This is a genomic window from Flavobacterium pallidum, assembly GCF_003097535.1.
GTDB lineage: Bacteria > Bacteroidota > Bacteroidia > Flavobacteriales > Flavobacteriaceae > Flavobacterium > Flavobacterium pallidum.
In genome coordinates, this window is record NZ_CP029187.1 from 1,730,144 (window position 1) to 1,845,486 (window position 115,343).

Genomic DNA, 115,343 nt, shown 5'->3' on the forward strand with positions numbered 1-115,343 from the left:
GCATCAGTCGGAGGTGCTGTAACGGGCGGCACAGCAATATGCCAGGGATCTACTAGCGGTTTATTGACTTTGGGGACGCATACGGGCACTATCGTAAGATGGGAAAGTTCCGTAAGTCCTTTTACGACATGGACACCGATCGCAAATACTGCCAGCACCTATACTTCAGGTACGCTTACGCAGACCACTGAATTCAGGGCTGTGGTCCAAAGCGGACTTTGCTCTGAAGCAAATTCCACACCTACCACCGTAACGGTTGATCCCGCATCAGTTGGCGGAAGCGTAGCAGGCGGCACGACCATCTGCTCCGGCTCAACCAGCGGATTATTGACGTTGTCAGGAAACACTGGCACTATCGTAAGATGGGAAAGCTCAGTTTCTCCATTTACAACCTGGAGCCCGATTGCTAATATTGCGAGTACTTACACTTCAGGTACGCTTACACAAACCACCCAATTCAGGGCTGTGGTTCAAAGCGGCGCTTGCGCAGAAGCAAATTCGACGTCAACTACCGTAACGGTTGATCCTGCATCTAATGGAGGGACTGTCTTAGGCGGTACAACAATCTGCTCAGGCTCAACCAGTGGATTATTGACGTTGTCAGGTGAAACCGGAACAATCGTAAGATGGGAAAGCTCGGTTTCTCCGTTTACAACATGGAGCCCGATTGCAAATATTACCAATACTTACACTTCAGGTGCACTTACCCAGACTACCCAATTCAGGGCTGTGGTACAGAACGGTGCTTGCGGCGAGGCTAACGCTGCAGCGGCTACCGTAACTGTTTCGCCTGCTTCTGTCGGCGGTACGGTAAGCGGCGGTTCAACTACATGTAATGGTTCAAGCAGCGTATTGACATTGTCAGGTCACACGGGTGCTGTAGTAAGATGGGAAAGTTCAGTTTCCCCATTCACGACGTGGAGCCCGATTGCCCATACGGGCACGACATATATGACAGGGCCAATTACTGTAGAGACGCATTTCCGTGCGGTTGTACAAAGCGGTCCATGTGCTTCGGCCACTTCTTCTGAAACAATTGTTACGGTAGGAGGTAATACAACAACATGGAGTGCAGGAGCATGGAGCAATGGTACGCCTAACTCTCTAAGCGCTGCAATCATCAACGGTAACTTCACCGCTGTAGCCGATCTTAACGCCTGTACACTGACGATCCAGAGCGGAACCGTAACGGTTTCAGGTGGTTTTGATTTCTACGTAAACGGTAAAGTGACCGTCAGCGGCGGAAGCCTTACTTTCGAGGACGGTTCTGACCTGGTGCAGTCGCAGGACATCGCCAACACAGGTAACATCAAATACAAGAGGACGGCGAACCTGATCCGTCAGGATTATGTTTACTGGTCTTCCCCGGTATCAGGACAGTTGCTGCAACCGTTCTCACCGAACACGCTTAACACGCGTTTCTACAACCTTGACGAGCCAACGAACGCTTTTGTTCAGATCGCTTCGCCATCAACCACTTCGTTTGATGCTGCCAAAGGTTACATGATCCGTTCTGCGAACAACCACCCAACGACACTTACCCCATGGACAGGAACGTTCACCGGAGTGCCCCGCAACGGTGAGTACACGATCCCGGTAACGGTGAGTGGCCAGGGCTACAACATGATCGGTAACCCTTACCCGTCTACTGTTGATGCTGACCTTTTCCTTGCCGAGCCAGGAAACGCAGGTACGCTTTACTTCTGGACGCACATCAGCCAGGCTGCCGCTTCAGGAGCGAACTATGCTACCTACAACACTTTGGGAGGAACTGCTGCACAATCAGGAGGTACTGCGCCTACAGGCGCCATCCGCGGAGGACAAGGTTTCATCCTGCTGAAATCTTCAGCAAGTACGGCTAAGTTCACCAATGCGATGAGGACTGCTGAAGGTGGTGCTTTCTACAGAAGTGCACAGACGGCTGAGAAACACCGTATGTGGTTCAACCTGAACACACCGGCACACGCGATGAACCAGATCCTTGTAGGTTACGCCGAAGGCGCTACGATGGGTGAGGATGTCGCTATGGACGGTAGGTCTATCGAAGGCGGTTCATCGATTTCGAGTTTGATCGGTAATGACAATTATGTCATCCAGGCCCGTCCGCTTCCATTCGTGGATACCGACGTGGTGCCATTAGGCTTCAATGCCGCTACGGCCGGAACTTACATCATCGAGCTGGATCACATGGACGGCTTGTTCTCAGGGGACCAGAATGTTTACCTTAAGGATAACCTCCTTGGGGTGACGCACAACATCAAGCAGGGGGCTTACAGCTTCGCTTCAGCTGAAGGCTCATTCGCCAACAGGTTCGAAGTGGTGTACCAGTCTTCACCGCTTGGGGTTGACACGCCAACATTTGATGCGAACAGCGTAGTGGTTTACAAAGACCAGGGCATGCTTCACATCAATTCAGGTAAAGTCGTGATGTCAGGGGTTAAGATCTTCGACATCCGCGGCAGGCTGATTTATGAGCGTGGTGCGATCAATGCTTCAGAGGCCGTGTTGAACGACCTTAGGGCAGAGGAGCAGGTATTGCTTGTTCAGATCACTTCGGTTGACAATGAGGTGGTGACCAGGAAGGTCGCTTACTAAGTTTCACTGAAACATCAATAAAAGAAACCTCCTGAGCAATCAGGAGGTTTTTTGTTTTTGTAATATTAATTTGTGTATCCGCAATTATCCTTAAATGACTATATTTGGATTCTCGAAAAATAACCTGAATGGATCAAAAAAAGAGTGAAGACTGGCTTTTTGAAATAACACCTAAAAACAAATTCTTCAGCCTGCACTTAAAAGAAGTCTGGCAGTACAGGGATCTTTTGATGCTTTTTGTCAAGCGGGATATCATTACACTTTACAAGCAAACTATCTTAGGCCCGCTTTGGTATTTGATACAACCGCTCTTTACATCTGTAATTTTTACCATCATCTTTAATAATGTTGCAGGTATAGATACGGGCACAATACCCCCGTTTCTGTTTAACCTGACGAGTATTACCGCATGGAATTATTTTTCAGCATGCCTTACTTCAACTTCAGATACTTTTAAGGCAAATGCAGGACTTTTCGGCAAAGTATATTTTCCCAGGATCATCATGCCGTTATCCATAGTAATTTCTAACCTTTTGAAATTCGGACTGCAACTGGCCATTTTGATTTCTTTCTACATCTATTATATCTTTATGGGATTTGATATTTGCCCAAACAAAACCATTGTATTTTTCCCGGTATTGATAATTTTAATGGGCGTCCTTGGTTTGGGATTTGGCATGATGATTTCGTCAATGGTTACTAAATACAGGGATCTCACGTTTCTCGTTACATTCGGAGTACAATTATTAATGTATGTTTCGGCTGTAAACTATCCGATAGCACTTATAAGAAACAAAATGCCTGCTTTTTCATGGATTGTAGAGTGGAATCCCATGGCATTTATTATCGAGACGACAAGATATATGGTGTTGGATACGGGTAGTTTTTCATCGTCAGGATTTATTTATACGATTGCTTTTACTACAATAATATTCATTTTAGGCGTATTTATTTTCAACAGGGCTGAAAAAAGTTTTATCGACACTGTCTGATAAAGCCTATATTTAAAACTAAAAGATGATTGAAAAATCAGCTAAAATATTTATTACCGGACACTCAGGGATGTTGGGTTCAAAGACCTTACAGCGCTTCAAAGATACGGGGTATAAATCAATACTTACAGCCACGCACAGCGCGCTGGACTTAAAAGATCAGGCTTCCGTGAACCGGTTTTTTTTGGACAACAAGCCGGATTATGTGATCCATATTGCAGCTAAAGTGGGAGGTATCAATGCCAATATAAACCATCCGGCTTCCTTTTTATACGATAACCTGATGATGCAGGCAAACGTCATCCACGCAGCCTATAGTAACGGTGTGAAAAAGTTCGTATTCATTGCGAGTTCGTGTATCTATCCCAGAGAGTCACAACAACCCATGCGTGAGGAATACCTTCTTGATGGAAAACCCGAGCCAACGAACGAGGGATATGCCATCGCCAAAATTGCAGGGGTTAAACTACTGGAAAGCTATAAGAAACAATATGGCTTTAACGGCTTAAGCCTTATCCCCAGTAACCTCTATGGGCCCAACGATAGTTTTGACCTTGAGCATGCCCATGTACTGTCGTCTTTGGTGAAGCGGTTTTCTGATGCAAAAAAGCAAGGACAGAAATCAGTAACTTTATGGGGTTCAGGAATCGCACAAAGGGAATTTCTGCATACCAATGATTTTTCTGAAGCCATTTTGTATTTTTTCGAGAATGAGGTGCCTTATGACTACATCAACATAGGCCCGGGAACAGACATCAGTATAAAGGATCTTGCCAATCTGATTGCCGCCAAAACTGCGTACGATGGCGAAATTATCTGGGATAAATCAAAACCCGATGGCATGCTGCGCAAATGCATGGATGTGTCCAAAATGCGGAAGGAAGGATTCAACCCTAAAATCACACTTGAAGATGGTATTGACGAAGTAATTATGAATTATAAAAAGATACAGCCATGAGGATTCCATTAATGCGAAATGCCTTCATCAACGAAGCTGAAACAAAAAAGGCACTTGCAGCATTCATCCTGAATGCAGGACGTTTAAGCATGGATGTGGAATGTATGAAGTTTGAGGAAAAATTTGCTAACCATCAGCAATGCAGACACGCCATCCTTTTCAATAGCGGCGGCAGCGCGAACCTCGCATTAATGCAGGCATTAAAGAATCTGGGGAGATTAAAGGACAATGATAAAGTGGCTTTTTCAGCATTAACCTGGTCTACGAATACCATGCCGATTATCCAGATGGGCATGGTGCCGATCGCTTTGGATTGTGAACCGAAAACGCTCAACACGATGTCCAATCATCTTTTGGAACGGTTGGAAACAGATGATATCAAAGCTTTTTTTGCAACCAACATCCTTGGCTTTACCGGTGATATGGAGGAGATTAAGCGTATTTGTGAAGCACGGGACATCATCCTGATCGAAGACAACTGCGAATCCTTGGGAAGTGAAAGCTATGGGGTTAAAGCGGGGAATTTCGGGGTCGGAAGTACTTTTTCGTTTTTTGTGGCACACCATATGTCTACGATTGAAGGCGGTATGGTATGCACATCTGATGACGACCTGTCTGAAATGCTTCGAATCGTCAGGGCAAATGGATGGGACAGGAATCTTTCTGCAGAACAGCAACAAAAATGGCGGTCAAAATTCAATATTGAATCTGAATTTCAGGCAAAATACACCTTTTATGATCTTGGATTTAATTTTCGCCCCACCGAGATTACCGGCTTTTTAGGGCAATATCAAATGGAATTCCTCGAAGAAAATATCAATAGGCGGGAAATGAATTACCTGCGTATTGAGAAAGTGGTACAAAGGAACCCTGATTTTATTCCATTGGATCACAGTCATATTGAAAGACTTTCGACATTCGCATTTCCATTTGTATGCAAAACGCCTGAACTTCGGGATTTTTACCTTGAAAAGTTCAGCGAGGGCGGCGTGGAGATAAGGCCGATGATTGCAGGAAATATGCAGGAGCAGCCCTTCTATAAAAAATATACGGATAGGCTTTTTGAATTGCCCGGAGCAGATATGATGCATTCAAATGGTTTCTATTGCGGAAATTATCCCGAACTTACCGACGAAGATTTAGAATTTATAGAAAGCCTTCTTGCCAACCGATAACATAAAAAGCAAGTAAAAAATCAAATCATCTGCAAAATGAAAAAAGCCTTGATCACAGGAATTACCGGACAGGACGGAGCATATCTGGCCGAACTATTATTGGCCAAAGGCTATGAAGTACACGGAATCAAAAGGCGGGCATCGTCATTTAACACACAACGGATTGATCACCTGTTTCAGGATCTTCACGAAGACAATGTAAAGTTCATACTGCATTATGGTGACTTATCAGATGCTACCAATTTAATACGAATCATACAGGATGTCCAGCCGGACGAGATTTATAACCTCGGCGCGATGTCGCACGTTAAGGTGAGTTTCGATACTCCGGAATATGTCGCAAATGTTGATGGCACCGGTGCGTTGAGGCTTTTGGAAGCGGTCCGGATTTTAGGTTTGACAAAGAAAACGAAAGTCTATCAGGCATCAACATCTGAATTATACGGGAAAGTACAGGAAGTGCCTCAAAATGAAAACACCCCTTTTTATCCGAGATCTCCCTACGGTGTTGCAAAACTTTATGCTTACTGGATTACGGTAAACTACAGGGAGGCTTATGGTATGTTTGCCTGCAACGGCATTTTATTCAATCATGAATCTCCCCTGAGGGGCGAAACTTTTGTCACCAGGAAAATTACCATGGCTACCGCAAAAATCGCTTTGGGCAAGCAGGATATCTTATATGTTGGCAACCTCAATGCACAAAGGGACTGGGGCCATGCAAAAGATTACGTTGAAGCAATGTGGCGTATGCTGCAACAGGAAAAGCCACAGGATTTTGTAATCGCAACAGGGATCACGACTCCGGTCAGGGAATTCGTCAAGATGTCTTTTGAGCAATGTGGCATCACATTGGAATTTGAAGGCGAAAATGAAAATGAAACCGGTATAGTGGCGTCATGCCATAATCCGTTGTATCAATTGGAAACAGGAAAAACCGTCGTGAAAATTGATCCGGATTATTTCCGCCCAACCGAAGTAGACCTGCTGATTGGAGATGCCTCAAAAGCAAAAGCGGTTCTGGATTGGACACCAAAGTACAATCTGAATCAAATTATTACTGAAATGGTCGCATCAGATTTAAAATTGTTCTCAGATGATTAAAGATCAAATTTCAAAGCCCTCAGAAACCCAAACCATCCTTAAAGTTGAAGACGTATCCAAGCAATACAGGTTAGGTGAGGTTGGAACCGGTACGATCAGCCATGACCTCAACCGCTGGTGGCATAAAGTCAGGGGCAAAGAAGACCCGTTTTTGAAAATCGGTGACGTCAATGACAGGAGCAGTATGGGCGGAAGCGATTATGTGTGGGCATTGAAAGACATCAATTTTGAAGTCAATAAGGGGGAAGTACTCGGGATCATCGGGAAAAACGGCGCGGGAAAATCAACCCTTTTAAAGATTTTATCCAAAGTGACTTCACCCACCACGGGAACTATAAAATTTAATGGCAGGATTGCTTCCTTATTGGAAGTGGGCACAGGGTTTCATCCCGAACTTACCGGCCGGGAAAATATATTCCTGAACGGTGCCATTTTAGGAATGACGAAAAAGGAGATCAAATCTAAAATCAGTGAAATCGTAGCGTTCAGCGGGTGCCAAAGATACGTCGACACTCCCGTAAAACGCTACAGCAGCGGTATGACGGTGCGGTTGGCTTTCGCAGTGGCGGCTTTTCTGGAACCTGACATCCTGATCATTGATGAGGTCCTTGCGGTAGGCGATGCCGAATTTCAGAAAAAAGCGCTCGGCAAGATGCAGGATATTTCTAGAGGCGAAGGCAGGACGGTTTTATTTGTAAGCCACAATATGGCGGCAGTCAAGAGCCTTTGCAACAGGGGAATTGTAATCGAAAATGGCAAAATAGTGTTTAATGCCCCGATTGATAATGCGATAAGTTATTATCTGAAAGGGAACAGTGCGGTAATCAACAGCAAACAGTTTGGTGCCAAATATTCAAACGCTGTTTTTGCACTCCATGAAATCAGCCTGAAAAATGCAGGAATGTCGGTGCTGGACCCGATTGACGAAAGCCTGCCAATAGAGCTGCTTACAAATATTGATATACACGACGCTGAACCACATCGCTATATCGTGACTTACCATCTTTATAATGAAATAGGCGAAGCGATGTTTTCATTTACCAATGCGCAAAGCGATGCGGCCTTGGCTTCTGGGAACAATCGTTTGTGCTGTGTTTTTCCCGCTGATTTTTTTCAATCGGGACAGTATTTCCTCTCCCTTTTCATTGTAAAAGACAAAAGAGAAGCAGTTTTTGTTGAAAATGACATCGTTTCTTTTATTGTCGTGGACGGCAGCAGGGACGTGGGTGTATATATGGGCAGGGAACCGGGTTATGTAAAGCCCCAATTTAAATGGCAGAACCTAAGATGAAGATAAACGTTACGAAGACTTTCTTACCGCCGATTGAGGAATACCAGTCCCAATTGCAAAGGGCGTGGAAAAACGAATGGCTTACAAATCGCGGCGAATTGGTTTTAGAACTTGAAGCGAACCTAAAAAACCACCTCAAAGTTTCCAATATAATATTGATGAATAATGGCACCATTCCATTACAGATTGCCTTAAAGCTTTTGGGGAAAAATGGAGAAATCATCACTACGCCGTTTTCGTATGTAGCGACAACCTCCGCAATTGTCTGGGAAAACTGTACGCCGGTGTTTGTAGATATACATCCGGAATACCTCACTATTGACGAAAATAAAATTAAGGATGCGATTACCGATAAGACCACCGCGATCCTTGCGACACATGTTTTTGGGAATCCCTGCCATCTCGAGGCGATTGAAGCCATTGCACGTGAACATCACCTTGCAGTCATTTACGATGCAGCGCACTGCTTCGGTGTAACCTACAAAGGAAAATCTGTTTTTGATTATGGAACGGCCAGCAGCTGCAGCTTCCACGCTACAAAGTTGTTCCATACCGGGGAAGGCGGCGCTGTGTTTTGCAATGACGAACAGTTGTTCGATAAATTTTACCAAAGCCATAATTTCGGGCATAAAACAGCGCTTGATTTTCACGGGCTCGGCATCAACGGAAAGATGTCAGAATTACAGGCTGCGTTAGGCCTGGCGGTTTTGCCTTACATGACGCACATCACAGAGGGCCGTAAAAAAGCAGTGACGTTCTATAACGAGCATCTTGATTTTACATTGCTGCAGCGAATGAAGATCAGGGAATTTACGGAGTGGAACTACAGCTATTACCCTGTCATTTTTCAGGATGAAGCGCAATTACTTAAAATCGAATCGGCATTGGTAAAAGAGGATGTCATCCCACGGAGGTATTTTTACCCATCGCTCAATAATTTGCCTTATTGTAAGAACAGTCCGATGCCGAATTCTGAAAGCGTCTCCTCAAGTATCCTGTGTTTGCCCTTATATGCTGATATGCCGTTAACGGATCTGGAAAGAATTGCACATATCGTAAATACAAACCTGAGCGTATGAAAATTGCGGTAATGCAGCCTTATATATTTCCGTATGTGACTTATTTCCAGCTTATCAGGGCCGTCGATAAATTTGTATTGTATGATGATGTGAATTTTATAAAGCAGGGATGGATCAACAGGAATAACGTTCTTATTAATAATGCGCCGTACTTATTTACTGTTCCTTTAAAGCACCAAAGTTCGTTTGCCAAGATCAATGAAACCATGATCAACGAGTCGCTTTACCCGCTGTGGAAACATAAATTCCTCCGGTCGTTGGAGCAGAATTATAAGAAAGCACCCTGTTTTCACGAAGTTTTATCGTTGGTTAAAATCATATTGGAAACGAATCCTGACACAATTGCTTCCTTGGCCTGCGAAAGTATCCTGCGCGTCTCGGAATACCTCAATATAGAAACGGTTTTTGTACATTCGTATTCAAATTACGGGAATGATTTTTTAAAAGGCGAAGAAAGGGTTCTCGATATCTGCACACAGGAAAACGCTACAGATTACCTGAACCTGCCCGGCGGAATGGCATTGTATTCCAGTGAGCATTTCATGGAGCGGAATATTAATTTGAAGTTTGTGAAATCAGGGAATATTGCCTATTCCCAGCAACGGGATACATTCACGCCAAATCTTTCCATAATTGACATCCTGATGTATAATGAAATTGATGACGTAAACCGGATCCTAAATAATTATGAGTTAATCTGATGGAAAAAATTATAATTTTTGGCGTAAGCCAGCTTGCGAGCCTCGCACATTTTTACTTTGAGCACGATTCTCCCCATGAGGTTGTTGCTTTTACGCTGGATAAAGAGTACATCACCGAAAATGAATTCAGGGGCCTTCCCGTAATAGCATTTGACGAAATTGAGGGGCTGTATCCGCCATCACAATACAAAATGTTTTTACCCATCAGTTTCAAACAGATGAATTTCCTTCGCAAACGGAAATATGAGCAAGCCAAACAAAAAGGTTACCAGTGCGTGAGTTATATTTCTTCAAAAGCAACGACTTGGCCCGATCTCGATGTAGGGGAGAACTGCTTCATTTTTGAAGACAATACCATACAGCCGTTTGTGAAAATCGGCAATAATTGTGTGCTTTGGAGCGGCAATCATATAGGGCACCACACTGAAATCAGGGACCATGTATTTATCACTTCCCAGGTCGTAATTTCGGGTTGCTGCATTATTGAGGAAAACGCTTTTTTCGGCGTTAACGCAACGATACGCGATGAAACCACAATTGGTAAAGGCACACTGGTGGGCATGGGCGCAAACATTACTAAAGACACGCCCGAATATAGCATATGGATTGGTGCAAAGTCGGCTATGCGTGAAGATAAAAGTATCGATATAGACAGTATTTCCCATAAAACCAAAGGATGATATGTGGTTGAAAAGAGGCGTAGTGATGCATGTGGATAACGACAATGAATGGATGGTGTCTCATGCCTGTGTTCCTACAGCCATTCAGATTAATCCTGAAACAATCAGGGTTTATTATGCTCCCCGGAACCAATCCGGAAAAAGTATTCCGACCTATTTTGACGTAAGCAGCAAGGACCCTTCGAAATTGCTTTACAAACACGACAAAGCCATCCTGGACTTAGGTGCGCTCGGGACATTTGATGACGATGGCATCATGCCCTGCTCGGCAGTACGCATTTCTGAAAACTGTATTTACCTGTATTATGTGGGCTGGAATCCAAGCGTTTCAGTGCCATACAGGAATGCCATCGGATTGGCCATAAGCCACGACAATGGAGACACGTTTACCAAAGCTTTTCAGGGAGCCATAGTAGAGCGCAATAGGAATGAACCTTTTTTTACGGCTTCGCCATTCGTATTAAAAGAAGATAATGTATGGCATTTATGGTACGCCTCAAGTACGGGATTTGTAATTGTTGACGATAAACCTGAACCCTTATACGAAATCAAGTATGCTTTTTCTCATGACGGTATAGATTGGAACCGCCCAAATATTACATGTATAGCGCCTTCGAAACAATATGAATGTACGGCCAGGCCCACTGTGATTAAGGAAGATGGTGTGTACAAGATGTGGTTCACTTACAGAGGTTCAGTGGACTACAGAGGCGGAAAGGAAAGCTACAGGATTGGGTATGCAGAATCAAAGGACGCCGTACATTGGGAAAGAATGGATTCGCGGGCAGGAATTGGCCTGTCTGAGGAAGGCTGGGATGCTGCAATGCAGACGTACCCTTCTGTGATCAATGTGGGCAGTAAGAAATATTTGTTCTATAATGGCAACGGATTCGGGAAAACCGGAATAGGATTAGCAGAATGGATCGTATGAGACCAAAAGTAAGCTGCCATATCATTACATATAACCAGAAAGATTACATTTCTAAATGCATTGATTCGGTATTGATGCAGGAAAGGGATTTTTCAATTGAGATTGTCATCGGAGATGACAATTCAAGCGATGGTACCAGGGAAATTCTCCTTCATTACCAAAAACAGTATCCTGACCTAATAAGGTTAAACCTGCGGGAACGCAGAGGTGGAGGCATACCCGGAAAGGAAAATTTCCTCACCACCCTTACCATGTGCACAGGCGAATACATTGCCCTTTGCGACGGGGACGATTACTGGTCTGATCCTGCAAAGCTCCGTAAGCAGGTTGCATTTTTGGATACAAATCCTGACTATGTCCTTCATTCGGGAAATGCCATTTATCTGGCCGAAAATAATCCTGAAGCCGACGGCAGGAAATTGCACGACGAATCCTCCGACCAAACAGTTTATTTTGAAGATTTCCTTTCTAAAAATAACCTCATTACCTGCACAGTGATGTTTCGCAATATCCCGTTGCAATATCCTGAAATTTTCATGAACCTGACCTTTGGGGATTGGTTTACTTATGTAATGCTTTTAAAAGAATCCGGGCTGAGGGCCTACAAATCAGCACAGGTGCTTTCCACCTACAGGTTATTGCAAAACAGTGTCATGACCAGCCTTAGCCAGGCAAATTACTTTAAAAAGCACATATTGCAGATTAAGGCGATCCATCAGTATACCGGAAGGCCTCTTGCCCCAAAAGAAAAAGAAAAGCTTAATGATTATTATTACAGCTGCTTTAAAGTCCTGATGGAAGAAAAAAAAATTTCCACGGCGATATTGTCCCTGGCCGACAACATAAAAACGGTACGTTTTAGCTTTCCATACAGGCAATATGCCGGATATCTTAAACTGAGACTGTTTTCAAAATCACCATTAACCTGAATCATGAAAGTAGTACACATATGCACCAACTATAAAGGCGGGGCAGGGAAGGCTGCATTCAGGATGCACAATGCGCTTTTGGCTGCAAACATTGATTCGGTTTTTATGTCTTTTGGTGAAAAACCACTTACGGACATTAACGGGAACCATACCATATTGCTCAACCCACACCATACATTATGGACCCGTTTAGTGTCGAAAATCAGGAAGAAATCCGGATGGTATCATCCTTTTGAAAAACAATTGCGCAGCCTGAGGCATGAGTTGGAATATACAATGGTGTCATTACCCGTAAAAGGAATTTCCCTAAATCATATTAAGGAAATAAAGGAAGCCGATATCATTCATCTTCACGCAGTCCAGAACCTGATCGATTACGGACGGTTTTTCAAAAACCTGAAAAAACCGTTGGCCTGGACCTTACATGACATTAATCCCATTGCCGGGATGTTTCATCTTCGCACGGATGAAGCCCATAATCGTTTAAAGGCCGGCATACTCGATGAAGAAGTACGCAGGTATAAATCAGGAATACTCAGGGATTTACAAAATGCAGCCATCGTCGCACCTTCCCAATGGCTTTGTGACGAGGTGGAAAAAAGGAACGTTTTTGGAAGTATTTCCCTGTATGAGATACCAAATGCTGTTCCGGAAATTTATTTCAGGCGCCAGGACCGGACCCGTTTAAAGCAACAATATAAATTAAATCAATCCCACACCCACATCTTATATGTAGTTTCAGATTTTGCGGATAAAAACAAAGGGCTTGATCTTTTAATTAATGCCTTACAATCGATTGATACATCAGACATATGCTTACTACTGGTAGGTAGCGGAGACAGGGCTGTATTTGAAACATTCAGATTTTTTGATTTCGGATATATCAATGATGATGAAGAAATGGCAAATATTTATAATTTAGCCGATATTTTTGTTTTGCCAAGCCGCGACGAAAACCTTCCTAATGTGCTTTTAGAATCATTGGCCTGCGGAACTCCTGTGGTTTCGTTCCCTGTCGGAGGAATGCAGCAGTATATCAAAAATGGAATTAACGGAGAAACTGCTGAAGAGATTAGCGGTAGCGCTTTAGCAAAAGCATTGACAAAGGCTGTCCAGAACATCCATCTTTTCCAAAGGGAAGCCATAAAAAGGCAGGCGCATGTCAACTTCAATACTGAAAAACACGCAGAAAGCTACATTAACGTATACAAAAAGTTACAGGAAAATCATCACCGTAACCCATAAAAACAGCCGAATTCGGATACTATGAAAATATTAGTTACAGGTTCCAGTGGTCTTATAGGCAGCGAAGTAGTCAGCTATTTTGCCGCGCTCGACAATAACATGATCGGCATTGACAATAATATGCGCGCCGATTTTTTCGGGGCAGGAGGTGATACAAGATGGAACCAGCAGCGATTGCTGAACCAGTTTAAAAACTTCAGGCATTTCGAAATCGATATCCGCGACAGGCAGCAGGTTTTGCAGTTTATCGAAAAACACAAACCCGATGTCATTGTACACACTGCGGCCCAGCCCAGCCATGACCTTGCCGCTTCCAGGCCCTTTGACGATTTTGATGTAAATGCTACCGGAACGCTGAACCTGCTGGAAGCCTGCCGTCGTTTTACACCGGAATCTCCTTTCATTCATTTGTCAACCAACAAGGTATATGGTGATGCGCCAAACAACATCAGACTGAAGGAACTTGAATTGCGTTGGGAATATGATGACGCGGCTTTCAGCAATGGGATCAGCGAAAATTTCACCATTGATCAAAGCAAGCATTCCCTTTTTGGCGCATCAAAACTTTCCGGCGATGTGATGGTGCAGGAATACGGAAGGTATTTCGGGATGAATACCACCTGCCTTCGCGGGGGCTGCCTAACCGGGCCAAACCATTCCGGTGTGGAGCTTCACGGTTTTCTGAGCTACCTGATAAAGACCAACCTCGAAGAAAAAGTATACAAGGTCTTCGGATATAAAGGGAAACAGGTCCGGGACAATATCCATTCTTATGATGTGGCTTCCTTTATTGAACAGTTCATAAAAAAACCGCGATCGGGTGAAGTGTATAATATAGGCGGAGGCAAATCAAATTCCATTTCGATTCTGGAAGCTTTCAGCCTGATCTCGTCAATATCCGGTAAAGAAATGAAATATGAATATGTAGAAGAACACCGCTCCGGCGACCACATCTGTTACTATTCGGATTTGTCGAAAATACAAAGCCATTACCCCGATTGGAAACTAACGAAAAACCTTTCCATGGTTTTTGAAGAGATTACCGAAAACTGGCATAAAAGGTTGTGAAGAAGGTGAAAAGGATTTTAATTTTGGCCGAATACCTTCCTTCCGGAGGCTGGGGTGGTGGCGTGATCATGCGCAGCCTTACCAGAAACCCGCCTGAAGGGATTAAATTCCTCTGGACACTTCCGTCAGCAAAAAAAATAAATGAAGAAAGCTACAACGGAATTGATATTCTTGATTTCAGGGCCGGTTTTTTCAGAGGCCGTGCATTTTCAGATTATTTACTTCACATGGAGTCGGTATTGTTTGCATGGCGTTTCCGTAAGTTCCTTCAACAGCATGAAGTAGACAAATTGTGGGCCGTCGTCCCGACATCCTATCCACAATGCTACCGCCTGTCGGTGTTAATGCAATACGTCAATATTCCAATCCATGTTTCTGTCCATGATGATCCGGTTGTCGAAACCGCTCCGTCGAAAAAACAAAAAGCCAGGCATATTTTAGGCACGATTTTAAAAAAAGCGGCTTCCATTGATGTTATTTCCTCACGGATGAAAATGGAATATGAACAACAGTTTGATGTCAAACCATTTGTCATTACACGCACCATTCCCGAAGATTTTCCGAAAAATGAAGCAATGCAAGACGCAAAAATCAACATACTTATGGGCGGATATGGCAATGCTGCTGCGCCATGGCCCATGCCTTTGATTGATTCAGTCGCACAATTGAATGATATAAACGAGGCGAACCTGGTGCTTTTTGATCCCAAATTAAAGAAGTTTGAATCTGATACTGTAAAAGTATTCGACCATATTAACGAAACGGAATTCAATACCATCCTTAAAACCACTACACTCGGATATGCCTGTGACGACCTTGATGCGGAACGGCTGCATTTTGCCCAGATGTCATTGCCTACCAAAGTCATTACCTATATCGGCGCGCGGATCCCTTTTTTGTACCACGGCCCGGCAGACTCTACAGTAGGCGATTTGCTGAAGCAATACAAGGCAGGCGTTGTGGTGTCTTCAAATGATCCGGACGAATTGTACTCCGGATTTATGGAACTGCTGGCACATTACAACGACTATCAGCAACAATGTGATTTGGCTGTTGAGGATTGTTTTTCGGAAAAGAAAATACTCAAAAATATCCATGAAACTTTGTTGAAATGATACCTAATGCAACCAGGGCATTTGCTTTAAATTATAATATATTTGTTTGAAGGCTTTCAGTTTAAGCTTTCTCTGTTTTTGCATCCCATGCTGATAAAAGATTATAAATTATTTAAACCCACCGGTTGAATTCGATCAGGAAAATATTAATTGTAACAGACTCCATTGATATTGAGGACAGTAGCGGCTCCAAGGCGAATGTGGCATTGATCCATAACCTCGCCGCTGCCGGTTACGATATTGAAGTTTACCATTACACTTTAAGGGAGATTTCGCTTAAAGATGTGAAAACACATGCGATTAAAGAAATAAAATACAGCCCGTTGTATTTCTTAAGCCGCATCCAGCGTGTGCTGAGCCGCAGGTTCAACATTGAAATGTCGCATTTCCTGCAAGGTATTTTCGGATTTTCCTTTACTTTTTTTAATGATGCCCATAGTATTGTAAAAGCACTTAAAAACAATAAATTTGACCCTGATCTGGTCATGACACTTAGCAAAGGTTCGAGTTTCAGGCCGCATTATGCACTGTTGGAATTACCCGGATTCCATAACAAATGGATGGCTTACGTGCATGATCCTTTCCCATTTCACTTTTACCCAAGGCCCTACAATTGGATTGAAAGCAGTTACAGGCAAAAAGAAAATTTCTTCAGGGAAGTTTCTGAAAAAGCCAGGTATAGCGCTTTCCCAAGCCTGTTGCTCATGGAGTGGATGGGCAGTTATTTCGAGAATTTCCTGAAGACCGGAATCCTCATTCCCCATCAAAATGCCGATTATGAGGTTAAAGATATTGCGTTCCCGCATTATTTTGACGAAACAAAATTCAATTTATTACACGCAGGCAACTTAATGAAGCAACGGTCTCCGGAAGGATTGCTGAAGGGTTTTGTGAAGTTTCTTGAAAACAATCCGGACGTCCGACCCGATTCACGCTTATTGCTGATAGGCGCTGCCGATTATCATCTGGAAATGCTGGAAAATTATAAGAAATTTGAGCCGGAGATTTATTTAAAAACGTCAGGACTTGCTTTTGACACGGTATTTAACCTGCAAAAGAATGCAGATGTCAATATCATTTTAGAATCAAAATCCGAAATCAGCCCCTTTCTCCCGGCGAAGTTCCCGCACTGTGTTTCTGCAAACAAAATCATACTGTCCCTTGCACCATATTACAGCGAAACAAGGCGTCTATTGGGACATGATTACCCCTTCTGGTCTGAAGCCGATGATGTGGAAAAGATTGCCGGGCTCATAGAAAAGCTTTATATGGCCTGGAAGTATGACAAGCAAAACCTGTTGCTTAACAGGAATGACCTTAAGGAATATTTGTCCGCAGATTATCTGAGGACGGCAATTGAAAAACTCCGGTAATAGCGATGGGCCAACCAGTTTTTGCAATCTTGATTTCTACCAAAAACAGACGCGACGAGCTCGCCGTTACACTGCAACGCCTTTCTGGAATAGTAAATCGGGATACCGAAGTAGTGGTTTATGATGACGGTTCAGATGATGGGACATTCGAATATGTCAAAACGAATTTTCCATCGGTATTGCTGCTAAGGAATGAAAAGTCTCAAGGCTATTTATACTGCAGAAACAAAATGTTGAATAATACGCTTGCGGAATTTGCCATTTCATTAGACGATGATGCGAATATCCTTTCCGATTATCCGCTTGAAGAAATAAAGAATTATTTTTTCGATCATCCGAAATGCGGGCTTATCGCGATGCGGATATTCTGGGGAAGCACCGAGCCGGTTTTTAAAACATCAGATGAAAAGCCGGAAAGAGTGAAGGGTTTTGTTGGCTGTGGCCACGCCTGGCGTATGGAGAGCTGGAACAAGATCCCTGATTATCCCGAATGGTTTGTGTTTTACGGAGAGGAAGACTTCGCGGCATATGAGCTTTTCAGAAAAAACATGGAAGTGCATTACCTTCCTGCAGTTCTGGTACACCACAGGGTTGACGTCAGGGGAAGGAAAATCCAGAAAGATTATACACGCCGCCTCCGTCATTCTTTGAGGTCGGGCTGGTATTTGTTTTTTTTGTTTTATCCGTTAAAAAAGATCCCGGGCATTTTTACATATTCTATTTGGATGCAGCTAAAAAAAGTGTTCAAAGGGGATTTCAAAGCATTGAAAGCACTTACGCAGGCATCCATCGATTTGTTGCTTGCAGTCCCAAGAATAGTAAGGCAACGAAACGGGTTAACCTCAAAAGAATATGAAAGGTACCGGCAATTGGCAGATACGAAGATATATTGGGCGCCGGAAATGAAAGCGAAATAATAAAACTGCTTCCGGATATTATGGCAAATCACTTTGGTTTTTTTGCAAAAAAAATATTTCAAACCATATAAGTAGTATTTTTGAGACGATTAATTTGCCCTTTTTGAAAATGCAGTTCCCTTATATTATAGCAGAAGTTGGCCAGGCTCATGACGGTAGCCTGGGTCAGGTGTATGCCTACATCGATGCGCTGGCGGCCACCGGTATTGATGCTGTAAAATTCCAGATGCATATCGCTGAGGCTGAAAGCAGCGAATTTGAACCCTTTCGCGTAAAATTTTCCCACCAGGATGCTACCCGGTTTGACTACTGGAAAAGAATGGAATTTACACTGGAACAATGGAAAGGCATCAAAAAGCATTGTGATGCCGCCGGACTGGAATTCCTGTGCTCCCCATTCAGCAACCTGGCTGTCGACTGGCTCGAACAGATTGGCGTTGAAAAATACAAGATAGGATCAGGCGAAGTGACGAATTTCCTGATGCTTGAAAAAATAGCACGAACTGGAAAACCGGTTATTTTATCTTCCGGGATGAGCAGTTACACCGAGTTGGATTCGGCTGTAAATTTCCTAAAAAGCCGGAATGTGGATTTCTCCATACTGCAATGTACGACGTCTTATCCTACATTACCTGAACAATTTGGATTAAATGTTATTTCTGAATTGAAAGCAAGATATGGTGTAAAAGTCGGATATTCAGACCATTCGTCAACAATTGAAACTTGTATCGCCGCTACAGCCTTAGGGGCAGAAATCCTGGAATTCCATGTTGTTTTTGACCGGAATCAGTTTGGGCCGGATGCTAAATCGTCACTTACAATTCCTGAAATTGCATTGTTGGTAAAATCGGTCAGGAATATCAAATCAGCCTTGCACAATCCGGTAGATAAGCAAGACAATACCGGGTTTCATGCCATAAAACAGATATTTGAAAAATCGCTCGCAATAAACAAGCCATTGCCTAGGGGCCATGTCATTTCTTTCGAAGACCTTGAGGCCAAAAAACCCAGGGGATACGGGATTGACGCTGCAGATTTTCAAAATGTCATTGGAAAAAAATTGGCTTCCGATAAGACGCAATGGAGTTTCTTAAACAAAGAAGATTTGTATGAATAAAAGAAAAATTGCCGTTGTGATTACCGCGAGGCCTTCCTACAGCAGGGTAAAAACGGTCTTAAGGGCAATCCAGGAGCACCCCGGATTAGAACTGCAGTTGATTGTTGCTGCCTCGGCTTTATTGGACCGTTATGGGTCGGCAGTGAATTATATTGAAAAAGACGGGTTTGCCATCGCGGCTAAAGTCTTCAATGTTTTAGAAGGCGAAAACCTCACGGCCGCTGCCAAAACCACCGGAATCGGGATTTTAGAACTTTCAACCGTTTTTGATAACCTTGCCCCGGATATTGTAGTGACCGTTGCCGACCGGTTCGAGACCATGGCAACAGCCGTCTCCGCATCTTATATGAATATTCCGCTGGCGCACATCCAGGGCGGAGAAGTCACCGGAAATATTGATGAGAAAGTCCGACATGCCATTACAAAGCTGGCCGACTATCACTTTACAGCTTCAGATAAAGCCCGGGAACGGGTCGTGAAATTAGGAGAAAACCCAGATTTCGTGTTCAATACCGGTTGTCCTTCTATAGACATTGCTTCTGAAATTAAAAGTTTGTCCGCATTGAATTTTGATCCTTACGAAAAATACGGTGGCGTGGGTGCGAAGCCGGATCTTTCCAATGGCTATCTTGTAGTCATGCAGCACCCTGTTACTACGGAATATAAGGATTCGAGGAAACATATCGGGGAAACCCTGGCCGCAATTGCCGCACTGGATATCCCGACACTGTGGTTTTGGCCCAATGTTGATGCCGGTGCTGACGGAACCTCTACAGGAATCAGGAGTTTCAGGGAATCAAACAGGCTGGGGCACGTCCATTTTTTTAAGAATATGGAAGGTGACGATTTCCTGGTGTTGTTGAATAATTCACTTGGATTGATCGGAAATTCGAGCGTAGGGATCAGGGAGTGCGCCTATCTGGGAGTGCCTGTGATCAATATCGGTTCGCGCCAGAACAAAAGGGACCGGGGCAATAATGTCATTGATGTAGATTATGACAGGGATGAGATAGCTACATCAATCCATAAGATGATTAAGTCGCATCATCCCCAACCATCACAGGTCTATGGCGGGGGAAATGCCGGGAAAGAAATAGCAGGATTACTCGCTACATTAGAGCTTCGTTTCCACAAAACCATTACCTATTAATGAAAACGCTTGCAGTGATACCGGCTAGGGGAGGGTCAAAGGGGCTGCCAGGGAAAAACCTCAAATTACTTGGAGGAATTCCGCTGATTGCACATGCAGTTTTGTGTGCTAAAGGATCGTCGAAAATAAGCCGGATCATTGTGACTACGGATTGCGATCAAATTACTCAGGCCGCTGAAAAATCCGGAGCAGAAGTCATTAAAAGGCCTGCAGAACTCGCTTCGGATGAAAGCAATGTTGTCAGTGCAGTGGAGCACGTGTTGCAGGAAATAGGTGAGGAATTTGACACCATTGTGCTTTTACAGCCCACTTCGCCCTTGCGCTTATCTTCAGATCTGGATGCCATATTATCCCTTTTGGAAAATAATCCGGATACAGACGGCGCAGTCAGTGTGATTCAGGTTGATGATACGCACCCCGCCAGGATGTATACTGTGAATCCGTCTCATGAACTGATTCCTTACATCCAAAATCAGGAAACTGCCCGACGCCAGGATCTGGAACCTGTTTATCTCAGGAATGGCTGCTTTTATGCCGTAAGGACCGACGCTTTTCTAAGGGAAAAATCTTTTATGGTGAAAAAAAAGATGCCCTACACCATGAATGCCGAGTGGCTCGCAAACGTAGATAATGCCAGGGATTTTAAAATTACTGAGATTTTATATGAAGCATGGAAAGATGAAAATACTCATTACGGAATCTGAAAATTTCAGTGCTGAAGCGCTTAGGATACTTAGCGAAAAATTTGAAGTGCATCAAAAAGACCTGCATACTGTTGCTGCGCTTGGAGAATGTATTGCAGACTACGACGTACTTTTTATAAGGCTTCGGTTTAAAATTGATAAGGCCATTTTGAGCAAAGCTCCAAAACTTCGGTTTATACTTACCGCTACCACAGGCCTTGACCATGTAGATACTGATTTTTTTGAAGCCAATGGCGGAACCATAATCTCATTAAAAGGGCAATCAGATTTTTTGAATACCATTCCTTCCACTGCAGAACATACCTGGGCGCTTTTGATGGCCTTGATTAAAAGAATACCATCTTCTTTCAATGATGTGAAGACCGGAAACTGGAACCGTGATGCCTTCAAAGGCCACAACCTCAAAGGCATGAAGTTGGGGATTTTAGGATTAGGGCGCGTAGGGAGCCAGGTAGCAAATTATGCAAATGCCTTCGGGATGGCAGTTTCTTATTATGATTTGGCCGTGAAAAGCTGTACTGTTAACAGTTTCAAGGATCCGGAACTCCTTTTTTCCTGGGCTGATGCAGTTTGCATCCACATTCCCGGCGATGTGAAAAACCAATTATACCTGAATCATAAATTATTGGCTTGCTGCAAACCCGGAGCAATATTGGTTAATACGTCGAGGGGAAATGTATGGGATGAAAACGAAGTGGCCCGTTTGCTTACAGCAGGGCACCTCTCCGGTGTGGCAACGGATGTTTTGAGTGATGAGTATAGTCGGATAAACCTGAATCCGTTGGTGAAACTGGCGATCGACAATCAGAATATTATCATTACCCCGCATATTGCAGGAGCTACTTTTGAATCCATGCAGATGACCGAAAATTTTATTGCTGAAAATTTCATAAAACAATTATCATAGTATGTGCGGGATCACAGGCATAGTGGGAACTTCGGCAAACTCAGGATTAATTGGCGTCATGCTGGCTGCACAACAACACCGGGGACCGGATTTTACGGGCAGCCATAACATCGAAAATGAAATCAGCCTTGGCCACAACAGGCTCAGTATTATAGATTTATCAGCTGAAGCAAATCAGCCATTCATAAGCGGCTGCGGTAATTTTATAATGGTCTTTAATGGTGAGATCTACAATTACATCGAACTAAGGGAATTGCTTCCGGAATATGACTTCAAGACGAATTCGGATACGGAAGTTTTGATGGCTGCCTTCATCAAATGGGGAAGTGCCTGCCTTGATAAACTCAATGGCATGTTCAGTTTTGCCATCTGGGATAAGGAAGCGAAAAAGCTTTTTGCCGCCAGGGACCGCTTTGGCGTTAAGCCGTTTTATTACAGCCATTTCAACGATTCTTTCTTTTTTTCATCAGAAATAAAAACCCTTCACGCTGCCGGAATTCCTGCAATCCCGAATAAGGCTGTTTGGGCTTCCTATTTTGCATATGGTTCTTATGGTGATACCGATGAATCATTCTGGACGGGTGTACGCCAACTTCCCGGCGGCCATTTCCTAAGCTATGATAACGGCGCATTGCAGGTTGAAAAATGGTACGATTTTGAAAAAGCCATCGAAAGCCAGCCAAGAAACCTGAGTTTTGAACAAGCCGAAAAGCGATACGCCATGCTGCTTAAAGACAGCATCCGCTTGCGGTTCAGGGCTGATGTCCCCGTCGGATTCAATATCAGTGGCGGACTTGACAGCTCCGTGTTGCTTGCGATGGTACAACTCGAACAGGGAAATGACAATATCAGGGCTTATACGTTTTATACCGGTGATTCCCGTTACGATGAATTGCCGTGGGTTGAAGGTATGATCGCATTAACCGGGAATCCATTGGTTAAAGAAAAACTCTCTGCTTCAGAAGTTCCTGCCCTTGCGGATAAGATTCATTATTTTCAGGATGAACCTTACGGCGGGATACCTACATTGGCGTATTCCAAATTATTTGAAAAGGCACGTGCAGACGGCACCATCGTCCTGCTTGACGGACAGGGAATGGACGAGCAATGGGCGGGTTATGATTATTATACGAAAGACAATGACCATACCATCCAGGCTACAGATAATCCGTTCAGGCAACATATGCTTGCTGATGATTTTCTGCAAATGGCAAAAAAACCAAACTATCCGCAACCCTTTCCGGATGAGGTGCAAAATAAGCAATACCGCGACCTGTTTTATACCAAGCTTCCGCGGGCTTTAAGATTTAATGACAGGGTGTCGATGGCATACGGGACAGAACTCCGGGAACCGTTCCTCGATTATCGCCTTGTCGAACTCGCTTTCGCCCTTCCGTTGGAATATAAAATAAAAGACGGGATTTCAAAATACATGCTGCGCGAAATCGCATCAGCATATTTAGATGCAAATCTTGTTTTCGCACCGAAAAGGCCTTTACAGACCCCGCAACGCGAATGGCTTGCGGAGGATTTGATAAGTTGGGTAAGCGATAATTTTAAGGATATTGAAAACTCGGAATTTGCGACGTGGTTTGATGTTCCCCAATTGCAGAATGAACTTCAGTTATATCGTGACGGCCATATCCAGTCTGCGTTCCATATCTGGCAATGCCTCAGTCTTAGTGGTTTATTAATCAAAAAATAATAGCAATGGTATCAATAGTAATCAGGAATAAGAACGAAGCAAAGGCACTGGAGAATACCTTGTCAATCCTCACTAAAATATATTCAGAGGATATAGCCGAAATCATTCTCGTGGATAACCGTTCTACAGATGATAGTGTTGCGATTGCGGAGAAGTTCAATTGCAGGATTATTTATATCGATAATTTTACGTATGGGCGTGCCATTAATTACGGAATAGAAGCTGCCGCCTCCAAATATATTTTACTGTTGAGCTCGCATTCCATCCCGATAGGGAAGCATTTCTTTAAAAATGCGGTTGCGGCTATTTCAGCTTCTGAAAATTATGCCGGTGTAAGATTTATTAATGGTATCGACAATTATAATTGGGCTATCAGGAATGGCTTTAAGACAAAAGATCCGGTAAATTTCGGATTATTGGCAGCCTGCTGTATTGTAAATAAACAAGTTTGGGAAACGTATAAATTTGATGAAACACTGCTCGCTGTGGAAGACAAGGAATGGTCGGAAAGGGTGATGAAAGCCGGTTTTGAGATTCTCGATATCAACGAAACTTTCTTTTATTTCATTAACCGCGGGCACAAAGCATGGCTTAAGAAATACAAGATTGAAACCATTGCATCCTCATTATTGTACGGTAAAAATTTTGCTTCGAAGCCAAGGATTATAGCTTCTTTTTTTAAAAAAATCCTCATAGGATGTACCGTAAAATATTTCCGTTCACTCACCGCTGAATACCAGGCGCTCAAAACAAATCTTGAAATTAATAAAGCCATAAATAAGAAAAGGTAACGAGTTTAAAGCGGCTTTGCCATATAACCCCCGGGTTTTTATCTTAGCCGGAATTATATTTTTATATTTGGCAATCCAAAACAACCCCATTGCCGCATGCTTACAGTAAGCAATTATCATTACATAAGAGATGATTTTTCTGCAAGGTATCCCAGTATATTCGGGATAACCCCCGATGCTTTCAGGAATCAGTTGTCCGCACTAAAAAACATGGGGTCATTTATCAGCCCCCATGCGTTGGCCGATAACGCTGAAGAAGTGCTTTTGTCGGATAAAAATTTTATCCTTATTACTTTCGATGACGGCTTGAAAGAACAGTATCAGTTTGCTGTTCCTATTCTCAAATCATTGCAGTTACAAGCGCTTTTTTTTATCAATTCCATCAATCATATCGAAAAGAAAATCAGCCAGGTCCATAAAATCCACTTGCTGAGGTCAGTAGTGTCCAGTAAAGAATTATATGCTGATCTGGTTGCATTTGCCAAAATTGATTTAGCGGATTCAGATAAGGAGAAAGCACAGCATTTCTATCGCTTTGATGACAAAAGTAGCGCTGAAGTGAAGTATTTACTGAATGTCATTCTTCCCACAGCAGTGCAAAAGGAATTTATAGATTTGAAATTCCGGCAAGAATTCGATGAAAATCAAGTGCTGGAAAATCTTTATATGTCTGAAGATGAAATAAAATCCCTGGCAAAAAACGGACAGATCGGAAGCCATACGCATTCGCATATTCCTTTGGGGATCCAGCCTGAGGAGATCATGTATTCGGAATTGCACACCAGCAAAAATTACCTCGAGCAATTATGCCAGGTTCCGCTGCATTCAGTTTCCTACCCGTATGGATCGGGAAATGCGGTATCTGAAAAAGTGGCGGCAATTGCTAAGGAAACCGGATATAAGCTTGGCTTTACCACCTTGCCTGGCAATAATACCTCAGGCAGTAATCCATTGCTGTTGAACAGGTTTGACACCAATGACCTTCCGGGCGGCAAAAATGAAATAATGGGCAGTGTAAATTCTGAAGCGAAATGAAACCGGATTACAAACATCTGAAAAGTAACCTTAAAAAAGATTTCACAGGATTTCCAATACGCCGGCTCGCAGTGCTGGGCGATTCACCAACCCAGTTGCTTGCCATCGCATTGAAAGGATACGGATATGAAAGTCGCGTAAATTATGATATTTTTGAAGCTGATTTTAACCAGATTGAAATGCAGGCGCTTCATCCGGCATCATCATTGTACCAATTCAATCCTGATGTCGTAGTTGTTTTTTTTTCCTCTGAAAGCCTTTTTTCATCTTATTGTAATCTGGAACCGGATTCGAAATCCGGCCTTGCGCAAAATTTTATCGAAAAGATATATAATATCACAGACACGATAACGGAACATTCCAATGCCACTGTGATTGTTGTCAATTTCTGCACGATCAATGACGGCATATTTGGCAATTACGCGAATAAAACCCAAAGTTCTTTTTTATTCCAGTTGCGTAAACTGAATTATGAATTGATGCTGGCGGCTACCGTACGGCCAAAACTGTTTATCGCCGATTTCGATTTACTGCAGTCAGCATATGGTTTCGATGCACGCCGGAAAGAATCCGTTTACATCAATACCGGGATCATTACCGATATCGATTTTACGCCGCATCTCGCTTCAAGCATCCATGATACCATTAACGCGATGTCAGGGAAATTCCGGAAATGTGTCATTCTTGATCTCGACAATACCTTATGGGGCGGTATCATTGGCGACGATGGCATCGTTAATATCCAGATTGGAAATCTGGGTATCGGCAAGGCATATTATCAATTGCAGCAATGGCTGAAGGAACTTTCGCGACGCGGAATTATTTTAGCAGTGTGCAGTAAAAATGATGAAACCATCGCGAAATCGGTTTTTACAGACCATCCGGAAATGGTGCTGAGGTTAAAAGATATTTCAGTTTTCATGGCAAATTGGGATAATAAGGCAGACAATATCAGGCAAATCCAAGCGGTACTGAATATTGGATTCGATTCGATGGTTTTTCTTGACGACAACCCTTTTGAAAGAAATCTGGTGGCAAAAGAATTGCCTGCTGTTCTGGTCCCTGGACTTCCGGAAGATCCGGCGCAATGGCTCCCATTTTTGCAAAGGATGAATCTTTTTGAAACCGTTTCTTATGACAAGCTTGATGCCGAAAGGACCTCAAAATACCAGGAAGAAGCCAAACGCGTAACCTCAAAATCAAAATTCACCGATGAGGACGATTACCTGAAAAGCCTGCAAATGGAAGCTGAAATCATGCCTTTTACCTCATTCAGCATCCCAAGGATGGCGCAGCTGTCGCAAAGGTCGAACCAATACAACCTTACGACAATCCGGTATGATGTACAGGATCTTGTAAAAATTACCGAAAACCCGGACTATGATACCTTATCAGTAAGCTTGAAGGATATTTACGGAGATTACGGGTTGGTGAGTATGGTTGTTTTAAAAAAGCAAAGTGGCACATTACGCATTGAAAGCTGGCTTATGAGCTGCCGGGTGATGAGCCGCGGTGTAGAAAAAATAGTAATGAATGAAATCGTCAGGCTTGCTGCCTCCCGGAAACTGGATGTCATCACAGGGGAATATATCCCTACTGAAAAGAATCACCTTGTCGCCGATCATTATAAAAAACTCGGTTTTTCAGGCTCAGATCAGCAATGGGAAATGAGGACGGCTCAATTTAAGGAACTAAAAACTTTTATATCACAAAAAGATGCATAACGAAATCTTACTGAAATTACAGGAAATTGTGCGTGAAGAACTCGATCAGCCGGAACTTGTAATCCACAATGATTTGCTGATTTCAGAAATTGAAGACTGGGATTCCATTTCAATTATTCAGATATTAGCGGCCGTAGAACGAGAATATTCTATTACTTTGCCTACTTTAGACATCCAGAATTGGAAAACCATAGGAGAATTATGCCAGTCGATCCACAATCAGCTAAAAACCTGAAATTCCACCATACAGGGCTTCTTGTAAAAGATATGGATGCTGCGGTTATTTACTACGGGAAGATTTTCGGTAAAGACGCTATTTCCGGGATTTTTGACATAAAAACCCAATCCGTAAAAGTGTGTTTTATCGAAAACGGTTCGGGTTCATTTCTGGAACTGGTGCAGCCGGCAGAGGGTAATAACAAGTTTGATGCCCTTTTTAAAAGGGGAATCCAATATTATCATATTGCTTTTACCACAAACAAATTCGATATGGAATTGCAATCGCTTACTAACGATGGATTTCGGCTTATTGAAATTTTTAATTCTGAAGCTTTCAATGGCAAACGTTGCGCCTTCCTGTATTCAGGGCAAATGCATTTGTTTGAACTTATAGAGGAATAATATGGAAATACGCATCGCCACATTAGATGATTGGGAAATGCTTTCTGTTTTCTATCATAAGATTTACAGGGAAAACCATCCGCTTCAGCATAAGGAATTCTGGAAATGGCAGTTCGGTAATCCAGAATATGGAAATGCCATTATCGCCATCAGCGACAATAAAATCGCAGCGCACCTCGGCGTGTCAATTGCTGACGGTTATGCCTGGCACATCAATCTTTTTGTGCTGGAAGAATGGCGAAATGTACCGGTCCTGCCGGCATTGATAAAAAAAGCGGATGCCTTCGGGAAACCCGGAAACCTTTCTGCAAACCGCGATGCTGTAAACTTATACCGGTCTTTGAAATGGTATCAGTATGCCAACCTGGAACGCAGGATTTGTGTAAGGCATGACCTTGCTGATGCCGCAATCCAAAACATCCTTTTACCCGTTTCCACTGACGAAAAAATACTTTCACCTGAAGGGCATTTTTGGCAACAGCCAGGGCTTGAACCGGCCATTTTTGAAGATGGGTCTACGGCAATATTGCAAAAAAATGTCGGAGGCGTGCGATTCGTTTCCATCAACGACATCAAAAAAGCTGCTGCACAATGTTTTGATATGGGATTCCACTGGTGTGACTATGTAACGTCATTCAACAACCCGATTTTAAGGAAATTGGAAAGGAATCATTGGAAAGACGAAACCGAACAGCAAATTCCATGGCTCCTGAACCCTGTGGTGCATCACAGCAAATCGAATCTTACTTTCCTTACGCAGGAACCAATACCAATAGATTTTTATATTAACAGGCTGCATTCCGACTTAGGCCGCATCGGATCATTACCAAAAGAATAGTTTAATATGGCAAAACTCGGAGTAGTTATAACGGATGGTGTGGGGTTCAGGAATTTTATCCTGACCGATTTTATAAAAGAAGCGAATAAAAATTTTAACCAAGTGGTCATTTATTCTTTCCTTCCGGCCGAAGCCTATAATGATTACAAACCTGACTGTAAGATTGTCGAAATGGACGTTTACAGCGAGTCATTTATCACCTGGTTTTTTCGGAAATCCAAAGAAGTGGCGCACCTGCGGCTGCATAAAAACGACAACTTCGGCATACTGGACAGTTACAATATCAACAGGTCAAAATCATGGAACACCCGTGGTTTGGCAACAAGATTCATTTTCGCTTTCACTGCTGTTTTTCATTCAGAAAGATGGATATTAAGATTCAATCGGCTGCAGCAACTTTCATTAAGCAAAAGCGAACTGTCACGCTCTTTTGATGAAAAAATCGATGAAGATAATATCGACCTGCTCTTTTTTACACACCAGCGACCGCCATTCATTGCACCGTTGATTTACCAGGCTGAAAGGAGAAAAATCAAAACGGCTTCTTTTATTTTCAGTTGGGATAACCTTGCTTCTAAAGGGCGTATGGCCGGAAACTTCGATTTTTACCTTGTCTGGAGCGATCTTATGAAAAGCGAACTGCTGCAGTTTTATAAATCTGTCAATGCGAAACAGATTGCTGTCGTTGGTACGCCGCAATTCGAACCCTATGTCATGGATAATTTCAATATGGAAAAGGAAGCGTTTTTTAAACTTTTCGGATTTGATGCAACTTTACCCGTAATCTGTTTCACCTGCAACGATTCAAGCAGTAAAAATGATCCGCTGTATATTGAAGATATTGCAGATGCCATTAAAGCAGGACAAATTAAAGCAAACCTCATGGTAAGGACATCTCCCGCAGACGTGCCCCGGAGATTTTTGTACCTTAAGGAACGTTACCCTTTTATATACTGGAATTTCCCTGATTGGGTGCTTACAAGGGATAAGCATGCGGAACTATGGTCACAAAGGGTGCCTTCATTTCATGATATTGTTTTATTGAAAGCTTTGTTGAAATACTCGGATGTAAGTGTCAATATATTGTCGACGATAATTTTAGATGCATTTTTATTCGATACACCCGCAATATGCCCAGTATATGGTGATGCGGAAAAAGGATATGGGACAATCGACAAGTTTTTGGATTACGGGCACCTCAGGAATGTGGTCAAAAGTAAAGCGGTCGCCATTCCCGCTACCCGCCAAGCATTCCTCAATGACATTGAAAACGCATTGCAAAATCCTGAATCCAGATTAAAAGAACAGCAGGATTTCGTAGCTTTTGAAATAGGAAAACCCATTCACCAAACAAGCGCCAGGATTGCTGAGGTGCTTTCCGGGTTGGTGTAAATTACTGAAAAACAATAGCCTTAAGGATAGTTTGATAACTTTTTTATCTTTGGCTTGAAAACAAAAAGACCATGATTGTAAAAATAGCAAGGTATTTCCCCTATCCCGATATTAAACGCCAAACGCCGTCATGCAGTTTTCAATGGAAGGATATCACTTTTACTGAAGAAGATGTCGAAGCATGCGATTACCTGGTGATATTGGATTCTCCAAAAAAGGACTTTAAAGTAAAGGTAAACAGGAATAATATCCTTCACTTCAGCCTTGAACCACCCAATGAGGTTTCGATGTACCGGCAATATGGAAACAGCCAGACCGCAATCATTTATAATCAGTTTGATACGAAAAAGAACAATGTGCTTTCTCATGGGGCATTACCGTGGCATGTGGACAAGGATTACGATTTTTTATCAGATTTAAAGCCCGATACCCTATCCAAAGACAATAATATCGTTTGGGTGACCAGCAATCAAAGATCGTCAGTTGGGCACATTAACCGAATGGATTTCCTGGAAAGCATACGGCCTTTGGAGTTCGTAAAACTTTACGGCCGCGGAATCAACCCTATTGATGATAAATGGGAAGTGCTGAGCAAATCCAAGTATGCCATTGCTTATGAAAATTATCAGAATGACTACAATTGGACTGAAAAAATCACGGATTGCTTTCTAAGTTATACCATGCCGCTGTATTTCGGGTGCAATCGTATTGAGAACTTCTTCCCGAAAAATTCCCTCATACAACTTGATCCAAAAGACAAACACGTGTCGTTATACCTTAAAGAGATTTCAAATTCTTCAAAATGGGAAGAGGGCCTTGAAGCCATTGCCGAAGCACGCAATTTAGCATTAAATGAATATCAGTTGTTTCCGTTTATTTACAGCCAGATTAAAGCAATCGAAGCTGCCACCGGTAGATATGCATCGCAACATAAGGAATGGGTACATTTTACAGGTGGCGATAAATACTTTGACAATTACCCAAACAGTGTCTACATCAAAAAGCAGGCAGCCAAACTTAAAAGGAAAATAATCGCGAAGATTTCAAAAAGCTGATTTCTATATGAATCGAGTATCCAATATCGCTGTCATTTGCAATTATAAACTGCTTCCGGAACGCATCGGCGGAATGGATTATTTTTTCTGGCTGTTTGATAAAAAATGCAAAGAGAATGGCATTGAGGTGGATTGGTTTTTTCCAAACATGGGAAGCCACGGCCATTATGGCAAACTGAATATTATAGCATCAGGAAATCACCCCGAAGTATTTTTTATAAAAGAGATAGAGCAAAATAATAAGCAATATTCGCACGTAATGATGCATTTTGTGGAGCTTTGTACGAAATCGTCGAAACGCATCAAAGAACTTACCCATGCAAAGATCATCGCGGTAGATCATAATCCCAGGCCTTTGGCGGGCTACCCATTCAAAAAAAAGCTGGAAAAAAAAGTGAAGGGATTGCTGTATTCAAGATACACCGATGTGTTTGTAGCCGTTTCTGAACAGACCAGAAAAGACCTTATTTTTGATTTTGGGCGCTTCATAACTTCAAAAAGCATCATTATTTTCAATGGGCTCAATCCTGAAAATTTCCGAAAGAAAACCGATTTCAACTATAAGGGAAAATTCATTACAGCATCGCACCTGCGTGAAAGTAAAGGGATTCAGGACCTTATTTCAGCCGTCGCAAATTTACCGGAAAAGCCGGATTTTAAAATTGATATTTACGGTGCAGGTCCTTATGAACAGCAGCTGCGGGAAATGGTGGATCAACTTTCGGTAAACGCATTTTTTGATTTCAGGGGAAGTGTATCGAATCTCCATGAAATTTATGCTGATTACGACTATCTCATCCATCCGTCCCATGCCGAAACTTTTTGCTACACTGTCGTGGAAAGCCTCATGAGCAACTTGCCTGTAATCACCACCATAGGCCAGGGGAATGTTTTGAACCTGGTCGAAGCGGATGTCAATGGTTTTTTATACAACCCCGGGGATACTGCCGGTTTGGAAATGATTTTGTCAGATATTGTCCTGCAGCGAAAATCCATTAAAAACGGGTTAGCGAAAAATCCACGAACAAATGCATTGACATTGGATTTCATGGTCGAAAATTATGTTAAATTGCTCTCATGAAAATGGCATTCCTGACACCTGAATACCCCCATCCGAAATTCGGAAGGTCCGGCGGCATCGGGACCGGTATCAAAAATCTGGCACATGCACTGGTTGAAGACGGGCATCAGGCGGTCGTACTGGTTTACGGGCAGGAAAGGGATGCGTTTTTTGAAGAAAATGGCATACAGTTTCACTGCATTAAAAATGTAAAGCTGAAAGGGATTTCATGGCTGCTGACCAGGAAGAAGATACAGAAACTGATTAATAGACTTTACAACGATAAGAAAATAGATGTTGTTGAAGCGCCAGATTGGACCGGCATTACTTCGTTTATTAGGACACGTTGCCCGATTATCATCCGGCAGAATGGTTCTGATACTTATTTTTGCCATCTTGACGGCCGGAAAGTGAAATTTATGAATCGCTTTCACGAGAAGAAAGCACTTCAAAATGCAGACGGTGTCATTGCTGTAAGTCAGTTTACAGGCGATCTTACCAATAAAATTTTTGGGATTAATTTAAATTTTACGGTTATTCCTAATGGTATTGATTCCCATTATTTCGATGCTTCAGCAAAAGGGAATTCCTCAAAAGATATCTTATATTTCGGAACGATCATAAGAAAAAAAGGATTGTTGGAACTGCCGCTAATATTCAATAAAGTCATCGAAGAAATTCCTGACGCAGGATTGATTATCATAGGGCAGGACGCTCCCGATATGATATCGGGCAATGCTTCAACATGGACAATGATGCAGGATCTTTTTTCAGAAAAGGCGCTGCAAAATACGGTCTACCATGGTCCAAAGCCTTACATGCAAATCCGTTCTTATATCGAAAATGCGGCTGTGTGTGTTTTTCCATCTTTCGCGGAAGCGCTGCCCTTATCATGGCTCGAAGCGATGGCTATGGGAAAGGCGATTGTCGCATCGGATATTGGCTGGGCCACGGAAATGATTGTCGATGGGACTGATGGTTTTTTAGTAGATCCGTCAAATCACATGATGTATGCTGAGAAGATCATTGCTATTTTACAAGATAAAAAACTGCAACATGATTTAGGGATGAATGCCCGCGAGAAGGTGCAAAAATGTTTTGATTCAAAGGTCGTGCTTCAGCAAAATATTCTTTATTATGAAAAATTCAGAGCAGAATGAATAAAAAAGTTAAGAAAATTATCAGTTTTTTTTTCCCGAAAGGCATACTGAAAGACAAAATCAAACTGTTTTTTTACAACGCCCTGAAGCCTAAAAACATCAGTTTTGGTTTAAAAACAGGTTTGCCGGGAACCATTTACAGGACAACCTATAAAGATATTACGCTTTTTACACATGAAGCGTTATACCACATCGCCGATGATTTTAACTATTACCAACATTTTTACAATGTAAAGGATGGTGATGTTGTGATTGATGCCGGAGCAAACTGCGGGCATCTTACTGTCCTTTTTTCAGCCTATGCGGGACAAAACGGAAAAGTTTACGCTTTTGAGCCTGACAGCATCAATATCAAAAGGATATCCGAGAATATGGCCTTGAACGAGAATTTTCCCAAAAACATCAGGATTGAAGAGTTGCTGTTGTGGAACGAAAACAAAAAGATTGGGTTTTATGAAGCCGGTACCGTAGCATCATCGGCAATTTATGTCCCTGATGACGCAAAATGCGTCCAAAAAGACGCGGTTACCATCGATTCATGGTGCGAAACCAACAATATCGGGCGCCTGGATTTCATTAAAATGGATATCGAAGGTGCAGAGATTGAAGCGCTCGATGGGTGTAAGAAAACAATTGCGGAATTGTCGCCGAATTTTGCCATTGCATCATACCATATGGTCAATGGGGAAATGACTTATATTAAAGTGGAAGATTTTTTCAGGCGTTTGGATTATCCTTTTAAAACAGTAAGGTTCAGGGGCAACGAAATCATTACGTTTGCAGGACCTGCTATAAAATAAAGATATTTGATAGTCATTTACCATAGTAATGATCGGGCGGAAGCGTGTTTTGCCAATGGGGCCAAAATAGATATTGGCGTGGATCAGCCTGTGGTTAAATGCATTTTTGACCTGGCAAAGCAGTACCCGGATGAGATCCTGGCGTGGTGTAATTCCGGATTGAAAGACCATTTCAATACACAGGATATTGAAAGTTTTTTGTCTGCAAAAAACAAGCTCATTTCCTGCAATCCCGGAACGGATTTTTATTTAGGCAACCGTATAGGCTATGTGGAGGAATCGCCTTTTATCAACGTCAAAAAGGATGTCGTTTATCCCACCTGGCTGATGTCGGGCGACGCGGGTGCGGCTCATGCTGGTGTTTTTAACAGTGTCAGGAAATACAGTTCCTTACAAGAAGGATTGGATTATTTTCTGAATTCTACTGCCAAAAGATTTATGCCATCCGGGTTGTTATGTTATGCTGAACCCGGACTTTTGAAGTACAAAAACACTACAGGTTCCGTGGCTTCCGGGAATTCGGAACTTTTCCGATTCGTAAGTCAGCATTACAAAAAGCAATGGGTGATCTTATTATTTTTAAATATTTGGATCTATGAAAGGAAGTTGCCCGTCCTTGCTTTCTTAAAATCTTTGTTATACAGGAAAAAAAGGGTAACGGACATTCATTTTGACAATTCAAAAACCAGCAGTAAAATCGCACCGGAAAGTGCCTGTATCGATGTCATCATCCCGACGATTGGCAGGAAAGATCATGTGTATGATATCTTGAAAGATCTTTCCATTCAAAGTAAAATGCCTGCGAAAGTAATTGTTATCGAGCAAAATCCGGATGTTGAAAGCCATTCCGAACTGGATTTTATTGCGAACGAAGCCTGGCCTTTCCCCATCAAGCATATATTTACGCATCAATCCGGAGCCTGCAATGCGCGAAATATTGCTTTGGAGCATGTCGATGCAGATCTGGTGTTTTTTGCAGATGACGATATCCGGATTGAAAGCGATTTTATGAGTGACGTTTTAAAAAAAATGCTGCATTCCGAGGCCCAAGCGGTATCGGTAAACTGCCTGCTTAAAGGACAGGTTTCAACTTACAGGCATATTTTTCAGTGGCATAGTTTCGGGTCGGGCTGCAGTTTTGTTTTTAGTCGATTTTTAAAAGGCCTTCAATTTAATCCTGGATATGAATTCGGTTTTGGCGAAGATGCGGATTTTGGGATGCAATTGCGAAACTCAGGCTGCGATATCCTGTTTTTTCCAACACCGGATATCCTGCATTTAAAGGCTCCGGCTGGAGGATTCAGGATTAAGAAACGTTTGGCATGGCATGCTGATGAAATTCAACCCAAACCTTCGCCAACAATCATGCTGCATATGCTTTTGCATTATACACCACAACAGCAAAGAAGTTACAAGACGACATTATTTTTCAAATATTACCGTATTCAGCGTATAAAAAATCCGTGGGCATATTACCGCAGGTTTCAAAAACAATGGGACAGCAGTGTTTTTTGGGCTGAAGAATTGAAGAAAAACCCGGAGCTGAACCGGTTAAACAATTAAATACATGAAGTTTACGCTTATCATATGCACATACATGCGTCCTGGTCCTTTACTGACATTATTGGAATCGGTTCAAAATCAAAGCGTCCATCCTGATGAAATCCTTGTTATTGACGGCTCGGGCAATAATGAGACGCAGCAGGCAATTGCCAAAAATACTTTCAAAAACCTTCGTTACTTTTTAGTGCCGGCCGAGCATCGGGGTTTGACCAGGCAAAGGAATTTTGGCATAAGCCTGACCCATCCTGAACATGAATTTATAGCTTTTCTTGACGATGATACCGTTTTGATGCCTGATTATTTTGAACACCTGAGGAATACCTTTGCGCAAAATCCGGACATTACCGGCGTAGGGGGGATAGCGGTAAACGAAAACAGGTGGGAGTTGCAGCAGCCAGGAATATTGTATAATCCTAAAAAGAGCTATAGTTTTGATGGGTATGTTTATAAAGAATCTCAGCGTAACATCGTCAGGAATTATTTGGGATTGCAAAGTGATTTGGGGCCCGGAATGCTGCCGGATTTTTTTCATGGCAGAACCTGCGGATTTCCGTTGACGGGCAAAATTTATGATGCACACCTTTTAATCGGACTGTCGTTTGCGTTCCGCCGCATTGTTTTTGAAAATATCAGTTTTTCAAAATATTTTGAAGGTTACGGACTTTATGAGGATGCAGATTTTTGTATCAGGGCGTTGCAATTCGGACGCAATGTCATTAATACCAAGGTGCAGCTCAATCATTTTCACAATCCATCCGGACGACCCAATCATTACAGGTATGGGAAAATGGTAGTGCGAAACGGATGGTATGTGTGGCGTGTAAAAAATCCCAATCCTTCGTTCCGGACCAGGATAAAATGGAATGTAATCACACTACTTTTAGCATTGATCAGATGTAGCAACATACTCAATACAAAAGAAACGAAAGCTGCATTTCAGGAATCAATGGGCAGGTTTTCAGGCTGGTTGATTTTAATATTCAATAAACCAATTCATTATGATGGCAAAAATTAATACGAAATTATTCCCGCTGTTGAATGTGCTTTTTCTCTTGGCCAACTTGGGTTTGCAATTTGTAAATTTTAAATTCTTTTTTTTAAATCCACTATCAAATGCTGATGAAGGGGGATACTTAAGACAGGTTTCACAAGGAAATGTATCATGGTCGTATATCTCAGGTTCTTTCAGCCAGCCATATACATTTTTGGGTTGCATACTGGATTTCTTCATTAAAGACGCGGCTTTGAGCAACAGGATTGTGAGCCTCATCTTTGGAATGGCTTTAGTACTATTCTTATTTTTTTATTTCAGAAAGCATAAATCGACAATATTTACTGAAAACCCTAAATTTTGGAATGATTTTGCCCTCTTTAATATATTCTTTGCGGTGGTAACGATCATCCGCGGGCATTTTCAAGGGACACCGGACATGACTTCAACTTTTTTCACCGTCATAGGGTTTATAATGTTGATCGAGATTATATTCAATCACGCACGCGATAAAAAAGTATGGCTTATCGGGCTGTTTTTTGCATTAGCATTTACAGCAAGACCTACTTTTCTGGTCATGATGGTAGCTTTTTTATTGACATTATTATTGTTTTACAGAAAAGCATTAATCGGAAAACCATTGCTTCTAACGGGAGTTTTTTTTGCAGCATTTACCGCAGCAATCAATTTATATCCAATAACCGAAAAAGGGAATATTGTATTGGATGTCAAAGAAATTCCGGAAAGTGTAGGTACCAATTGGTTTGAAATGAATTATCTCATGGCAAAAAAGTGGGATGCAGGCGAAATCCCACGTACACAATGGTTGTCTTCTGCGGAGGTCATGAATTTCAAAAAAATGAATCCTGATCATGTATTTCCAAAAAATCATTTTGATTTGCTGATAAGGGAACCTGGATTATATTCAAGACAAATGCTGAGAATGGGAAGTATTTCAATTTATTCCTCGTTCAGATATTTATACTTGTTCTTTCCGTTTTTGCTCCTATTGCCATTCGTAAGAAAAAAATATTCCGATCAAGACTATCGAAGGAAAGCGGGATTTATAATATGCTTCTATTTTTCAGCTTTATTCATATATATGTTCTTTGCGGTTAAGTTAATGGAATTCAGATGGATGCACGCCATGTTGGCTGTATACATATTTTATGCGCTGGACTTTCTGAAATACGTTCCGCAAAAGCAGAGGTTGTTGCTATTCAATGGTACATTTGTACTCGGTATCCTTTTTTGTATCGTAGCTGCTTTTCGCGGAGTTTAGATTGACAGGTCCAATCAAATGAGGCATAAAATTGCCAATTGTTGAATTTAACGATATATTTACCATCCTTAATAAGGTGTATAATCCGCAGCATGAATATTAGTAATAACGCTGTATCACAACAAGATGAAAACAACTTCCGAAATCCTTGAAATCAATAAAAAGCAGAAAGATTTTTACAATAATGTGAAGCAGAATTTCCTGACACGCATGTGGGCAGGTTTCCGAAACGGGCTGCTTAATAAAATCAGGAAAAATATCGGCGTACAGGACCAGGTTTATGGCCTGCATAAAGTCTGGTTTGGCGATTTGTCGCAAAAAAAGGTACTCGACCTGGGATGCTTTTCCGGTAACAATCTCTCTACATTTCTCGCAAAAAACTCGAAAAGCTATACAGGGATCGACCTGAGCGATCAGGCAATTGAGCGATTGAAGGAAAAAATCCAGTCGTTTCCTGGTGCAAAGGCTGAGGCAGTAGACTTTCTTTCGGAAGAATTCAGCGAAAAGGATTTTGACTTGATCTATGCCTATGGTGTGTTGCATCACTTCCCTAGCATTGATATCCTGATAAGCAGGCTGAATGAGAAATTAAGTGCAAAAGGGCAGATCATCAGCTACGACCCACTACAAACCAGCAAACCGATTTGGATCCTCAGGACATTATACAGGCCATTTCAGTCAGATGCCGATTGGGAATGGCCATTTACAAAAAAGGTATATTACAAGTTGAGTAAGGAATTTAATATCGTGGAAAGGCACGGTATCTTAGGGAAGTCAAAATGGATCACGCTTTTGAACATCCTCCCGATCGGCAGCGCCAGAAAAGTAAACATTGGTCAAAAATGGCATCAACAGGATTGGGAAAATTCGGAAAGAAATGATGCAGTATTGTTCCGCTGTATGCATTTGACGATGTTGATGCAGAAGAAATAACAATTTCATGAAGTTTTTAATCGTTTCCCATGTACCGCATAAATATGTCAACGGACAATACTATGGTTATGCACCGTATGTGCGTGAAATGAATATCTGGCTCAAGTATGTCGATAAACTAATTGTCATCGCACCCTTGTCCAGTGAGCCGCTAACGGCCGTAGACCAAAATTATGACCACAGCGATATTTGCTTTAAAGCCGTTCCGTCATTCAATTTACTCGGATTGACATCGATTTTGAACGCATTGATCTCAATGCCCAAAATTACATTCAGGATGTTTTTTGCAATGCGTCGTGCCGATCATATACACCTTAGGTGTCCCGGAAATATGGGGCTCATCGGTTGTTTGGTTCAGATTTTATTTCCATTAAAGAAGAAAACAGCCAAATATGCGGGAAACTGGGATCCTGATTCCCGGCAGCCTTGGAGTTACAAATTGCAGCGCCGGATTCTCAACAATACTTTCCTGACCAGGAATATCAAGGTTTTGGTTTATGGCGAATGGCCCGATTCGGGTAAAAATATCAAGCCTTTCTTTACGGCTACTTATAGTGAAAATGAAGTCAAGCCACTGCATCAGGAGACGGTAAATATCTTAAAGTTTGTATTTGCCGGGGGACTGGTTTCAGGGAAAAATCCCAAATATGCCGTAAATTTGGTAAAGATACTTCATGAACAGGGCAAACAGGTCAGGCTCGATTTATACGGCGATGGCCCTTTATATCAACCTATAAGTGAATTTATTACAGCCAACAGGCTCGAAAACCAGATTAAGCTGCATGGCAATCAAAGTAAGGAAATTTTGAAAGAGGCGTTTATACAGGCACAATTTGTAATACTGCCTTCCGATAGTGAAGGTTGGCCTAAAGCCGTTGCTGAGGGAATGTTTTGGGGATGTGTGCCACTTGCGACCAGCGTTTCCTGTGTTCCAATGATGCTCGGGCATGGGAAACGTGGCCTGTTGCTTTCCATGGATTTAATAAAAGATGGTCAATCTGTAACGGCATTGTTGGACAATCCTGACAATTTTATTGGCAAAGGTGTGGACGCAGCGGCCTGGTCCAGACAATTTACTACTGAAGTTTTTGAAACTGAAATAAAAAAGCTGCTGCAATAATCATGAGAATACTACAGGTAATAGATTCGCTCGAGGCTGGAGGTGCTGAAATGATGGCGGTGAATTATGCCAACGCGCTATCGTCAAAATTGGATTTTTCCGGAATTGTGGCCACCCGCAGGGAAGGAAGCCTTAAAGCGCACTTAAATCCCAATATGCCTTATCTTTTTCTTAATAGGAAGCGTACGTTTGATTTCAAGGCTGTATGGAAGCTAAAAAAATTCTGTGAGTCGCACCAGGTGGAGTTCCTTCATGCCCACAGTAGCTCGTATGCGATTGCCTGCATGGTTAAAATGATTCATCCCCGCATCAAGATCATATGGCACGACCATGATGGCATGAGTGAATTCCTGGACCAACGAAAGGCAGGTATGCTCAGGATTGCGTCAATTTTTTTTTCCGGCATCATCACCGTTAATGAACTATTGAAAACCTGGGATGCGGCCCATCTTTATTGTAAAAATGTAATTTACCTTCCTAATTTTTTCAGGCCGCAGGAACCTACCGGGAAGTTTACGATCCTGAAAGGAATTGAAGGGAAAAGGATCCTCTGCCTTGCTAACTTACGGCCGCAGAAAAATCACCAGATGCTCATTGAGGTAGCATTGCTGCTAAGAAGCCAGCTTCCGGAATGGAGTTTTCATCTGGTGGGAAAAGATTTTGAAGATCATTATTCTGATGCCATAAAACGAATGGTTGCTACCCATAACCTTTCTGAACAGGTGTACCTTTATGGTTCAATACACGATGTCAGCCATGTTATTGGACAATCGGAAATTTGCATACTGACTTCCTCATCGGAAGGGCTGCCTGTATCGTTATTGGAATATGGCTTTGCAAAAAAAGCGGTTGTAGTTACAAATGTTGGGGAAATCAAAGCAATTGTGGTTAATGATTATTCAGGGTTTATCATAAAACCCGATGATGTCGCAGGTTTTGTAGAGGCAATCAAAGCGTTGGCCGGGAATCAAGCCCTGCGACTGAAATTTGGTGAAAACCTCCATGCCACTGTGCAGGAGAAGCATTCGGATGATACGGTAATCCAGTCCTACATTGACTGGTTAAAAAATATTTGCAATGAATGAAAAAACAATCCGCTACGTTCCGCTCCTCTTAATTCATGTAGCCATTGCCATTATAGTATTTTTGCTTCCTTTCCTCGCAAAGGTATTGTCATTATTTGTCCTTTTTTGGGGAATAATTTATGTAGTGAAGAAGCGGAATAAGGGAAATGAAGTCCTAATAGTAGCAGCATACATCACTGGGCTTGAGGTTTTTTTACGATGTACAGATGGTTTGATTATATACGAATTTGCGAAATATGGTGTGTCATTGATGATTTTCATCGGGATGTTTTACAGTGGTTTTTCAAAGAATGCGATTCCATATTGGATTTATCTACTTTTGCTAATCCCAAGTGTTATCATTGCCGCCTTCGTTTTGAATTCCTCTATGGAAGACAGGAAAATCATTTCGTTCGTAATTTCAGGACCATTATGCCTCGGTGTTTGTTCATTGTACACTTATAAGCGTATGATAACATATGAGCAGATGCATAAAATCCTGCTGGCCTTAGGGATGCCCATCATATGCCTTACGGTTTACCTCTTTCTTTATAACCCAAGTGTCAGGGATGTGATTACGGGTACCGACTCCAATGCTATGACTTCAGGCGGATTCGGGCCTAATCAGGTATCAACAGCATTGGGAATAGGGATTTTTATTTTTGTCCTCAGGGCTATCCTGCAGTCAAAAACCAACTTTATGGTACTCATAAATATTTTGATAGCCTGCACAATTGCCTTCAGGGGAATCGTGACATTTTCAAGAGGAGGCGTAATTACCGCCATTGCTATGATTGTGTTATTAATTTTCGGCGTTTATTCTCGAAGTAAGGGTAAGGCTAAGGTTAAAATGCATTATTTCATAGTAGGTACCCTGGTATGCGCTTTTTTAATTTGGACATATAGTATTTCCCAGACAAATGGTCTCATAGAAAACCGTTACGCCAATAAAGATGCGGCAGGGAGGGTAAAGGAAAGTAAATTCACAGGCCGCGAAGATTTGGCCAAGACAGAATTAAATGCATTTTACGAAAACCCAATCCTGGGGGTTGGTGTAGGGAAATCCATAGAAATCCGGGAAGCTGAAACAGGAATAAATGCCGCCTCACACAATGAAATTACGAGATTATTGGCTGAACACGGATCACTGGGGATTTTGATGTTACTGATACTCTTTGTCACACCTATAATTCTTCATCTGGACAATCGGGCGAATTTTTTCATGTTCCCTATTCTTTTTTTCTGGCTCCTTACCATAAACCATGCGGCGATGCGGATAGCCGCCCCTGCCTTTGTATATTCACTCTCATTGCTCAAGGTCGAAATGGGTTATTCTCCACGGAAAAAACCAAGAGCAGTTAAACACTTAAGATAGCAGTCGTTCATAACGTGTTAGTAAAAGCCGCTAAGTTTAAACGTAAGCTTAAATCTTATTCGTCCGAAAAGGTTAAATTGCGGCATATTCGTTTTTAATTTTCCAACAAATGCGATCCGGTAAAGAAATACACTTTGAAATTTCGGAAAGAAAAATTCTTCTTCGCCTTTTTGATGTGCTGTCCATCGTTTTTTCGCTGTATGTGGTGGATTATTTATTCAATTTCAAATACTTTGATTTCTCGGCACAGAATTTCTACTGGATTGTAGTACTCGGGATATATATCAATGTGTTCGGGACAGTTTTCGAAATGTACAACCTCCAGGTCGCCAGTAACCAGCTCCAGGTATTGCGCAGCATTGTACTCACTTCCTGCATTACGTCATTATTTTATCTGCTGACACCCGTTTTCACGCCTTTCCTGCCATTGAACAGGTTGCAGATCTTATATTTTTTCCTCGCCATTTTCTGCGGATTGCTTTTTTGGAGGATATTTTACCAGGCTTTTCTGGCCTCCTACCGGTTTGAGAAAAAAGTGCTGCTGATATGCGACCGTGAACAGGTCGAGGAATTGGTCACAGGCCTCGAAAATATCGACCCACATTACCGCATCATCGCTTACCTGAATTCGGATTCCCATGAAAATGATACTTTCAGGTATGACTATGTGACCAACCTTAGGATTGAGGAGCTTGACGATTTCGTGAAAGCAAATTCCGTTTCAGAAATCGTAATCGCTTCCCAGAAAACTGACGGCATGACCGTGCCACTCTACAATAAGCTGCTGTACATGCTCGAAAGCGGATTTACCATCAGGGAATATACACAGGTATATGAAACCATTACGCAGCGCATTCCGATTCAGCATTTCGATAAGGATTTCTACCGCTATTTTCCTTTCAGCCGCAACAACCAAAATAAACTGTATCTTTTAGTCGTCCGGGCTCTGGAAATCACTCTGGCACTCGTCGGCATCTGTATCGGTGTGCTGTTATTGCCATTCATCTGGATCGGTAATTTCATTGGAAACAAAGGGAAATTGTTTTACCTCCAGACCAGGGTTGGTAAAAACGGCCTCCCGTTCGTGATTTATAAATTACGTACGATGGTAAAAAATGCTGAGCAGGACGGCGCTGTATTTGCAACCAATAACGACCATCGCGTGACGCCTTTCGGGAAGTTCTTAAGGAAAGCGCGCATTGATGAGATTCCGCAATTTATCAATATCCTAAAAGGCGATATGGGTTTTATAGGGCCGCGTCCCGAACGCCCTGTATTTGTGCAGGAATTGGCCGAAGTGATGCCCTTTTATGAAACACGCCACGTCATTAAGCCAGGTTTGACGGGCTGGGCACAGGTCAATTATGCGTATGGGGAAACCATGGCGGACAGCCTTATCAAACTGCAATATGATTTGTATTACATCAAGCACAGGAGTGTTTTCCTGGATCTTAATATCCTGATCAAGACCTTCAGTACGGTGTTATTTTACCGCGGGCAGTAATTTCATCTGCTGCTTAAGCAATCTTAAAAGCAATACCGCATTGGCCAGGATCATTGGAAGGAACATCCACAATTGTACTTTATTCAAAAGGAACATAAGATACACCGCCAGCATCGCAAGGCATACATAAATCGATTGTATGGCCCGTTTTGTTTTTTGCCTCATTACCAAAGCAACCGTAAACAGCAATAGCGGGTTGAAAAGGAAAATGTTGTAATTCCACGTCAATTCATGATGAAGTGAATATATTCCAGCCGAAATCAGGAAAAGCCCAAGCAACGCCTGGAACGTTAAAAACGTCAGCGTAATGATTTTCCGGTTTACCAAAACGATCAGCAGCAGCAAGCCAATCAGGCTCCAGATGCTGTTCCAGAATGAAAAACCGTTTGCTTCAAGGGATGGTTTATTGATTGTTTTTACGCCATGGGTCAAAGGCTGGGAACCGTTTTTGGTTTTGCTGATGCTTTCCAGTAATTGCAGCGGCAGGAACACCTTATAGAAATCTGCATCAGTCCTTGCACCAAACATAATATTGATCCCAAGGTTTTCGTAAAACTGATTTTGCACATAACCATAAATAATCCGGCGGTTGCTTTCTTTAGAACCTTTTACGTCCAATGATAATTTTCCGTCAATATTGGCATTGATGCGGTCAGCGACTTTCGTGGTGCAATTCCGGTCGATAAATTTATACGTATAATATTTATCAGCAGACGATAACGACGCTACAAGCTCATTGAATATTTTCTGTTTCTGCGGCTGCGTAAGGTTCAATTCCTGCTCATACACCCCGCGGTTTTCATAAATATATTGCTGGCAGAAATCGGCAAACGTACTGGTCACGATAAAATACTGCAGGTCGCCTTTGGTGAATTTTAAATAGAAATTCGGCGTACTGAAATCGAACGCACCATAATTAAAAACCACATCAATATTGTTCACGGGATCGTCAACCCGAATGGCGGTATGCCCGAAAAGCGAATACAATTCATTGCCCGTGTCACAAGTCAATACACTGATTTTGGCATTTGCTGACAAAGACCCTGATTGTGGAAAAACGGCGGCCGGAAGTAAAATCAGCAATAAGAAATAAAGAATGGTATTGTTCCGAAGCATTTGTTTTGCTGTTTAATTACCTGCTGAAGATCGATAAATCCACTTTTAATGAAAACACATTCGAATATAAAGCGGCGCTCTGGTCGCCTAAATCCGTCAATGCATAATCCACCTGGATGCCACGGTATTTGAAGCCAAGCCCAATATTTGGCTGGAAACCGACTTTCTTAGAACCGTCAATCTGTTCGATATTCTGGAAATTCCCGACACCTGCGCGGAGGAAAACCAGATCATTATAACCATATTCAAAACCCAGCGCCGGATCAATGCTCAATCCCTGCGTGGAAATTATATCGTTGGTCTGCTCAAAACGCATGTTCAGGTTCCCCGAAGCCAGTAAGCTGGTGTCGTTATGGAATTCAAACTTTTTAGACATTCCCAGTTGTGCTTTTGGCAGCGTGATTTCGGAATTTTCAGGCAATTCCTGGTTTTGTCCGGGAATGGCGCCAGAGATTTTAGCGAATTCATCTTCATCAATCGCCCAGACATTATAAGTAGTGGTAATGTCGCGCACCATCAACCCGAATTTCCAGTCGTTCCTTTCAAATTGCAATCCGACATCAAAACCAAATCCCCACGAACTTGCAAATTTCCCGATGACACGGCGGATCACTTTCGCATTCACGCCATATTGAAATCCCGGAACCTTCAATTTTCGTGCGTAAGAAAGCGTCAATCCATAATCAGCCGCCGAGAACAGGCTGATGCGGTTGTAATCGATGTTGCCTTCGGCATCAATCAATTGCGTCGTATTCAGGATATCATCCACCCCGAAACGGATCAGCGAAATGCCCCAGGCACTGCGGTCGTCGATATTTTTTGCGTAAGCGGCATAATCATATTGGGCAATATTGGCAAAATAACTGGCATGCATCAGTGCAGCCTGCTGGCCTTCTACCGAAATCAGCCCAGCCGGGTTCCAATACCCGGAATTCACATCGCCGGTGCTGGCCACAACGGCATTCGACATTCCCAAAGCGGCTGCATCAACACCGATATTCATAAACTCATTGGAATATTTCCTGACTGCCTGTGCGTTAGTGAAAGAAAATGTGAGCAGTAAAAAGGAAATAAGAAATTTTTTCAAAGCGATTTTTTTAACAGGCACAGCCTGAAATTTTTTTGTCAAAAATATAAATTTTTTACGCAGCATCGGGCAGAAGCACCCTAAATATCAGCCTTGCGCAAAACATCCGGTAAAACTCTATTCAAAAACGTATCGGGGGTAAAGTTATTGTACTAAATTTGTTTTCAAAATTTTGAAGATGAACATCAAATCCCACGTTCCGAATACGATTACATTAGGAAATCTTTTCTGCGGATGCATCGCAACCGTTTATGCCTTCCAGGATACGGCGACACATCCGGATCATTTTGAAATGGCATTCCTGTTCGTCGGGTTGGGTATTTTCCTTGATTTTTTTGACGGTTTTTTTGCCCGGCTTTTTAAAGTCTCCAGTCCGCTGGGGCTGCAGCTGGATTCACTTGCCGATATGGTTACCAGTGGTGTAACACCGGGGGTAACGATGTTTTTCCTGCTGCGCAATGCCTCCGGGATGCCTGAAGATTCGCTGTTTCCGTATTTGGGATTCCTGATCACTTTAGGCTCCTGCTACCGCCTGGCAAATTTCAATATCGATACGCGCCAGACCGATTCATTCATCGGGATGCCGACGCCCGGGAATGCCCTGTTCATCCTGAGCCTTCCGTTGGTAAAGTTGGGGGATTCGATGGTGTTGCTGGAATTACTGACCAACCACTGGGTACTGCTGGGGATTACTTTGTTCAGTACTTTTATTATGAATGCCGAGATTCCGCTCTTTTCACTGAAATTCAAGAAAATGACTATAAAGGACAACCTGCTCCAGATTTCATTTTTACTGCTATCACTGCTGATGCTGGTTTTCTATACTTATTTAGGTATCCCGCTGATTATCCTTACGTATGTCTTCCTTTCGATATTGAATAATAAACTCCGGAAAGTGTAGTTTTTTTTCATGATGAGAAAAACCGTTTCCCGAAGCAGGACTTCCAGAAAAAGCAAATCCAAAGCCTGGAAACCGTGGTTATCGGGGCTCGTAATTATACTGTTGCTGATGGCGATCGCTTACCATTACCGGGAAGGATTGGCTTATTATTTCAGTTTCAAGTCCCACGTGAATGACAAGCAGGAAAAGGAAGCACGTCGCGTTTCAATGATCCGTAATGTCGAGATCATGAGCCGTTACAGCGGAAATGTCCTGGGGATTGATGTGTCCGAATACCAGGGGGAGATTGTGTGGGATCAGGTCGGTACCATTGAAAATAATTTCCCGATCGGGTTTGTGCTGGTCAGGGCCACAGCTGGCGATGACCGCGCCGACAATACTTTTTCCGAAAACTGGAAAGCCGCGAAAGCCCATCATTTCATCCGGGGAGCCTACCATTATTACCGCCCTGACGAAAATTCGCTCGTGCAGGCGAAGCTTTTCATTCAGACCGTACAACTCAGGCGTGGCGATTTGCCGCCGGTCCTGGATATTGAAAAACTGCCGAAAGGGCAATCCATCGACAGCCTTAAAGTAGGTTTGAGGCGGTGGCTGCGTAAGATTGAAGGCCATTATGGCGTAAAACCAATCATTTATTCAGGGGAGAAATATTACAACGACTTCCTGAAAGACGCTTTTCATGGCTACAAATTCTGGATCGCAAACTACAATTTCTTTGAAGAGAAGATAAAAAAAGACTGGCTGTTCTGGCAATTTACAGAAAAAGCCGCGGCAGATGGCATTGAAGGCTATGTGGATGTGAATGTGTTTAACGGAAATGCGGTGCAGCTTGATTTTGTGCGGATAGGGATGTAAAATATCCCAGATTCCCGGAATGTATTGTCCGTAGATGGCGGTTGGCATTCCGAAGCCTGTTTCCTGCCGTACGAAGCCCGGGTCACGTTTTCCGAAGGTTATTTTTTGTTCTCCGAAGCTGGTTTTTCTACAGTCCGCAAATCATATCAGGCATTCCGTTAACCTAAATGGATTCTCAGAAGCCTGTAACACGCCGTCCGAAGACCACAACAGGTCGTCCGAAGACCACAACAGGCGTATTCATTGGACTTCGGACCGCATCACCTGACAAACAGAAACCTTAATCAGAATTCCAGTTTCTTCTTGCGAAGCTCGAAGTTCTGCCCAAGGTACACACGGCGCACGATTTCGTCCTGTACCAGTTCTTCAGGGACACCGGCTTTCAGGATGCCGCCTTCGAACATTAAGTATGTCTTATCGGTAATCGCCAGGGTTTCCTGTACGTTATGGTCTGTAATGAGGATGCCGATGTTCTTGTTTTTAAGTTTGGCTACGATGCGCTGGATGTCTTCAACGGCTACCGGGTCGACTCCGGCGAAAGGTTCGTCGAGCAGGATGAATTTTGGGTCGGTGGCCAAAGCGCGCGCAATTTCAGTACGGCGTCTTTCCCCGCCGGAAAGCAGGTCGCCGCGGTTCGTGCGGATGTGTTGGAGGCTGAATTCGTCAATCAGTGATTCCATTTTCGCTTCCTGTTCCGCTTTTGAAAGATTTGTAAGCTGCAACACGCTCAGGATATTGTCTTCAATGCTTAATTTACGAAAAACAGAGGCTTCCTGCGCAAGGTATCCGATGCCGTTTTGCGCCCTTTTATACATCGGGTAATTGGTGATGTCGGTATTGTCGAGGTATATGTTGCCGCTGTTTGGCTTGACAAGCCCTACGATCATGTAAAAAGACGTGGTTTTTCCGGCACCGTTCGGGCCCAGTAAACCGACGATTTCCCCTTGGTTCACTTCTACGGAAATGCCTTTTACTACGCTTCGTTTTTTATAGGTCTTGACTAAATTTTCGGCTCTTAATTTCATCTTGTAGTGCCTAAGTGCCTGAGTGCCTTAGTGCCTTTAATTTTATGAGTGCAAATAAACGAAATGTATTTATTTGATTTTTACTTTTAACGTCAATTTTGCGTTTAGGACTGCCTGCTGCAACTGCCTACTGTGCACTTTCTTCGAGCGCTTCCCAAAACTCATAGGCCCGCCTCAGATGAGGAATCACGATTGTCCCGCCAACGAGTGTGGCGATGCCCATGGCTTCCATCATTTCCTCTTTGGTAACGCCTTCCTTATGGCTTGTCTCGAGGTGGTATTTGATGCAGTCGTCGCAGCGAAGCACGGTGGATGCTACCAACCCGAGCAGTTCTTTTGTCTTTACATCCAGAGCACCTTCTGCGTAAGCGTTGGTGTCAAGGTTAAAGATGCGCTTGATGACTTTATTATTGTCGGACAATAACTTCTCGTTCATTTTTGAACGGTACTCATTGAATTCATTTACTAAGTGGCTCATTTTTCAGTCTTTTTTTGGTAAGCCTGTCGGCGATGAATATGCTGATTTCATACAGCAGTAAAATGGGGATGGAAACGATCACCTGGCTCGGGATGTCCGGCGGGGTAACGATTGCTGCAATAATTAGGATGATGACGATGGCGATTTTTCGATACTTCCTAAGGAAATCGCCTGTCACGATGCCGAATTTGGCCAGGAAGTAAATGATAATAGGGATTTCAAACACGATGCCTGAAGCAATCACCGACATCTTGATCATCGACATATAGGAATCGACCGTGAATTTATTTTCAATGAAATCAGTGGCGATAAATGTCCCGAAGAAGTTTACCGAAAGCGGGATGATGATAAAATATCCAAACAAAGCGCCGGTAAAAAAAAGCAGAGACGATACAATTACGAATGATGCTGCACCCTTGCGTTCCTTTTCATACAGTGCCGGGCTGATGAATTTCCAGACCTCCCAAAGGATATAAGGCACTGCAAGTACGAATCCGGTAGTGATGCAGGTCCATAAAAAGATGGAAAACTGGCCGCCCACATCGGTATTGATGATCTCAAAATCGAAACTGGTCGAACAGGCGGTGGTCGCATCCAGTTCCAGCCATTGGATTAGTTGGCAATACCATTGGTACACAATAAAATCAGGATTTGATGGCCCGAAAATCACTGTGTTGAATATAAAATCGATGAAGAAATAAGAAGCCGAAGCCAGCACAAGGATGGCTACCGTACTTCGGATCAGCATCCACCTCAAATCCTCAAGATGGTCCATAAAGGACATCTGTTCTTTATTTTTTTTAGCCATTATACAATTCCTTCTTTTAAGATGTCATGCAAATGGATAATGCCTTTATAATCGTCATGATCGCAAACGACAAGCTGCGTTATCGAAAAATCCTCCATGATATTCAGGGCATCCATTGCCATATCTGTAGTTTTGATAATCTTAGGATTTTTGGTCATGATGTCTCTGGCTGTAAGGCCTGCAATCGTATCGGTATTGTTCAGCATACGTCGGATATCCCCGTCAGTAATGATTCCGATGACTTTATTATCTTCAATGACCGCCGTCACGCCAAGCCTCTTTTCGGAGATTTCAAAAATCACTTTCTTGACCGGTGCATCCGGGGTTACCATTGGTTTGTGGCTGTCTTCGAGCATGTCATTTACACGTAATAAAAGTTTTTTGCCCAAAGCGCCCCCGGGATGGTATTTTGCAAAATCCCCACTTTTGAAATCGCGCAGTTCCATCAGGCAGACGGCAATGGCATCGCCCATCACCAATTGCGCGGTAGTACTGTTTGTCGGGGCCAGGTTGATAGGGTCCGCTTCTGATTCGACAGTAGTATTAAGTATGAAATCGGCGCCTTTTGCCAAAAACGAGTTAATATTTCCCGTCATCGCAATTAAAGTATTGCCAAAGCGTTTGAGTATCGGTACCAACACCTTGATTTCAGGGCTGTTCCCGCTTTTTGAAATGCAGATTACAACATCACCTGGCTGCACCATCCCAAGATCCCCATGAATAGCTTCAGAGGCATGCAGGAACATCGATGGCGTGCCGGTCGAATTCATCGTAGCAACGATTTTCTGGGCAATGATGGCACTCTTGCCGATTCCGGTTACAATGAGACGGCCTTCAGCGTGGTAAATCAATTCAACGGCTTTTGAAAAGTGGTCTGTAAGTAAACCTGCGAGCTGTGCTATGGCCTGGCTTTCAGAGAGAATCGTTCGGCGGGCGACAGTAAGTATATCGTGGTCTTTTGTCAAAACAGAAATAGTATAAAGTTTGTAAGGTTTAAAGAAAGTTCCTATCTTTAGATTTGCAAATTTACGTAAATTCCCTTAAGTAAAGAATGAATTCAGACGAAATCGATATCTACAAAGAATTAAAAAAGTATTTTGGTTTCAGCCAGTTTAAAGGCTTGCAGGAAAGGGTCATCAGCAGCATTATTGCAGGGCACAACACCTTTGTAATCATGCCGACAGGTGGCGGCAAGTCGCTTTGTTATCAATTGCCGGCACTTATAAAAGAGGGTACCGCGATTGTAGTTTCCCCGCTTATCGCACTCATGAAAAACCAGGTTGATGCCATCCGCAGCCTTTCTTCGGAAAATGGCGTGGCGCATGTTTTGAATTCATCCCTTACCAAAACGGAAATTACCCAGGTCAAAAAAGACATTACGTCCGGATTGACAAAATTGCTTTACGTGGCGCCGGAATCGCTTACAAAAGAAGAATATGTGACGTTCCTGAAGAGCGTGCCGATCTCATTTGTGGCCATCGACGAGGCGCATTGCATCTCGGAATGGGGTCATGATTTCCGCCCTGAATACAGGAACCTGCGTCATATTATCCGTCAATTGGGCGATGTCCCGATTATCGGCTTAACCGCTACCGCCACGCCGAAAGTACAGGAAGACATCCTGAAAAACCTCGATATGACGAATGCCAACACGTTCAAGGCTTCGTTCAACCGCCCGAACCTTTTTTATGAGGTACGGCCAAAAACCAAGAATGTCGAAGCAGACATCATCCGTTTCATTAAACAGAATAAAGGCAAATCCGGCATCATTTATTGCTTAAGCCGTAAAAAAGTGGAAGCCATTGCCGATGTACTGAAAGTCAACGGCATCAGCGCCGTTCCTTATCATGCAGGGCTTGATGCCAAAACCCGCGCCCGCCACCAGGACATGTTCCTGATGGAAGACGTGGAAGTGGTCGTGGCCACCATCGCATTCGGGATGGGAATTGATAAACCCGATGTCCGTTTCGTGATCCACCACGACATCCCGAAATCGCTTGAAAGCTATTACCAGGAAACCGGCCGCGCAGGGCGTGACGGCGGTGAAGGGCATTGTATTGCTTATTATTCTTATAAGGATGTGGAGAAACTGGAAAAATTCATGTCCGGAAAGCCAGTCGCTGAGCAGGAAATCGGTTTTGCGTTGCTGCAGGAAGTAGTCGCTTACGCAGAAACCTCGATGTCGCGCCGCAAATTCCTGCTGCATTACTTCGGTGAGGATTTTGACAGCGAAATCGGCGAAGGTGCCGATATGGATGACAATGTCCGCAATCCGAAAAGCAAAGTCGAAGCCAAAGAACAGGTCATCCAATTGCTTAAAGTCGTTCGCGATACCAAGCATTTATACAAATCAAAAGAAGTCATCTTTACGCTGATCGGGAAAATCAACGCCGTAATCAAGGCACATAAAACCGATACGCAGAGTTTCTTCGGCTCCGGCGAGACTTTCGATGAACGCTACTGGATGGCGCTGATCCGACAGGTATTGGTGGAAGGGCTTCTGTCAAAAGATATTGAAACTTATGGTATTTTAAAAATTACAGAAAAAGGCCTTGATTACCTTGACAATCCTCAGTCGTTTATGATGTCCGAAGACCATGAATACAGTGAGGCAGAGGACGATGCGATTGTCACTGCAGCCAAATCATCCGGAACCGCTGACGAGGCGCTGATGGGCATGCTGCGTGAACTCCGCAAAAAAGTGGCAAAAAAACTCGGTGTGCCGCCGTTTGTAGTATTCCAGGATCCTTCGTTGGAGGATATGGCGCTGAAATATCCCGTAACACTGGATGAACTTGGAAATGTTCACGGTGTAGGAGAAGGAAAAGCCAAAAAATACGGAAAGGATTTTATTGAACTCATCAACCGTTATGTTGAAGAAAATGACATCACCCGTCCTGACGACCTTGTGGTTAAATCAACTGGTGCGAATTCTGTCAACAAATTATACATCATCCAGAATATCGACCGCAAGCTGCCATTGGACGATATTGCTGCCTCAAAAGGCCTTACGATGGATGCCTTATTGAAAGAAATGGAGCAAATCGTGTATTCCGGAACCAAACTCAACATCAAATACTGGGTTGATGAAATGCTTGACGACGAACAACAGGAAGAAATCCACGATTACTTTATGGAATCTGAAAGCGATGGGATTGAAGATGCCCTAAAGGAATTCGACGGTGACTATGATATTGATGAACTGCGCTTGATGCGGATCAAGTTTATCAGCGAAGTAGCGAATTAGTTTGCAGTCGCAGTTTTCATTTTGCAGTGGCTGCCGACTGTTACTGCCCACTGAACACTTCTCCCCGGTGCGGTTTCAATGCATCCCTTACCGCAATCATATTTTCGTCAGTGACCACCATAAACGCGATGGCATGCATTTCCCCGAAAGTGTCAAAGCCTGTGAGGTTCAACGGGAGTTTTTCAGCGATAATATATTCCTTAAGATGGATTTCATGGTGCTCCGCTGTTTTTGCTGAGGCTGGTCCGCGGAAATCCCAGATGAGTTTTATTTGTCGTGACATTTTTGAGGGTTCAGGTATAAGGTTCAGGGTTTAGCTTGCATTTTGTACATTTTAAAGCAAAGATATAGATTAAGCCTTAGGTTGTAGTTATCCCATATAATCAAATTCCCTGCGCCCCGCACCTTGTATCCTGCACCTATTTTCTTATTTTTGAGAAAACTTCATTGATGAAAAATATCAGTCTTCTTTTATTGCTAATCATTCCTTCTTTTCTGATTTCGCAGGAACTAACTTTGCAGCAAGCGAATCACCTGGCGACCTTGCCAATCAAATGCCTGCAGCAGGAGTATCCGAATAAATTAGGGCAAATGCTGATCGATTCCACAGAAATCCAATCGCCTAAACAACTGCATCCTGCGTTTTACGGCTGTTTTGACTGGCATTCCTCGGTACATGGACATTGGAGCCTGGTATACCTTCTGAAAAAATTTCCGGCATTGGACAAAAGGGAGGAAATCATCCGAAAACTGCAAATCAACCTTTCCAAAGAAAATATCCAAAAGGAACTGGCATACCTTTCCAAAAACCATGAAAAATCATTTGAACGCACTTATGGCTGGAATTGGGTGCTGAAACTGCAACTCGAACTCGACACATTCAACGCGCCATTTGCAAAAGAAATGGCCGCAAACTTAAAGCCATTGTCTGATTTAATTGTCGAAAGATATATCGAATTCCTGCCGAAATTATTGTATCCGATACGGATGGGAATGCACCCTAATACTGGCTTTGGACTCACATTCGCCTGGGATTATGCCGTCCATACCAACAATGAAGTTTTTAAGAAAAGCATCCGAGAAAATGCCATCCGGTTATTTCAAAATGACACGGGCTGCCCGTTTAACTGGGAACCCAGCGGGACAGATTTCCTTTCGCCCTGCCTTGAAGAAATGGCAATTATGCAGCGTGTGATGCCTGAAAAGGATTTCCTGGCATGGCTACATAAATTCGCGCCGCAGCTCTTCAATAAAAAATTCGATTGGGAACCTGCAAAGGTTTCCGACCGTACCGACGGGCACCTTGTACACCTGGATGGGCTCAACTTCAGCCGCGCGTGGAACCTCTATCATTTGATCCGCCAGTACCCGAAACAGTTTTCGCATCTCAAAGCATTGGCAGATAAACATTTTCAATTCTCACTCCCCTCGGTTGTCGATGGCAATTATGAAGGCGAACATTGGCTGGCAACTTTTGCGCTGCACGCGTTTGAGGAAAAAGAAAATGGATTTTAGGGCGAACGGCCGGGCTGTACACTATATCTTTTTCAAACCCTTCGGGATTTGAAAAAGGATGCCGCTTCCATCCCTGTCGCAGTATCAGTCCAATCTAATAAGTCGGCACCTGCTGCCCACTGCAACTGCCCACTGCGACTGAAAATAATTCCCTAAATTTGCCCCATGCCAAAAGAACTCCTCATACAGGTTTCCCCTGAGATTGCTGCAAATCAACTGTTATTGCTTGACCATGTGGCGAAACTCATTTGTACATCGGTCCCGGAAATACAGCATATATCCATACTAAAACGCTCGATTGATGCCCGGCAGAAAGCCATCAAGATTAATCTTAAAATCAATATTTTTTTTCAGGGTGAGGATTTTGCGGAAGAAATACCTCAAATGCCCGGCTATCCTAATGTATCTAATGCAAAAGAGGTGATCGTAGTGGGTGCAGGGCCTGCCGGATTATTCGCAGCTTTGCAGCTGATCGAGCTTGGGTTAAAACCTATAGTCATTGAGCGTGGTAAAGACGTACGCGGCCGCCGCCGTGACCTCAAGGCCATTAATCGCGATCATATCGTCAACGAAGACAGCAATTATTGTTTTGGCGAAGGCGGTGCAGGGACCTATTCCGATGGGAAATTATATACCCGTTCCAAAAAGCGCGGCGACGTAGACAGGATTTTGCGATTGCTTGTCGCTTTTGGCGCTTCCGCAGATATACTCGTCGAAGCACATCCGCATATCGGGACCAATAAATTACCGCAAATCATCAGCGACATCCGTGACAAAATCATCGAATGTGGCGGTACAGTCCTTTTTGAAACCAGACTGACCGATATCATTATAAAACATAACGAAGTCCAGGGAATCATTACACAAAATGGCGACAAAATTACTGCTGACAAAATCATCCTTGCCACTGGTCATTCTGCCCGCGATATTTTCGAATTGCTCGACAGGAAAAAAATCCTGATTGAGGCAAAGCCTTTTGCATTGGGCGTAAGAGCGGAACATCCGCAGGAACTCATCGATAAAATCCAGTACAGTTGCGATTACCGCGGAGCATTCCTGCCGCCTGCGCCCTATTCAATTGTAAAACAAGTGAACGGACGCGGCATGTATTCCTTCTGCATGTGCCCGGGTGGTGTCATTGCACCCTGCGCCACGAGTCAGGGCGAAGTGGTTACCAATGGCTGGTCACCATCAAAAAGGGATCAGGCCACGGCGAATTCAGGGATTGTCATCGAATTGAAACTGGAAGATTTTAAGCCATTCGCTAAGTTCGGAGCGCTGGCCGGAATGGAATTTCAGAAAAACATTGAACAAAAAGCGTGGCAGTCGGCGGGGCAAACACAGAAAGTGCCTGCACAGCGGATGGTCGATTTCTCACAGCGGAAAATTTCTTCTGACATCCCAAAAACTTCTTATGTTCCGGGAACGACTTCAACGGAGCTCGGTGATGTTTTCCCGGGATTCCTGACACAGACATTACGTGAAGGCTTTGTTGAATTCGGCAAATCCATGAAAGGCTACTTTACGAATGATGCCATATTGCACGCACCAGAATCGCGAACGTCTTCGCCCGTCAGGATTCCGCGCGATCCGGAAACACTCGAACATTTGCAGATAAAAGGGCTTTATCCGTGTGCTGAAGGTGCAGGCTATGCGGGAGGGATTATTTCTGCAGCAATCGACGGCGAGAAATGCGCTTTGAAGATTGGAGCAGTGTTAAAAGGATTGTAAGGAAAAAAAAAGTAGGGTGTTCGGTTTTTGAGTTGTCTAAGACTTAAACTCTTAAAAAAAATTGTTATGAAAAAGATTAAATTATTATTCCTCTTCCTCAGTGTAGCAGCACTGGCACTTACTTCCTGCGCAGATGAAAGCCCGGTGAACAATCCGGTAAACACTGATGCGAGTATTTCGTTAAGGACCACGCTGAAACAAATCAAGAAAACGATCGGCACTGCCGGAAGGGATGGCAGCGGTGACCAGGCACTGTGTTTTAATTTCGTTTACCCGATTACGCTATCCTACAATAACGGAACTGTTATTGAAGTCAATTCCTACGACGGCCTTATCGCATTGCTCGAAGCTGAAACCGAGAATTTTTACCTTGAAGGCATACAGTTCCCTTTCCAGGTGCAGGAGGAAATGACCATTACGACGATCAACAATGAAGATGAGTTCATGGCACTGGTGCAATCCTGCGGTTTTGATACGATTGATGAGGAAATTTATGTGTTCGATTGTTATGATATCGTATACCCTTTTTCAGTGATTAATCAGGATAATGAAACAATCACTATACACAATGAAAGCGAGCTGTATAGTTTCTTTGCATCGCCAACTTCGAATTCAGATGATTATATCGTAGATTTCGTTTACCCGATTTCGCTTACTGCAAATGGCCAGACCTATGAGGTAAATAACCTATATGAACTGTTCGAACTTTTTGACGAGTGTGAAGGAAATACTGATTGTATCTGTCCTGCCGATTACAACCCCGTATGTGTCAATGATGGGTTTGGCAATACGATCACTTACAGTAACGCCTGCCACGCGGCCTGCGACGGTTATACTGAAGCGGATTTTGTAGATTGTGGTACGAATAATAATTGCGGCTGCCCTGAAAACTTCGATCCTGTATGCGTCAACGACGGATTGGGTGGCGTGAGGACTTTCGGGAATTCCTGCCTTGCAGCCTGCGCCGGTTATAACGAAGCTGATTTTATTGATTGCGGCATCGTGTCGCCAGACAATTTCGGCGGCCTGCTCGGGACATGTTTCCAGATGAGTTATCCGCTTCAGGTGGAATACCAGGGCGCTTTGGTTACCGTAAATAATGATGGGGAGTTGCTCCAGTATTATTTCCCAAGCGAGTCTGCATTGCCTGATTTCCACTACCCGGTACAGGTGATGGATACGCCGGTGAGCTCGATTACGATTTCAAGCGCCATGCAGTTTTCACAATTTATCAGCACGCATTGTAACTAATATAAACCGATTCCGGTAGCTATTGCCACATGTTTTTCACGACATGTGGTAATGCTTTTTTAAACCGATGGATATAAATACAGACAATCACGGGGTTTTATGTGAACCGGCTGCTTTCCGGCGGGTTTTTGATGCCCATTATAAAATGCTGAGGAATTTCCTGGTTTTCAGGTACCGGGATGCTGACCTGGCCGATGATGTCGCGCAGAATGCTTTCGTGAAATTATGGGAAAATTGCAGCATATTGAAGAACGAGCAGGCGAAAAGCTTTTTGTTTACAACAGCCATCAGGCTTTCGCTGAACCAGATTAAACATAAGAAAGTCGTCAGTAATTTCCAGGTAAATTTTGTGCCAAAAACAGCCGACGGCGAATCACCGCAATTCCTGATGGAGGAAACAGAGTTCAAAAATAAACTCGAAAATGCCATAAGCAACCTGCCCGACAGGCAACGTGAGGTGTTCCTGTTGAATCGTTTTGAAAACCAATCGTATACAGAAATCGCGGAAACATTGGGATTATCTGTAAAAGCCATCGAAAAGCGGATGCACCAGGCGTTAATCACCTTGCGGAAGACAACAACTAATATTTGAAATTATCGTTATGGAAAACCACGAAACCTACTTAGCCGAATGGTTTGAAGACCGAATGACAGATGCCGAACTGCAACAGATCATTTCAAAGGAAGAATTCCTGTATTACCAGAAAATAAAAAATGTGTTGTCCGGTTATCATCTGGAAACCCCCGGAGTGGAAACCCATTTTCAATCGATTAAGGAAAAACTTCAGGCTGTTCCAGAAAATAAAACCCGGGTCATTCCGTTGTGGAAGTACCTTTCTGCGGCGGCGTCAGTGCTTATTCTTATTGCGATTGGTTTTTATGCGTTTGACGATAACACGGTTGCTACGGGCTTCGGACAGCAGCAAAGCGTGACGCTTGCGGACCATTCTACAGTACGGATTGCCGCAAAATCATCGTTGTCATATTCCAATTTGTTTCAGTACAGCCGCAATTTGTGCCTGAAGGGCGAAGCTTATTTTGAAGTCGCCAAAGGCAGTAAATTTACCGTGAATACATCGCTTGGAAAAGTGGTTGTTTTAGGGACAAAATTCAATGTCATTGCTTCCGGATCCTATTTTGAAGTGCATTGCGATGAAGGCATGGTCAGCGTAACTTCGGGAAGTGGTACTGTGGTTTTAAAGCCGGGGAGAAGCGTGAGTTTTTACAAAGATAAATTTACCGAATGGAACCAGGAAACTAAGTCTGTGACAGATGAAAGCAGTTTCTTCAAAACACCGGCTGAAGTGGTCTTCGGGAAAATTAAAAATCAATACGGCATTAAGATCAATTATCCGGAAAGTGTTAAAAACATCGGCTTTACAGGAGCGATTTCCCATACCGACCTCAATAAAGCGATGCAGTCAATATGCCTGCCGCTGGGTTTAAAATACAAAGCATCGCGCCCTGATACAATAGAAGTGACCAATGAATAGGATTTTATTTGCGTGTCTTTTCCTTCTTTCGAATGCCGTTTTTTCCCAATCAAAAGCATTTGAATGTGAGCTGATGCCATTGGCAAAAGCCATCATTAAGATCGAAAAGGAATTTGATGTCAAATATTCCTACGCCGACAGTTTAATAGCCGATAAACGGTTTTTATTACTGAAAAAACAGTACAGCATTGAGGGTATTAACCTTGAAATTGAAATCCAGGCAAAACTTCAGGCGAAGAAAATCAGCGACAGGTATTATGCGCTGGTTTCAATTGATGAAAACAATAGGCTGATTCCGTTGAATGAAGTGGTTATCGGGTCATTTTTGATCAATGGCGTGAGTAAATACAACCAGCGTTTTGTATTGTTGCCACAAAAGTCTGAAGTCCTTGCAGGCGTCACAGATTCCGATGTTTTGTTGTCATTACAGCAATTGCCAGGCGTAAAAAGCCCCAATGAAACCGTTACCGGTATGTATGTACGCGGCGGCACCCAGGACCAGAACCTTATGCTGCTTGATGGCATCAGGCTTTACCATCCGGGGCATTTGTTTGGGATGATTTCGGGCATTAATCCGAATATCGTAAAAAGTGTGAGCTTTTACAACAAGGCCACCCCCGCGAACTATGGCGAACGGGCATCGAGTGTCATCGATATCGAAACGTCGGGCAAACTGGAGCAGCAAGCCACAATAAATGCAGGCGTGAATGCGCTCAATGCAGATTGTTTTATGCAGGTTCCAATTATAAAAAACAAACTGGATGTACAGGTTTCCGGCAGGAAATCCTTTACGGAATTGTGGCGCAGCACGACTTTCAACCAATTGGCCAATAAGGTGTTCCAAAACACGGATTTCAAATCTTTCAACGACAGTAATACATTCCAGTTTTATGATTATTTGGCGAAAATTATTTTTAAGCCCTCGGATAAATCCACGATTACAATTACGGGCTTGTCCATCAACAACGACCTGAATTACAAATATAAAATCACCGCCGACAGTACCTCCAGCCAGCAGATGAGCATTTTGGATGATGGTTACAGCGTCAATTGGCACCATCAGTTTTCAGACCGGTTTTCTCAGAAGTTTTCAGCTTATTATTCGGTGTATGATTTCCGGTACTCGAAAAAGAAGGAAAATGACACCACTCAGGATTACGAAGTGTTTAAAAAATTGAACAGGATTGTAAATTCGGGCGCTGAAATCAGCTTCCATTCACTCATAAACCAAAAAATGCAGCTCGATTACGGCTACCAGGTTTCAGGAAATGACGTGTCACATTTGTTTAATACTTACAATCAGGATGTCGGTATTGATCTGAACCAACGGAAGCTTTTCAATGTATTGCATGCCGTGTATCTCAGCCATGATTATGCATTGCAGCGTTGGCGTTTCCAGACTGGTTTACGGTATAATTATTTCAGTAAAACTGAAATGCATACTTTCGAGCCGCGGCTTTTCATCCAAAATAAGATTACTGAGGCCCTGGTGTTGCAGTTTTCCTATGAAAGGAAAAACCAGTTTATGAGCCAGGCACGCGAGAACAGCATCAATGACCTGAGTCTCGAGAATTATGTCTGGGTTTTGTCGGATAATGAAAAATACCCAATCCAGAAAGCGAACCAGTTTTCGGCGGGATTTATTTATAAGGAAAATAATTGGCTGCTCGATGTTGATGGTTATTATAAAACCATCAATGGCATCACCGGGCTCAACTTTGGTTTTTTCAACCAAAATGACCAAGCGACATCCAAAGGGCAGGGTTTTACAAAAGGCGCTGAGGTTTTTGTACAGAAGAAAGCGAAAGATTGGCGCACTTCGGTCACTTATTCATTTCAGGATTCGCAAAATAAATTTGAAGGACTTCACGCCGGGCGTTATTTTACGGCAAACAGCAATATTGCGCATGCGGTAAATGTGAACCTCAATAAAAAATGGAAACAATTTTCGGCGGCTTTGGGCTGGTTTTGGCACACCGGAAAGCCCTATAGCTACATCAATGAACGCGGTATGATTGAATCCTTCAATGAAAACAACCTGCCCGTATACCATAGGATGGATGTGTCGTGCGAATACACATTTTCATCGGGCAAAATCAAGTTTAGGACCGGTTTTTCAATATATAACCTTTACAACAGGAAAAGCATTATCAGCCGTGAATATGAGCGGCAGTTTGTAAGTGTGGGCGATTTGGCGAATGAGCGTTATAAACGGAATGATTATTATTCCCTTGGTATTACACCGAATGTATTTTTCAGGATTGTCATTTAAAATGGCTGTGCAAATACTTTGGGTTCACTTTTAACAATTGGTGTGGATTTTACGTAAAGCGATGTTTGGCGAAAATCGTATTTTAGTTTCGGGGAAAGGGCGCTTGCATCCCTAAGGAATTAATTTTTTCTTCTGTTGCGTAAATTACACAGCATTTGTTAAAGTTTTCATTTCACATACAACACCGATTAAAACACTTGTAAAAGTAAATTCTATTTTGGCATTTAATTTTGTATAATACATTTAAAGCCATTTGAAGCCATGAGTTTTTCGTATTTTTGGGAGCAATATGAACGCCATGATAGAAGAAAAGGTAATTTTGGTCGATAGAAACGACAACCAGATTGGATTAATGCCCAAACTGGAAGCACATGAAAAAGCGCTGTTACATCGCGCATTCTCAATTTTTATACTCAATGACAACAAGGAAATCATGCTGCAGCAGCGCGCTGCAAACAAATACCATTCTCCATTGTTGTGGACCAACACCTGCTGCAGCCACCAGCGTGAGGGCGAAACCAATATTGAAGCAGGCACGCGCCGTTTGTTTGACGAAATGGGCTTCCGTACAGAATTAAAGGAATTATTCCATTTTATCTACAAAGCGCCTTTTGATAATGGCCTTACAGAGCATGAGCTCGACCATGTCATGATTGGATGGTACAACGGTGAACCGGAATTAAATACAGAGGAAGCCGAAGATTGGAAATGGATGTCTGTTGAAGACATCAAAGCAGATATGGCCAAACATCCTGAAATTTACACGGTTTGGTTCCGTATTATTTTTGACGAATTTTACCATTACCTCGAAGAACACACCTTGTAATATGAAAGCAACCATTTCGAGAAAAGCCCACTTTAATGCTGCGCACCGTTTATACCGCAGCGATTGGAGCGATGCCAAAAACAATGCCGTTTTCGGTAAATGCAACAACCCGAATTTCCACGGGCACAATTATGAGCTCATCGTAAGCGTAACCGGAAATATTGATCCGGAAACCGGGTATGTTATGGATATCAAGGAATTGAGCACGATGATTTCCGAAGAAGTGGAAGAGGCTTTCGACCATAAAAACCTGAATCTTGATGTGCCTGATTTTAGTAATTTGAACCCTACAGCGGAAAATATTTCGGTGGTTATCTGGAATAAGCTCCGGCGCAGGATCACGCGTGAATTTTCTCTCGAAATCGTGTTGTATGAAACCCCACGCAATTTTGTCACGTATCGCGGCGAATAGGAATCCTACAATAAATCGGCAAAATTGTAACACGCTGATGATATCCAAAATACAGAAATTTGCAATAAAAATGAAACCAAGCCTATATCCGATGCAATTTGAACCCATCCTGAAGGAACGGATCTGGGGGGGGCGAAAACTGAAAACATTGCTTCATAAGCCAATTACATCCGAAATTACCGGCGAAAGCTGGGAATTATCCACGGTGAAAGGCGACATCAGCATTGTTGCAAACGGTGAATACAAGGGAAAACCCTTAACCGAAGTGATTGCATCAGCACCTCAGGAAATATTGGGAATGGGAGTCCATAAACGTTTTGGTAATGAATTCCCGCTGCTTTTCAAATACCTCGATGCGCGTGAAGACTTGTCGATCCAGGTACATCCCAACGACGAATTGGCAAAGAAACGTCACAACTCTTTCGGGAAAACTGAGATGTGGTACGTGATGCAGGCCGATCCGGATTCACGGATCATTGTCGGATTTAAGGGAAAATCAAGTCCACAGCAATATCTGGACAGCCTTAAAGACAAAAGTATCGTGTCTTTGCTTGATACGATAAAGGCGAAACCCGGAGATGTATTTTTTCTGGAAACGGGAACAGTGCATGCCATCGGTGCCGGTTTGGTCATTGCCGAAATCCAGCAGACTTCAGACATCACATACCGGATTTATGACTTTGAACGCAAGGATGCCAGCGGGAACCCCCGTCAACTGCATGTTGAGGAAGCTTTGGAAGCCATTAATTACAATCCGGTGGATGCGCAAAAACATTATTCAAAAATTACGAATGAATCCAATACTTTGGTGGATTGCCAGTATTTTACGACCAATCTCATTCCGCTAGAGGGGAAGAAGGAAATACATCAGGATGGAAATTCTTTCCGGGTTTTTATGTGTACGCAAGGGAATTTCTCTTTGGCTACCGGAAGGAAAAAATTTGAATACAAGACAGGGGATACCGTGCTGGTCCCGGCAGGATTAACGGATTACGCGCTTGAAGGAACAGCTTCGGTATTGGAAATTTATATTTCTTAGGCTAATCCAAAGATATTGCGTAATTTTGCGCAGAATTTTAAAAAACAATTTCAAGATGGCAAATGTTAGGAATTTAAAGAAAGACATCAATTACGTTTTAGGTGATATTATCGAAGCGGTTTACCTTTTCGAAATGTCGACTACTGGAAAGCCGACAGAGCAAACCAATGCAATCATCGATGAGGCTTTGGCTTCTTTTGACAGCCTGATTGCTAAAGTCAATGCTAAAAAAACAGGAAATACCAAAGCACATTTCAAGCAAATCAGCACTGAATTGGAACAATCTGCTACTCAGCTTATTGCTAAAATCAACGCATTATAATTACTTTTTTCGGTAAAATTTGCCACTTTTTTTTTGGTAATTAGAAAATCAAAATTATATTTGCACCGTTAATAAGCCGCCGGTGTAGCTCAGTTGGCTAGAGCAGCTGATTTGTAATCAGCAGGTCGTGGGTTCGAGTCCCTCTATCGGCTCCAAAAACCATCACTTTATGTGGTGGTTTTTTTTGCTATAATTTTGCATAAAAAAACCATCCTTTTTAGGGATGGTCTTGTTTTTTACAAGCGGAATATTAATTATTGCTGCTCTGCCTTTTTTCTTTCGTTATAGTATTGCGTTAGTTTTTTTCCGTAGTAAGAATTGGCTACTTTCGGTGTCAGGGCTTTGCGGATCCTGTCCAGCAACACCACCGTCGCATTTTCGTTGATTTCAGAAAGCACAATATAGGGCGCTATCTCATGGTCTTTATTGTTCAGGGCGAATTGTGCGGCATAAAGGTATTTGCGTTTCAGGACATAATCCTGTACACGGGCAATACTGTCTGCATTCACAGCTACTTTAGCGTGCTGTTTTCTCAAAAGCAATTCGGTGATATCGAGATTCTGGGACGTAAAGCGGTCATTCACTTTTTTATAGTCGTCGAGCAGCTGCTGGTTTTTGGAACCGGTGATTTTGGCCTGGGCATAAAATTGCTCCAGTGTTGTTTCGATGTTCATTTTTCCCGCTTCCGCAAAAAACGGTAGCCTGTCATCAATCGAATTGGTCTTGCCGCGGTCAAGGACGATATAATACATTTCAGGCGATTTGATGTCGAGCCAGCTTTCAAAATGGGAATCGCCGTCAATTTTAATCGTATCGACCGATACGAATGAGGAGTCGCCAAGCCTTGTAATGTACAACGTCCCTTTTTTCAGGCCTTCGATATTTCCGGTGAGGTGCAGGTTTCCTTTTGGTTTTTCCTTTTGGCAGGAGAGGAGCAACAGGCAAACAGCCATGGCGCCGAGTATTTTCTTCATCAATCTTAATTTATTTTATTCCTTTTACCGCTTTGGCTCAGGGTTCGCAAAATAATAAAAAAATCCCCAAATTTCGGTAGAAATCGGGGATAGATATTCTTGATTTATTTACTGTCTACAGCGAAGTGTTTACAAAAGTGCAGCGCCTATTTCTTAAGCCACGCATCTTTCAGTGCTGTTTTAGCAGTATCTGTAAACTCATAATCCACAACACCCATTTTTGCAAAGTAATCCGCATAAGGAATCGGCTTGCTTCCGGAAACATAGGTTTTCAGGAAATCGCCCACTTCGGGATACGTCAGCGCAGTGATTTTTGCAAACAATTCCGAATCGTCAAAAGCCTTGTTTACACCATATTCCTTTGAAAGACGCTGCATCAGATCCAATATTCCGCGTTCGCCGTTGCTTTTCTCACGGATGATGATATCGATGCACATTCCAATTAATGCACCTTTTTCATAAACGTTTAAATATTGGTCTTTGTAAGGCTTTACAAGCACATTGGCACTCATTTCGGTGAATGGCATTGTGTCGTTCATACGCGATGCATTGCGTACTTTTTCTTTCATCCTTCCGAAAAATTCCTTTTCCGTAATCAATCCCTGGTTTATCTGGAAAAGGTTTGCAAAATATTCGGTTACGCCTTCGTACATCCACAAATGCTCGGACATTTTCGGGTCATTGTAATCAAAATCCTGGATTTGCCTGGCATGAATCGTCAGTGGCGTCACGATGTGGAAAAATTCGTGTGAAACGACATCCTTCATTTGTTCGGCCATTTGTTTTTTAGGCAATAACTCGGGCATTACAACAGTAGTGGCAGTCGGATGTTCCAAAGCTCCAAAACCTTTCGCATCTTTTTTTCGCAAATCTGAAAGATATAAGAGGACCGTATACTTTTTAGTGCTGTTGAAGTTTCCGAGGAAATTTTTCTGTGCCGTCATCATCGTTTTCATGTCGGGCGTAATCATTTCAGCGGTGTATTTCCCGCTTGGCGAGTACACGCTGATCAGGATGTCCATCCCGTTAATGTTGAACGTGGTGTAATCGGGCTTGGAATACATGATCGGGTTTTCCACCAATTCCGCATAACGTGACGTTTTAAAAACATCTTTGATATCACTTTTATCCGCATCGGTCATAGATGTCGCGCCCCATAAGGTCGCGGGATGTGCGATAGTCAATGTATATGGCGTATTGAGGAATTCCTTGAAATACCCGACAAAACCGTGGGTGTTCAGCAGGAAATTATTGCCTTCATTGATGTTCGTTCCCGCTGGCGAAAAAATATCATGCGTGTATTCCACATCAAAAGTATCGTTGACCCAATAGGTGATTTTGGCAAGTTGAGGCGCATTGTTGATTTTCCAGAAATTATCGCCCTCATGCACTACGGAAAGCTCATTTCCTTTGCTGTCAAAAGCCTTGAGATCATCTACGAATTTGCCATAATTGTCTGTAGAGTAGGTTCCCGGAACCGTTCTCGGGATGCAGTAAGTAATGCTTTCCGATATTGTTTTCGGAGGTGTCAACGTCACCATGAGTTTGTCATCCTTAACAACATTCAGGTCCATGTCGACCTTTACATTTGCGGGCATTGACGCTACCGGCTTTGGTGTGGCTGCTTTTTTTGATTTTTTTTGCGCTTCCGCAGAAAAACCCGTGAGCAGTAATATTGAAACAAAAACCGTAAGTAATTTTCTCATCTTCCGTTAAATTTTTTGATAAGTCAAACTTACGGCGGTTCTGTTACAAATCAGAGTGAATTTATGAATTGATTAACGGTTTCAGCCAATGTAGCGTCAATCGGTAAATCGGGCTTACTGTAGGCAGCGGCATTCTCCTCAGCCCCGGCTGCAATCGTTTTGAGCACGTGGTTCATATTGGGGATGAGCTTCAGCGTAGCGTCAGGTTTAGCGGCTTTCAGCAGTTCGGCTTCTGAAACGGCAACCTGCAAGTCTTTTGTCCCGTTTATGAGCAGCACCGGAATTTTCAAATCTTTAATTTCCTGCTGCGGGTCATATTTTATCCAGGAAATCATATAAGGCTGTACGCTTTCCCTGAAAAGCGATGCCATGGAAGGATCGTCGAGTTTAAACGTTTTGCCCTCCTTTAATAAACCAAAATATTTAGTGGCTTCCTCAATGACTGGCTGTGGCTGACCTTTGAGTTGTTCCATAATGACCTGGTCGATCGATCTTCCGGCGCCGGAAATCGAAATGTATGCATCGGCATTCCCTTTTGCTGCTTCCATCCCGATGAGCGAACCTTCGCTGTGTCCGGCCACAATAATTTTGGAATACATTTTTTTAGCCCTGAAATACGAAATCACGGCTTTGGCATCAGTAATATAATCCTCGAAGGACATTGTTTTTTCGTCGATTTTACCAGCCTTAGCCAGGGCAATCACGCGTTTGTCATAAGCATAGACCGCATTGTTGTGCTGTGCGAGGTTTTGCGCCAGCATTTTCAAGGAATTATTTTCCATTCCGGGCTGGTTTCCGTTCCTATCTGTAGGGCCTGAGCCGGCAATAAGGATGATGAGCTTTTGTTTTGATGAAGCATTTTCAGGACTGTATAAAGTGCCTTTGATTAAATCGTTGACGGCTACTTCGGAAGCTGTAAATTTTGTGCTTTGCGCAAATGTGGAAATCCAACAAAGCAATAACAGGATTGTACAATTTGTTTTCATGGTTTATAAGGTGTAAGTGATTAGGATTTTTGAAATAATTTCAGCTAAAATAACTGCGCCGATAAAATACCATATCGGGCGGGAGCCTTTGGCGTTACTCGCAACTCTGAAGCCGTTCCACAGCAACGCAAAAAACCAGACGATGAAGAGCAATGATACAAATCCGATTAAAACCAGTACCATCATATCGCCCGGGACCATATTCTTAAGGTCATTTTCGGATGCCATTTGCTGCAGCCTTTCTGTGGCTTCATACACGCGTCCGCCGCTGTTCACGGGTGTCATCAGGTAAAATGGAATACGTGATATCAATACTGCGCAGTAAATATCAATGTGGCGTGTTTTAGGATTGATCTGCTTCGCTGCCAAAAACAACAAGAGCCCGAGGCAGGCGATGTTGATGAGCAACTCGATGAATGGGGTTTGCATCGCAATTTCCTCAACAAAATGCAGGTCTATGATGCCGTCATAATGCGCGTTGAAATGCCAGGCCAGAAAACCTCCGGCGATAGTGGACAGTATTCCTGCGATTAGTAAAGTATTGGTTGACAGGCGTTCAAAAGGGTTAAAGATAATTTTCATGGTTCGGATTTTGTTTTAAAATTTTGATTCTTTCTATAATATCATCGAGTTTGTTGCGGACAGTGGGGTAGCTGTTTCCCATTTGCGATGCCATTTCTTTGAGGCTGCCACTGGTCATGAAAAACTGCAGGATGAAATTCAGGTCTTCTTCATTAAGCTGGAGCAATAAAGGAAGGGCATAATTGCCGGAAACGGTCGTGCCGCAATGCCCGCAGGACAATTGTGTAACCGACAGGCCGGTTTCACAACTTGGACAGGTTACGGGAAGTTTAGGTTGTGCCATTTTGTTTAAAATTGATTAGTCAAAATTAAATAAAATTTATTTAAAAATTAATATTATTTAATTAAAAGTGATTTTAGTGTAATTTAGTTTTCAATTTATAGAAAAAAAAGTTATTCTGAAATATAAAAAAAGCTCCTTAAAAGGAGCTGTATTTTAGTCAAATTTATTCCGGATGTAGTATTTACCATCTAAATCTTCATCAAAATCATCAATTTTTGGAGGTTTGGGCTTTGGTTTGCCGGCAAGGGCCTTCTTTTTCCAGAGCTCGAATTTATCAGCGGTAAGCCTTTTTTTCATGATTTCGAGTATGTCCTTTTCGGCCAGCCCGAATTCTTTTTTGATAATTTCGAAAGGATTTCGCTCTTCTAAAGCCAGGGTATGGAATCTTTCCAATTGTTCCCTGTCCAATTCAGGTAATTTGCTCTTCTTCATTATTTGAAAACTAATCCAGATAAATGGTCATTATTTTTTAAATACTTGATTTCTATACCAATATTAATAAAAAATACTTTCACTTTTTTAATCGGATAAAAATTTTTCAGGACTGGTTCTTCCTGGCATCTCTGGACTTTTGAAATGGAATGCGAAGCAGGTTGCTGAGGCTGTTGTTTTCGGCCGTTTCCATATGCGTATCTACGCCATAAACGACGTGGCCTCTTTGCAGATAGCGGAATGTCCCGAAAATCCTGTCCCATACCGAAAAAATATTCCCATAATTCGAATCCGTATAAGGCAACATATAGTGATGGTGTACCTTATGCATGTCCGGTGTGACTAAAAACCAGCTCAGTGCCTTGTCGAGTGCCGGAGGAAGCGCAATATTAGCATGGTTAAATTGTGAAAATACCACCGAAAGCGACTGGTACATAAAAACCATCCACATCGGCGCTCCCACGATAAATGTTGCCATGACGGTAAACAGGAAACGCCACACGCTTTCTCCGGGATGATGGCGGTTTGCCGAGGTGGTGTCAATCCAGGTATCGGTATGGTGGATTAAATGAAACCGCCATAAGAGTTTGATTTTATGTTCGCTTAAATGTGCGAGATACGCTCCGATGAAATCCAGAAGCAGCAACCCCAAAAGCGATGAAACCCAAATATTTGTTTCAGGCATAAGGCTTAATATCCCGAAGTGATTTGTGGTGACCCATGCTGCAGTCATCAACAATACAAACGCCAAAGCAAAATTTACGACAATGGTGGTCAACGTAAAAAAGATGTTGATCCCTGCATGCTGCCATTTGCTGTAATCAAAACGAAGCATTGGTTTGAGACTTTCCAGCAGCCAGAAAAAAGCGATGCCACCGGCAAGGATCAGTCCGCGGTGCGAGGAAGGGATGTGCGAAAAGTAGTCGATAATGGAGTCCATAAGGAAATGCTTTTCCCAAATGTAACTTTTTTTCCAATCGAAAGGAAACTTATTTTATGGCCCTGAAAGTCAGGTTGATCCTTGTGCCAATGGGTTTTGTGGTTTTTGGGATCTGGTGTTTCCAGAAGTGTTGCGTTGTGCCTTTCATCAATAGCAGGCTGCCGCTTTCAAGAAGGATTTTTAATTTCTGTTCTGGTTCTGTGTTGTGCTTTAAATGAAAAAAACGTTCTGTCCCGAAGCTAACAGAAGCGATGACAGGATTGCGCCCGAGTTCTTTCTCATCATCGGCATGCCAGCCATTGCTGTCTTTGCCGTCGCGGTATTGATTCAGTAAAACGGTCGTAAACGGGAAGCCACAGATTTGCTCCACTTCTTCCTTAATATAAGTTAGCAAAGCATTCCACGGATGCGGCTTCATTACGATTCCTGAATAAGAATATGGCTTTCCCTGGTTTCCGTACAACGCCGTCAGCCGCGGCTGTGCGTGGGTTTTCCCGAAAAGTGTAATGTCATCCTGTTGCCACAAAATTCCATCAAGCAAATGCCGGAACATATCGTCCGATTTATCAGTCGAAAAGATATGCGGATAGTAAACGATTTCCGCATCGGGAAGATCGAAAGTTATCGAGTCATTCAGGTTTTCAAAAAGGGAGGCCATTGGTATAAATATAAGCCCAGATTATAAGTACGACCTGAAGCGGAAGACGCAGCAACAACAGCCACCTGGGCATATTAAGCGACGCTTTTTTGTCAGTGTACATATAAATATTGGCGGGAAAAATAATGATTAGCAATGCAATAAGTGCCCAGGCCGTAGGGGCAGAAATGGCCGGGATGCAAAGACCAATGGCAATGATGATTTCGGCAGCGCCACTGGTATAGTTGATGGTTTTATGCCAGGGCAGGTACGACGGGATGATTTTCAGATATAGGCCTGGTTTCCGGAAATGGTTCCCTCCCGCAAGCAGGTACAATAAAGCCATGATATAAAGGTGCCACGGTAAATCCATTGGATTGTTTTCCTAAAAATACGAAATTATTGGTCGTTTTCCCCAAATTTAATATTCATCACTACAATCGCAGCGATAATCATCAGGATGCCGAGCCATTGTACCAAAATGACCTGTTCATGCAAAAGGAAATAGGCCATGGTTACTGATACCGGCAACTCGAGCGAGGAAACGATGCTTCCCAATCCGATGCCCGTCAACGGAAAACCGGCGTTCATCAGCATCGGCGGGATGACGGTCCCGAACAATGCCACTAAAATTCCCCATTTGTAAAAGATGTCGAAATTGAATTGTGTATTTTGTGTAGCCAAAGCAAAAATGAATACCAGAACGGCACCGCCCAAAAGCATGTATAAACTCCGTTGCGCCGATGAAATGCCAACAGCCACGCGGTTCGCGGTAAACATTGTCGTGGTGAATGACGCTGCGGCCAGCAGGCCCAAAACAATGCCTCGCCAATCCGGCAAAATGTCGGTTTGAATCAGGTTTGTGGCTAAAACAGTACCGATAAGTACGATAAATACAGCCAGCACCTTGACTTTTGAGGGCAGTTTTTTTTCTAAGAACATTTCCAAAAGCACGCCCATCCAAACGGTCTGCATCAGCAGTACAATCCCGATCGATACCGGAATGTATTTCACTGCGAGGTAATAAAAAATACTGGTCAAACCGGTGGATGTTCCGGTAATCATCAGGTCGCGGATATTTTTGGCGGAAGCCTTTTTCACCTCTGTGCCGTTTTTCTTTTTCTGGAAAGCGTTGATGAGCAGGATGGCGGCGATCCCGATTACGAATTGGGATGTAATGACTTCAGCCGGAGTAAAATACCCGCCGGACATGCCTTTATCTGCATAAGCCATTTTTACGAAAGTGGCCAGCATGCCGTAACTTGTTGCTCCGAGCCCCACGAAAAAAACGCCTTTCATTATCCTGTTGTTTGTCATCTCTTGTTTTTTTAAAAGCCGACAAAGATACTTCATAATTAATAATTGCTCTGCCTCTTCGCAAAATAATTGCCCGGGTGGCAATTAATAAACGGGGATGTAAAATATTTCTGCAAAAGCAATGTTATCCACTTTACCAAACCAATGACATGAAACATTTACTGCTGTTAGTATTGCTGGCATTTGTGTGCTGTAATAATGCTGAGACACCAGTTGCGACTAAGGATTATACTGCATTAGAATCTGAAGCACTGAGGTATTGTAAAGCCAAAAATTTTAATGAGGATTATTTTTTCCTGGTTGATTTAAGCATCCATTCCGGTAAGAATCGCTTCTTTATTTATGATTTTAAGCAGAAAAAATTCACCGCCAAAAAACTTGTAACGCATGGTAGCTGTGATGTCAACAGTAACAATCCTGATAAATGGGAGAAGGCATTATTCAGTAACAAAAACGACAGCTACTGCAGCGCCATAGGCAAATACAAAATCGGCAAACGCGACTACAGCAGCTGGGGGATTAAGGTGAAATACTGGCTGCATGGTTTGGAGGAATCAAACAATAATGCGGAAGGTCGTGTTATCGTATTGCATTCCTGGGATGCGGTTTCAGATCAGGAGGTGTATCCAAAATTTAGTCCGCTGAGCTGGGGATGCCCCGCCGTTTCAAATGAATTTATGGAAATTCTTGATGCAAAACTGAAGCAATCGAAGAAGCCTGTTTTGCTGTGGATTGTAGAATGACCAGCCAGAATGTCCAATTGAAAAATTAAAATAGCTAAACAATGTAACTTTTTAAACGTAAAATGTAAGTCTGCCGACTTGCTGTGCTCTTACTTTACATTATAAAAATTTAAGTTATGAAACTGACGATAAGAAATTTGAGAAACATCATTGCAACAGCAGCTTTTTTTATGGCAATACCGATGGCTGCGCAGCAAAATGGACAGGTCGACCAGGATCAACTGCAGCAACAGCCACCGAGGGAAACGCAGCGTGAAACCGAACGTGCGGCCCAGACTGATGCCAAGAGGAGAAGCGATGCAGAACTCCAGGCTGAAAAACGGGCGAAGGACAAAGGGCGTACGCAAAAGCAGACTACTGCAGAGCGCGCGGTTTCAGATTCGGTGAAAAAACCTAAAGAAATCAAGCCTCAGGTACAATATGAATCGAAACCGAATTAGGTAAAACGTTTAAATGAAAAAGCCATCAGCAATGATGGCTTTTTTATGGAGTTTTATGCTAAAGACAACCCACCATAATTTTTGAAAACCTGTTCAAGGGTTTGTTTCAGTTTTCGGAAGTCACTGAGTTTCGTGATGTAGTCAGTAGCGCCAAGATCTTTCGTAGCGGCCTTATCCTGCGGATGCGACGATGTGCTGTACACTATAATCTTGCTTTTGTTGCTTTCCGGTTGCTTTTTATATTCTTTGAGGAACTCGTATCCATTGACCAGAGGCATGTTCAGGTCCAGGAAAATATAATCTGGCGGCGGCGGGTTTTTATCAATATATTCCAAGGCATCGCGCCCGTTATCAGCAAGGTCACACACAAACGAAGGGTAAAGCTCGTTTATGGCTTCCAATAAAAATGACTGGTCATCCTTGTCATCATCAACCACCAAAATTCTTTGTTTTGTCATCAGGCAAAGATAAATATTAATTATATCGTAAGACAAACCTCAAACGTAATGGAAAGCAATTAAAATCCTTAAATGCCACTATGTATGGTATAAACGGATTACAAAGGTGGGAATATTATAAATATTTAATAAAATGTTGTAAGAAAAAAATAGCGTCTTGTAATCCGCAGAAATCAGTTTGCAATATATTTTGAAACAGCTATAAATCCACAGAAAGTAGCCAAAACACCAATAAAAATGCTTGTTGCGACGTATGACAATGCTGAAAAGGCCTGCCCGTTTCGCAACAAATCAAATGTTTCATAAGAAAATGCGGAAAAGGTCGTAAAACCGCCCAAAATTCCCGTCGCCAGGAAAAGCCGCCAATCGGTAGTCATCCCGCCTTTATCGGCAAAGCCATAAACAATCCCAATCAGCAGGCAGCCGGTAATGTTTACCGAAAGTGTGCCGTAAGGAAATGCTCCCGCAGCTTTAGCCTGTATCATCCCGGACAGCAGGTATCTTAAAATTCCTCCGATGAAACTGCCGAAGCCTATAGCAAAAATGATCTTCATAAATGTTGCTTTTTGTCCTTCAATGTAAATTTAAGCCAGGCAAAACCGATTATGGCCGAAAACAATGAGGCTGTAAGTATGGCTATTTTAGCGGATGCAATGAGCGACTCATTTTCAAACGCAAGTAAGGTAATAAAAATCGACATTGTAAAACCAATTCCGCCTAAAAAACCTATGCCCAAAAGCTGTTTCCATTTTAATTTTGATGGCAGCGAACAGATTCGCGTTTTTACTCCGATGAAAGAAAACAGCCAGATTCCGGCCGGTTTCCCGATGCACAATCCAAAAATGATGCCAAGGCCTGTCATCGATACCAAGCCATCTTTCCAGCCTGCATCAAGTATGATTCCGGTGTTGGCCAGTGCAAAAAGCGGCAGGATAAAGAACGTTACCGGGCTTTTAAGTTGGTGCTCCAGTGTATGCAAAGCCTTTTTTGGTATGGCGAAAGCGGTAAGTACGCCTGCAATTGTGGCATGTATGCCGGAATGCCAGATAAAATACCAGATAGCCATTCCGCCGATGAGGTAAATCAAAATGCTCCGGACCCTGAAAGCATTCAATACCAATAAGAACAGGAAAACAGCTATTGCAATGGCAAGATGTGGCAGTGAAAGTGTTTTCGTGTAAAACATGGCAATCACAACAATAGCACCCAAATCATCGATTACAGCCAATGCCATCAGGAATATTTTCAGTACAGGCGATATCCTTTTGCCTAACAGTGATAAGATCCCGACAGCAAATGCAATGTCCGTGGCCATTGGGATTCCTGCACCGGAACGGCTTTCAGTATTGAAATTTAGAAGCAGGAAAATGGCAGCAGGGAGCATCATGCCGCCCAGCGCAGCGACAATCGGCAAAGCGGCCTTTTTAACTGAGGACAATTCGCCTTCCAGGATTTCGCTTTTGAGTTCGAGTCCGATGTACAGGAAGAAAATGGCCATCAGTGCATCGTTGATCCATGCTGTCAAAGAATGCCCGTAAACTTCATGTTTCCAAAACGCGGTATAATGTGTTTCTAAAGCAGTATTGGCCAGCAAAAGTGAACAGGCGGTTGCCGTTACCAGCAATATCCCTGTTGTTTTCTCACTTCGGATGATGTTTTTCAGGATGCTCATCTAAGTTTTTCCTTTACGCCCGATTTGTATTTTTTGTCAACAATCAAAACCACGGCAATCCCAACGGTATAGGCGATCATGTCAATCCATTCAAAAGAGTTTCCAAGAATCAGATTTGCCATCCTGGAGTCTTTTAAGCCCAGCAATGCTACAAGATGCAAATGTTGCGCGAATTCGATCAGGTAAGAAAAAAGCAAAACACCGAGGGCCACTTTACGGGATTCCATTTTCAAAAATGTTTTTACGAAGCAATATATCAGTACCACGACGAGCATATCGCCCACATACGGGCGCACAAACTGATCGTGAACATACATTGCAATGAGGCATTCCGTAGCAAATAATAAAAGGAAACTGCAGAAATACCTGAAATGGAAACGTAGCGCCATAACGTCATTTTTGAATATACAAAAGTAACGGTCCTGTAGGTTAAAACAGTATATTTTGACTACATTTATAAAAATTGAAACCCTGCCATGTTTAACGACGCCAATACCGGAATCCTGCTGGCTGCCAGCCGTGATGCTATTTTAATTCTCGACAGCCATCTTAATGTCCTGACAGCGAATCCGTTTTTTTGCCGGAACTTCGGCCTGGACCCCAAAGACATTGAGGGAAAGCCCTTGTATGATATCGATGGCAATGCCTGGGACGATTCTGCAATCCATTTCCTTTTTAATGAATTGCTGCCTGCTGATGGCCATGTCGAAGATTATGAAGTTACGATTGATTTTCATAGGAATGGCTTCCGTGACCTGATTCTAAATGCAAGGCAATCGACTGGTCATGGTCCGGAATTGATTTTCCTGATTGCTGAAGATGTGACCGAAAAGAAAAAAGCGTTGCAGCTCCAGGCCGGGATTGAAGCAGAACTGGAAATGCTGGTGAAGCTGCGTACTGCCGAGTTGGAGCAATCGCGTGCCTACCTGAATTCGGTTTTGGGATCGACCCATTATGGAATTGCGAGTTATGAGCCCGTACGGAATGATACAGGGGAAATCGTTGATTTCAGGATTATTTACACCAATCAGGAAGTTCCGGGTAATTTTGGGCTTTCGGTTCAGGATGTTGTGGGGAAAACTTTCACGGAAGTCTATCCGTCGATATTCGAGAATGGCATTTTTGAAAAAATCAGGGATTGTATTTTGACGGGCATGTCGAATACTTATGAAATCGCTGTGAATAAAGGCAACAATGAAATCTGGCTGACCGCCGCTACGGAACGTGTGAATGATTCGGTAACGATTACCTCAAAAAATATCACTGCAGAAAAATCGGCCGCATTGCAGCTCGAACGCATGAATACGCTCCTATTCAATAAGAATAAGGAATTGTCGTCATTCACTTATATAGCTTCGCACGACCTGCAGGAACCTTTACGCAAAATCAGGATGTTCATCAGCAGGATACTGGAGGAAGAGCACCATTTTTCAGACAATACGTTATCTTATTTTACAAACATCAACAGCACTGCCATGAGAATGCAGACGCTTATAGATGCGCTGCTGAGTTATTCGAGCATGGATTCAGATATTTTCAAAACCGAGCGTACCGATCTGAATAAATTCCTCAAAGAGGTTTGTTCCCTGATCGATATTTCGATTGAAGAAAGTGGTGCGGTGTTTGAAGCAGAGCCGCTTCCCGCAGTCTACGTCGTACGCATTCAATTCCAGCAACTACTGCTCAATATCATTAACAATGCCATCAAATACAGAAAGCCGGGCATCCCCCCGATCATCAAAATCAGTGCTGAAAAAATAGAAAATGATAATGGAAAATTCTGGAAACTGATGATTGAAGACAACGGCATCGGATTTGATCCACAGTATGGCGACAAGATTTTTGAAGTGTTCCAAAGGCTGCACGGCAAGCGCGAATATGAAGGAACCGGAGTCGGGCTGGCCATCTGCAAAAAAATCATGCAGAACCATCACGGTAATATTACAGCGGAAGGGAACCCTGGTAAAGGAGCGAAATTCAATATCTTTATTCCGGTAAAAAGCTGAAAGTTTACAGTTTAATCAAATTATAGCCGTGGCTTTTCAGTGCTTCCATCACCTGGATTAACACTTTGGAGCGGGTGTTGCCATTAGTGATATCGGCGTCAGTCTTTACCCAATAACGTGTTGTGACCTGCACCGTATTTCCCGTAACAGCCGAAACAACTACGGAATTCTCAAGTTTTTCATTAATGACTTCATCGATTTCGGTAAGTTTCGCGGTAATGATTTCGATGGCTTTCTGGTAATCGGCACCATATTCGAGGTTGATGGTGAAATCCTGGAGCAGGAAACCGCCACTATTGTAATTGATCAGCGTATTCTTTATCAATAACGCATTTGGGATGTAAATGTCTTTGCCGTCACTTTTGATTTGTGTATCGCGCAGGTTCAGCGAAATGACTTTTCCTTTTACACCATTACTTTCAATAATTTCACCGATGGAAAACGGTCGTTTGAATGCCAAAAGAATGCCGGCCAGGAAGTTTTCACCAATATCTTTCAGCGCAAAACCGATGACGAATGCTGAAATTCCGGCACCTGCAAGCAAACTTGTAGCGATGCCATTGAGCCCGATAATACGGAATACAATCAATATACCGATGATCAGCAAGACCGCCTTAACCAGCCTGGAAATGAAATTGGCCAGTAAAGGATCATGCATGCGGCGTTTAAGCCGTTTGTCTGAAAATTGCTGGACTTTAGAAGCAATGAACCATGCCATTAGGAAAATAAGTATGGCCAGCCCGATTTTCGGGGTAATATCTACTAATTTATAATAGTATTTTTGTATGTGGTCCGCTATATCTGAAAAAAAATCCTCCATAAAATAATTTTTACATAAAATTAAATCTTATGGAGGATTTTGCTTTTTAGGATTTGGGGTTTATTTTATAAAATCCCGAAAGGCAATTCAGGATCGTTTCTCGTTATAATTCCCACGCATGTGCTGATTGATAAATGTGATGAGGCCAATGCCATTCCCAGCCAGCCGTTTCATGATTTCAATATTGGCCTTGCCAGTGCTCTTGCTGTTGTAATAGTATGTACTCCCATCGTCGAACATAATGGCGATTCCGTTTTCGTCAAAGTCATACGCCCAAATACCACCGTATCCGCTTTTATTGGCGTAAGGTTTCATCAAACTGCTGCCGGAAAGGTGGATTTCATTTTTCGAGGCGTAAAATTTTCGAATAATTTTTGTGTTGGTTTTTCTTTAACGGATGGCAGTGATATGGTGCGGTAATCATTCACAACGGTCTGGAAACGTATCAACTCCGCAAAATGGGCATACGCAGCCGAAGCAAACCACCCGACGGGTACCTGCTTTGCACGAACCTGCCATGGCAGTAATTTAAATACCGCGTCAATAGAATCGACATTCGAGCGCAACACATGGATGTGGTCATTGATCATCATGAATTTTACAGTTTCTTCTACTGGATCAAACGTTGTCGGTTTCTCGATATAAAGGATTTTTGCCCCCGCATTGCGGTCAAGGAAGCAAAGTGTTTTTTGATAAGTTTCATCCCAGCTTCCATCACAGAAAACCAGCATATCATAATCGGTCGTGTTATAGATCAAAGCTGTGGGTGAAATTGGGTCGGTAAGTGGGCTCTGATTTTTCATATTTTCTTGCATTTGAATTAGATTGTCAAAGCTATATTTCGGTTGCAAAGAAAATTTATACTGATTTTGGAAAAGTTTATAGGATTACGTTGTTACGCATCAGCCGAGGAATAAACTAACAGCTAAATTCCTGTTAATGCTTCACCAACAACCATCTGTTGCCAAATTTGTCGATCAAATCACCGGAAAATCCGCCACCAAAAACATCTTCCACCGGATGCGCTTGACGGCCCCCGGTGGAAAGCTTTTTATAATACCTTCTGATTTCCTCTTCCGTATCGCAATGCAGCATCAGCGTGACGGCATTGCCACGTTGCAGGCCGTCGTCGTCGGGCATGTCAGTGGCGGTGAGTTGCAGATTGCTGTTGGTGAGTGTTGCCTGCAGTATGGCGTGTCGCATTGCAGGCGGCATATTTTCGCCCAAAGGCGTATCACCTAATTCCTGCAATTGCAATTCTCCGCCAAGGCAGTCGCGGTAGAATTGCATTGCCTGCCTGCAGTTGCCATTAAAGGTCAGGTATGCACTGATATGTGCCATCGTTACATTTTTTTGCGGATGTTTTGAAGTTGCAGCGTATGCCGTTGTGCATGGATCAGGTTGAAACTAATCCATTCATACAATGTTAAAGCCCCAAAACCGGGCAATTCAAAGAGGCGGCTTTCCAATGACAAATCGGCATCTTCAGCCATGCCGCGGTGTTGTTCTTCAATAGCTTTTAATTCGGACAATTGCGCTTTGATATCATGTTTTTCGGATGTGGGCACTAAAAAATCCGGTGATGTCAGCCTGATGCTGTAATCAAGGAACATTTTTTTAATGGCGGGAATTTTTTCGTCCAATGGGCGGTCGGATTTTTCGGTTTTTGTACCCAAACGGCCTATACCCGACATCCCTTTAATGAGGTGCTCGGCAACCTGCCCGGCGGACCAGCTTCCCGCAAACGGTTGGATGTCTGTCTCTGCTTCACTGAAGGCGCCGATGGCAGTATATAGTGATTCGAATGTATGCTGGATTTCGTTTACAAGCATGGCTCTTTCTTTTTTGAATGTTTTCATTATTGTAGTAGTTGATTCGTATCCAGGGATAGTAATTTTTAAATGATTACACTGTTCGTTTTTTCTGATAAAGACAAAATTAATGGATGCATCAGGAGTTCATGTTGTGTAAAACCGACTTATGAAAGGGTTGATTCCGACAAACGGTTTGTGTACTTTTGTCTGGATCATCAGATTTTCGGATTGTCAGATCTTCAGACTTTCCGACAATCCAAAAAGCTATTCCTATGAGACATATTTCAATATTAGTCCCGAATGGACATACGAGCCTCCCAAATATTGACGGTACGCACCAGATTTTCAGTGAAGTCAATTCCATAGCCGCACGTTTTGGCTTGCCACCGTTTTTTGAGGTGAAGCTGGTCGGCATTTCCGAGACCATCAGCCAGCGTAGCGGCCGTTACACCATTGTTCCGGATTGCCTGATTGGTGATGTAAAGCAAACCGACCTCATTATTATTCCAGCCATGCACGGCAATATGCCTGAAATGATTGCACTCAATAAGGATTTTATTCCCTGGATCAGGAAACAATATGAAAACGGCGCGGAGATTGCCAGCCTCTGCATCGCTTCGTTTTTCCTTGCTGAAACAGGATTGCTCACAGGAAAGCAATGCGCGACACATTGGGGTTCAGTGAATGAATTCCGGCGGATGTTTCCCGAAATCAACGTCGTAGATGATAAAATAATCACTGATGAGGATGGGATTTATACCAGTGGTGGCGCTTATTCGTTTTTAAACTTATTGATTTACCTTATCGAAAAATACGCCGGCCGTGACATGGCGATAGGCATTGCCAAAGGCTTTATGATCGACATTGACCGCGTCAGCCAATCACCTTTCATCATGTTTAAGGGACAGAAAGAACACGAAGATGAGCCGGTAAAAAAAGCGCAGGATTATATTGAGCAAAATTTCGACAATAAAATTACCGTCGACGACCTCGCCGACCGTTTCGCAATCGGGCGCCGCAGCCTTGAACGGCGTTTCAAAAAGGCGACCTGCAATACCGTTGTCGAATACATCCAAAGGGTCAAGATTGAAGCCGCCAAACGCAGTTTCGAAACCAGCCGCAAAAACATTTCCGAAGTCATGTATGATGTCGGTTACACCGATACGAAGGCGTTTCGTGATGTATTCAAGAAAATAACGGGATTGACACCTGTAGAATATCGGAATAAGTATAATAAGGGTAGTTTTCAGTCTCAGTAGGCAGTCTCAGTATGCAGTGTGCTCATATCAAAACTGCCTGCTGCGACTTATTGTACAGTATAATCCATTTTTGAAACCTCTGAAACACGGAAATAGCCCAGTGCAAAGTTCTTACTGTCGGTATAGTTGATGATATTTCCCCTCACATTCGTAGGAGGTGAAGACCAAGGCCCGCCCCCGCCTTCGGTAATTTCTGTCAGGATGGCCATGTAATTCATATACCTTTGGGAAACGCCGTAAATTGAAAATGTCGTTTCGTCGCCTGCCTTGAGGTCTTCATTAAGGTAAAAGCCATAAGTCTGGTTGCCCTGGAAAAACTCATCGTCAAAAGCGTCGTAGTCCGGAAAAACGGTGATATTGGTTTCAAAAGCCGTCAGGTAAAAGTTGTTTTCGGCACCATTATCACTGAAAAAATATTTCAGTTCGATGTCTTTGCCCGATACGCCGCCTTCATTATTTTGCGCCACCGATTCTACATCCGGCGCTGCAAAAAGTTTCTCTGTGGCTTCATAAGTCTGCCCCCCGGAAATCACGGTAAGTTTATAAGTCTCTCCAATCTGTGGTACGAAATTATCACACAGGTATTCGCCGGTTCCAGGGCTTTCGATGAATTCGAAAATGGTGTTGCTGCTGTTGCTGATGCGCACTTGAGCATTGGAAACTACGGGTATTTCGGTTTCATAAAACCCTGTTGTGGTGGTCAGTTTTACTTTTTGATGGCTGCCGTCGGTGCCTTTTACCCAGTCGATTGAAGCGTCGATAACCAGTTTTGGCGCTGCGGTATTCAGGTCGACATCCACCACTTCCTCACAACTGCTTATCGAAACCGCGGCTATTAGCAATAGGATGTATTTGAAATTTTTGTTTATTGTCCTCATGATGATTGATGATTAGAATTTAAAATTATAGGTTACACTCGGGATCAACCCGAAAATGGAAAGCCTCACAGCCTCGTTCACACCGGTAGTCTCATTCTGCCTGAACGACATCGAAGCGGCATTCGAACGGTTGTACAGGTTGTAGATGCTGAATACCCATTCGCTCTGCCAGCCTTTTTTCTTTTCCGGATGTGGAATATAAGTGGCCGATACGTCGAGGTGGTGGTAAGCAGGAAGCACACTGCTGTTCCTGGCTTCGTATGTGGGAACGACCACGCCGCCGTAAACGTATTGCCCGTTCGGGTAAGTCACCGCTTTTCCGGATTGTAGCGTGAAAATGCCGCCGAATGACCATTTTTCATTCAGCTTGTAATTTCCTGTTACCGAAAGGTTGTGCAGTTTGTCATAGCCGGCACGGTACCAGTCGCCGTTGTTGATTCCGGTTTCTGCAGCAGTCCTGCCCGGCGTTTTCTGCTCTGAGCGGGATAGGGTGTAGGAAGCGAATCCGGTCAGGCGGCCTTCGTTTTTCTTCAGTAAAAGTTCGACCCCGTATGACCTTGCTTTTCCGTTTAAGATCACCTGTTCGATGTTGTTGTTCGCAATCAGGTCGGCACCATCGATGTAATCAGCGCGGTTCTTGATTTTTTTGAAGAAAGTTTCCACTTCAAGCGAATAGGCCTCATTTTTGAAATTCCTGAAATAGCCCAAAGCCACCTGATCCAGTATTTCCGGCTTGATAAAGGCATCGCTTGGTGCCCATACATCGAGTGGCGTCGCCGATGTGGTATTCGAAATCAAATGCAGGTACTGGCTCATGCGGTTGTAGCTCGCCTTGACGGACTGGTTGTCATCGAGCTGGTATGCCACCGCAACACGGGGTTCGAGGTTGTCGAATTTGGCGATGGTTTTCCCGCTGCCGTAATATTTAGTACCGATGGCTTCCGCTTTTTCATAAATCTGCAATTCAGAATTAAAATTGACCGCCTGGTTGTGATCGTAAATGCTCATCGTCTGTTCGCCTAATCTTTGGAACATGCTGTAACGCAAGCCATAATTGACCGATAGCTTTGCTGTAATGTCCTGTTCTGCCTGAATGTACACGGAGGGTTCGAAAGCATATTTCCGGTCAAGTTGTTTGTGGTTGATTCCTGAATCGGCATCGAGCGGATCAACAGTGCCGGGATTGAATTGGTAATAAATCGCATTTACGCCGTAACTGAGCTTCAGCTTATCATTCAGGTAATGCCTGAAATCATATTTCAGGTTGTAGTTTTTTATGCCCGATTCCCATTTAAGCCCACCGGCATCAATATCCAATCCATAATAATAATCGCTGTAAATCGACGAAAGATTCGAGAATAATTTATCGGAATACAAATGGTTCCAGCGAAGGTTGAACACGGTATTGCCATAAGTATTGCTAAAAATTTCATTGAGTTTGAACACGTCCCGCCCGAAATATCCTGAAAGAAACAAATTGTTATTGGCATTGAGCTTGTAGCTCAGTTTGGTATTCAGATCATAAAAGTAAGCCGAATTCTGATTGTCGGCGAGTTTCAGAAAAAGGTGTGCATAGGAGCCACGACCGGCAAACAGGAAGGAACCCCTGTCTTTTTTAATCGGGCCTTCGGCTAAAAGACGGCTGGAAATCAGTCCGATTCCGCCATTCATATGAAAACGGTCACTGTTTCCTTCTTTCTGGTAAATGTCAAGCACAGAAGATACACGCCCACCGAAACGCGCCGGGATCCCGCCTTTGTACAATTTCAAATCCTTGATCGCATCGGAATTGAATACGGAAAAGAACCCGAAAACATGCGACGAATTGTAAATCGTAGCTTCATCGAGCAGGATCAGGTTTTGGTCGGCGGAGCCGCCACGCACGTTAAATCCTGCCGAACCTTCGCCGGCATTGGTTACGCCGGGCAATTGCAGGATGGATTTCAACACGTCGACTTCTCCCATTACCGCAGGCATCTTGCGGATTTGCTGGATGGTGAGCTTGTTCGTGCTCATTTCCGGTTTACGGATGTTGGTTACCGTTTTATCTGCTTTGACCGTTACAGTTTCCAGCTGCTCGGTATCGCTGTCGAGCTTGATGTCTTTTTTGATGTCGCGGTCCAGGCTGATACTTTCTGTTATTTGCTGATATCCGACATACGTAATAACGACGGTGTAATCGCCTTTAGGGACTGAAATGGAATAAAAACCATATTCATTGGTGGAAACGCCGGTCTTCAGTTCGCTGATGTAAACGTTCACGCCGATGAGCGTTTCGTTACCCTCATGGTCTGAGATCGTCCCGCTGAGGGTAAATTTTTCCTGTGCACTTGCCGCGAGCGAAAACAGGGATAACATGGTTGCTAAAAATAGCTGGATAAGAACTCTCATAAATGATTGATGACAATTGATTAAGGAATTGATTTTTTGGTTAAAGGTGATTGATGATTGAACTCCGGCTGATAAAGGATCCGTTTTTTGATTGATGCAGTCAGATTAACGCCGATACTTTGACGATATTGTAAGTATAATGTTACAATATCATTAAGTAATGCAATTCGGTGGTGTTGCTTTTTTCATGATGAAGGGTTTAATTTTTTCCTGGCAAAGATAGGTAGGCATAAAAACCTGTTCCTAATGTTTATGAGTCTTACTGGCTGAAATGTACCACCTACTATGTTGAAGTGTCGTGGGGATATCCGGTCATAAACGTTGGAATGTAGCAGATACGGGGTTGAAATGTACCTGCTTTTAAGCCTGAAAACCGATTTCTGATGCCCTGACTTCCCGACTGTTACAAAAAAACCGTATTATTGTTTCTTACGTAAGTGAAAATACCAATACGACAAAATGCCTATCCACATCAATACCTTTGCCAGATCATGGCGCATATCTATATTTTGTGTGCTGCTTTCCCCCCTGATATGCCGCCCGCAATATGTCCTTCAAAAAAATGTACCGCTGCCTGAATATGTTTCCTTACATCAATATGCGTCGCTTGCCGATGCAGGAAGCCATGACTTTTCGATACAGCAGGTAGTTGATGGATCTTCCGCCTTGCGTTTCCTTCCACTAAAAAGTGAGAACACGAACATAGGGTTTACAAAAAACCATTACTGGCTCAAGGTGTCCATAAAAAATGATACCGATGCGTTATTGGAATATTATTTTGAAACCGCACGGCCTGTTACAGACCTCGTGAATCTATACACCATCGATTCGAAAGGGAAGCTTACTGAAATGCAAAGCGGTGATAACATCCCGTTTAAAGACAGGAGTTTCCGCCACAGGATGCCGCTTTTTCCATTAAAATTAGCCCCTCACGAAACGTTGCGTTGCTACCTTCATTTAAAAAGCGACGGGGAAGTGATCAATATGCCGGTCGCGCTACGGTCTGAATTCAGCCTGATGAAGGCGGGTTTCCTCGAGCAATTGGTTTTCGGGATTTTTTATGGCATATTGCTGATAGCGGCTATTATTTACTTTTTCTTTTTCTTCGGCTTAAAGGAAAAAAGCTTTCTTTATTATAGTTCATATGTGTTTTTCATAGGATTGATGCAGTTTTCGCTCGACGGTTATTTCCACCAATACATTGCATCAGGTGCTGGATGGTTTTCCGGTCATTCAGTGCTGATTTTTGCCTGTTTTTCCACTTTTTTCCTCGGCAAATACACACAGCATTTCCTTAGGATTAAAAAATACAGCCGGAAAATCAACCTGGCTTACCGTCTTTTATACATTTTGGTAGGCATACTCTTTGCTGTCGTTGTATTCATTCCTTCGGGTATGGAATACGCCTATCCCATGGCGAATATCCTCGGACTCACGGTATTGTTGCTGATTATTTCTTCAGTCGTTACCATATATATCAAGAAAGGCGAGGTGGACGGATTTTTTACCAGCGGCGTATTGTTCCTGATATCGGGCTTCGTGATTTTCATCATGAATAATTTCAGCGTACTGCCGAATTCCTTTTTTACCACGAACAGTTCTAAATTCGGGACCGGGCTCGAAGTCATTTTCCTATCGCTTTCCATGGCAAATTTTATCCGGAAACTCAAAAGGGAACGGGAGGAACTGAATCGCCTGGCGCTCGTCAGGGCTGAAGAAATGAGCGAGCTCAAATCGTATTTCCTTTCGAATATCAGCCATGAATTGCGAACGCCTTTAAATGCCATTATGACCATGATCGATGCGATTTCTAAAGAAGTCGATGACGACAGCATCCGGAAAAACTGCCAGGTGATTAAGTATTCTTCATATAGTTTACTGAGTTCTATCAATGATATCCTCGATTTTTCAAAAATACAGAAAAAGGAACTCCAGCTTGAAATGGCCAAATTCGATCCGGCAAAAATGCTGCGCAAGATAAGCGAAAGCGCCGCCATAAAAGCCAAAGACCAACAACTGCATTTCCAGTTTATTGAAGAAGGGGAGTTTCCGGCACTTGTTCTCGGCGACAGAAACCGCCTGGCGCAAATCATCAACAATGTACTCAATAATGCCTTTAAGTTTACCGTGGAAGGTTTTGTACGTATGAAGGCCGAAGCCGTTACAGCCAATGGAAAATTGACGTTGTTGATGACCATTTCTGATTCCGGTGTTGGGATTGCCAAAGAAAAAATGGAAAATATTTTCGATTCTTTTACACAGGACAATATTAATAATAAGAGGAAATTCGGGGGACTTGGACTCGGACTTTACATCGTGAAAACGCTGGTCGATATGCAACGCGGGCAAATTGAAATGAACAGCAAAGTGGGTATTGGCAGCGTGTTTAAGATAAGCCTTGAGTTTGACGTGGCAGAAGACACCTTTGTTCCGGCAGCCGCTGCAAAAATTGAGGATTTTGATTTGGGTGGCAAAAATATCCTTGTAGTGGAAGATAATGCAATCAATCAGCTTGTCGTAAAAACCATTACTAAAAAATGGGCGAACACCAGCGTCACTTTTGCCGGAAATGGCGAAGAATGTATTGCATGCCTTAAGAATGATCAATTTGATATCATCCTGATGGATTTACAAATGCCGGTGATGGACGGATATGAAGCTACAATTGCCATCAGGAATTCCGAAGCAGGCCCAGAAAATACTCGTATCCCAATCATCGCGCTCACAGCAGATGTTATGGAAGCCACGAAAACGCGTGTCAATGAGATCGGGATGAACGGCTATCTTTCCAAGCCATTGAAGGCCGATACGCTTTTTGAAGCAGTCAGGGAGCTGGTGCACACAAATTAATATGATAATCTTTTGGATAAATCCTGTAAAAAAGAAATTGGTTTTTTGGCGAAATTTGGTAAACAAAAATCAGTATCATGGAAAATCTAAACGACAATATGAATGCAGCTCCTGAAGATGGCTACACTCCGGACAGCACCACCGGAAGTGGTATCAGCGAAGCGGAACGCAATTTGCATGATAATACATTATCCCGGAATCCCGTAGATCCGCAACATGCAGACAATGGACGAATCGAATTGGTGAATAAATATAACATCAATGATAAAGCGCATTCTGATAGCAGTGCCGGGGATTTTGTGAAAACCGTTTCAAAATTCCATCACGCAGATCCAGATATACAGCACGACAGCGATATACAGATTTGAGTAATCGCTCAGAAATCGAACTTGCTTTCTATAGCATAACGGATGAGGTCGGATTTACCGTGCAGGTTTATCTTCCGGTGGATGTTTTTCCTGTGGGTTTTCACAGTTTCAATGCTGATGCACAATGCTTCGCTTATTTCCTCTGTCGATCTCCCGTCACCGATAAGCCTTAGGATTTCTTTTTGCCTGGCACTTAATATTTTACCTTCATTTACCATTGCGTCCTTTGCAATAATGGCCTCATCAAAAAAGGTATGGCCCAGGAATACGGCCCTGATGGCTTTCTGTAAAAGAAAGATTGATGAGCTTTTCATAAGATAGCCCGATGCGCCTGCATCCTTCATTTGTGATACGGCAATGGGCTGATCAAACATGCTGAAGGCAATCACTTTTATTTTTGGGAATTCTTTTTTTAAGAGCCGAGTGGCAGTAATGCCGTCACATTTTGGCATACGGATATCCGTCACTACAACGAATGGCTTTTTTTCGCGTACGATTTCTAACAGCATCTCGCCATCGCTGGCTTCCCCGATGATACTAATGTCATTTTCAAACCTTAGGGATAGTTTGATACCGTCGAGCATCGCCTGATGATCTTCGGCAATAACCACTGTAATCATAAGTATTGCATTTGGGCAGTTCCAAAAAAAAACTGCACCTGGTTTGTCTTGGTCAGAAGGTAATTATTACCATTCAAAGTAACAAAAAATATACTCACATTACAAAATCGCGCTTATTTTTGTGAAAAAATCTTGTTTTGCTACTTCATTACTATTATTTTTTGATTAATTCTACAAAGTTCACGTTTTTGTAAGAGTTATATAAGATAAGCACGAACCTTTTTTAACCAAATCATTCCGCTTTGAACAAACGGTTTCAGGATTCAGGTTGCAATTTAAGATAGTTGCGAATTGAAATATTGTAAACTTATCTCATATTGCTAAAAAACTGCCTGACAGATTAAAAGTATTTTTATCTACTTAAAATATACAATTATGGATTCGATCAACCAACAACAAAAAGAAGAGAACTTCAAAAACCTGGCCGGAGACGAGGCGCTCGAGAAAATCAAAGAGCTTGCCAAAAAAGCGGGATCTTGTTTTTTCTGCACCCATATAAAGACGGGGAAACCTTTTGAAACGCGCCCCATGGCAGCAGAAAAAATTGACGAGCAGGGAAACTTCTGGTTCCTGAGTTCGAATGACTCACATAAGAATAATGAAATTGCTGATGATTCCGCTGTGCAGCTTCTTTTTCAGGGGTCGTCCTACAGCGACTATATGACGCTTTATGGAAAGGCCACTATCAGTACAGACAAACAGAAAATTGATGAACTTTGGGATCCTATCATGAAAACCTGGTTTACAGATGGGAAGGATGATCCAAGGATAACAGTTATAAAATTTACCCCGACGGAAGGTTATTATTGGGACACGAAACACAATATGGCAATCGGACTGATAAAACGGGTATATGGTGCGGTTGTGGGCGAGACCTATGATGATTCGATAGAAGGAAATATCAAGCCTTAATGTCAAACAAAAAGCCGTCTGCAAAGACGGCTTTTTAGTTTAAATATCAACCTATGTCTATTTTATCATTTCAAAACTACGCTTAACAAATGCCGTAAGCTCTTCGCCTTTCAGCAGGTTTTGCGAAAGTTTTGCAAGGTCGAGGGCCTGTTTGACCAATCCAGAGCGGATGGCTTCGTCTTTGTTTTCAAGTATTGATGTGGCCAACTCAGAATTCGTATTTACTACCAGATTGTACATTTCAGGCATATTTCCCATACCGAACATGCCGCCGCCGGTCTGGCTCATTTCCTTCATACGGCGCATGAATTCAGGTTGTGTAATCAGGAATGGCGCAGCATGGCTGTCAAGTGGTTCAAGCTGCACCGTATATGCAGGTTGTGGAACCACGCCTTCTACGATAGTTTTAAGGGTTTCTTTCTCCTCATCAGAAAGTTTTGAAATCGCAGTGTCTTCTTTCTTAATCAGGTTGTCGATATGGTCTGAATCGACGCGTACGAATGTAATGTCGCTGTTGTCGCTTTCCAGTTTTTGTATCAAATGTGAAATGATCGGGGAATCCAGAAGCAACACTTCGTAGCCCTTTTCTGCGGCAGCGGCAATATAACTGTGCTGTGCATCTTTATTGCCGGCATAAAGTAAAACGAGCTTTCCGTCTTTGTCAGTGTGTTTTTCCTTCAGGTTTTCCTTCAGTTCCTCTAATGTGAAATATTTCCCGTCGACCGTTGGATATAATGTAAACGCGCCTGCTTTTTCATAAAATTTCGGCTCAGAAAGCATACCATATTCCAAAACGACTTTAATGTCATTCCATTTCTGTTCGAAATCCTCGCGATTTTCAGTGAACAGGGATTTCAGCTTATCAGAAACCTTACGGGTGATGTAGTTTGAGATTTTCTTTACGTTCCCATCAGCCTGCAGGTAAGAACGGGAAACGTTCAGCGGAATGTCCGGCGAATCAATCACCCCTTTAAGCATTGTCAGGAATTCCGGGACGATGCCTTCCACATTATCGGTCACAAAAACCTGGTTTTGGTACAGTTGGATCTTGTCCTTCTGGATCTGAAGATCGGCGCCAAGCTTTGGGAAATAAAGGATTCCGGTAAGATTGAACGGATAATCCACATTCAGATGGATATTGAACAAAGGCTCTTCGAACTGCATCGGGTACAATTCGCGGTAGAAGTTTTTATAGTCGTCATCATTGAGCTCCGCAGGTTGTTTTGTCCAGGCAGGATTTGGATTGTTGATGATGTTGTCGGTTTCAACTTCCTCAGCTTTTGCATCTTCCGGAGCATCTTCGGCTTTTGGTAACGTGTGTTTTTTAGTTCCGAATTTAATCGGGACCGGCATAAATTTATTGTATTTGTTCAGCAAAGAAAGGATTTTACTCTCATCGAGGAACTCCAGTGAATCCTCTGCAACATGCAGGATGATTTCTGTCCCACGGTCCGTTTTTTCGGCAGGCTCCAATGTGAATTCCGGGCTTCCGTCGCACATCCAGCGTACGGCAGGTTCATCCTTATATGATTTTGTAATGATCTCTACTTTTTCGGCCACCATAAAAGCGGAATAAAAGCCGAGGCCAAAATGACCGATGATGCCTGAATCTTTGGCAGACTCCTTATATTTTTCCAAAAACTCTTCTGCGCCGGAAAATGCCACCTGGTTGATGTATTTCTCGACTTCTTCAGCTGTCATACCCAATCCCTGATCAATGACATGTATTTTTTTTCCCTCTTTGTCAATCTTCACTTCAATCACCGGATTGCCGTATTCTACATTCGCTTCGCCAATGCTGGTAAGGTGTTTTAATTTCAGAGTAGCATCGGTAGCATTTGAAACCAGTTCGCGAAGGAAGATTTCGTGGTCGCTGTATAAGAATTTCTTGATTAAGGGAAAGATGTTTTCAACCGAAACATTAATTTTTCCTGTTGTCATAGTGTTAAATTTATATTAGTTGGTTGCTGCTTTTCAAATAAAATACCAAAATCACTTAGAGTGACAAATTGTCGTAAACGCTAAATTTTAATAATTAATTATCAAATCTTAAAACATAATATTCAGATGTGATTGTATCTTTGTACTTGTTAAATTCTAAAACACCTAAACAATGAAAAAAATCGTATTATTATTTGTGCTTGCGGTGTCGATTGCGTCATGCAAATCTACTTCTGCCACAAATACAAAAACAGACACCAAAGCACAGGTAGCCATTAAAGGTAACTGGGTGCTGAGTTCGGTGACATATCCAGGTTCCGAATACATCAGGGTTCTTTCTTTCCAAATCGCAGATTCAAAATGCTTTGAAGGCAGTACATGGAAATTTATTTCTAACAATAATAAAGGGGATATGGCGCTTACCGATCCAAATTGCCCTTCCTTCAGTTCACCGTTCACTTGGTTTGTAAATAAAGACGGCCAATTTGTACTGAAACTTCTGAATGCAGGAGAAAAAGCGAAGAAAGTGCGTGACGGTTATGTACTGACACTTGCAAACCAGACCGAAACTTCTTTCCAATTGCTTGATAAAATTGAAGTAGGCGGAAAAATGACCAATGTGGTATACCAATTTAATAAAAACTAAAAACAGGATCATGAAAAGAATATCAATCTTAGCTTTAGCGTTTGTAACGCTGTCTGCCTCACTTTTAACAAGTTGTGAAGCTGCCAAAAATACTAATAATGCACAACGTGGTGCTGCAATAGGTGCCATTGGCGGTGCCATTGCCGGTGGAATTATCGGGAATAACGCAGGTAAAGGTGGTAAAGGTGCTCTTGGCGCAGTAATCGGCGGTGTTGTAGGTGGTGTTGCCGGTGGCGTTATCGGTAACAAGATGGACAAGCAGGCACGTGAAATTGACAACGCCATCCCAGGTGCTGAAGTCGAAAGGGTAGGAGAAGGCATTAAATTGACGCTGAATGAAAATGCAGTCCGCTTCGATACCGGAAAGTCAACGCTTACTGCAACAGCGACAGCCAATCTTGATAAACTCGTGAAGGTATTTAATGATTATCCAGATACCAATATTGTGATTTACGGTTATACCGACAGCACAGGTTCTTTGCAGATAAACCAGACGCTTTCTGAGCAAAGGGCAGCTTCTGTTAAAAATTATTTATCAGGTAAAGGCATCTCTGCAGCGCGTTTCACAACTACAGGCATGGGTCCTGCTGATCCTATTGCTACCAATGAAACTCCTGAAGGAAGAAGCCAGAACAGGCGTGTTGAATTTGCCATCACCGCAAATCAGAAAATGATCCAGGACGCAGAACAGGAAGCGAAAAAATAATCTATCGTTTTTTCAAAAAACCGGTCTTCACAGGCCGGTTTTTTTATGCATTGTTTTTTCAATTTTTTTGAAAGATATTTAACAAATGTTTTCATGTTTCAGAAATTATTGAAACGTAAATTTACTGTGAATTTAAAAACATAGTTTTTATGGCAACAGCGAAAAAAAATACTAATAAAAAGGAGTTAACCGATGACAATCAGATTATTGCATGGTACATGGAAGATGCGCTTGAAAGCGAAGGCAAAACTTTAAATGTTTACAATTTTTGTAAAAAGCATGACATTGCGGAAGTTGATTTTTTTACTTTCTTTGGTTCGCTGGATGCTGTAAAACAGGAAATCTGGTTGCGGTTTTTTGAGAATGCGATTGCGGCGATTGAAAAAGAACCTGGTTACATTTCTTATTCAGAAAAGAATAAATTACTGACGCTGTATTTCACCCTTTTCGAAATCCTGACGCTGAATCGCAGTTATGTGCTTTTTGCCTTAAAGGAAAATGGGGAAGGGCTTAAAAACCTGATCCAGCTCAAACCATTCAGAAACCGTTTCAAGGATTTTATCGTATATCTGTTTAAGGAAAACGAAACCAAAGTGATGGCGAAAATGAAGAAGGTCACTACACCGGTTTTATCTGAAGGGGCGTGGGTTCAGTTCTTATTCATATTGAAATTCTGGTTGGAAGACAATTCGAAATCATTTGAAAAAACGGATATTATCATCGAAAAATCGGTAAACACCGTAGTAGATTTATTAGACACAAAGCCATTGGAAAGCCTCATAGATTTAGGAAAATTCATATGGAAAGAAAGAAGGTCGGCGCTATGAAGACATTAGATAAAATTCCGACTGGTAAAATTGAGCGCGCAGGCCAATTGGTCAAAACCGGATTGAAGGTAGGCGGGAATTACGTGGCCTATTATGGTGAAAGAATCGTAAATCCTTCGCTGACCCGTGAAAAGCTTAATGAAAATAATGCTGAAGACATTTACGACGGACTCAAAAACCTGAAAGGCAGTGCGCTAAAAGTGGCGCAAATGCTTAGCATGGACAAAAATATTATGCCAAAAGCTTACGTTGATAAATTTTCGTTGGCACAATTTTCGGTTCCGCCATTGTCAGCGCCATTAGTCCGAAAAACATTCAGGACCTGGTACGGGAAATATCCTGAAGAAGTTTTTGATTCGTTTACTCCGGATTCCGTAAACGCTGCGAGTATCGGGCAAGTGCATAAGGCTACAAAAAATGGGAAAAAGCTCGCCGTGAAAATACAATATCCGGGAGTGGCAGAAAGCATCAGTTCCGACCTGGCGTTGGTCAAGCCCTTTGCAACAAGGATGTTTAACCTTCGCGGAAAAGATTCTGAAAGGTATTTCAAAGAAGTCGAGCATAAACTTCTGGAAGAGACGGATTATGAGCTGGAGTTGGCTCAAGGTGTTGCGATTGCGAAATCCTGTGAGAAAATCAGCGGAATAAAATTCCCTTCATATTACCCGGAATGGTCCTCAAAGAAAACCATTACAATGGACTGGATGCAGGGCGAGCACCTTTCAGAGTTTACGGCGCACAATAAAAGCAGGGAAACCGGCGATAAACTCGGCCAGGCACTTTGGGATTTTTATATGTACCAGATGCATGGGCTGCGTGAAGTGCATGCTGATCCACATCCGGGGAATTTCCTTGTTGATAAGGATTCGAACCTTGTTGCTATTGATTTCGGATGCATAAAAAAAGTCCCTGAGGATTTTTATAATCCATATTTTGAATTGGCAAATCCTGAAATCATTGAAAATTCGTTGCTATTCAGGGAGAAATTATATGAATTGGAAATATTGCGAAGCGATGATACTTTGGAGGAAATCGCTTATTTCTCTGATATTTTCCAAAGGCTGATGCGTTTTTTTACAAAGCCGCACCATGAACCGAATTTCGATTTTTCAGACCCGGAATTCTTTGATGAAATTGCAGCTTTAAGTGAAGAATTTGCAAATGATACGAAACTCAGGAGGATGAACGGCAACCGCGGCTCAGAACATTTTATATATGTGAACCGCACTTTTTTTGGGCTTTATTGCTTGCTGAATGATTTAAAGGCAAGGGTTGATACCCAGCACTATAAGGTTTATCTTGATTAAGGTAATTTGTTTATTATTGGTTAGGTTGGTTAGGGCGGCGCTCCACGTTTGAGTTTGCCGCCCTAACTTTTTTGGGTTCTATCTGTTGTAGAAAAAATGGCGATTTTAACAAATGGTGTGTTTTTTGCACAATGACATGTCTGGAGGAAATCGTTTTTTGCTTTCGGGGAAAGGGTCATAGCAGCCCTATGAAATAATTCCGATTATTCAATGCGTAAAGCACACAGCAATCGTTAAATTTTCAATATAGCAAATATTTAATCCTAAAACATATTTGTTGCGATACTTTTGTTAAAACGATTTTACAACATAGGATTTTGGTCATGAAGCGTTACTTTTGCAAAAATCAATTTTACCTGCCAAATGCTCCGTGTTAAGAATATTTCCTTTGCTTACGATACTGAAACCGTTATCAATAACATTGACTTTACTCTTAAAAAAGGCGAGAACCTGTCCATTATCGGGGAAAGCGGTTGTGGTAAAAGCACGCTGCTGAAACTCATTTACGGACTTTATGACCTCGACTCAGGAGCTATTTCATGGAATGGGAATGACATTCTTGGCCCAAAATTCCACTTGGTTCCAGGGATACCGGAAATGAAATACCTTGCGCAGGATTTTGATCTGATGCCCTATGTAACTGTCGCTGAGAATGTCGGGAAATTCCTTTCTAATATGTATCCCGAAGAAAAGGAAGCCCGGATTACGGAACTGCTTGAAATGGTCGAAATGAATAATTTTGCTCATACCAAGGCAAAATATTTAAGCGGCGGCCAGCAGCAGCGTGTGGCTTTGGCGAGGGTTTTGGCACTGGAACCGGAATTGCTGCTGCTCGACGAACCTTTCAGTAATATTGACAGTTTCAGGAAAGGGGCGCTGCGCAGGAATTTATTTGCTTATCTGAAACACAAAGGCATCAGTTGTATTATCGCATCTCATGACAGCGTCGATGCACTTTCATTCTCAGACCATATGCTCGTGATGCGCCACGGCACGATCGTGACATTCGATGAATCGAAATCGGTTTACCTGAAACCAGGAAGCCGCTATACCGCTTCGCTTTTCGGGGAAGTTAATGAAATTGCGCTGCATTTGCTGATCCCTTTCGAAGATCGGGACAAAACGATGCTGTTGTATGCACATGAATTGTATCCCGATGAGGGTTCTGATTTAAAAGTGGTGGTGAAGCAATGTTATTTCAAGGGCGGGAATTATCTTGTAAAAAGCGTACGGGATAAAAAAATCATATTTTTCGAGAATCCATATGAGATTCCGTTAAACCAGGAAATCGGACTTACCGCAGATATGGACGTGGTATTGAACCGCTTGTAGATTTCCCGATTTTCTAAAATAAATGTACATTTACATGATTTATATTTATTTAAGATGAAAAAATATTACGCCCTGCTTGTACTGGTGTCTTCATTTATGTCTGCCCAATTGCAATGGACCCCATTTACCAATGTATATGAAAATGAGAATGACCAACGTTACGACGACGTGTTTTTCCTGAATGAAAATACGGGCTGGGCGGCTAATGGCTATTACTCTAAAGTATACAAAACCACCGATGGCGGTGCCAATTGGAACCTACAACTGGAGTTGGAAGCCGGAAATGCGTATTTCCGCAATATCGAATTCCTGAACGAAAATATCGGCTTCGTCGGCACGCTGAACAATGTATTCCTTAAAACCATTGATGGCGGGACCAATTGGGCGCCTGTGACCAATCTTCCAGATAATGTTCCGGCCATTTGCGGATTGTCGGCTGTAGGGGCATCGACCATTTATGGCTGTGGCGCTTATTTTTCTCCGGCGTATATCATCAAATCTGTGGATAGCGGCGACAATTGGCAGTTTATAGACATGAGTGCCTATGCCAATGCTTTGGTGGAAATCCTCTTTATAGACGAAAATACCGGATTCGCTTCCGGTAAAAATGATAACGGTGGTGTAATCCTAAAGACAATTGATGGTGGTGCCAACTGGACACCGCTTTACAATACGGGAATTCCGGGTGAATATGTATGGAAACTGCAGGATTTAGATGCCAACGGACAGGTTCTGTTCGGATCCGTGGAATCGGTTTCGCCATTGTTGGGTAAACTGGTCAAATCGATTGACGGGGGTGCCAATTGGGTCAGCAAGGAAGTACCGGATACCGATATACAGGCTGTCGGCTTTGTTACTGAAACCCACGGCTGGATGGGTGGGCATGCTACGGGTTTGCTTGAAACTACAGATGGCGGCGACACCTGGACCGATACCGGCGTGGGCAGTAATATGAACAGGATTGTTGTTGTCAATGATCATCTGGCATATGCATCAGGAACTACAATTTATAAACTTACTGAGCAAAACCTTTCCGTCCCGGATTTTACTGAGAGTCCGAGAAAACCGCTGGTTGCTTCATTAAGCCCAAATCCGGTAAAAGACAAGCTCAACCTTTCCGTAGCGTTTATCGGTGCGGACCATTTGGTGATTGAACTGTATGACAGTACGGGAAAATTGATCAAACAATTGAAACGTGACGCGATCGATGGCGCATCCGTTAAAAATTATTCCTTCGATTTTCCTTATGCGTCGGGAGTGTATGTTGTCAATCTACACAGCAATACCGGCAGACAATCCATAAAATTTGTAAAATCGGCGAATTTCTAAAAAACCGCGGCCTAAATTGCCAATTCCGAAATAAGTCCTATCTTGTGGTGTTAAGATTGTCTTTTTAGCAATTTTCGGCATAACCAAATACATTTATATGTACAATTCAAAAATCAGCGGACTGGGATTTTATGTGCCCGATAATATCGTTACAAATGACGATTTGTCTAAAGTGATCGACACCAATGACGAATGGATTCAGGAACGCACCGGTATTAAGGAGCGTAGGCACATCATCCGTGGTGAAGACAATACCACGGGTATGGGCGTAAAGGCAGCCCGTATTGCCATTGAGCGTGCCGGAGTGGCTTATGAAGATATCGATTTTATCGTTTTTGCGACATTGAGCCCTGATTATTATTTCCCTGGCCCTGGAGTTAGCGTGCAAAAAGAGCTGGGTTTGAAAACCGTTGGCGCACTCGATATCAGGAATCAATGTTCGGGATTTGTGTATGGGATTTCTGTAGCCGATCAATATATCAAGACGGGAATGTACAGTAATATTCTTGTAATCGGTTCCGAAGTACATTCAGTGGGATTGGACATGACGACACGTGGGCGCGGTGTTTCCGTGATTTTTGGGGATGGGGCAGGAGCTGCCGTGTTGAGTAGGGAAGAAGACCATATGAAAGGTATCCTGTCGACTCACCTGCATTCCGAAGGGGCACATGCGGAGGAACTTTTCCTTGATGCGCCGGGCATGGGTTCAAGGTGGGTCACCGATATCATTGCAGATAACGATCCGGAAGATGAAAGTTACTATCCGCATATGAACGGGCAGTTTGTATTCAAGAATGCGGTTGTGCGTTTTACCGAAGTGATCAATGAGGGCCTGTTGGCAAACAACCTTTCTGTTTCCGATATCAATATGCTGATTCCGCACCAGGCGAACCTCAGGATCTCTCAATTCATCCAGCGTAAATTTCAGCTTGACGACAGCCAGGTTTACAATAATATCCAGCAATACGGCAATACCACCGCAGCGTCCATTCCGATTGCGTTGACGGAGGCCTGGGAAAAAGGCAAAATCAAATCCGGTGACCTCGTGGTGCTTGCGGCTTTTGGAAGCGGGTTTACCTGGGGAAGCGTCATCATCAGGTGGTAAATCAGTAGACAGTTTGCAGTGGCAGCAGGCAGTTTTTGGAAGAGATAATATAAAGTGTGGAGATTCCCTAGCCCGGATGGAAGCGGCATCCTTTTGTGGCCGCAGCGCAGCGGAGGCCGCAAAAGATATAGCGGACAGCCGGAATAGCTCCTGAAAAAATAAACCCCGAACATTTGTCCGGGGTTAATTATTTTATGAAACACGTATTTTAGAAAAGTCCGCCGCCACCCTGTTTGGTGTTGTCATCCCTGTATTTACGCTGTAAAGCCCTGTTTTTACCGGCACCGAACATGAAATTGAAATTGACATATACAGACTGGCTTTCCCAGGTGAACTGCCCATGCTGCGGATAAGGATTGTCGCCCTCGAACGCAAATCGCATGGTGTTGAACATATCGTTGAAACGGACGCTCAGTGTCGCCTTGTTTTTCAGGAAACTGTAGCGTGCCCCGGCATCGATTTTGTACATTTCCTTTCCGTTGAACTGGATGCCGTTCACCCCGCCACGGTAGAAGCCGAAAAGCAGGAAACTCAGTTTTTTAGTCGCCTTGAAGTTGTTGTTCATCCTGGCGTTGAAGGCATTGGCGGTGATTTCAGTCTGTACCGATTCGAAATCGTTAATGGCCGGATTGAATACTGATATGATTCCTTTCTGGCTGATGCTTGAGAAGTCGATGGCCGGCTGTACATCCCACCATTTATTGATTTTGTAGTTTGACGACAGCTCGAATCCAAAAGATTTGTTGTTATCAAAGTTGTCAAAAAGCATGATCTGGTTTTGGGTATTGTCCGGGTCTGGAATCAGGATCCTGCTGATTTCATCATTGATGATGCGGTAGAAAACACCTGCTGATATCGAGCCTTTTTCGAGCATGCGCGTATAATTCACTTCCATCGAGTTGGTGAATTGCGGGTCAAGTTCAGGATTTCCTATGGATTTGAACCGCACGGTGCTGAACTCACGGATTGGCGATGTCTGCTCTAAACTTGGCCTGTCCACACGACGGCTGTAGCTCCATTGAAGGCTGTTTTTATCGTTGAGTTGGTAAGTAAGGTACGCAGACGGGTAAAGCGTGAAGTAATCGTCCTCGTATGCTTTTGCACCATTATTGGTAGCTTCAACCTTGTAACTTTCAAAGCGTGCCCCAAGCTGGTAGCTGAACTTTTGAAACTTTTGCCCAAAAGTGGCATAGGCCGAATAGATATCGACATCATATAAAAATTTGATGTAAGGAAGCTCCCCGGTTTGATTGGTAAAATAATCGTTGTCTGTCCTGATAGTACGTGATTCGGCGCCAAGCTCCAGCGTGGTCTTGTCATTCAATGGGTTTACATAATCAACGTTGATAGTGGAATTTTTCCTGCGTTGCACTTTAAAGTCATTATAATCTGCTGAAGTGGTATTGCCTGAACGGTCAAATGCTCCCGACTGCTCGTCTTTAGACCAGTTGTGGTTTGCCTCGATATCCAAAGTATGGCCTTCCTTATTGAAAAGGTGTTTGTATGCGAGATTGTAGGTACTGTTGTTATTATCATTCCGGTAATGATCGTCAGAAGAAAAATCCAATGCCGGCGAAGTAAATAAGTTATCGGTATGGATGTAGCCGTCGCCTACGAGAATGTTTTGATTCGTATAGGCCGAAATCGTATTGTGGTCATTGATGTAGAAATCCATCCCGATTTTATAGAGGTGTGATTTGTTGTCATTTTTAATATCGAAAAGCTGGCTTGAATTGTCGTCTTCCCTTGTGACATCACCATTGTTGAACTGGTAACCGAAGTTGTTTCCATATGTCCCGAAGAAGTTGACTTTTCCGCGGCGGTAGTTCATGTCAATCGAACTGTTGGATTTTGGTGTTGTGGCAAAAGTAGCTCCGGTATTGACACTGGCGTTGAAACCGTCATTGGCATTTTTGTGCAGGACGATATTGATGATTCCGGACATCCCTTCAGGATTGTACTTTGCGCTTGGATTGGTAATCAATTCAATTTTTTTGATGGAAGTGGAAGGGATTTGCTTGAGCAGTTGCGCGGCATCAATATTTGTTGGCCTTCCGTCAACCAAAACACGGACATTTTGGTTTCCGCGGAGTGATATTTTTCCATCCTGATCCACATTCACCGAAGGAATATTTCCCATAATGTCTGATGCGGTAGCGCCTGCAGTGGTGAGGTCACGTCCTACATTGATTACTTTCCTGTCGATTTTTTGTTCGACCGTTGATCTTTCCTGGACCACTGTTACGCCTTCCAGTTCTGTACTTTCTTCCTGCAGGCTGATTTTATTAAGGTTGATGCTCTTTTGATTTGCTGAAAGCTCGATTTCCGTTTTATAGGTTTTGTAGCCTATGAACTGGATTTCGACGGAGTATTTTTTTAATTCGAGATTTTTGATTTCGAAATTCCCGTTGTCGTCGGTAATGCCACCTGTTGTGACTTTGTCATCGGCTTTTACTACTATAGTGGCATAGGAAATGGGAATGTTGCTGTTGCTGTCGGCCACTTTTCCCGAAAGAGAGCCTTGATTCTGGGCTTTCATCGAGAAGATTCCTGCAACAAAAAAGAGAAGTGCAATTTTTAATTTCATGGGTTTGGTTTTGATGATGTTTGTTTTAAATCGAGTGGTTAGTCATGTATAAGTGTCGAATGTTACAGTGGTTTGTTTTTTATTTGCATCGGCGCATAAAAAAAAGCTTCCTTTTTGGGGAAGCTTTTTAAATTCTTAAAATTGATTATCGTACTAAAGAGAAGTGCGATTTGTATTCTTTAGGATTGCCCGTTAAAGGATCTACATAAATCAGCGTGAACCAGTAATCGTCGGCCGGTAAAGGCTGTCCACTGATGTTTCCATCCCATCCTGGTCCGTTTGATGTAATTTGTGTTACCAACTTTCCATAACGGTCGAAAATCTGGATTCGGGAAACTGAACCTGGAGCAATATTGTTCATGCCGTTCAGCGTCCATACATCATTGATACCATCACCATTCGGTGTGAAATAGGTTGGGCTGCTTACCAATTCTACAGAGAACGGTGCAGGAGTAGCACCACAACCATTAATATCACTTACAAGGATTTCATGGACTCCACCTGAAACATTTTCGAACACCGCTTCAGTCTGTGGCTCTTGTCCATCCAGTGAATAAACAAAGTTGGCAGTACTTGTACCTATATAAGGTATCGCCTCAATAGTAATAGTCTGGTGGTCGGTAAACCAACCTGTAGTCGTTACATTAACGCTTGCAGGTCTTGCAGATTCGATGATGTTTACTGTTATTGGAGCAGATTCACACATATTTACTCCATTCGCACGGATAACAAGGTGGTAAGTTCCAGCTTCTGTCGTTTGCAAATTAGGCGTAGTGGCCACTACAACATCATCTGCATCAGTCCATGTAAAGCTGTAAGAACCGGCACCTGTTCCACCAGGATAACCACTCTCAATATAAGCAGCTGTTACTTCTCCTGTATCAGGATCGATACAAATAATACCGCTTAAATCAGCATCAATGTGCGGTTGTGGGACAACATTGGTAAGGATCTCAGTATTGGCATTACATCCTGTAGCATTCTGGATACGTGCCCAAACTGGGTTTACGGCGCTATCCGGAGCAGGGGTACCATCAGTAGTGATGGCATTTGTCTGCATTTCCTGATCTATAAAGGAAGGATAATATGTTACAGTAAAATCAGCAGGGTTTTGTGATCCTAATACTGAAGCAGTAAATTTATCAAGGTCAATAGACGTTACGAAATCATCTGGATTGGCATCGCTGTCACAAACTATAAGCAATGCAGGGTCTGTTACCTGATTGGCTACTGCATCTGCCAGTTTGGTTACAATAAACGATGTTTCACTTGTACAGCCACCTGAAGGATCAGTTCCAAATATATAAATGGTTTGTGTCGTGTCGATTGATGTGCCTGCAGTCAGCATGTTTCCTGTTCCTCCCTGACCAGTATAGTAGTTGGCGTTAGGAGTAGTGAGTGCTGGTAAAAGATACGCGTCGCAACCATTGTAAGGAGGAAGAGTTTCCACCTGGTAAATGCTGATAAGCTTATCTTCATTTGGAGCGGCACAGGTACCGTTAATGGCATATACGAAAAGCGTAGTTGTCGTAGAAATTTCTGTTCCTGGAGCGATTTGCGTTCCAGTACCGTTTGGTCCTGTATAGTAGCCAGCTCCTGGAGTGATTAGCGCAGGCAATATATAAGGCTGGCATCTGTAAATATCAGCATAATCAGCCGGATCCAATACAGGCGTAATGGTTACGTTAACGTTAAAAGTGTCTGAATCATTACAATTTGGATTCGTGGCACTTTCAGCGTATACATATACAGGTTGACTGGCAGTAAGCGTCAAATTCGTGATTTGGCTGGTATGCGCAGAATCGTTGTAATAATTACCTACCGTAATCGCTGGCAATACCACCTGATCACAACCTGCAAGATCTGTCACAGGTGCTAATATTGGCGTAGCAGAAATGTTTACGGTAAGCGTCACAGGAGTTGTATTTGCACAGGTACCATTGTGAGCTGTAATGGTAATGACATCAGATGTATTGATTGCGTTACCAGGGAATACTTCTGTTCCTGATGAAAGGAAATAATGATCAACTGATCCGGTAGAAACCGTAAACATAGCATCATTGTATGCTGGTAATATATATTGGTCACATACTTCCAGAGTGGTGTCGCCATCCACAGGGTCACTTACTGACAGTACAGGTGATGTTGTAATGTTTACATCAAAACTATCAGTGGTTTCACAGTTGTTAGGATTGTTGACAGCCATTACATATACAGTCTGGCTCGTAGTCAGCGTCAAGTTCGTGATTGGAGTGGTATGTGCGGCATCGCTAAAATAATTTCCAGTCGTCAGCGGTGCTAAAATAACCTGGTCACAACCTGCGATATCAGCAACAGCAGGTGTAATTACAGGATAAGGTGTAATGTTAATATTCCAAACCGCTTCCGTGTAACAAGCTACCGTATTTTCAGGCGAAATAATACCTGCATATACATAAATAGGAGTGGTTGTAGAAATCACATCGTTTGGCATCAATTCCGTTCCCAGTCCGCCAGGTTGCGTATAATAATGATTCACTGCATTGGCCGGTGTTGTTGAGAACGAACTGTATGCTGGTAAAGTGTAAGAACCACACACATTCACATCAGTAAATGCATTGATTACAGGTTGCGCATATTGCGTTACAGTAAACGATGTTTCATCCCTACAAGGTACTGGCTCGCCATCATCCGCATACAGGTAAAAAGTCCTTGTTTCGGTTGCTCCAGGAACATTCCTGATTACGTGATAAGGCATTACAAGTTTGGTTCCTGTTCCTGCTGGTCCGCCTGGCGCATCGTAATAGTCACCAAAGTTGTTTGGGATTGCCGGCAATACGAAATCATCATCACAAGTATATTGATTAGGTACTACAGGAACATCCACGATACTGAATGATACCGTGAAGCTGTCTTCGGCATCACATACTCCAGGCGTAGTCCCTGGCTGATATACATAAATAGTCCGCACACCTGAAGTGGTTTGTGTAATTGTGTTTCCGGCAATTGGATCTACTCCACCTGGCTGGTTGTAAAAACCGCCTGGATGCGTTAAAGTAGGCAATGTATACGTAGTTGAGTTACAAGGTGCCACTGCATCCGCAAAAATATCCACAATAGGTGTATCGTTAATAGTTACGGTAAAGTATTCCTCCACATGGCAGGTCTGTTGGGTTTTGCCAAGATAGAACGTGTGTACTCCGGCTCCGGTAACAACATAATTGTTAGGGTTGTTGTTATCGGCTACAAGCACACCATTAGGGTATGTTCCTTCATAATATTTGGATCCGCCGGGTCCGCCATAAGGGTTAGAAGGAAGTACATAAAAATCACATTGTGCAGGAACATCCGCAATGGCAGGTATTGGCGCCAACGTGATATTTACAGTAAACTTATAATCTGTTCCACCAGGTGCATAAGTACATGGCTGGCCAGGAACATAAACGAATATTACGTTTTGTCCGGCGGTAGTCAACGCTCCGGCAGGTATTACGGAACCGCCTCCGGCAGATTGTGGCGCGGTATGGTATTCCCCGATAGTCAATGCAGGCAGTGTGAAATTAGAACAGGTATTGAAAGTCTGGCCGTTATTGAAAGGGAATGGGTTTGGTGTCAGGCTTGTAAGTACATTAAACGATACATCATCATTCGTACAAGGACCTGACTGCTGGTGAAGGTAGATTGTCGTATTGTTTACAGTGATCGGGTCACCAAAGAACTTCTGTGTACCAGTCTGGTTTGGCCCTGTCCAATAGGTTACCTGTGGATTATTAGGCATGTTTGTTCCTAATATATAGGTGTTGCAATTGAATTGATTCGGGTAATCCCCATCAACAATAGGAGTAAATGGTATAATATTTATAGAAACCGGCTTCCTGTCAAAACAAGCTGTAGTGAAACCTTCGGAATCAACATGCACGTATAATGTAGTCGTGGTATTAATCGGAGAACCCGCAGGAATTGGTACATTTCCAGTGCCTGGAGCAGCATCGTTTGGAACATACACCCCATATGGCAATTCCGGAAGTAAAAACTGTGTACAAATTGGAGTTGATGGGATATCCTGTGTCCAGGAAGTCAAATTTACTTTTGTGACTTGAAAGCTACTTTCGTTCGGGCAGATATTACCGCCCGGGTTATTGTAAATAAAAATTTCCTGAGTCGTATTGATTAAGGCACCAACAGCTAGTTCGGTTCCTCCTCCATCAGTATCCGTAAAATACTTGGATGTTGGCTCAGTCAATGCAGGAAGCGCATAACCAGCACTGCTGCTGCATATTACAACGTCATCAAGTGTTTCAATTGGAGCTTTTGGTGTAGCAGTAATGGTAAAAGCTGGAGCGGCTGCCGGAAGCACTACAAAACAACCTGGGTTACCTATTAATTCCACCCTCACAAAAATATCCTTTGTCGTCTGGTTATTCAGGTTCGTTAATGGCGACGTTCCGGTCTGTGCATTTGTAGCCGAAATATAATACCTTACCACATAAGCTGTAGGGTCCTGCGAACCAAGGATGATAGGGGTAATCTGCGCCAGGTTGAAATTGGCCCTTGCCGGTAAAGTAGGGTAATTGCTCGCGCATTTAGTGAAAATAGCCGCAACAGCCGGCGTAGCCATGTTAGGCGTATTTATCACAGGATCTGGCGTATACTTCAACAGGAATGACTTGGTTTCAAAACAAGGTGAAGTACCGCTTTGGATTCTTGCATAAATCGTAACACCGGCCACTGCAGCAGCATGTGTAACCACTTGCGTTGTAGATAGCGGACTTACGTTGTTGTTCGCATTGTTCTGTGTAGCATGGTAAGTAATGATGGCATCAGAAGGAAGGCCTGCCATCATAAATGTAGTGTTTGGCGTCAGGTCAAAACTGTGCGTTGCATTACTGGCTTCACATGATTTGAACAAATTAGGCGGTTGCGGTGCAAACAATGGATTGTATACTTCTACAATGATCGAATCATCAAAAGGATCGCAATTTTGCCTTGTATAATGTAATGTATACGTGTGCGTGGTATTTTCACCCAATGCCTGAAGGTTTAAGGTAGGGCCTGTTTGTGCTGGTGAATAAGGTTGCCCGTCTTTGAGCCATTCGTAAATAGTTCCGGCTGGCAGCGGAGTTACAGGAGCCAAAGTTGGCATAATTCCACCAGGACAGATAGCATCCCTCGGAGGCGTTGCAGTAGCATTGGTAGCGGTATAGTCAAGTCCTAAGACTTCACTACCGATATTAAAGGTATTGGCGCCAAAAAATACAGCAGAATCGTATAGCGGGCTCGGGTTGTTATTTGAATCCACACCATCAGCAATAACAAGTTTAATGGTGTAAGTGTGCGTAATATCCACAACATCCGAAGCAGTCATCTTAATCGTTTGTCCATTGAAGTTGATAGCAGGGCCGAAACCGCTACCATTATACGCTCCAAAAAAATTCGGGTTTACTGAAGGACAAGTAGAGTTGTAAGTATTATTCCTGATGGTAGCCACAGAAATTGGCGAACTGCCATTCACAAGAGCTAGGTTTTTAGAAATTCCGGTATTGTTATCAGTAAGGATAAAAGCAAAAGCATCAGAGAAATTACACTGTAATGCACCATATTCTTCAGAAGCGAAAACGAAATCAAAACTGAAGTTTGCTGAAACCGGTACAAAATTGAACTTCAGGAATGACGCATTGGTCGAATTAAAAGTGATCCCCGATTGTAAAAGAATATTCTGAAGATCAGCATCTCCGGTCCAGGCCGCATTACCATCACTGAGTGTGGTAGTGTTAGGAGTAGCCGGATTGACTCCAGGAATTTTGGTCACGTCACCTGTTGACAATACAACCCCTTTTGCAAATGGGAAATTAGGGTTGTTACTGGTATTCTCGAAGTACCCGATCCCATTTACGGAACCGAAATTCGTACCAGTTTGTGCCACTACACCCTGAGCTGTATTACATTGCCCGCTAATCAGGACTTCATTCACCAGCTGGTCAGGATTGTACGTTGTCGTGTTCACCGATATCGCCTGCGAAAAACCTGCAAACGATGCCAATAACATCAATAAAAATAAACTTTTTTTCATAACCACATTATAAATTTTAAGGAAACAAACATAACAATAATTTTATAAATAATTCTAAAAAATGCTAAAATCGTGTTAACATTAAGGCATAGGTTGTTATTTTAACATTTGCAACGTTTGCAATGCTATTTTACTAACTTTTATAACACTTTTTCGGAATTACATCTATCTTTGCGCTTTCAAATTCGAAAGACATGGATTTACAACAGATTTTGACCGTAAAAATCAAAGATGCGATACGCATTTTATTTGATATTGATATTGACAAAATCGAGTTTCAGGTCACAAGAAAGGATTTTGAAGGGGACGTCACCCTCGTGCTCTTTCCATTGCTTAAACAGTTAAAAAGTGGTTTACCCTACTTGGGAAATGAAATTGGCACGTTTCTTGTTGAAAACACCGATCTGGTGACCCGTTTCAACGTAGTTTCCGGTTTCCTCAACCTCGTGATTGACGACACCTATTATATAACGTATTTCAATTCCATTAAATCAGATGCCGATTTCGGTTTTGTAACGCCTGCTGAAGGTTCAAAATCGGTGATGGTCGAATATTCTTCACCCAATACCAACAAACCGCTGCACCTCGGCCATGTCCGCAACATCCTCCTGGGTTCTTCCGTCGCCGAAATCATTAAGGCATCTGGTAAAAATGTATATAAAACCCAGATCATTAACGACCGCGGCATCCATATTTGTAAATCGATGATTGCCTGGCAGCAGTTTGGGCAAAATGAAACGCCGGAATCCTCAGGTTTGAAAGGGGATAAGGTAGTCGGGAATTTCTACGTGGCGTTTGATAAGGAATATAAAACCCAGATAAATGAGTTGATGGCTCAGGGCCAAAGCGAAGACGAAGCCAAAAAGAAGGCCCCGATCATGCTCGAAGCCCAGCAGATGCTGCTTGATTGGGAAGCCGGTAAACCGGAAGTGATCGCGCTTTGGGAAAAAATGAACCAATGGGTGTATTCCGGTTTCGCTGAAACCTATAAACGCCTTGGCGTAAATTTCGATAAAAATTATTATGAAAGCGATACCTATTTATTAGGGAAGGAAGTGGTGCAGTTCGGACTTGAAAAAGGCATCTTCGAAAAAGATCCTGACGGGTCCGTTTGGATTGACCTTACCAACGAAGGCCTTGACCGTAAAATCGTACTGCGTTCCGATGGTACCGCTGTTTATATGACGCAGGATATCGGCACCGCCATCCAGCGTGTAAAAGATTTCCCTGATGTAGGCGGGATGGTGTACACGGTCGGGAACGAACAGGATTATCATTTCAAAGTACTGTTCCTGATTTTGAAAAAACTCGGTTTTGACTGGGCCGAATCGCTATTCCATCTTTCTTACGGGATGGTGGATTTGCCTTCCGGAAAGATGAAAAGCCGCGAAGGCACTGTTGTCGATGCCGATGACCTTATTTCAGAAATGGTCGACACGGCCGGAAAGATTTCAGAAGAACTCGGCAAGCTCGACGGCTATTCCGATGAGGAAAAGAAACGCCTGCACGAAATTATTGGCCTCGGCGCATTGAAATATTATATATTAAAGGTAGACCCGAAAAAACGGATCCTTTTCAACCCGGAGGAATCCGTAGATTTTGCTGGTAATACAGGGCCTTTCATCCAGTATACTTATGCCAGGATCCAGTCCATCATCCGCAAAGCTGATTTTGATTTTTCAGCAGAGATTGTTAATAATGTTCTGGACCCGAAAGAAAAAGAACTCATCAAGTTACTCCAGCTTTTTCCTGAAGTGATCCAAAATGCCGCTGATATGCACAGTCCGGCCCTGATTGCGAATTACACTTACGAACTGGTCAAAGAATACAATTCGTTTTACCAGGCGGTACCGATTTTAGGGGCCAGCGATCCTTCACAAAAGTCCCTCCGTGTGCAGCTTTCCAAAAAAGTAGCCGATACCATCGCATCCGCTTTTGCGTTGCTCGGCATCCAGGTGCCTGAGCGCATGTAATCAATCGTAATCCCGTTTCAGTGAATCCTAAATCGTATTTTTTCCGCTCTTTCCTGATCGTCCTGCTGTCAGCCATATTCTTTTTGGGTGTCAAAAGGATCCTGCCGAAAAGGATTTTTTCCGAAAAGGCGGGGAATGTGAGAAATGTGCTCGTCGACAGCATGCTCATCGACGCCTTTGAAGCGGAAACGGATTCTTCACGTGCAGATATCGGCGATACGCTTGCCAACCAGCCCATTACATATTATGAAACCAATGGGATCAAATTCCCTGAAGAGCCATACGAGGATTACAAAGGGAACCAATACCTGATTCCATTTTACGAGAAATTATACCAGCTCGAAACCGCCCAAAACGGGAATGTCCGCATCGCCTATTTCGGCGATTCCATGACCGATGGCGATATGATCGTGCAGGATTTAAGAAACAATTTCCAAAACCGTTACGGAGGGAAAGGCGTCGGTTTCGTGGCGATTACCTCTGAATCCGCAGCTTCGCGCAGTTCCATCGTACATGAATATTCTGCGAACTGGAAAATGCAGTCCTACCTGAATGTGAAACATCCGTTGCGTCCTTTCGGCATAAACGGACATGTGTTTTTTGCCAATGATACCGTGAAACCGGCGTGGGTGAAATATAAAAACGGAAAGTACACCGCGCAGCTCGACAATCCGACGCTTTTCTACGGAAGTGCCGATAATAAAAAAGGCGAAATCAGTTATGTCATTGGAAAAGATACTTTGCATAAAAAGCTGGTTGCCGATAATCTATTGAATACGCTGACTTTATCACAGGGCGGACTCAAATCCGTAAAGGTTGATTTTAAGAACGCACGTACTGTCCCGGTATATGGTTTTAATTTCGATGACGGAAAAGGGGTTCATATCGACAATTTCTCACAACGCGGGAACTCCGGGATCCCGATCTCGAATTTCGATGTCGCGCTGATGAAGGCGTTCCAGAAAAAACTCAATTATGACCTGATCGTATTGCATTACGGTACGAATGTATTGAATTATGGCACAAAGGATTACGGCTGGTATGAACGAAGCATGACACGCACCGTGAACCGCCTTCGCGAATGTTTTCCTGGTGTTTCCATCCTGATTATTTCCACCGCCGACAAATCGACCAAATACGATACGGAAATGAAAACCGATTCTGCCGTCGTACCATTAAGCCGTGCGCAGAAACATTATGCGCTGAAAACCGGAGCCGGTTTTGTAAACCTCTACACCCTGATGGGCGGTGATGGTTCGATGGTAAAATGGGTCGAGGAATCCCCAGCCATGGCCAACAAGGATTATACACATTTCAATTTCCGTGGCGCTAAAAAAGTGGCGGCTATGATTTACAATCAGTTGAGCCAGGGCTACGACGAGTTTAAGATATTGAGGAAGAAAAGGGATAATGATGGCAAGGAAATCGAGGAGCATCCAGGTGACAGCATCAATCCTGAAAATGAAGTGCCAGATGAGGAATAAATTATTTTTAGTATTGATTTTGTTGTTTTCGCTTCCGCAGATGCATGCGCAGGTGGTTGACTCTACTTTGGTGGAAACGGACTCGGTTGAAGTGGACACCATTCCGATTATCATTCCGGAAAACGGCATCCAGAACCCGATGGCGATTTCCGCTTTCCTTGAGAAACTGTACAAACTCGAAAAAAACCATTCGGGCAAAATCAATATCGTGCACATTGGGGATTCCCACATCCAGGCTGATCTGATGACAAACCGGGTGCGAGAATCGCTGCAGGCTTTTTTCGGAAACGGTGGCCGCGGCTTCATTTTTCCACACAGCCTTGCAAAGACGAACGGCTCGTGGGACGTGAAGTTTACATCGAACGGAAGTTGGGAAAACCACCGCATCGTATCATCCGTAAACGTTAGTAAGGTTGGGCTTAGCGGTATCGCGCTGACTTCCAGAAACGATGATTTTGCCATTGAGCTCAATGCGAAGGAGCAGGACAATTTCTTCAATACGATTAAAATCATCACGCCGGATAATGAGGATACTTTCAACATCGCTACGGCCAAAAGAACCATTTCGTTTGAATCGAACGTGCCGAAATCCATTACGCATAAAATCAAGAACGGAGAAGCTTTATCAATCATAGCTGATAAATACAACGTTTCCATAGCACAGCTCAAAAAGGCAAATGGTTTGAAAAACGACCGCATTCGCGCCGGAAAAACGCTGAAGATTCCATCAAACGAAATGCAGAAAAAGAAGATTGAGCGTTCTGAATTTATCCCTTTACCGTTATTGGCAGATGATGACAGCCACTTTTATGTCACGCAGGAACGCCTCGACAAGATATACCTGTTGCCGAATAAAACCGCAAATAATTGCACCCTAAACGGAATCGTTATTGAGAATAATGATCCTGGAATCATTTACCATAATATTGGGGTAAATGGCGCGAAACTTTCGGATTATAACAAATATCCGATGTTTTTTGAGCAATTGAAAGCCCTGCAGCCCGATTTGATTGTAGTGGCTTTAGGCACGAATGAATCTTTTGACAAAATGAAATCGGAAGATTATATGATACAATTGGAATTGTTCATGCAAAATGTCCGAAAACAGGAAACCGGCACAGAAATCCTCGTTGCGACACCTTCACCTTCGATGTTCAGGAGGAAAATTCCGAATGTATATGTTGCGGATTATGCGCAGAAAATCCTGAACGTTGCCGCTGAAAATAATTATGCAGTCTGGGATATGTATGCGCAGTTGGGCGGTTTATATGGCGTGACGCGCAACTACAGGCAGGGATTTATGGCCGGGGACCGGGTGCATTATTCTAAAGCGGGCTATGAAAAGCAAGGCGATTTGCTTAGCGATGCCATTCTCGCGACATTCCGCAATTATAAAAATTCGAAACAATAAAAATGGGGTTCGCAGAGGTACAGCATTGGTTTACGACAATTTTCGGGCACGTCACCACCGCCGACGTACGCAGCTGGTATACGTATGATCCAAAGCACCCGATTTTATTCAACACAGCACTTTTTCTGGGCTTATTCCTTGTCTTTTATCCGATCTATATTTTGACGACAAAAGCAAAGACCCATGCGATGCGCAACCTTTATGTGTTCGCATTTTCGTTGTTTTTCTATTATAAATCCAGCGGTGCTTATTTTGTGTTGCTGCTTTTTTCAGGCGTAGTGGATTACAACCTGGCAAAACTTTTATACCAGGAAGTGATTGAAGGGTACAGGAAATTTTATCTCGTGTTAAGCGTCATCCTGAATCTTTGCTTTCTCGGCTATTTCAAATACACGAATTTCCTGATCGAAAATTACAACGGCCTTTTCGACGGACATTTGAAATTCCATGACATCATCCTTCCGGTAGGGATTTCATTCTACACCTTCCAGTCAATGAGTTATATCATCGATATTTACCGGCGTGAACTGAAACCGACGAAGAATATCCTCGATTATATGTTCTTCGTATCGTTTTTTCCGCAATTGGTGGCCGGGCCCATCGTGCGCGCTTCGGAATTCATCCCGCAGATTTATGCCAAACTGAAATTGTCGCGGGAAGATGTGAATAATGCATTGTTCCTCATTATTGGTGGTTTGGTAAAAAAAACTTTCATCTCCGATTACATTTCGCTGAATTTCGTCGACCGTGTTTTTGATTCCCCGAAAAGCTTTACCGCATTTGAAAACCTGATGGCATCCTATGGCTACACCATACAGATTTACTGCGATTTCTCAGGATATTCCGACATGGCCATCGGAATTGCATTGTTGATGGGTTTTAAGCTTTCAGTGAATTTCCGTACACCCTATAAGTCTGCCTCGATTACCGAATTTTGGAGGAGGTGGCACATTTCTTTGTCAACCTGGCTTCGCGATTACCTGTATATTTCAGTTGGCGGAAACAGGAAAGGGTCGTTCGGCGGATTTTTGTTCCCCTGCCTTTTCTTTGCCGGGTTGATTGTTTTCGGAACAGTTTATTTGGATAAAACTCCCATTCCGCTGATCGTCTCTTTAGCAGCACTTTTCGTTTTCATACTTGCGTTCCTTTTGTCAAAAAACAGAAAACGCACACTTTACACTAATGTCAACCTGATGACCACAATGCTGCTTGGCGGACTTTGGCATGGCCCGAGTTTCCGTTTCATCATCTGGGGTGCACTGCACGGAATGGCTTTGGCGGTAAACAAGATTTTTTCAGAGTATTTCCCTGAAAAAAATCCGGATAAAAAGACTTTCGGCAAAGGTTTTAAACGATTCATTTCCGTAGTCATTACATTTCATTTCGTGGCATTTTGCTGGATATTTTTCCGAGCCAGGGATTTTGCTACGGCGTTTGATGTGATTGGGATGATCGGGAAACTGAATTTCCATGTCAATGAATGGGCCATCATCATTATGGGTTATAAAAACGTATTTCTTGTTATGCTGATCGGTTATGTCTGGCATTTCCTTCCGAATCCTGTAACTGGCCTTATGAAAACCTCTTTTGACAGACTGCCTATTGTTGGTAAGGCATTGGTATTGTCGTTGGCTTTCTGGGTGGTTTACGCCACTTCAACCAGCGGAACACAGCCTTTCATTTATTTCCAGTTTTAATTTTAGCTTTGTCAGTAAAAAGTGCTCATTAATCGTATTTAAAAATTAACAAAAGGTATACTTTTTACGTAATGGCAAGTCCCGGGGAAATTGTATTTTACCTTCAGGGAAGGGGATAATGCTATCCCTAAGAAAAATCAGCGATTATTTGATGCGTAAAATCCACAGCAATTGTTAAAGTTTCATTACGGTCCGGGATTAACATTTCACCTGGTTAAAAAACTGACGAAAATTCATTTTAAAGCTGCAGCTTCAGGCTCAGGTTCGGAGTGCGCTCCAACGCATAGGTGTTGACGCTTTCAGCACTGTTGGTTGCCGTGTTGACGCGGTAATACCGATTGATGGTATTTCGTTTGTTCAGAAGGTTCAATATTGAAAAACTGGCTTCAAAAAGATTTTTTTTGTTGAGTTTCCAGGCATAAGAAACTGAAAAATTCACCTGGAAAAAATCACCCAGATTTTCATTATTCGGATTGTTGTAAATGATTCCCGGTTGGTTTGGCGTAAGCGCTGTACTGATTGGTGTGGTTTCAGCCCGGCCGGAATACCATTTTGCACCCAGCGCGGTTTTCAGTTTTTTCCAATCATAAATGAGCGCGCCGGAAACCATATGGGACACTTCATAATTGTTTGCAAATTTAGGCGGAATGTAATCCGGGAAATTGTATTTGTTATTGTTGTAGCTGTAACTGAGCCATACATAATACCGCCCAAGATTCCGCTGCACTAGTAGTTCCGAACCATAAACAAGGTAGCTTCCATTGAGTTTGACAAACTCCAGCTGGTTTTGGAAGGATTGCCCGCTGGTAGAAATGCCCTGTACTTTTTTAAGATAATTGTCAAAAGTCACCAGCCATTTTTTGTCTTTATAAGCCAGCCCGATTTCGACTTGCCTGCTTCTTTGTATCGGGATTTGTGCATTGTCGGCAATGACCCAACGCCTTTTTTCGACACCAAGGAAATCCTGTTGCAGGTCGACCACCTGTGACGTGCTCTGGCTTTTCTGTTCTGCAGAAAAAGTCATGCGAAATTTTCCATTGAACGAATGTGAAAATTGCATCCTGGGTTCAAATAGTAGTTTTTCGAATTCCTTAATGTAATTGCTGCGTAAGCCAAGGCGGAATGCCGTTTGCCTGTCAGGCGCTTTCCAATCGGTTTCAAGAATGGCGACATGCGTACGCAATACCTTTTTACTGAGTTTTAAAAAGGCAGGATTGTTGACTTCCTCATCATTTCTTACACCGGTTTCTATGTATTGATACCCACTGCTGAATTTCCATAAATCGCTGAGCATATAATGGTGGGCAAGCCTCAAACCGGTATCAGTGATGCTGTTTTTTTGCTTCTGGATTTGGCTGTTGCTGATATTTTCATAGCGGGAATCCAAATTGTAATTGGAACTGTAAATGGAAATTTCAGAAGTGTTTTTAGCATCCCAA

The 115,343-nt window shown here is 42.9% G+C and carries 104 protein-coding genes and 1 tRNA gene (2 of these 105 running past the window's edge); 72 read left to right on the top strand and 33 right to left on the bottom strand.

The features are described from left to right. The 40 genes from HYN49_RS06900 to HYN49_RS07095 all read left to right on the top strand — a co-directional run. Positions 1-2,595, top strand: the 3' end of a protein-coding gene (locus HYN49_RS06900; protein WP_108903432.1) for a hypothetical protein. Its footprint begins 7,578 nt before the window's first position; the window shows 2,595 of its 10,173 coding nt (coding positions 7,579-10,173); its start codon lies off the left edge, out of view; it ends in the stop codon at positions 2,593-2,595. A gap of 128 nt (positions 2,596-2,723) precedes the next feature. Next, positions 2,724-3,587, top strand: coding sequence for an ABC transporter permease (locus HYN49_RS06905; protein ID WP_108903433.1), 864 nt, complete (start codon positions 2,724-2,726; stop codon positions 3,585-3,587). Positions 3,588-3,612: 25 nt separating this feature from the next. Beyond that, complete coding sequence (locus HYN49_RS06910; protein ID WP_108903434.1) at positions 3,613-4,545, top strand: GDP-L-fucose synthase family protein; 933 nt, start codon at positions 3,613-3,615, stop codon at positions 4,543-4,545. Then, the gene (locus HYN49_RS06915) at positions 4,542-5,720 is read left to right on the top strand and encodes a DegT/DnrJ/EryC1/StrS family aminotransferase (RefSeq protein WP_245892290.1); all 1,179 of its coding nucleotides are present in this window, start codon (positions 4,542-4,544) and stop codon (positions 5,718-5,720) included. Before HYN49_RS06910 ends, HYN49_RS06915 begins: the two co-directional genes overlap by 4 nt. Positions 5,721-5,756: 36 nt before the next feature. Continuing rightward, positions 5,757-6,824, top strand: coding sequence for a GDP-mannose 4,6-dehydratase (gene gmd, locus HYN49_RS06920; protein ID WP_108903435.1), 1,068 nt, complete (start codon positions 5,757-5,759; stop codon positions 6,822-6,824). After that, on the top strand, positions 6,817-8,115 hold the full coding sequence (locus HYN49_RS06925; RefSeq protein ID WP_108903436.1) for an ABC transporter ATP-binding protein: 1,299 nt from the start codon (positions 6,817-6,819) through the stop codon (positions 8,113-8,115). Before gmd ends, HYN49_RS06925 begins: the two co-directional genes overlap by 8 nt. Further along, a complete protein-coding gene (locus HYN49_RS06930; RefSeq protein WP_245892292.1) occupies positions 8,112-9,194 on the top strand; it encodes a DegT/DnrJ/EryC1/StrS family aminotransferase in 1,083 nt (360 codons plus the stop codon). Before HYN49_RS06925 ends, HYN49_RS06930 begins: the two co-directional genes overlap by 4 nt. Then, on the top strand, positions 9,191-9,895 hold the full coding sequence (locus HYN49_RS06935; RefSeq protein WP_108903438.1) for a WbqC family protein: 705 nt from the start codon (positions 9,191-9,193) through the stop codon (positions 9,893-9,895). The genes HYN49_RS06930 and HYN49_RS06935 overlap by 4 nt, the downstream gene beginning before the upstream one ends. Then, the gene (locus HYN49_RS06940; protein ID WP_108903439.1) at positions 9,895-10,575 is read left to right on the top strand and encodes an acetyltransferase; all 681 of its coding nucleotides are present in this window, start codon (positions 9,895-9,897) and stop codon (positions 10,573-10,575) included. The genes HYN49_RS06935 and HYN49_RS06940 overlap by 1 nt, the downstream gene beginning before the upstream one ends. Before the next feature lies 1 nt (position 10,576). Beyond that, positions 10,577-11,506: a glycoside hydrolase family protein gene (locus HYN49_RS06945; RefSeq protein WP_108903440.1), complete on the top strand. Its 930-nt coding sequence runs from the start codon at positions 10,577-10,579 to the stop codon at positions 11,504-11,506. Further along, a complete protein-coding gene (locus HYN49_RS06950) occupies positions 11,503-12,435 on the top strand; it encodes a glycosyltransferase (RefSeq protein WP_181369007.1) in 933 nt (310 codons plus the stop codon). The genes HYN49_RS06945 and HYN49_RS06950 overlap by 4 nt, the downstream gene beginning before the upstream one ends. A gap of 3 nt (positions 12,436-12,438) precedes the next feature. After that, positions 12,439-13,680, top strand: a complete 1,242-nt coding sequence (locus HYN49_RS06955; protein WP_108903442.1) for a glycosyltransferase — start codon at positions 12,439-12,441, stop codon at positions 13,678-13,680. A gap of 21 nt (positions 13,681-13,701) precedes the next feature. Further along, a complete protein-coding gene (locus HYN49_RS06960) occupies positions 13,702-14,748 on the top strand; it encodes an NAD-dependent epimerase/dehydratase family protein (protein ID WP_108903443.1) in 1,047 nt (348 codons plus the stop codon). A gap of 5 nt (positions 14,749-14,753) precedes the next feature. Further along, positions 14,754-15,863: a glycosyltransferase family protein gene (locus HYN49_RS06965; protein ID WP_219928759.1), complete on the top strand. Its 1,110-nt coding sequence runs from the start codon at positions 14,754-14,756 to the stop codon at positions 15,861-15,863. A 125-nt stretch (positions 15,864-15,988) separates the two neighbouring features. Further along, a complete protein-coding gene (locus tag HYN49_RS06970) occupies positions 15,989-17,236 on the top strand; it encodes a glycosyltransferase family protein (RefSeq protein WP_108903445.1) in 1,248 nt (415 codons plus the stop codon). Between the two features lie 5 nt (positions 17,237-17,241). Further along, on the top strand, positions 17,242-18,153 hold the full coding sequence (locus HYN49_RS06975; protein ID WP_108903446.1) for a glycosyltransferase family 2 protein: 912 nt from the start codon (positions 17,242-17,244) through the stop codon (positions 18,151-18,153). A gap of 109 nt (positions 18,154-18,262) precedes the next feature. Then, the gene (locus HYN49_RS06980; RefSeq protein ID WP_108903447.1) at positions 18,263-19,270 is read left to right on the top strand and encodes an N-acetylneuraminate synthase family protein; all 1,008 of its coding nucleotides are present in this window, start codon (positions 18,263-18,265) and stop codon (positions 19,268-19,270) included. Then, entirely contained in the window at positions 19,263-20,420 is a 1,158-nt protein-coding gene (gene neuC, locus HYN49_RS06985; RefSeq protein ID WP_108903448.1) for a UDP-N-acetylglucosamine 2-epimerase, read from the top strand. The genes HYN49_RS06980 and neuC overlap by 8 nt, the downstream gene beginning before the upstream one ends. After that, a complete protein-coding gene (locus HYN49_RS06990) occupies positions 20,420-21,124 on the top strand; it encodes an acylneuraminate cytidylyltransferase family protein (RefSeq protein ID WP_108903449.1) in 705 nt (234 codons plus the stop codon). The genes neuC and HYN49_RS06990 overlap by 1 nt, the downstream gene beginning before the upstream one ends. Continuing rightward, entirely contained in the window at positions 21,099-22,031 is a 933-nt protein-coding gene (locus tag HYN49_RS06995; RefSeq protein WP_181369008.1) for an NAD(P)-dependent oxidoreductase, read from the top strand. Before HYN49_RS06990 ends, HYN49_RS06995 begins: the two co-directional genes overlap by 26 nt. A gap of 1 nt (position 22,032) precedes the next feature. Further along, positions 22,033-23,736 (top strand): asparagine synthase (glutamine-hydrolyzing), encoded by a 1,704-nt coding sequence (asnB, locus tag HYN49_RS07000; RefSeq protein ID WP_108903451.1) that lies wholly within the window; start codon positions 22,033-22,035, stop codon positions 23,734-23,736. Positions 23,737-23,741: 5 nt separating this feature from the next. After that, entirely contained in the window at positions 23,742-24,527 is a 786-nt protein-coding gene (locus tag HYN49_RS07005) for a glycosyltransferase family 2 protein (protein WP_108903452.1), read from the top strand. 210 nt (positions 24,528-24,737) lie between these two features. Then, entirely contained in the window at positions 24,738-25,562 is an 825-nt protein-coding gene (locus tag HYN49_RS07010) for a polysaccharide deacetylase family protein (protein ID WP_181369009.1), read from the top strand. Then, positions 25,559-27,286: an HAD-IIIC family phosphatase gene (locus tag HYN49_RS07015; RefSeq protein WP_108903454.1), complete on the top strand. Its 1,728-nt coding sequence runs from the start codon at positions 25,559-25,561 to the stop codon at positions 27,284-27,286. The genes HYN49_RS07010 and HYN49_RS07015 overlap by 4 nt, the downstream gene beginning before the upstream one ends. Next, positions 27,279-27,521, top strand: coding sequence for an acyl carrier protein (locus HYN49_RS07020; protein WP_108903455.1), 243 nt, complete (start codon positions 27,279-27,281; stop codon positions 27,519-27,521). The genes HYN49_RS07015 and HYN49_RS07020 overlap by 8 nt, the downstream gene beginning before the upstream one ends. Next, positions 27,488-27,907: a VOC family protein gene (locus HYN49_RS07025; RefSeq protein WP_108903456.1), complete on the top strand. Its 420-nt coding sequence runs from the start codon at positions 27,488-27,490 to the stop codon at positions 27,905-27,907. The genes HYN49_RS07020 and HYN49_RS07025 overlap by 34 nt, the downstream gene beginning before the upstream one ends. Before the next feature lies 1 nt (position 27,908). Continuing rightward, positions 27,909-28,745 carry a hypothetical protein gene (locus HYN49_RS07030; protein ID WP_108903457.1) on the top strand — a complete coding sequence of 279 codons (837 nt, stop codon included), beginning with the start codon at positions 27,909-27,911 and terminating at the stop codon, positions 28,743-28,745. Between the two features lie 6 nt (positions 28,746-28,751). Continuing rightward, positions 28,752-30,137: a hypothetical protein gene (locus tag HYN49_RS07035; RefSeq protein ID WP_108903458.1), complete on the top strand. Its 1,386-nt coding sequence runs from the start codon at positions 28,752-28,754 to the stop codon at positions 30,135-30,137. Between the two features lie 71 nt (positions 30,138-30,208). Further along, positions 30,209-31,192, top strand: a complete 984-nt coding sequence (locus tag HYN49_RS07040; protein WP_108903459.1) for a glycosyltransferase family 10 domain-containing protein — start codon at positions 30,209-30,211, stop codon at positions 31,190-31,192. 7 nt (positions 31,193-31,199) lie between these two features. Continuing rightward, the gene (locus HYN49_RS07045; protein WP_108903460.1) at positions 31,200-32,273 is read left to right on the top strand and encodes a glycosyltransferase family 4 protein; all 1,074 of its coding nucleotides are present in this window, start codon (positions 31,200-31,202) and stop codon (positions 32,271-32,273) included. Next, positions 32,270-33,412, top strand: a complete 1,143-nt coding sequence (locus HYN49_RS07050) for a glycosyltransferase family 4 protein (RefSeq protein WP_108903461.1) — start codon at positions 32,270-32,272, stop codon at positions 33,410-33,412. Before HYN49_RS07045 ends, HYN49_RS07050 begins: the two co-directional genes overlap by 4 nt. Next, positions 33,409-34,212: an FkbM family methyltransferase gene (locus HYN49_RS07055; RefSeq protein ID WP_108903462.1), complete on the top strand. Its 804-nt coding sequence runs from the start codon at positions 33,409-33,411 to the stop codon at positions 34,210-34,212. The genes HYN49_RS07050 and HYN49_RS07055 overlap by 4 nt, the downstream gene beginning before the upstream one ends. A 6-nt stretch (positions 34,213-34,218) precedes the next feature. Next, a complete protein-coding gene (locus HYN49_RS07060) occupies positions 34,219-35,775 on the top strand; it encodes a glycosyltransferase family 2 protein (RefSeq protein WP_108903463.1) in 1,557 nt (518 codons plus the stop codon). 4 nt (positions 35,776-35,779) lie between these two features. After that, complete coding sequence (locus tag HYN49_RS07065) at positions 35,780-36,790, top strand: glycosyltransferase family 2 protein (protein ID WP_108903464.1); 1,011 nt, start codon at positions 35,780-35,782, stop codon at positions 36,788-36,790. Beyond that, positions 36,774-38,048 carry a hypothetical protein gene (locus HYN49_RS07070; protein ID WP_108903465.1) on the top strand — a complete coding sequence of 425 codons (1,275 nt, stop codon included), beginning with the start codon at positions 36,774-36,776 and terminating at the stop codon, positions 38,046-38,048. The genes HYN49_RS07065 and HYN49_RS07070 overlap by 17 nt, the downstream gene beginning before the upstream one ends. Before the next feature lie 126 nt (positions 38,049-38,174). Next, a complete protein-coding gene (locus tag HYN49_RS07075) occupies positions 38,175-38,981 on the top strand; it encodes a class I SAM-dependent methyltransferase (RefSeq protein WP_108903466.1) in 807 nt (268 codons plus the stop codon). 7 nt (positions 38,982-38,988) lie between these two features. Further along, positions 38,989-40,101 carry a glycosyltransferase gene (locus HYN49_RS07080; protein WP_108903467.1) on the top strand — a complete coding sequence of 371 codons (1,113 nt, stop codon included), beginning with the start codon at positions 38,989-38,991 and terminating at the stop codon, positions 40,099-40,101. Between the two features lie 2 nt (positions 40,102-40,103). Continuing rightward, a complete protein-coding gene (locus HYN49_RS07085) occupies positions 40,104-41,186 on the top strand; it encodes a glycosyltransferase family 4 protein (protein ID WP_108903468.1) in 1,083 nt (360 codons plus the stop codon). Continuing rightward, complete coding sequence (locus tag HYN49_RS07090) at positions 41,179-42,540, top strand: O-antigen ligase family protein (protein ID WP_108903469.1); 1,362 nt, start codon at positions 41,179-41,181, stop codon at positions 42,538-42,540. The genes HYN49_RS07085 and HYN49_RS07090 overlap by 8 nt, the downstream gene beginning before the upstream one ends. 109 nt (positions 42,541-42,649) lie before the next feature. Continuing rightward, a complete protein-coding gene (locus tag HYN49_RS07095) occupies positions 42,650-44,044 on the top strand; it encodes a sugar transferase (protein ID WP_108903470.1) in 1,395 nt (464 codons plus the stop codon). Here the strand turns inward: HYN49_RS07095 and HYN49_RS07100 are convergent. Beyond that, the gene (locus tag HYN49_RS07100) at positions 44,024-45,160 is read right to left on the bottom strand and encodes an Lnb N-terminal periplasmic domain-containing protein (RefSeq protein ID WP_108903471.1); all 1,137 of its coding nucleotides are present in this window, start codon (positions 45,158-45,160) and stop codon (positions 44,024-44,026) included. The two genes, HYN49_RS07095 and HYN49_RS07100, sit on opposite strands and share 21 nt — an antisense overlap. A gap of 16 nt (positions 45,161-45,176) precedes the next feature. Then, on the bottom strand, positions 45,177-46,247 hold the full coding sequence (locus HYN49_RS07105) for a putative type IX sorting system protein PorV2 (protein ID WP_108904983.1): 1,071 nt from the start codon (positions 46,245-46,247) through the stop codon (positions 45,177-45,179). 178 nt (positions 46,248-46,425) lie between these two features. On the opposite strand from HYN49_RS07105, the gene HYN49_RS07110 reads away from it, so the two are divergent. Continuing rightward, the gene (locus HYN49_RS07110) at positions 46,426-47,148 is read left to right on the top strand and encodes a CDP-alcohol phosphatidyltransferase family protein (protein WP_108903472.1); all 723 of its coding nucleotides are present in this window, start codon (positions 46,426-46,428) and stop codon (positions 47,146-47,148) included. Positions 47,149-47,157: 9 nt separating this feature from the next. Continuing rightward, entirely contained in the window at positions 47,158-48,003 is an 846-nt protein-coding gene (locus tag HYN49_RS07115) for a glycoside hydrolase family 25 protein (protein ID WP_108903473.1), read from the top strand. 284 nt (positions 48,004-48,287) lie between these two features. Here HYN49_RS07115 and lptB read toward each other — a convergent pair whose 3' ends face one another. The 4 genes from lptB to HYN49_RS07135 form a co-directional block, all read right to left on the bottom strand. After that, positions 48,288-49,028, bottom strand: coding sequence for an LPS export ABC transporter ATP-binding protein (gene lptB, locus HYN49_RS07120; protein ID WP_108903474.1), 741 nt, complete (start codon positions 49,026-49,028; stop codon positions 48,288-48,290). A 127-nt stretch (positions 49,029-49,155) separates the two neighbouring features. After that, positions 49,156-49,506: a carboxymuconolactone decarboxylase family protein gene (locus HYN49_RS07125; RefSeq protein ID WP_108903475.1), complete on the bottom strand. Its 351-nt coding sequence runs from the start codon at positions 49,504-49,506 to the stop codon at positions 49,156-49,158. Continuing rightward, a complete protein-coding gene (gene tatC, locus HYN49_RS07130; RefSeq protein WP_108903476.1) occupies positions 49,487-50,314 on the bottom strand; it encodes a twin-arginine translocase subunit TatC in 828 nt (275 codons plus the stop codon). Before tatC ends, HYN49_RS07125 begins: the two co-directional genes overlap by 20 nt. After that, positions 50,314-51,279 carry a KpsF/GutQ family sugar-phosphate isomerase gene (locus tag HYN49_RS07135; RefSeq protein WP_245892144.1) on the bottom strand — a complete coding sequence of 322 codons (966 nt, stop codon included), beginning with the start codon at positions 51,277-51,279 and terminating at the stop codon, positions 50,314-50,316. Before HYN49_RS07135 ends, tatC begins: the two co-directional genes overlap by 1 nt. An 86-nt stretch (positions 51,280-51,365) precedes the next feature. Between HYN49_RS07135 and recQ the strand changes: the two genes are divergently transcribed. Next, the gene (recQ, locus tag HYN49_RS07140; RefSeq protein ID WP_108903477.1) at positions 51,366-53,561 is read left to right on the top strand and encodes a DNA helicase RecQ; all 2,196 of its coding nucleotides are present in this window, start codon (positions 51,366-51,368) and stop codon (positions 53,559-53,561) included. A 40-nt stretch (positions 53,562-53,601) separates the two neighbouring features. Here recQ and HYN49_RS07145 read toward each other — a convergent pair whose 3' ends face one another. Continuing rightward, positions 53,602-53,844 carry a hypothetical protein gene (locus HYN49_RS07145; RefSeq protein ID WP_108903478.1) on the bottom strand — a complete coding sequence of 81 codons (243 nt, stop codon included), beginning with the start codon at positions 53,842-53,844 and terminating at the stop codon, positions 53,602-53,604. A gap of 167 nt (positions 53,845-54,011) precedes the next feature. On the opposite strand from HYN49_RS07145, the gene HYN49_RS07150 reads away from it, so the two are divergent. The 11 genes from HYN49_RS07150 to HYN49_RS07200 all read left to right on the top strand — a co-directional run bounded on the left by HYN49_RS07150 (position 54,012) and on the right by HYN49_RS07200 (position 64,577). Beyond that, positions 54,012-55,076, top strand: a complete 1,065-nt coding sequence (locus HYN49_RS07150) for a DUF2891 domain-containing protein (RefSeq protein WP_108903479.1) — start codon at positions 54,012-54,014, stop codon at positions 55,074-55,076. A gap of 165 nt (positions 55,077-55,241) precedes the next feature. After that, complete coding sequence (locus HYN49_RS07155; protein ID WP_108903480.1) at positions 55,242-56,807, top strand: NAD(P)/FAD-dependent oxidoreductase; 1,566 nt, start codon at positions 55,242-55,244, stop codon at positions 56,805-56,807. 66 nt (positions 56,808-56,873) lie between these two features. After that, positions 56,874-58,058, top strand: coding sequence for a Kazal-type serine protease inhibitor domain-containing protein (locus HYN49_RS07160; protein WP_108903481.1), 1,185 nt, complete (start codon positions 56,874-56,876; stop codon positions 58,056-58,058). Between the two features lie 67 nt (positions 58,059-58,125). After that, positions 58,126-58,650 (top strand): RNA polymerase sigma factor, encoded by a 525-nt coding sequence (locus tag HYN49_RS07165; protein ID WP_108903482.1) that lies wholly within the window; start codon positions 58,126-58,128, stop codon positions 58,648-58,650. A gap of 10 nt (positions 58,651-58,660) precedes the next feature. Further along, on the top strand, positions 58,661-59,551 hold the full coding sequence (locus HYN49_RS07170; RefSeq protein WP_108903483.1) for a FecR domain-containing protein: 891 nt from the start codon (positions 58,661-58,663) through the stop codon (positions 59,549-59,551). Then, on the top strand, positions 59,544-61,823 hold the full coding sequence (locus HYN49_RS07175) for a TonB-dependent receptor plug domain-containing protein (protein ID WP_108903484.1): 2,280 nt from the start codon (positions 59,544-59,546) through the stop codon (positions 61,821-61,823). The genes HYN49_RS07170 and HYN49_RS07175 overlap by 8 nt, the downstream gene beginning before the upstream one ends. 298 nt (positions 61,824-62,121) lie before the next feature. Continuing rightward, entirely contained in the window at positions 62,122-62,649 is a 528-nt protein-coding gene (gene idi / locus HYN49_RS07180) for an isopentenyl-diphosphate Delta-isomerase (RefSeq protein WP_108904985.1), read from the top strand. Between the two features lies 1 nt (position 62,650). After that, positions 62,651-63,061, top strand: coding sequence for a 6-pyruvoyl trahydropterin synthase family protein (locus HYN49_RS07185; RefSeq protein WP_108903485.1), 411 nt, complete (start codon positions 62,651-62,653; stop codon positions 63,059-63,061). 70 nt (positions 63,062-63,131) lie between these two features. After that, positions 63,132-64,100 (top strand): type I phosphomannose isomerase catalytic subunit, encoded by a 969-nt coding sequence (locus HYN49_RS07190; protein ID WP_108903486.1) that lies wholly within the window; start codon positions 63,132-63,134, stop codon positions 64,098-64,100. Between the two features lie 55 nt (positions 64,101-64,155). Then, positions 64,156-64,422: a hypothetical protein gene (locus HYN49_RS07195; protein WP_108903487.1), complete on the top strand. Its 267-nt coding sequence runs from the start codon at positions 64,156-64,158 to the stop codon at positions 64,420-64,422. A gap of 78 nt (positions 64,423-64,500) precedes the next feature. Then, positions 64,501-64,577: transfer RNA gene (locus HYN49_RS07200), tRNA-Thr, on the top strand. A 99-nt stretch (positions 64,578-64,676) separates the two neighbouring features. On the opposite strand, the gene HYN49_RS07205 is transcribed toward HYN49_RS07200, so the two are convergent. The 10 genes from HYN49_RS07205 to HYN49_RS07250 all read right to left on the bottom strand — a co-directional run bounded on the left by HYN49_RS07205 (position 64,677) and on the right by HYN49_RS07250 (position 72,279). Beyond that, complete coding sequence (locus tag HYN49_RS07205) at positions 64,677-65,396, bottom strand: DUF4369 domain-containing protein (protein ID WP_108903488.1); 720 nt, start codon at positions 65,394-65,396, stop codon at positions 64,677-64,679. A gap of 146 nt (positions 65,397-65,542) precedes the next feature. Beyond that, complete coding sequence (locus HYN49_RS07210; protein WP_245892145.1) at positions 65,543-67,102, bottom strand: M61 family metallopeptidase; 1,560 nt, start codon at positions 67,100-67,102, stop codon at positions 65,543-65,545. A 50-nt stretch (positions 67,103-67,152) separates the two neighbouring features. Beyond that, the gene (locus tag HYN49_RS07215) at positions 67,153-68,088 is read right to left on the bottom strand and encodes an alpha/beta hydrolase (RefSeq protein WP_108903489.1); all 936 of its coding nucleotides are present in this window, start codon (positions 68,086-68,088) and stop codon (positions 67,153-67,155) included. 3 nt (positions 68,089-68,091) lie between these two features. Next, positions 68,092-68,670: a YIP1 family protein gene (locus HYN49_RS07220; RefSeq protein ID WP_108903490.1), complete on the bottom strand. Its 579-nt coding sequence runs from the start codon at positions 68,668-68,670 to the stop codon at positions 68,092-68,094. After that, positions 68,654-68,953 carry a DUF2089 family protein gene (locus tag HYN49_RS07225; protein WP_108903491.1) on the bottom strand — a complete coding sequence of 100 codons (300 nt, stop codon included), beginning with the start codon at positions 68,951-68,953 and terminating at the stop codon, positions 68,654-68,656. Before HYN49_RS07225 ends, HYN49_RS07220 begins: the two co-directional genes overlap by 17 nt. Before the next feature lie 153 nt (positions 68,954-69,106). Beyond that, positions 69,107-69,385, bottom strand: a complete 279-nt coding sequence (locus HYN49_RS07230) for a DUF2805 domain-containing protein (RefSeq protein WP_108903492.1) — start codon at positions 69,383-69,385, stop codon at positions 69,107-69,109. 106 nt (positions 69,386-69,491) lie between these two features. After that, on the bottom strand, positions 69,492-70,325 hold the full coding sequence (locus HYN49_RS07235) for a sterol desaturase family protein (protein ID WP_108903493.1): 834 nt from the start codon (positions 70,323-70,325) through the stop codon (positions 69,492-69,494). Between the two features lie 49 nt (positions 70,326-70,374). Then, positions 70,375-70,983, bottom strand: a complete 609-nt coding sequence (locus HYN49_RS07240) for an alpha-ketoglutarate-dependent dioxygenase AlkB family protein (protein WP_108903494.1) — start codon at positions 70,981-70,983, stop codon at positions 70,375-70,377. Continuing rightward, on the bottom strand, positions 70,967-71,335 hold the full coding sequence (locus tag HYN49_RS07245) for a DoxX family protein (RefSeq protein ID WP_108903495.1): 369 nt from the start codon (positions 71,333-71,335) through the stop codon (positions 70,967-70,969). Before HYN49_RS07245 ends, HYN49_RS07240 begins: the two co-directional genes overlap by 17 nt. A 26-nt stretch (positions 71,336-71,361) precedes the next feature. Beyond that, positions 71,362-72,279: an EamA family transporter gene (locus HYN49_RS07250; RefSeq protein WP_108903496.1), complete on the bottom strand. Its 918-nt coding sequence runs from the start codon at positions 72,277-72,279 to the stop codon at positions 71,362-71,364. Positions 72,280-72,428: 149 nt separating this feature from the next. Between HYN49_RS07250 and HYN49_RS07255 the strand changes: the two genes are divergently transcribed. Then, positions 72,429-73,022 (top strand): murein L,D-transpeptidase catalytic domain-containing protein, encoded by a 594-nt coding sequence (locus HYN49_RS07255; protein WP_108903497.1) that lies wholly within the window; start codon positions 72,429-72,431, stop codon positions 73,020-73,022. Positions 73,023-73,138: 116 nt separating this feature from the next. Continuing rightward, entirely contained in the window at positions 73,139-73,462 is a 324-nt protein-coding gene (locus HYN49_RS07260; protein WP_108903498.1) for a hypothetical protein, read from the top strand. Positions 73,463-73,515: 53 nt separating this feature from the next. Here HYN49_RS07260 and HYN49_RS07265 read toward each other — a convergent pair whose 3' ends face one another. From HYN49_RS07265 to HYN49_RS07280, 4 genes are all read right to left on the bottom strand, one after another. After that, positions 73,516-73,920, bottom strand: a complete 405-nt coding sequence (locus HYN49_RS07265) for a response regulator (RefSeq protein WP_108903499.1) — start codon at positions 73,918-73,920, stop codon at positions 73,516-73,518. A 173-nt stretch (positions 73,921-74,093) separates the two neighbouring features. Further along, complete coding sequence (crcB, locus tag HYN49_RS07270) at positions 74,094-74,474, bottom strand: fluoride efflux transporter CrcB (RefSeq protein ID WP_108903500.1); 381 nt, start codon at positions 74,472-74,474, stop codon at positions 74,094-74,096. Further along, on the bottom strand, positions 74,471-75,592 hold the full coding sequence (nhaA, locus tag HYN49_RS07275) for a Na+/H+ antiporter NhaA (protein ID WP_108903501.1): 1,122 nt from the start codon (positions 75,590-75,592) through the stop codon (positions 74,471-74,473). Before nhaA ends, crcB begins: the two co-directional genes overlap by 4 nt. Continuing rightward, positions 75,589-75,981, bottom strand: coding sequence for a ribosomal maturation YjgA family protein (locus HYN49_RS07280; RefSeq protein WP_108903502.1), 393 nt, complete (start codon positions 75,979-75,981; stop codon positions 75,589-75,591). Before HYN49_RS07280 ends, nhaA begins: the two co-directional genes overlap by 4 nt. An 87-nt stretch (positions 75,982-76,068) precedes the next feature. Between HYN49_RS07280 and HYN49_RS07285 the strand changes: the two genes are divergently transcribed. After that, positions 76,069-77,598: a sensor histidine kinase gene (locus tag HYN49_RS07285; RefSeq protein ID WP_108903503.1), complete on the top strand. Its 1,530-nt coding sequence runs from the start codon at positions 76,069-76,071 to the stop codon at positions 77,596-77,598. A 4-nt stretch (positions 77,599-77,602) separates the two neighbouring features. Here the strand turns inward: HYN49_RS07285 and HYN49_RS07290 are convergent, their stop codons facing one another. The 5 genes from HYN49_RS07290 to HYN49_RS07310 all read right to left on the bottom strand — a co-directional run bounded on the left by HYN49_RS07290 (position 77,603) and on the right by HYN49_RS07310 (position 80,277). After that, positions 77,603-78,418, bottom strand: a complete 816-nt coding sequence (locus HYN49_RS07290) for a mechanosensitive ion channel family protein (RefSeq protein ID WP_108903504.1) — start codon at positions 78,416-78,418, stop codon at positions 77,603-77,605. Between the two features lie 87 nt (positions 78,419-78,505). Further along, positions 78,506-78,736: a hypothetical protein gene (locus HYN49_RS07295; protein ID WP_146185060.1), complete on the bottom strand. Its 231-nt coding sequence runs from the start codon at positions 78,734-78,736 to the stop codon at positions 78,506-78,508. Beyond that, positions 78,733-79,221, bottom strand: a complete 489-nt coding sequence (locus HYN49_RS07300) for a hypothetical protein (RefSeq protein ID WP_146185061.1) — start codon at positions 79,219-79,221, stop codon at positions 78,733-78,735. Before HYN49_RS07300 ends, HYN49_RS07295 begins: the two co-directional genes overlap by 4 nt. Before the next feature lie 133 nt (positions 79,222-79,354). Further along, entirely contained in the window at positions 79,355-79,759 is a 405-nt protein-coding gene (locus HYN49_RS07305) for a VOC family protein (RefSeq protein WP_108903507.1), read from the bottom strand. 2 nt (positions 79,760-79,761) lie between these two features. Beyond that, entirely contained in the window at positions 79,762-80,277 is a 516-nt protein-coding gene (locus HYN49_RS07310; RefSeq protein WP_108903508.1) for a DinB family protein, read from the bottom strand. Between the two features lie 227 nt (positions 80,278-80,504). On the opposite strand from HYN49_RS07310, the gene HYN49_RS07315 reads away from it, so the two are divergent. Beyond that, positions 80,505-81,491 (top strand): GlxA family transcriptional regulator, encoded by a 987-nt coding sequence (locus HYN49_RS07315; protein ID WP_108903509.1) that lies wholly within the window; start codon positions 80,505-80,507, stop codon positions 81,489-81,491. 47 nt (positions 81,492-81,538) lie between these two features. Here the strand turns inward: HYN49_RS07315 and HYN49_RS07320 are convergent, their stop codons facing one another. Further along, complete coding sequence (locus HYN49_RS07320; protein ID WP_108903510.1) at positions 81,539-82,369, bottom strand: DUF4249 domain-containing protein; 831 nt, start codon at positions 82,367-82,369, stop codon at positions 81,539-81,541. Between the two features lie 12 nt (positions 82,370-82,381). Continuing rightward, positions 82,382-84,727 (bottom strand): TonB-dependent receptor, encoded by a 2,346-nt coding sequence (locus HYN49_RS07325; RefSeq protein ID WP_245892146.1) that lies wholly within the window; start codon positions 84,725-84,727, stop codon positions 82,382-82,384. A gap of 492 nt (positions 84,728-85,219) precedes the next feature. On the opposite strand from HYN49_RS07325, the gene HYN49_RS07330 reads away from it, so the two are divergent. Together HYN49_RS07330 and HYN49_RS07335 are read left to right on the top strand one after the other, a co-directional pair. Continuing rightward, on the top strand, positions 85,220-87,610 hold the full coding sequence (locus HYN49_RS07330) for a hybrid sensor histidine kinase/response regulator (RefSeq protein ID WP_108903512.1): 2,391 nt from the start codon (positions 85,220-85,222) through the stop codon (positions 87,608-87,610). Positions 87,611-87,687: 77 nt separating this feature from the next. Beyond that, on the top strand, positions 87,688-87,978 hold the full coding sequence (locus HYN49_RS07335; RefSeq protein ID WP_108903513.1) for a hypothetical protein: 291 nt from the start codon (positions 87,688-87,690) through the stop codon (positions 87,976-87,978). 8 nt (positions 87,979-87,986) lie between these two features. Here HYN49_RS07335 and HYN49_RS07340 read toward each other — a convergent pair whose 3' ends face one another. Further along, positions 87,987-88,598: a response regulator transcription factor gene (locus HYN49_RS07340; RefSeq protein ID WP_108903514.1), complete on the bottom strand. Its 612-nt coding sequence runs from the start codon at positions 88,596-88,598 to the stop codon at positions 87,987-87,989. 375 nt (positions 88,599-88,973) lie between these two features. Here HYN49_RS07340 and HYN49_RS07345 point away from each other — a divergent pair, with 375 nt between their 5' ends. Further along, positions 88,974-89,510 carry a pyridoxamine 5'-phosphate oxidase family protein gene (locus HYN49_RS07345; protein ID WP_108903515.1) on the top strand — a complete coding sequence of 179 codons (537 nt, stop codon included), beginning with the start codon at positions 88,974-88,976 and terminating at the stop codon, positions 89,508-89,510. A 57-nt stretch (positions 89,511-89,567) separates the two neighbouring features. Here the strand turns inward: HYN49_RS07345 and htpG are convergent, their stop codons facing one another. After that, positions 89,568-91,451 carry a molecular chaperone HtpG gene (gene htpG / locus HYN49_RS07350; RefSeq protein WP_108903516.1) on the bottom strand — a complete coding sequence of 628 codons (1,884 nt, stop codon included), beginning with the start codon at positions 91,449-91,451 and terminating at the stop codon, positions 89,568-89,570. A 172-nt stretch (positions 91,452-91,623) separates the two neighbouring features. Here htpG and HYN49_RS07355 point away from each other — a divergent pair, with 172 nt between their 5' ends. The 7 genes from HYN49_RS07355 (at position 91,624) to HYN49_RS07385 (ending at position 98,703) form a co-directional block, all read left to right on the top strand. Continuing rightward, a complete protein-coding gene (locus HYN49_RS07355) occupies positions 91,624-92,097 on the top strand; it encodes a lipocalin family protein (protein ID WP_108903517.1) in 474 nt (157 codons plus the stop codon). Between the two features lie 10 nt (positions 92,098-92,107). Next, positions 92,108-92,803, top strand: a complete 696-nt coding sequence (locus HYN49_RS07360) for an OmpA family protein (protein ID WP_108904987.1) — start codon at positions 92,108-92,110, stop codon at positions 92,801-92,803. Positions 92,804-92,952: 149 nt separating this feature from the next. Then, on the top strand, positions 92,953-93,630 hold the full coding sequence (locus HYN49_RS07365) for a TetR family transcriptional regulator C-terminal domain-containing protein (protein WP_108903518.1): 678 nt from the start codon (positions 92,953-92,955) through the stop codon (positions 93,628-93,630). Continuing rightward, positions 93,627-94,937: an ABC1 kinase family protein gene (locus HYN49_RS07370; RefSeq protein ID WP_108903519.1), complete on the top strand. Its 1,311-nt coding sequence runs from the start codon at positions 93,627-93,629 to the stop codon at positions 94,935-94,937. The genes HYN49_RS07365 and HYN49_RS07370 overlap by 4 nt, the downstream gene beginning before the upstream one ends. 363 nt (positions 94,938-95,300) lie before the next feature. Next, positions 95,301-96,269, top strand: coding sequence for an ABC transporter ATP-binding protein (locus HYN49_RS07375; RefSeq protein ID WP_108903520.1), 969 nt, complete (start codon positions 95,301-95,303; stop codon positions 96,267-96,269). 54 nt (positions 96,270-96,323) lie between these two features. Continuing rightward, positions 96,324-97,598, top strand: a complete 1,275-nt coding sequence (locus tag HYN49_RS07380) for a YCF48-related protein (RefSeq protein WP_108903521.1) — start codon at positions 96,324-96,326, stop codon at positions 97,596-97,598. A gap of 97 nt (positions 97,599-97,695) precedes the next feature. Next, positions 97,696-98,703 (top strand): 3-oxoacyl-ACP synthase III family protein, encoded by a 1,008-nt coding sequence (locus tag HYN49_RS07385; RefSeq protein WP_108903522.1) that lies wholly within the window; start codon positions 97,696-97,698, stop codon positions 98,701-98,703. A 208-nt stretch (positions 98,704-98,911) separates the two neighbouring features. On the opposite strand, the gene HYN49_RS07390 is transcribed toward HYN49_RS07385, so the two are convergent. Both HYN49_RS07390 and HYN49_RS07395 read right to left on the bottom strand, forming a co-directional pair. After that, on the bottom strand, positions 98,912-101,290 hold the full coding sequence (locus HYN49_RS07390) for a TonB-dependent receptor domain-containing protein (RefSeq protein WP_108903523.1): 2,379 nt from the start codon (positions 101,288-101,290) through the stop codon (positions 98,912-98,914). Positions 101,291-101,435: 145 nt separating this feature from the next. Further along, positions 101,436-107,339, bottom strand: coding sequence for a T9SS type B sorting domain-containing protein (locus HYN49_RS07395; protein ID WP_108903524.1), 5,904 nt, complete (start codon positions 107,337-107,339; stop codon positions 101,436-101,438). Between the two features lie 194 nt (positions 107,340-107,533). Here HYN49_RS07395 and argS point away from each other — a divergent pair, with 194 nt between their 5' ends. The 4 genes from argS to HYN49_RS07415 are packed head-to-tail and all read left to right on the top strand — an operon-like array spanning position 107,534 to position 113,904. Beyond that, positions 107,534-109,312, top strand: coding sequence for an arginine--tRNA ligase (gene argS, locus HYN49_RS07400; RefSeq protein WP_108903525.1), 1,779 nt, complete (start codon positions 107,534-107,536; stop codon positions 109,310-109,312). A gap of 20 nt (positions 109,313-109,332) precedes the next feature. Further along, complete coding sequence (locus HYN49_RS07405) at positions 109,333-110,796, top strand: GDSL-type esterase/lipase family protein (protein WP_108903526.1); 1,464 nt, start codon at positions 109,333-109,335, stop codon at positions 110,794-110,796. Beyond that, positions 110,723-112,207 (top strand): GDSL-type esterase/lipase family protein, encoded by a 1,485-nt coding sequence (locus HYN49_RS07410; protein WP_245892147.1) that lies wholly within the window; start codon positions 110,723-110,725, stop codon positions 112,205-112,207. Before HYN49_RS07405 ends, HYN49_RS07410 begins: the two co-directional genes overlap by 74 nt. A gap of 2 nt (positions 112,208-112,209) precedes the next feature. Next, positions 112,210-113,904, top strand: a complete 1,695-nt coding sequence (locus tag HYN49_RS07415) for an MBOAT family O-acyltransferase (RefSeq protein WP_108903527.1) — start codon at positions 112,210-112,212, stop codon at positions 113,902-113,904. Positions 113,905-114,142: 238 nt separating this feature from the next. On the opposite strand, the gene HYN49_RS07420 is transcribed toward HYN49_RS07415, so the two are convergent. Beyond that, a protein-coding gene (locus HYN49_RS07420; RefSeq protein ID WP_181368925.1) for a TonB-dependent receptor plug domain-containing protein crosses the window boundary here: on the bottom strand, positions 114,143-115,343 show its 3' portion. It continues 1,031 nt past the right edge of the window; the window shows 1,201 of its 2,232 coding nt (coding positions 1,032-2,232); the start codon falls outside the window, past its right edge; the stop codon is at positions 114,143-114,145.

Excerpts from the sequence above, each read along its gene's own strand:
- HYN49_RS06905 (WP_108903433.1), top strand. The coding sequence starts at position 2,724 with ATGGATCAAAAAAAGAGTGAAGACTGGCTTTTTGAAATAACACCTAAA.
- HYN49_RS06910 (WP_108903434.1), top strand. The coding sequence starts at position 3,613 with ATGATTGAAAAATCAGCTAAAATATTTATTACCGGACACTCAGGGATG.
- HYN49_RS06915 (WP_245892290.1), top strand. The coding sequence starts at position 4,542 with ATGAGGATTCCATTAATGCGAAATGCCTTCATCAACGAAGCTGAAACA.
- gmd (WP_108903435.1), top strand. The coding sequence starts at position 5,757 with ATGAAAAAAGCCTTGATCACAGGAATTACCGGACAGGACGGAGCATAT.
- HYN49_RS06925 (WP_108903436.1), top strand. The coding sequence starts at position 6,817 with ATGATTAAAGATCAAATTTCAAAGCCCTCAGAAACCCAAACCATCCTT.
- HYN49_RS06930 (WP_245892292.1), top strand. The coding sequence starts at position 8,112 with ATGAAGATAAACGTTACGAAGACTTTCTTACCGCCGATTGAGGAATAC.
- HYN49_RS06935 (WP_108903438.1), top strand. The coding sequence starts at position 9,191 with ATGAAAATTGCGGTAATGCAGCCTTATATATTTCCGTATGTGACTTAT.
- HYN49_RS06940 (WP_108903439.1), top strand. The coding sequence starts at position 9,895 with ATGGAAAAAATTATAATTTTTGGCGTAAGCCAGCTTGCGAGCCTCGCA.
- HYN49_RS06945 (WP_108903440.1), top strand. The coding sequence starts at position 10,577 with ATGTGGTTGAAAAGAGGCGTAGTGATGCATGTGGATAACGACAATGAA.
- HYN49_RS06950 (WP_181369007.1), top strand. The coding sequence starts at position 11,503 with ATGAGACCAAAAGTAAGCTGCCATATCATTACATATAACCAGAAAGAT.
- HYN49_RS06955 (WP_108903442.1), top strand. The coding sequence starts at position 12,439 with ATGAAAGTAGTACACATATGCACCAACTATAAAGGCGGGGCAGGGAAG.
- HYN49_RS06960 (WP_108903443.1), top strand. The coding sequence starts at position 13,702 with ATGAAAATATTAGTTACAGGTTCCAGTGGTCTTATAGGCAGCGAAGTA.
- HYN49_RS06975 (WP_108903446.1), top strand. The coding sequence starts at position 17,242 with ATGGGCCAACCAGTTTTTGCAATCTTGATTTCTACCAAAAACAGACGC.
- HYN49_RS06980 (WP_108903447.1), top strand. The coding sequence starts at position 18,263 with ATGCAGTTCCCTTATATTATAGCAGAAGTTGGCCAGGCTCATGACGGT.
- neuC (WP_108903448.1), top strand. The coding sequence starts at position 19,263 with ATGAATAAAAGAAAAATTGCCGTTGTGATTACCGCGAGGCCTTCCTAC.
- HYN49_RS06990 (WP_108903449.1), top strand. The coding sequence starts at position 20,420 with ATGAAAACGCTTGCAGTGATACCGGCTAGGGGAGGGTCAAAGGGGCTG.
- HYN49_RS06995 (WP_181369008.1), top strand. The coding sequence starts at position 21,099 with ATGAAAATACTCATTACGGAATCTGAAAATTTCAGTGCTGAAGCGCTT.
- asnB (WP_108903451.1), top strand. The coding sequence starts at position 22,033 with ATGTGCGGGATCACAGGCATAGTGGGAACTTCGGCAAACTCAGGATTA.
- HYN49_RS07005 (WP_108903452.1), top strand. The coding sequence starts at position 23,742 with ATGGTATCAATAGTAATCAGGAATAAGAACGAAGCAAAGGCACTGGAG.
- HYN49_RS07010 (WP_181369009.1), top strand. The coding sequence starts at position 24,738 with ATGGGGTCATTTATCAGCCCCCATGCGTTGGCCGATAACGCTGAAGAA.
- HYN49_RS07015 (WP_108903454.1), top strand. The coding sequence starts at position 25,559 with ATGAAACCGGATTACAAACATCTGAAAAGTAACCTTAAAAAAGATTTC.
- HYN49_RS07020 (WP_108903455.1), top strand. The coding sequence starts at position 27,279 with ATGCATAACGAAATCTTACTGAAATTACAGGAAATTGTGCGTGAAGAA.
- HYN49_RS07025 (WP_108903456.1), top strand. The coding sequence starts at position 27,488 with ATGCCAGTCGATCCACAATCAGCTAAAAACCTGAAATTCCACCATACA.
- HYN49_RS07030 (WP_108903457.1), top strand. The coding sequence starts at position 27,909 with ATGGAAATACGCATCGCCACATTAGATGATTGGGAAATGCTTTCTGTT.
- HYN49_RS07035 (WP_108903458.1), top strand. The coding sequence starts at position 28,752 with ATGGCAAAACTCGGAGTAGTTATAACGGATGGTGTGGGGTTCAGGAAT.
- HYN49_RS07040 (WP_108903459.1), top strand. The coding sequence starts at position 30,209 with ATGATTGTAAAAATAGCAAGGTATTTCCCCTATCCCGATATTAAACGC.
- HYN49_RS07045 (WP_108903460.1), top strand. The coding sequence starts at position 31,200 with ATGAATCGAGTATCCAATATCGCTGTCATTTGCAATTATAAACTGCTT.
- HYN49_RS07050 (WP_108903461.1), top strand. The coding sequence starts at position 32,270 with ATGAAAATGGCATTCCTGACACCTGAATACCCCCATCCGAAATTCGGA.
- HYN49_RS07055 (WP_108903462.1), top strand. The coding sequence starts at position 33,409 with ATGAATAAAAAAGTTAAGAAAATTATCAGTTTTTTTTTCCCGAAAGGC.
- HYN49_RS07065 (WP_108903464.1), top strand. The coding sequence starts at position 35,780 with ATGAAGTTTACGCTTATCATATGCACATACATGCGTCCTGGTCCTTTA.
- HYN49_RS07070 (WP_108903465.1), top strand. The coding sequence starts at position 36,774 with ATGATGGCAAAAATTAATACGAAATTATTCCCGCTGTTGAATGTGCTT.
- HYN49_RS07075 (WP_108903466.1), top strand. The coding sequence starts at position 38,175 with ATGAAAACAACTTCCGAAATCCTTGAAATCAATAAAAAGCAGAAAGAT.
- HYN49_RS07080 (WP_108903467.1), top strand. The coding sequence starts at position 38,989 with ATGAAGTTTTTAATCGTTTCCCATGTACCGCATAAATATGTCAACGGA.
- HYN49_RS07085 (WP_108903468.1), top strand. The coding sequence starts at position 40,104 with ATGAGAATACTACAGGTAATAGATTCGCTCGAGGCTGGAGGTGCTGAA.
- HYN49_RS07090 (WP_108903469.1), top strand. The coding sequence starts at position 41,179 with ATGAATGAAAAAACAATCCGCTACGTTCCGCTCCTCTTAATTCATGTA.
- HYN49_RS07095 (WP_108903470.1), top strand. The coding sequence starts at position 42,650 with ATGCGATCCGGTAAAGAAATACACTTTGAAATTTCGGAAAGAAAAATT.
- HYN49_RS07100 (WP_108903471.1), bottom strand. The coding sequence starts at position 45,160 with ATGCTTCGGAACAATACCATTCTTTATTTCTTATTGCTGATTTTACTT.
- HYN49_RS07110 (WP_108903472.1), top strand. The coding sequence starts at position 46,426 with ATGAACATCAAATCCCACGTTCCGAATACGATTACATTAGGAAATCTT.
- HYN49_RS07115 (WP_108903473.1), top strand. The coding sequence starts at position 47,158 with ATGATGAGAAAAACCGTTTCCCGAAGCAGGACTTCCAGAAAAAGCAAA.
- lptB (WP_108903474.1), bottom strand. The coding sequence starts at position 49,028 with ATGAAATTAAGAGCCGAAAATTTAGTCAAGACCTATAAAAAACGAAGC.
- HYN49_RS07125 (WP_108903475.1), bottom strand. The coding sequence starts at position 49,506 with ATGAGCCACTTAGTAAATGAATTCAATGAGTACCGTTCAAAAATGAAC.
- tatC (WP_108903476.1), bottom strand. The coding sequence starts at position 50,314 with ATGGCTAAAAAAAATAAAGAACAGATGTCCTTTATGGACCATCTTGAG.
- recQ (WP_108903477.1), top strand. The coding sequence starts at position 51,366 with ATGAATTCAGACGAAATCGATATCTACAAAGAATTAAAAAAGTATTTT.
- HYN49_RS07145 (WP_108903478.1), bottom strand. The coding sequence starts at position 53,844 with ATGTCACGACAAATAAAACTCATCTGGGATTTCCGCGGACCAGCCTCA.
- HYN49_RS07150 (WP_108903479.1), top strand. The coding sequence starts at position 54,012 with ATGAAAAATATCAGTCTTCTTTTATTGCTAATCATTCCTTCTTTTCTG.
- HYN49_RS07155 (WP_108903480.1), top strand. The coding sequence starts at position 55,242 with ATGCCAAAAGAACTCCTCATACAGGTTTCCCCTGAGATTGCTGCAAAT.
- HYN49_RS07160 (WP_108903481.1), top strand. The coding sequence starts at position 56,874 with ATGAAAAAGATTAAATTATTATTCCTCTTCCTCAGTGTAGCAGCACTG.
- HYN49_RS07165 (WP_108903482.1), top strand. The coding sequence starts at position 58,126 with ATGGATATAAATACAGACAATCACGGGGTTTTATGTGAACCGGCTGCT.
- HYN49_RS07170 (WP_108903483.1), top strand. The coding sequence starts at position 58,661 with ATGGAAAACCACGAAACCTACTTAGCCGAATGGTTTGAAGACCGAATG.
- HYN49_RS07175 (WP_108903484.1), top strand. The coding sequence starts at position 59,544 with ATGAATAGGATTTTATTTGCGTGTCTTTTCCTTCTTTCGAATGCCGTT.
- idi (WP_108904985.1), top strand. The coding sequence starts at position 62,122 with ATGATAGAAGAAAAGGTAATTTTGGTCGATAGAAACGACAACCAGATT.
- HYN49_RS07185 (WP_108903485.1), top strand. The coding sequence starts at position 62,651 with ATGAAAGCAACCATTTCGAGAAAAGCCCACTTTAATGCTGCGCACCGT.
- HYN49_RS07190 (WP_108903486.1), top strand. The coding sequence starts at position 63,132 with ATGAAACCAAGCCTATATCCGATGCAATTTGAACCCATCCTGAAGGAA.
- HYN49_RS07195 (WP_108903487.1), top strand. The coding sequence starts at position 64,156 with ATGGCAAATGTTAGGAATTTAAAGAAAGACATCAATTACGTTTTAGGT.
- HYN49_RS07205 (WP_108903488.1), bottom strand. The coding sequence starts at position 65,396 with ATGAAGAAAATACTCGGCGCCATGGCTGTTTGCCTGTTGCTCCTCTCC.
- HYN49_RS07210 (WP_245892145.1), bottom strand. The coding sequence starts at position 67,102 with ATGAGAAAATTACTTACGGTTTTTGTTTCAATATTACTGCTCACGGGT.
- HYN49_RS07215 (WP_108903489.1), bottom strand. The coding sequence starts at position 68,088 with ATGAAAACAAATTGTACAATCCTGTTATTGCTTTGTTGGATTTCCACA.
- HYN49_RS07220 (WP_108903490.1), bottom strand. The coding sequence starts at position 68,670 with ATGAAAATTATCTTTAACCCTTTTGAACGCCTGTCAACCAATACTTTA.
- HYN49_RS07225 (WP_108903491.1), bottom strand. The coding sequence starts at position 68,953 with ATGGCACAACCTAAACTTCCCGTAACCTGTCCAAGTTGTGAAACCGGC.
- HYN49_RS07230 (WP_108903492.1), bottom strand. The coding sequence starts at position 69,385 with ATGAAGAAGAGCAAATTACCTGAATTGGACAGGGAACAATTGGAAAGA.
- HYN49_RS07235 (WP_108903493.1), bottom strand. The coding sequence starts at position 70,325 with ATGGACTCCATTATCGACTACTTTTCGCACATCCCTTCCTCGCACCGC.
- HYN49_RS07240 (WP_108903494.1), bottom strand. The coding sequence starts at position 70,983 with ATGGCCTCCCTTTTTGAAAACCTGAATGACTCGATAACTTTCGATCTT.
- HYN49_RS07245 (WP_108903495.1), bottom strand. The coding sequence starts at position 71,335 with ATGGATTTACCGTGGCACCTTTATATCATGGCTTTATTGTACCTGCTT.
- HYN49_RS07250 (WP_108903496.1), bottom strand. The coding sequence starts at position 72,279 with ATGACAAACAACAGGATAATGAAAGGCGTTTTTTTCGTGGGGCTCGGA.
- HYN49_RS07255 (WP_108903497.1), top strand. The coding sequence starts at position 72,429 with ATGAAACATTTACTGCTGTTAGTATTGCTGGCATTTGTGTGCTGTAAT.
- HYN49_RS07260 (WP_108903498.1), top strand. The coding sequence starts at position 73,139 with ATGAAACTGACGATAAGAAATTTGAGAAACATCATTGCAACAGCAGCT.
- HYN49_RS07265 (WP_108903499.1), bottom strand. The coding sequence starts at position 73,920 with ATGACAAAACAAAGAATTTTGGTGGTTGATGATGACAAGGATGACCAG.
- crcB (WP_108903500.1), bottom strand. The coding sequence starts at position 74,474 with ATGAAGATCATTTTTGCTATAGGCTTCGGCAGTTTCATCGGAGGAATT.
- nhaA (WP_108903501.1), bottom strand. The coding sequence starts at position 75,592 with ATGAGCATCCTGAAAAACATCATCCGAAGTGAGAAAACAACAGGGATA.
- HYN49_RS07280 (WP_108903502.1), bottom strand. The coding sequence starts at position 75,981 with ATGGCGCTACGTTTCCATTTCAGGTATTTCTGCAGTTTCCTTTTATTA.
- HYN49_RS07285 (WP_108903503.1), top strand. The coding sequence starts at position 76,069 with ATGTTTAACGACGCCAATACCGGAATCCTGCTGGCTGCCAGCCGTGAT.
- HYN49_RS07290 (WP_108903504.1), bottom strand. The coding sequence starts at position 78,418 with ATGGAGGATTTTTTTTCAGATATAGCGGACCACATACAAAAATACTAT.
- HYN49_RS07300 (WP_146185061.1), bottom strand. The coding sequence starts at position 79,221 with ATGAAAAATCAGAGCCCACTTACCGACCCAATTTCACCCACAGCTTTG.
- HYN49_RS07305 (WP_108903507.1), bottom strand. The coding sequence starts at position 79,759 with ATGGCACATATCAGTGCATACCTGACCTTTAATGGCAACTGCAGGCAG.
- HYN49_RS07310 (WP_108903508.1), bottom strand. The coding sequence starts at position 80,277 with ATGAAAACATTCAAAAAAGAAAGAGCCATGCTTGTAAACGAAATCCAG.
- HYN49_RS07315 (WP_108903509.1), top strand. The coding sequence starts at position 80,505 with ATGAGACATATTTCAATATTAGTCCCGAATGGACATACGAGCCTCCCA.
- HYN49_RS07320 (WP_108903510.1), bottom strand. The coding sequence starts at position 82,369 with ATGAGGACAATAAACAAAAATTTCAAATACATCCTATTGCTAATAGCC.
- HYN49_RS07325 (WP_245892146.1), bottom strand. The coding sequence starts at position 84,727 with ATGTTATCCCTGTTTTCGCTCGCGGCAAGTGCACAGGAAAAATTTACC.
- HYN49_RS07330 (WP_108903512.1), top strand. The coding sequence starts at position 85,220 with ATGCCTATCCACATCAATACCTTTGCCAGATCATGGCGCATATCTATA.
- HYN49_RS07335 (WP_108903513.1), top strand. The coding sequence starts at position 87,688 with ATGGAAAATCTAAACGACAATATGAATGCAGCTCCTGAAGATGGCTAC.
- HYN49_RS07340 (WP_108903514.1), bottom strand. The coding sequence starts at position 88,598 with ATGATTACAGTGGTTATTGCCGAAGATCATCAGGCGATGCTCGACGGT.
- HYN49_RS07345 (WP_108903515.1), top strand. The coding sequence starts at position 88,974 with ATGGATTCGATCAACCAACAACAAAAAGAAGAGAACTTCAAAAACCTG.
- htpG (WP_108903516.1), bottom strand. The coding sequence starts at position 91,451 with ATGACAACAGGAAAAATTAATGTTTCGGTTGAAAACATCTTTCCCTTA.
- HYN49_RS07355 (WP_108903517.1), top strand. The coding sequence starts at position 91,624 with ATGAAAAAAATCGTATTATTATTTGTGCTTGCGGTGTCGATTGCGTCA.
- HYN49_RS07360 (WP_108904987.1), top strand. The coding sequence starts at position 92,108 with ATGAAAAGAATATCAATCTTAGCTTTAGCGTTTGTAACGCTGTCTGCC.
- HYN49_RS07365 (WP_108903518.1), top strand. The coding sequence starts at position 92,953 with ATGGCAACAGCGAAAAAAAATACTAATAAAAAGGAGTTAACCGATGAC.
- HYN49_RS07370 (WP_108903519.1), top strand. The coding sequence starts at position 93,627 with ATGAAGACATTAGATAAAATTCCGACTGGTAAAATTGAGCGCGCAGGC.
- HYN49_RS07375 (WP_108903520.1), top strand. The coding sequence starts at position 95,301 with ATGCTCCGTGTTAAGAATATTTCCTTTGCTTACGATACTGAAACCGTT.
- HYN49_RS07380 (WP_108903521.1), top strand. The coding sequence starts at position 96,324 with ATGAAAAAATATTACGCCCTGCTTGTACTGGTGTCTTCATTTATGTCT.
- HYN49_RS07385 (WP_108903522.1), top strand. The coding sequence starts at position 97,696 with ATGTACAATTCAAAAATCAGCGGACTGGGATTTTATGTGCCCGATAAT.
- HYN49_RS07390 (WP_108903523.1), bottom strand. The coding sequence starts at position 101,290 with ATGAAATTAAAAATTGCACTTCTCTTTTTTGTTGCAGGAATCTTCTCG.
- HYN49_RS07395 (WP_108903524.1), bottom strand. The coding sequence starts at position 107,339 with ATGAAAAAAAGTTTATTTTTATTGATGTTATTGGCATCGTTTGCAGGT.
- argS (WP_108903525.1), top strand. The coding sequence starts at position 107,534 with ATGGATTTACAACAGATTTTGACCGTAAAAATCAAAGATGCGATACGC.
- HYN49_RS07410 (WP_245892147.1), top strand. The coding sequence starts at position 110,723 with ATGATGGCAAGGAAATCGAGGAGCATCCAGGTGACAGCATCAATCCTG.
- HYN49_RS07415 (WP_108903527.1), top strand. The coding sequence starts at position 112,210 with ATGGGGTTCGCAGAGGTACAGCATTGGTTTACGACAATTTTCGGGCAC.